The organism is Mesorhizobium sp. WSM4817 (assembly GCF_055811135.1).
In genome coordinates this window covers 54,123-165,431 of the sequence record NZ_JBVVQQ010000010.1, presented here as the reverse complement: position 1 = coordinate 165,431, position 111,309 = coordinate 54,123, and the positions used below count along the sequence as shown (strand labels likewise).

General features: G+C 60.9%; 112 protein-coding genes, 1 tRNA gene and 2 pseudogenes (1 of these 115 cut by a window edge). 55 read left to right on the top strand and 60 right to left on the bottom strand.

The genetic code is table 11. The features are described 5' to 3' along the window. Window positions 1–289: 289 nt before the first annotated feature. A complete protein-coding gene (locus tag AC0L2K_RS16175) occupies window positions 290–1,054 on the top strand; it encodes an isochorismatase family protein (protein WP_473531788.1) in 765 nt (254 codons plus the stop codon). Between the two features lie 583 nt (window positions 1,055–1,637). Here the strand turns inward: AC0L2K_RS16175 and AC0L2K_RS16170 are convergent. The 3 genes from AC0L2K_RS16170 to AC0L2K_RS16160 form a co-directional block, all read right to left on the bottom strand. After that, window positions 1,638–2,564: a hypothetical protein gene (locus tag AC0L2K_RS16170; protein WP_473531787.1), complete on the bottom strand. Its 927-nt coding sequence runs from the start codon at window positions 2,562–2,564 to the stop codon at window positions 1,638–1,640. Then, window positions 2,561–3,652: a hypothetical protein gene (locus AC0L2K_RS16165; RefSeq protein WP_473531786.1), complete on the bottom strand. Its 1,092-nt coding sequence runs from the start codon at window positions 3,650–3,652 to the stop codon at window positions 2,561–2,563. The genes AC0L2K_RS16170 and AC0L2K_RS16165 overlap by 4 nt, the downstream gene beginning before the upstream one ends. 99 nt (window positions 3,653–3,751) lie before the next feature. Next, window positions 3,752–4,108, bottom strand: coding sequence for a hypothetical protein (locus tag AC0L2K_RS16160; RefSeq protein WP_473531785.1), 357 nt, complete (start codon window positions 4,106–4,108; stop codon window positions 3,752–3,754). A gap of 413 nt (window positions 4,109–4,521) precedes the next feature. On the opposite strand from AC0L2K_RS16160, the gene AC0L2K_RS16155 reads away from it, so the two are divergent. From AC0L2K_RS16155 to AC0L2K_RS16135, 5 genes are all read left to right on the top strand, one after another. Continuing rightward, complete coding sequence (locus tag AC0L2K_RS16155; protein WP_473531784.1) at window positions 4,522–4,644, top strand: hypothetical protein; 123 nt, start codon at window positions 4,522–4,524, stop codon at window positions 4,642–4,644. A 34-nt stretch (window positions 4,645–4,678) separates the two neighbouring features. Next, window positions 4,679–5,068, top strand: a complete 390-nt coding sequence (locus AC0L2K_RS16150) for a hypothetical protein (RefSeq protein ID WP_473531783.1) — start codon at window positions 4,679–4,681, stop codon at window positions 5,066–5,068. Between the two features lie 348 nt (window positions 5,069–5,416). Beyond that, complete coding sequence (locus tag AC0L2K_RS16145; RefSeq protein ID WP_473531782.1) at window positions 5,417–6,349, top strand: DUF4145 domain-containing protein; 933 nt, start codon at window positions 5,417–5,419, stop codon at window positions 6,347–6,349. 34 nt (window positions 6,350–6,383) lie between these two features. Beyond that, on the top strand, window positions 6,384–7,079 hold the full coding sequence (locus tag AC0L2K_RS16140; RefSeq protein ID WP_473531781.1) for a hypothetical protein: 696 nt from the start codon (window positions 6,384–6,386) through the stop codon (window positions 7,077–7,079). Between the two features lie 453 nt (window positions 7,080–7,532). Beyond that, the gene (locus AC0L2K_RS16135) at window positions 7,533–8,264 is read left to right on the top strand and encodes a DUF4336 domain-containing protein (protein ID WP_473531780.1); all 732 of its coding nucleotides are present in this window, start codon (window positions 7,533–7,535) and stop codon (window positions 8,262–8,264) included. Between the two features lie 18 nt (window positions 8,265–8,282). On the opposite strand, the gene AC0L2K_RS16130 is transcribed toward AC0L2K_RS16135, so the two are convergent. From AC0L2K_RS16130 to AC0L2K_RS16115, 4 genes are all read right to left on the bottom strand, one after another. Then, window positions 8,283–8,507, bottom strand: a complete 225-nt coding sequence (locus tag AC0L2K_RS16130) for a hypothetical protein (RefSeq protein ID WP_473531779.1) — start codon at window positions 8,505–8,507, stop codon at window positions 8,283–8,285. Between the two features lie 993 nt (window positions 8,508–9,500). Further along, window positions 9,501–10,310 (bottom strand): hypothetical protein, encoded by an 810-nt coding sequence (locus AC0L2K_RS16125; RefSeq protein WP_473531778.1) that lies wholly within the window; start codon window positions 10,308–10,310, stop codon window positions 9,501–9,503. A 494-nt stretch (window positions 10,311–10,804) separates the two neighbouring features. After that, window positions 10,805–11,911, bottom strand: a complete 1,107-nt coding sequence (locus AC0L2K_RS16120; protein WP_287237453.1) for a flavodoxin family protein — start codon at window positions 11,909–11,911, stop codon at window positions 10,805–10,807. Between the two features lie 55 nt (window positions 11,912–11,966). Beyond that, entirely contained in the window at window positions 11,967–12,446 is a 480-nt protein-coding gene (locus AC0L2K_RS16115; protein WP_287237451.1) for an EF-hand domain-containing protein, read from the bottom strand. A 287-nt stretch (window positions 12,447–12,733) separates the two neighbouring features. On the opposite strand from AC0L2K_RS16115, the gene AC0L2K_RS16110 reads away from it, so the two are divergent. After that, entirely contained in the window at window positions 12,734–13,519 is a 786-nt protein-coding gene (locus tag AC0L2K_RS16110) for an ion transporter (protein ID WP_128170035.1), read from the top strand. A 338-nt stretch (window positions 13,520–13,857) separates the two neighbouring features. On the opposite strand, the gene rbsK is transcribed toward AC0L2K_RS16110, so the two are convergent. From rbsK to AC0L2K_RS16095, 3 genes are all read right to left on the bottom strand, one after another. Beyond that, window positions 13,858–14,817 (bottom strand): ribokinase, encoded by a 960-nt coding sequence (gene rbsK / locus AC0L2K_RS16105; RefSeq protein ID WP_287237450.1) that lies wholly within the window; start codon window positions 14,815–14,817, stop codon window positions 13,858–13,860. A gap of 4 nt (window positions 14,818–14,821) precedes the next feature. After that, a complete protein-coding gene (locus AC0L2K_RS16100; protein WP_473523586.1) occupies window positions 14,822–15,274 on the bottom strand; it encodes an RbsD/FucU family protein in 453 nt (150 codons plus the stop codon). Window positions 15,275–15,369: 95 nt separating this feature from the next. Further along, the gene (locus AC0L2K_RS16095) at window positions 15,370–16,428 is read right to left on the bottom strand and encodes an ABC transporter ATP-binding protein (protein WP_287237448.1); all 1,059 of its coding nucleotides are present in this window, start codon (window positions 16,426–16,428) and stop codon (window positions 15,370–15,372) included. 308 nt (window positions 16,429–16,736) lie between these two features. Between AC0L2K_RS16095 and AC0L2K_RS16090 the strand changes: the two genes are divergently transcribed. The 3 genes from AC0L2K_RS16090 to AC0L2K_RS16080 all read left to right on the top strand — a co-directional run bounded on the left by AC0L2K_RS16090 (window position 16,737) and on the right by AC0L2K_RS16080 (window position 20,604). Then, the gene (locus AC0L2K_RS16090) at window positions 16,737–18,401 is read left to right on the top strand and encodes an ABC transporter substrate-binding protein (RefSeq protein ID WP_258117678.1); all 1,665 of its coding nucleotides are present in this window, start codon (window positions 16,737–16,739) and stop codon (window positions 18,399–18,401) included. A gap of 152 nt (window positions 18,402–18,553) precedes the next feature. Beyond that, window positions 18,554–19,675: a carbohydrate ABC transporter permease gene (locus AC0L2K_RS16085; RefSeq protein ID WP_128170029.1), complete on the top strand. Its 1,122-nt coding sequence runs from the start codon at window positions 18,554–18,556 to the stop codon at window positions 19,673–19,675. A gap of 11 nt (window positions 19,676–19,686) precedes the next feature. Further along, on the top strand, window positions 19,687–20,604 hold the full coding sequence (locus AC0L2K_RS16080; RefSeq protein WP_027155318.1) for a carbohydrate ABC transporter permease: 918 nt from the start codon (window positions 19,687–19,689) through the stop codon (window positions 20,602–20,604). Window positions 20,605–20,729: 125 nt separating this feature from the next. Here the strand turns inward: AC0L2K_RS16080 and AC0L2K_RS16075 are convergent, their stop codons facing one another. Together AC0L2K_RS16075 and AC0L2K_RS16070 are read right to left on the bottom strand one after the other, a co-directional pair. Then, the gene (locus AC0L2K_RS16075; protein ID WP_128170028.1) at window positions 20,730–21,473 is read right to left on the bottom strand and encodes a creatininase family protein; all 744 of its coding nucleotides are present in this window, start codon (window positions 21,471–21,473) and stop codon (window positions 20,730–20,732) included. Between the two features lie 115 nt (window positions 21,474–21,588). Then, a complete protein-coding gene (locus AC0L2K_RS16070; protein WP_473531777.1) occupies window positions 21,589–21,735 on the bottom strand; it encodes a hypothetical protein in 147 nt (48 codons plus the stop codon). 40 nt (window positions 21,736–21,775) lie between these two features. Between AC0L2K_RS16070 and AC0L2K_RS16065 the strand changes: the two genes are divergently transcribed. Further along, window positions 21,776–22,798 (top strand): aldo/keto reductase, encoded by a 1,023-nt coding sequence (locus tag AC0L2K_RS16065; RefSeq protein WP_473531776.1) that lies wholly within the window; start codon window positions 21,776–21,778, stop codon window positions 22,796–22,798. Window positions 22,799–22,873: 75 nt separating this feature from the next. On the opposite strand, the gene AC0L2K_RS16060 is transcribed toward AC0L2K_RS16065, so the two are convergent. The 4 genes from AC0L2K_RS16060 to clpP all read right to left on the bottom strand — a co-directional run bounded on the left by AC0L2K_RS16060 (window position 22,874) and on the right by clpP (window position 28,235). After that, the gene (locus AC0L2K_RS16060; RefSeq protein ID WP_023798342.1) at window positions 22,874–23,146 is read right to left on the bottom strand and encodes an HU family DNA-binding protein; all 273 of its coding nucleotides are present in this window, start codon (window positions 23,144–23,146) and stop codon (window positions 22,874–22,876) included. 194 nt (window positions 23,147–23,340) lie between these two features. Then, complete coding sequence (gene lon / locus AC0L2K_RS16055; RefSeq protein ID WP_287229749.1) at window positions 23,341–25,752, bottom strand: endopeptidase La; 2,412 nt, start codon at window positions 25,750–25,752, stop codon at window positions 23,341–23,343. 284 nt (window positions 25,753–26,036) lie between these two features. Beyond that, the gene (clpX, locus tag AC0L2K_RS16050) at window positions 26,037–27,311 is read right to left on the bottom strand and encodes an ATP-dependent Clp protease ATP-binding subunit ClpX (protein ID WP_027155315.1); all 1,275 of its coding nucleotides are present in this window, start codon (window positions 27,309–27,311) and stop codon (window positions 26,037–26,039) included. A 294-nt stretch (window positions 27,312–27,605) separates the two neighbouring features. Next, on the bottom strand, window positions 27,606–28,235 hold the full coding sequence (gene clpP, locus AC0L2K_RS16045; RefSeq protein WP_128170025.1) for an ATP-dependent Clp endopeptidase proteolytic subunit ClpP: 630 nt from the start codon (window positions 28,233–28,235) through the stop codon (window positions 27,606–27,608). Window positions 28,236–28,569: 334 nt separating this feature from the next. Here clpP and AC0L2K_RS16040 point away from each other — a divergent pair, with 334 nt between their 5' ends. Beyond that, window positions 28,570–29,160: a hypothetical protein gene (locus AC0L2K_RS16040; protein WP_473531775.1), complete on the top strand. Its 591-nt coding sequence runs from the start codon at window positions 28,570–28,572 to the stop codon at window positions 29,158–29,160. A 1-nt stretch (window position 29,161) separates the two neighbouring features. Here the strand turns inward: AC0L2K_RS16040 and AC0L2K_RS16035 are convergent, their stop codons facing one another. Continuing rightward, window positions 29,162–30,265, bottom strand: coding sequence for an NAD(P)/FAD-dependent oxidoreductase (locus AC0L2K_RS16035; protein WP_473531825.1), 1,104 nt, complete (start codon window positions 30,263–30,265; stop codon window positions 29,162–29,164). A 191-nt stretch (window positions 30,266–30,456) separates the two neighbouring features. Between AC0L2K_RS16035 and AC0L2K_RS16030 the strand changes: the two genes are divergently transcribed. Next, window positions 30,457–31,713: a cytochrome P450 gene (locus tag AC0L2K_RS16030; protein ID WP_473531774.1), complete on the top strand. Its 1,257-nt coding sequence runs from the start codon at window positions 30,457–30,459 to the stop codon at window positions 31,711–31,713. On the opposite strand, the gene AC0L2K_RS16025 is transcribed toward AC0L2K_RS16030, so the two are convergent. The 5 genes from AC0L2K_RS16025 to AC0L2K_RS16005 form a co-directional block, all read right to left on the bottom strand. Beyond that, window positions 31,714–32,064, bottom strand: coding sequence for a cupin domain-containing protein (locus AC0L2K_RS16025; protein ID WP_473531773.1), 351 nt, complete (start codon window positions 32,062–32,064; stop codon window positions 31,714–31,716). A 21-nt stretch (window positions 32,065–32,085) separates the two neighbouring features. Next, complete coding sequence (locus tag AC0L2K_RS16020) at window positions 32,086–33,366, bottom strand: O-acetylhomoserine aminocarboxypropyltransferase (protein WP_473531772.1); 1,281 nt, start codon at window positions 33,364–33,366, stop codon at window positions 32,086–32,088. Between the two features lie 200 nt (window positions 33,367–33,566). Beyond that, a complete protein-coding gene (locus tag AC0L2K_RS16015; RefSeq protein ID WP_023798349.1) occupies window positions 33,567–34,088 on the bottom strand; it encodes a CoA-binding protein in 522 nt (173 codons plus the stop codon). A 105-nt stretch (window positions 34,089–34,193) separates the two neighbouring features. Next, window positions 34,194–34,616, bottom strand: coding sequence for a VOC family protein (locus AC0L2K_RS16010; RefSeq protein WP_023798350.1), 423 nt, complete (start codon window positions 34,614–34,616; stop codon window positions 34,194–34,196). 15 nt (window positions 34,617–34,631) lie between these two features. Continuing rightward, window positions 34,632–35,453 (bottom strand): enoyl-CoA hydratase, encoded by an 822-nt coding sequence (locus tag AC0L2K_RS16005; RefSeq protein ID WP_023798351.1) that lies wholly within the window; start codon window positions 35,451–35,453, stop codon window positions 34,632–34,634. A 151-nt stretch (window positions 35,454–35,604) separates the two neighbouring features. On the opposite strand from AC0L2K_RS16005, the gene AC0L2K_RS16000 reads away from it, so the two are divergent. From AC0L2K_RS16000 to rpsI, 3 genes are all read left to right on the top strand, one after another. Next, window positions 35,605–36,069: a PaaI family thioesterase gene (locus AC0L2K_RS16000; RefSeq protein ID WP_473531771.1), complete on the top strand. Its 465-nt coding sequence runs from the start codon at window positions 35,605–35,607 to the stop codon at window positions 36,067–36,069. Between the two features lie 231 nt (window positions 36,070–36,300). Next, a complete protein-coding gene (rplM, locus tag AC0L2K_RS15995) occupies window positions 36,301–36,765 on the top strand; it encodes a 50S ribosomal protein L13 (RefSeq protein WP_023798353.1) in 465 nt (154 codons plus the stop codon). 1 nt (window position 36,766) lies between these two features. Beyond that, window positions 36,767–37,249 (top strand): 30S ribosomal protein S9, encoded by a 483-nt coding sequence (rpsI, locus tag AC0L2K_RS15990; protein ID WP_023798354.1) that lies wholly within the window; start codon window positions 36,767–36,769, stop codon window positions 37,247–37,249. Window positions 37,250–37,323: 74 nt separating this feature from the next. Here rpsI and AC0L2K_RS15985 read toward each other — a convergent pair whose 3' ends face one another. Next, the gene (locus tag AC0L2K_RS15985; protein WP_473531770.1) at window positions 37,324–38,232 is read right to left on the bottom strand and encodes a LysR family transcriptional regulator; all 909 of its coding nucleotides are present in this window, start codon (window positions 38,230–38,232) and stop codon (window positions 37,324–37,326) included. 93 nt (window positions 38,233–38,325) lie between these two features. Here AC0L2K_RS15985 and AC0L2K_RS15980 point away from each other — a divergent pair, with 93 nt between their 5' ends. Then, entirely contained in the window at window positions 38,326–39,198 is an 873-nt protein-coding gene (locus AC0L2K_RS15980; protein ID WP_023798355.1) for an aldo/keto reductase family oxidoreductase, read from the top strand. Window positions 39,199–39,638: 440 nt separating this feature from the next. On the opposite strand, the gene AC0L2K_RS15975 is transcribed toward AC0L2K_RS15980, so the two are convergent. Continuing rightward, entirely contained in the window at window positions 39,639–40,697 is a 1,059-nt protein-coding gene (locus tag AC0L2K_RS15975; protein ID WP_091591505.1) for a glycerophosphodiester phosphodiesterase family protein, read from the bottom strand. A gap of 406 nt (window positions 40,698–41,103) precedes the next feature. Between AC0L2K_RS15975 and speB the strand changes: the two genes are divergently transcribed. Genes speB through AC0L2K_RS15960 form a run of 3 tightly spaced genes read left to right on the top strand, consistent with a single transcriptional unit; the run spans window position 41,104 to window position 43,914 of the window. Continuing rightward, window positions 41,104–42,111, top strand: coding sequence for an agmatinase (gene speB, locus AC0L2K_RS15970; protein ID WP_091591507.1), 1,008 nt, complete (start codon window positions 41,104–41,106; stop codon window positions 42,109–42,111). A gap of 30 nt (window positions 42,112–42,141) precedes the next feature. Continuing rightward, window positions 42,142–43,074 (top strand): N-acetyl-gamma-glutamyl-phosphate reductase, encoded by a 933-nt coding sequence (gene argC, locus AC0L2K_RS15965; protein WP_473531769.1) that lies wholly within the window; start codon window positions 42,142–42,144, stop codon window positions 43,072–43,074. After that, on the top strand, window positions 43,075–43,914 hold the full coding sequence (locus AC0L2K_RS15960; RefSeq protein WP_473531768.1) for an aminoglycoside phosphotransferase family protein: 840 nt from the start codon (window positions 43,075–43,077) through the stop codon (window positions 43,912–43,914). It abuts the gene before it with no gap. Here the strand turns inward: AC0L2K_RS15960 and AC0L2K_RS15955 are convergent. Beyond that, a complete protein-coding gene (locus tag AC0L2K_RS15955) occupies window positions 43,904–44,992 on the bottom strand; it encodes a COX15/CtaA family protein (protein WP_473531767.1) in 1,089 nt (362 codons plus the stop codon). The genes AC0L2K_RS15960 and AC0L2K_RS15955 overlap by 11 nt on opposite strands. Before the next feature lie 152 nt (window positions 44,993–45,144). On the opposite strand from AC0L2K_RS15955, the gene AC0L2K_RS15950 reads away from it, so the two are divergent. The 10 genes from AC0L2K_RS15950 (at window position 45,145) to AC0L2K_RS15905 (ending at window position 56,117) form a co-directional block, all read left to right on the top strand. Then, window positions 45,145–45,363: a DUF2842 domain-containing protein gene (locus AC0L2K_RS15950; protein ID WP_023798362.1), complete on the top strand. Its 219-nt coding sequence runs from the start codon at window positions 45,145–45,147 to the stop codon at window positions 45,361–45,363. A gap of 486 nt (window positions 45,364–45,849) precedes the next feature. Further along, the gene (locus AC0L2K_RS15945) at window positions 45,850–46,857 is read left to right on the top strand and encodes an ABC transporter substrate-binding protein (protein WP_128170006.1); all 1,008 of its coding nucleotides are present in this window, start codon (window positions 45,850–45,852) and stop codon (window positions 46,855–46,857) included. A 914-nt stretch (window positions 46,858–47,771) separates the two neighbouring features. Beyond that, window positions 47,772–48,776 carry an ABC transporter substrate-binding protein gene (locus AC0L2K_RS15940; RefSeq protein ID WP_287375954.1) on the top strand — a complete coding sequence of 335 codons (1,005 nt, stop codon included), beginning with the start codon at window positions 47,772–47,774 and terminating at the stop codon, window positions 48,774–48,776. Window positions 48,777–48,805: 29 nt separating this feature from the next. After that, on the top strand, window positions 48,806–49,816 hold the full coding sequence (locus tag AC0L2K_RS15935; protein ID WP_128170004.1) for an ABC transporter substrate-binding protein: 1,011 nt from the start codon (window positions 48,806–48,808) through the stop codon (window positions 49,814–49,816). A gap of 138 nt (window positions 49,817–49,954) precedes the next feature. Then, window positions 49,955–50,962, top strand: coding sequence for an ABC transporter substrate-binding protein (locus AC0L2K_RS15930; RefSeq protein WP_287181154.1), 1,008 nt, complete (start codon window positions 49,955–49,957; stop codon window positions 50,960–50,962). Then, window positions 50,959–51,543 (top strand): SCO family protein, encoded by a 585-nt coding sequence (locus AC0L2K_RS15925; protein ID WP_473531766.1) that lies wholly within the window; start codon window positions 50,959–50,961, stop codon window positions 51,541–51,543. Before AC0L2K_RS15930 ends, AC0L2K_RS15925 begins: the two co-directional genes overlap by 4 nt. After that, the gene (locus AC0L2K_RS15920) at window positions 51,509–54,163 is read left to right on the top strand and encodes a GAF domain-containing protein (protein ID WP_128170001.1); all 2,655 of its coding nucleotides are present in this window, start codon (window positions 51,509–51,511) and stop codon (window positions 54,161–54,163) included. The genes AC0L2K_RS15925 and AC0L2K_RS15920 overlap by 35 nt, the downstream gene beginning before the upstream one ends. Next, window positions 54,160–54,525 carry a response regulator gene (locus AC0L2K_RS15915; protein WP_128175946.1) on the top strand — a complete coding sequence of 122 codons (366 nt, stop codon included), beginning with the start codon at window positions 54,160–54,162 and terminating at the stop codon, window positions 54,523–54,525. Before AC0L2K_RS15920 ends, AC0L2K_RS15915 begins: the two co-directional genes overlap by 4 nt. A gap of 13 nt (window positions 54,526–54,538) precedes the next feature. Continuing rightward, window positions 54,539–55,687 (top strand): response regulator, encoded by a 1,149-nt coding sequence (locus AC0L2K_RS15910; RefSeq protein WP_473531765.1) that lies wholly within the window; start codon window positions 54,539–54,541, stop codon window positions 55,685–55,687. 190 nt (window positions 55,688–55,877) lie between these two features. Beyond that, window positions 55,878–56,117, top strand: a complete 240-nt coding sequence (locus AC0L2K_RS15905) for a hypothetical protein (protein WP_287326626.1) — start codon at window positions 55,878–55,880, stop codon at window positions 56,115–56,117. 263 nt (window positions 56,118–56,380) lie between these two features. Here AC0L2K_RS15905 and AC0L2K_RS15900 read toward each other — a convergent pair whose 3' ends face one another. Next, window positions 56,381–57,436 (bottom strand): polysaccharide deacetylase family protein, encoded by a 1,056-nt coding sequence (locus AC0L2K_RS15900; protein WP_473523602.1) that lies wholly within the window; start codon window positions 57,434–57,436, stop codon window positions 56,381–56,383. Window positions 57,437–57,527: 91 nt separating this feature from the next. On the opposite strand from AC0L2K_RS15900, the gene AC0L2K_RS15895 reads away from it, so the two are divergent. Next, window positions 57,528–58,757 (top strand): GNAT family N-acetyltransferase, encoded by a 1,230-nt coding sequence (locus AC0L2K_RS15895; RefSeq protein WP_473523603.1) that lies wholly within the window; start codon window positions 57,528–57,530, stop codon window positions 58,755–58,757. A 134-nt stretch (window positions 58,758–58,891) separates the two neighbouring features. Here the strand turns inward: AC0L2K_RS15895 and AC0L2K_RS15890 are convergent. Both AC0L2K_RS15890 and AC0L2K_RS15885 read right to left on the bottom strand, forming a co-directional pair. Beyond that, a pseudogene (locus AC0L2K_RS15890) lies at window positions 58,892–59,110 on the bottom strand (endonuclease domain-containing protein); the annotation flags it as partial. 336 nt (window positions 59,111–59,446) lie between these two features. After that, window positions 59,447–61,681, bottom strand: coding sequence for a GumC family protein (locus AC0L2K_RS15885; protein WP_473531764.1), 2,235 nt, complete (start codon window positions 61,679–61,681; stop codon window positions 59,447–59,449). Between the two features lie 259 nt (window positions 61,682–61,940). Between AC0L2K_RS15885 and AC0L2K_RS15880 the strand changes: the two genes are divergently transcribed. The 9 genes from AC0L2K_RS15880 to AC0L2K_RS15840 all read left to right on the top strand — a co-directional run bounded on the left by AC0L2K_RS15880 (window position 61,941) and on the right by AC0L2K_RS15840 (window position 71,656). Then, window positions 61,941–62,504: a polysaccharide biosynthesis/export family protein gene (locus AC0L2K_RS15880; RefSeq protein ID WP_287247571.1), complete on the top strand. Its 564-nt coding sequence runs from the start codon at window positions 61,941–61,943 to the stop codon at window positions 62,502–62,504. Between the two features lie 5 nt (window positions 62,505–62,509). Beyond that, window positions 62,510–63,640, top strand: coding sequence for a glycosyltransferase family 4 protein (locus AC0L2K_RS15875; protein WP_473531763.1), 1,131 nt, complete (start codon window positions 62,510–62,512; stop codon window positions 63,638–63,640). Between the two features lie 124 nt (window positions 63,641–63,764). After that, a complete protein-coding gene (locus AC0L2K_RS15870) occupies window positions 63,765–65,300 on the top strand; it encodes an undecaprenyl-phosphate glucose phosphotransferase (protein ID WP_023798379.1) in 1,536 nt (511 codons plus the stop codon). Beyond that, entirely contained in the window at window positions 65,297–66,556 is a 1,260-nt protein-coding gene (locus AC0L2K_RS15865; RefSeq protein WP_473531762.1) for an O-antigen ligase family protein, read from the top strand. The genes AC0L2K_RS15870 and AC0L2K_RS15865 overlap by 4 nt, the downstream gene beginning before the upstream one ends. A 1,152-nt stretch (window positions 66,557–67,708) precedes the next feature. Next, entirely contained in the window at window positions 67,709–68,947 is a 1,239-nt protein-coding gene (locus tag AC0L2K_RS15860) for a tyrosine-type recombinase/integrase (RefSeq protein WP_473531761.1), read from the top strand. Between the two features lie 189 nt (window positions 68,948–69,136). Continuing rightward, the gene (locus AC0L2K_RS15855) at window positions 69,137–69,346 is read left to right on the top strand and encodes a DNA-binding protein (protein ID WP_473531760.1); all 210 of its coding nucleotides are present in this window, start codon (window positions 69,137–69,139) and stop codon (window positions 69,344–69,346) included. Between the two features lie 146 nt (window positions 69,347–69,492). Continuing rightward, on the top strand, window positions 69,493–69,837 hold the full coding sequence (locus tag AC0L2K_RS15850) for a hypothetical protein (protein WP_473531759.1): 345 nt from the start codon (window positions 69,493–69,495) through the stop codon (window positions 69,835–69,837). After that, on the top strand, window positions 69,824–70,855 hold the full coding sequence (locus tag AC0L2K_RS15845; RefSeq protein ID WP_473531758.1) for a hypothetical protein: 1,032 nt from the start codon (window positions 69,824–69,826) through the stop codon (window positions 70,853–70,855). The genes AC0L2K_RS15850 and AC0L2K_RS15845 overlap by 14 nt, the downstream gene beginning before the upstream one ends. A 159-nt stretch (window positions 70,856–71,014) precedes the next feature. Then, window positions 71,015–71,656 (top strand): hypothetical protein, encoded by a 642-nt coding sequence (locus tag AC0L2K_RS15840; RefSeq protein ID WP_473531757.1) that lies wholly within the window; start codon window positions 71,015–71,017, stop codon window positions 71,654–71,656. Between the two features lie 187 nt (window positions 71,657–71,843). Here AC0L2K_RS15840 and AC0L2K_RS15835 read toward each other — a convergent pair whose 3' ends face one another. Then, a complete protein-coding gene (locus tag AC0L2K_RS15835) occupies window positions 71,844–72,305 on the bottom strand; it encodes a hypothetical protein (RefSeq protein WP_473531756.1) in 462 nt (153 codons plus the stop codon). A 130-nt stretch (window positions 72,306–72,435) separates the two neighbouring features. On the opposite strand from AC0L2K_RS15835, the gene AC0L2K_RS15830 reads away from it, so the two are divergent. The 4 genes from AC0L2K_RS15830 (at window position 72,436) to AC0L2K_RS15815 (ending at window position 75,747) form a co-directional block, all read left to right on the top strand. Beyond that, the gene (locus tag AC0L2K_RS15830; protein ID WP_473531755.1) at window positions 72,436–73,182 is read left to right on the top strand and encodes a hypothetical protein; all 747 of its coding nucleotides are present in this window, start codon (window positions 72,436–72,438) and stop codon (window positions 73,180–73,182) included. 782 nt (window positions 73,183–73,964) lie between these two features. Continuing rightward, window positions 73,965–74,474 (top strand): hypothetical protein, encoded by a 510-nt coding sequence (locus AC0L2K_RS15825; RefSeq protein ID WP_473531754.1) that lies wholly within the window; start codon window positions 73,965–73,967, stop codon window positions 74,472–74,474. Then, window positions 74,474–75,085, top strand: a complete 612-nt coding sequence (locus tag AC0L2K_RS15820; RefSeq protein WP_473531753.1) for a hypothetical protein — start codon at window positions 74,474–74,476, stop codon at window positions 75,083–75,085. The genes AC0L2K_RS15825 and AC0L2K_RS15820 overlap by 1 nt, the downstream gene beginning before the upstream one ends. Next, window positions 75,085–75,747 carry an HK97 family phage prohead protease gene (locus AC0L2K_RS15815; protein WP_473531752.1) on the top strand — a complete coding sequence of 221 codons (663 nt, stop codon included), beginning with the start codon at window positions 75,085–75,087 and terminating at the stop codon, window positions 75,745–75,747. The genes AC0L2K_RS15820 and AC0L2K_RS15815 overlap by 1 nt, the downstream gene beginning before the upstream one ends. A gap of 408 nt (window positions 75,748–76,155) precedes the next feature. Here the strand turns inward: AC0L2K_RS15815 and AC0L2K_RS15810 are convergent, their stop codons facing one another. The 4 genes from AC0L2K_RS15810 to AC0L2K_RS15795 form a co-directional block, all read right to left on the bottom strand. Then, window positions 76,156–76,419: a Rap1a/Tai family immunity protein gene (locus AC0L2K_RS15810; protein ID WP_473531824.1), complete on the bottom strand. Its 264-nt coding sequence runs from the start codon at window positions 76,417–76,419 to the stop codon at window positions 76,156–76,158. A gap of 330 nt (window positions 76,420–76,749) precedes the next feature. Continuing rightward, entirely contained in the window at window positions 76,750–77,364 is a 615-nt protein-coding gene (locus AC0L2K_RS15805; RefSeq protein ID WP_473531751.1) for a hypothetical protein, read from the bottom strand. Window positions 77,365–77,404: 40 nt separating this feature from the next. Continuing rightward, a complete protein-coding gene (locus AC0L2K_RS15800) occupies window positions 77,405–78,184 on the bottom strand; it encodes a hypothetical protein (RefSeq protein WP_473531750.1) in 780 nt (259 codons plus the stop codon). A gap of 24 nt (window positions 78,185–78,208) precedes the next feature. Then, a complete protein-coding gene (locus AC0L2K_RS15795) occupies window positions 78,209–78,760 on the bottom strand; it encodes a hypothetical protein (RefSeq protein WP_473531749.1) in 552 nt (183 codons plus the stop codon). 323 nt (window positions 78,761–79,083) lie between these two features. Between AC0L2K_RS15795 and AC0L2K_RS15790 the strand changes: the two genes are divergently transcribed. Beyond that, the gene (locus AC0L2K_RS15790; RefSeq protein WP_473531748.1) at window positions 79,084–79,662 is read left to right on the top strand and encodes a hypothetical protein; all 579 of its coding nucleotides are present in this window, start codon (window positions 79,084–79,086) and stop codon (window positions 79,660–79,662) included. Here AC0L2K_RS15790 and AC0L2K_RS15785 read toward each other — a convergent pair. After that, window positions 79,648–80,382 (bottom strand): hypothetical protein, encoded by a 735-nt coding sequence (locus tag AC0L2K_RS15785; protein WP_473531747.1) that lies wholly within the window; start codon window positions 80,380–80,382, stop codon window positions 79,648–79,650. The genes AC0L2K_RS15790 and AC0L2K_RS15785 overlap by 15 nt on opposite strands. A gap of 232 nt (window positions 80,383–80,614) precedes the next feature. Here AC0L2K_RS15785 and AC0L2K_RS15780 point away from each other — a divergent pair. The 4 genes and pseudogenes from AC0L2K_RS15780 to AC0L2K_RS15765 all read left to right on the top strand — a co-directional run bounded on the left by AC0L2K_RS15780 (window position 80,615) and on the right by AC0L2K_RS15765 (window position 83,130). Further along, window positions 80,615–81,173: pseudogene (locus AC0L2K_RS15780) on the top strand (head-tail connector protein). Beyond that, window positions 81,161–81,577 carry a phage terminase small subunit P27 family gene (locus tag AC0L2K_RS15775; protein WP_473531746.1) on the top strand — a complete coding sequence of 139 codons (417 nt, stop codon included), beginning with the start codon at window positions 81,161–81,163 and terminating at the stop codon, window positions 81,575–81,577. Before AC0L2K_RS15780 ends, AC0L2K_RS15775 begins: the two are co-directional and overlap by 13 nt. Beyond that, entirely contained in the window at window positions 81,540–82,208 is a 669-nt protein-coding gene (locus tag AC0L2K_RS15770; protein ID WP_473531745.1) for a terminase large subunit domain-containing protein, read from the top strand. Before AC0L2K_RS15775 ends, AC0L2K_RS15770 begins: the two co-directional genes overlap by 38 nt. Beyond that, window positions 82,162–83,130: a terminase TerL endonuclease subunit gene (locus AC0L2K_RS15765; RefSeq protein ID WP_473531823.1), complete on the top strand. Its 969-nt coding sequence runs from the start codon at window positions 82,162–82,164 to the stop codon at window positions 83,128–83,130. The genes AC0L2K_RS15770 and AC0L2K_RS15765 overlap by 47 nt, the downstream gene beginning before the upstream one ends. A gap of 96 nt (window positions 83,131–83,226) precedes the next feature. On the opposite strand, the gene AC0L2K_RS15760 is transcribed toward AC0L2K_RS15765, so the two are convergent. Further along, on the bottom strand, window positions 83,227–84,465 hold the full coding sequence (locus AC0L2K_RS15760) for an esterase/lipase family protein (protein WP_473531744.1): 1,239 nt from the start codon (window positions 84,463–84,465) through the stop codon (window positions 83,227–83,229). A gap of 578 nt (window positions 84,466–85,043) precedes the next feature. Continuing rightward, window positions 85,044–85,120, bottom strand: a tRNA-Pro gene (locus AC0L2K_RS15755). Between the two features lie 18 nt (window positions 85,121–85,138). On the opposite strand from AC0L2K_RS15755, the gene AC0L2K_RS15750 reads away from it, so the two are divergent. Together AC0L2K_RS15750 and AC0L2K_RS15745 are read left to right on the top strand one after the other, a co-directional pair. Next, window positions 85,139–85,666, top strand: a complete 528-nt coding sequence (locus AC0L2K_RS15750; RefSeq protein WP_473531743.1) for a hypothetical protein — start codon at window positions 85,139–85,141, stop codon at window positions 85,664–85,666. Window positions 85,667–86,042: 376 nt separating this feature from the next. Then, a complete protein-coding gene (locus tag AC0L2K_RS15745) occupies window positions 86,043–86,318 on the top strand; it encodes a hypothetical protein (protein ID WP_473531742.1) in 276 nt (91 codons plus the stop codon). Window positions 86,319–86,371: 53 nt separating this feature from the next. Here the strand turns inward: AC0L2K_RS15745 and AC0L2K_RS15740 are convergent, their stop codons facing one another. From AC0L2K_RS15740 to AC0L2K_RS15710, 7 genes are all read right to left on the bottom strand, one after another. Beyond that, a complete protein-coding gene (locus tag AC0L2K_RS15740; protein ID WP_023798385.1) occupies window positions 86,372–86,710 on the bottom strand; it encodes a hypothetical protein in 339 nt (112 codons plus the stop codon). A 151-nt stretch (window positions 86,711–86,861) separates the two neighbouring features. Further along, the gene (locus AC0L2K_RS15735; RefSeq protein ID WP_023798386.1) at window positions 86,862–87,404 is read right to left on the bottom strand and encodes a MerR family transcriptional regulator; all 543 of its coding nucleotides are present in this window, start codon (window positions 87,402–87,404) and stop codon (window positions 86,862–86,864) included. Window positions 87,405–87,599: 195 nt separating this feature from the next. Further along, the gene (locus tag AC0L2K_RS15730) at window positions 87,600–87,923 is read right to left on the bottom strand and encodes an integration host factor subunit alpha (protein WP_023798387.1); all 324 of its coding nucleotides are present in this window, start codon (window positions 87,921–87,923) and stop codon (window positions 87,600–87,602) included. A 105-nt stretch (window positions 87,924–88,028) separates the two neighbouring features. Continuing rightward, entirely contained in the window at window positions 88,029–89,000 is a 972-nt protein-coding gene (locus AC0L2K_RS15725) for a beta-ketoacyl-ACP synthase III (protein ID WP_023798388.1), read from the bottom strand. 9 nt (window positions 89,001–89,009) lie between these two features. After that, window positions 89,010–90,080 (bottom strand): phosphate acyltransferase PlsX, encoded by a 1,071-nt coding sequence (gene plsX / locus AC0L2K_RS15720; RefSeq protein ID WP_128183722.1) that lies wholly within the window; start codon window positions 90,078–90,080, stop codon window positions 89,010–89,012. Window positions 90,081–90,211: 131 nt separating this feature from the next. Further along, window positions 90,212–90,775, bottom strand: coding sequence for a YceD family protein (locus AC0L2K_RS15715; RefSeq protein WP_023798390.1), 564 nt, complete (start codon window positions 90,773–90,775; stop codon window positions 90,212–90,214). Window positions 90,776–90,802: 27 nt separating this feature from the next. Continuing rightward, window positions 90,803–91,345, bottom strand: a complete 543-nt coding sequence (locus tag AC0L2K_RS15710; protein ID WP_473531741.1) for a ubiquinol-cytochrome C chaperone family protein — start codon at window positions 91,343–91,345, stop codon at window positions 90,803–90,805. Window positions 91,346–91,460: 115 nt separating this feature from the next. On the opposite strand from AC0L2K_RS15710, the gene AC0L2K_RS15705 reads away from it, so the two are divergent. Beyond that, window positions 91,461–92,003 carry an outer membrane protein assembly factor BamE gene (locus AC0L2K_RS15705; RefSeq protein ID WP_473481812.1) on the top strand — a complete coding sequence of 181 codons (543 nt, stop codon included), beginning with the start codon at window positions 91,461–91,463 and terminating at the stop codon, window positions 92,001–92,003. A 292-nt stretch (window positions 92,004–92,295) separates the two neighbouring features. Here AC0L2K_RS15705 and AC0L2K_RS15700 read toward each other — a convergent pair whose 3' ends face one another. Further along, the gene (locus AC0L2K_RS15700) at window positions 92,296–94,437 is read right to left on the bottom strand and encodes a sodium-translocating pyrophosphatase (protein ID WP_128169988.1); all 2,142 of its coding nucleotides are present in this window, start codon (window positions 94,435–94,437) and stop codon (window positions 92,296–92,298) included. A 495-nt stretch (window positions 94,438–94,932) separates the two neighbouring features. Here AC0L2K_RS15700 and AC0L2K_RS15695 point away from each other — a divergent pair, with 495 nt between their 5' ends. Next, entirely contained in the window at window positions 94,933–95,133 is a 201-nt protein-coding gene (locus AC0L2K_RS15695) for a type II toxin-antitoxin system HicB family antitoxin (RefSeq protein WP_473531740.1), read from the top strand. Continuing rightward, the gene (locus AC0L2K_RS15690; RefSeq protein ID WP_473531739.1) at window positions 95,130–95,336 is read left to right on the top strand and encodes a type II toxin-antitoxin system HicA family toxin; all 207 of its coding nucleotides are present in this window, start codon (window positions 95,130–95,132) and stop codon (window positions 95,334–95,336) included. The genes AC0L2K_RS15695 and AC0L2K_RS15690 overlap by 4 nt, the downstream gene beginning before the upstream one ends. Window positions 95,337–95,346: 10 nt before the next feature. Here the strand turns inward: AC0L2K_RS15690 and AC0L2K_RS15685 are convergent, their stop codons facing one another. From AC0L2K_RS15685 to AC0L2K_RS15610, 16 genes are all read right to left on the bottom strand, one after another. Beyond that, window positions 95,347–96,111, bottom strand: a complete 765-nt coding sequence (locus tag AC0L2K_RS15685; RefSeq protein ID WP_473531738.1) for an ABC transporter permease — start codon at window positions 96,109–96,111, stop codon at window positions 95,347–95,349. Continuing rightward, window positions 96,108–97,046: an ABC transporter ATP-binding protein gene (locus AC0L2K_RS15680; RefSeq protein WP_473531737.1), complete on the bottom strand. Its 939-nt coding sequence runs from the start codon at window positions 97,044–97,046 to the stop codon at window positions 96,108–96,110. Before AC0L2K_RS15680 ends, AC0L2K_RS15685 begins: the two co-directional genes overlap by 4 nt. Continuing rightward, the gene (locus AC0L2K_RS15675) at window positions 97,043–98,209 is read right to left on the bottom strand and encodes an ABC transporter permease (protein ID WP_236389698.1); all 1,167 of its coding nucleotides are present in this window, start codon (window positions 98,207–98,209) and stop codon (window positions 97,043–97,045) included. Before AC0L2K_RS15675 ends, AC0L2K_RS15680 begins: the two co-directional genes overlap by 4 nt. Before the next feature lie 36 nt (window positions 98,210–98,245). Beyond that, a complete protein-coding gene (gene osmF / locus AC0L2K_RS15670) occupies window positions 98,246–99,157 on the bottom strand; it encodes a glycine betaine ABC transporter substrate-binding protein OsmF (RefSeq protein WP_473531736.1) in 912 nt (303 codons plus the stop codon). Window positions 99,158–99,371: 214 nt separating this feature from the next. Next, on the bottom strand, window positions 99,372–100,589 hold the full coding sequence (locus tag AC0L2K_RS15665) for an MFS transporter (RefSeq protein WP_473531735.1): 1,218 nt from the start codon (window positions 100,587–100,589) through the stop codon (window positions 99,372–99,374). Beyond that, complete coding sequence (gene nusB / locus AC0L2K_RS15660) at window positions 100,586–101,086, bottom strand: transcription antitermination factor NusB (RefSeq protein WP_023798402.1); 501 nt, start codon at window positions 101,084–101,086, stop codon at window positions 100,586–100,588. The genes AC0L2K_RS15665 and nusB overlap by 4 nt, the downstream gene beginning before the upstream one ends. After that, a complete protein-coding gene (ribH, locus tag AC0L2K_RS15655) occupies window positions 101,083–101,577 on the bottom strand; it encodes a 6,7-dimethyl-8-ribityllumazine synthase (RefSeq protein WP_036263097.1) in 495 nt (164 codons plus the stop codon). Before ribH ends, nusB begins: the two co-directional genes overlap by 4 nt. 377 nt (window positions 101,578–101,954) lie before the next feature. Next, window positions 101,955–102,572 carry a riboflavin synthase gene (locus AC0L2K_RS15650; protein ID WP_473531734.1) on the bottom strand — a complete coding sequence of 206 codons (618 nt, stop codon included), beginning with the start codon at window positions 102,570–102,572 and terminating at the stop codon, window positions 101,955–101,957. 118 nt (window positions 102,573–102,690) lie between these two features. Then, entirely contained in the window at window positions 102,691–103,812 is a 1,122-nt protein-coding gene (gene ribD, locus AC0L2K_RS15645; RefSeq protein WP_473531733.1) for a bifunctional diaminohydroxyphosphoribosylaminopyrimidine deaminase/5-amino-6-(5-phosphoribosylamino)uracil reductase RibD, read from the bottom strand. A 2-nt stretch (window positions 103,813–103,814) separates the two neighbouring features. Beyond that, window positions 103,815–104,291, bottom strand: a complete 477-nt coding sequence (gene nrdR / locus AC0L2K_RS15640) for a transcriptional regulator NrdR (RefSeq protein WP_023798407.1) — start codon at window positions 104,289–104,291, stop codon at window positions 103,815–103,817. A gap of 134 nt (window positions 104,292–104,425) precedes the next feature. Further along, a complete protein-coding gene (locus AC0L2K_RS15635; protein WP_473531822.1) occupies window positions 104,426–105,010 on the bottom strand; it encodes an invasion associated locus B family protein in 585 nt (194 codons plus the stop codon). 84 nt (window positions 105,011–105,094) lie between these two features. After that, the gene (gene glyA, locus AC0L2K_RS15630; RefSeq protein ID WP_473531732.1) at window positions 105,095–106,408 is read right to left on the bottom strand and encodes a serine hydroxymethyltransferase; all 1,314 of its coding nucleotides are present in this window, start codon (window positions 106,406–106,408) and stop codon (window positions 105,095–105,097) included. Window positions 106,409–106,746: 338 nt separating this feature from the next. Further along, complete coding sequence (locus AC0L2K_RS15625; protein ID WP_023798410.1) at window positions 106,747–108,000, bottom strand: L,D-transpeptidase family protein; 1,254 nt, start codon at window positions 107,998–108,000, stop codon at window positions 106,747–106,749. A gap of 364 nt (window positions 108,001–108,364) precedes the next feature. Then, window positions 108,365–108,880: a transcriptional regulator LdtR gene (gene ldtR, locus AC0L2K_RS15620; RefSeq protein WP_027154640.1), complete on the bottom strand. Its 516-nt coding sequence runs from the start codon at window positions 108,878–108,880 to the stop codon at window positions 108,365–108,367. A 256-nt stretch (window positions 108,881–109,136) separates the two neighbouring features. Continuing rightward, complete coding sequence (locus AC0L2K_RS15615; RefSeq protein ID WP_287237383.1) at window positions 109,137–109,559, bottom strand: DUF6163 family protein; 423 nt, start codon at window positions 109,557–109,559, stop codon at window positions 109,137–109,139. After that, complete coding sequence (locus tag AC0L2K_RS15610) at window positions 109,556–110,599, bottom strand: enoyl-CoA hydratase/isomerase family protein (protein WP_287237382.1); 1,044 nt, start codon at window positions 110,597–110,599, stop codon at window positions 109,556–109,558. Before AC0L2K_RS15610 ends, AC0L2K_RS15615 begins: the two co-directional genes overlap by 4 nt. Window positions 110,600–110,804: 205 nt before the next feature. On the opposite strand from AC0L2K_RS15610, the gene hemB reads away from it, so the two are divergent. Next, window positions 110,805–111,309, top strand: the 5' portion of a protein-coding gene (gene hemB, locus AC0L2K_RS15605; protein WP_287237380.1) for a porphobilinogen synthase. The gene runs 527 nt beyond the window's last position; only the first 505 of its 1,032 coding nucleotides appear in the window; it begins with the start codon at window positions 110,805–110,807; its stop codon lies beyond the right edge, outside the window.

The following is a 111,309-nucleotide window of genomic DNA, read 5'->3' as shown; positions in this document are numbered from 1 at the left end:
CATCGCACGAACGATCTGAGCAGCTTCTTCGCTCAGATGGCCTGCTATGTACTTTCGTATGCGTTTCGCCATCCGTATACATCAGACCCGGTCGCGCCCGGCGCGATCGGATGTCGCGGAAGAGCCGCGCGTCTTGGAAATCTACGAGATGTGGCGAGCCGAAGCGTACCTACCTAGCCTTCGGGATGATGGTGCCTAGACCGCGCGAGCGGAGATATGGCCCTCTCGCATGATGGTTCGGTTCATCTCGTCGCGCCATGATTGGCGCACTGAAGGAAAGGACGCTTCCATGAAATCGATTCTCAAACAAGCTCTGCGCCTGGTAGGCGCGGCATTCGTCGCAGCCTTCGTGGCGCAAGCCGCACCGGTCCAGGCGCAGTCAACCGCAGAACCCCGATCCAGTGTGCTGTCGACGGGCGGGGGGCAGGCGCTTCTGGATCCGGCGGACACCGTAATCTTGCTGATGGACCATCAGGCGGGGCTGTTCCAGACGGTGCAAGACATTGACGTTGACGACCTGCGCCGCAACGTGACGATGCTGGCGAGGCTCGCCACGATGCTCGATATCCCGGTGATCACCACCGCATCGGAACCGAACGGCCCGAACGGCCCGCTGATGCCCGAGATTCACGAAACTGCTCCGCATGCGATCTATGTCTCCCGCAAGGGTGAGGTGAACGCCTGGGACAACGCCGACTTCGTCGCCGCGGTGGAGGCAACCGGCCGCAGGACGCTCATCATGGCTGGAGTCTGGACTAGCGTGTGCCTGATGTTTCCCGCCCTCGACGCCAAGGCCGCGGGCTACGACGTCTACGCCGTCATCGACGCCTCGGGCGATCCAAGTGAAATGGCATCGCGAACCTCGCTCGCTCGGTTCGCACAGGCGGGCATCGTCCCAACATCAACGAATGCCGTCCTGTCCGAGACCCACAGGACCTGGAACCGTCCGGAAGCCGCGGAACTCGCCAAACTCTATGCGCTCGTCGCGCCAAACTATGGAGCGGTTATCGAAAGCTACCTGAAGACGCGCGAAGCCCCCTTGGCCTCTAAGTAGCCTTAAGTTGCCTGCAAGGTTATGGGGCGTCCGCCGTACCGTCGAGGAGCGGCGGACAAATCCAGTGATCAGACTATAGTGCCAGAGTGCATCGCCGAATAAGCCGACGTTTGTTTTCGATCATCTGAACGCCCGCTCCGGGGCCGTCTGCTGACTGGCGGCTTTCAGGCGCAGGCGGTGGAATAGCTGCATGACGGCTTACGTTGCCGAACGGGTGCAGAAAATAGCCGACAACGAAGGGGTTGTGACGCTCGCCATTGGCAACTGAACCGAAGGTCGTCTCGTACTTCACATTCTCCCCTTCGCGGCATTCGCGGGCGGTGCAAAGGTTGATGTCGCGGACGCTCGAAACGTGGAGAACCTCCTCCAACCAGTCGGGTCAAATGGTAACCCGCGGATCAATTTTGGCGGGTTCAAGGGTCCCAATTGTGCGCCGATTGACAGTCACAGCTGCTCCATCTAGCGTCAATTGGCGTGGGTCGGCGCGATGACAGTGACTTGGACTGCTCGGTTCCAAGGTGTGTTGCGGATTTCGATTACGTCTTTTTAGATAGTAACTATGGGCTCTGATTGGCGATACTCGTCACACACTTCCCGACGCGAAGGAACTCAGGAATTCGAAAGGCAGCTTATGAAGCATGGGTAGCCCTCGAATTTTTCCACTATAATTATCAGGGACATCGTCCAGGCCCACCCGATATGCCTTATACCCAGGCGCTATGTAGGGCCTAAAAACAGAATCCATGTCGTAGTAAACATAACCATTGGTATCTTTGAATCCCGGAGTTTTGTTTAGAATGTAATTAAGATAAAAGAAGCGATTGGCCTCTGTAGAAAGTTGTATGTCTCTCCAACCATAGTCGGAAACATAGCAGACTAACGCTAAACCACCAGGACGCGTTATTACAGGATAGTAACGCATGGCATCGCCAAGCATGGAAAGCAATGTAAATGGGTTCTGATTTGTTCGGGATGCAAAGTGAGAGTTCGTACAAGCCGTAGACTCATAGAATACGCCGTCGTGCCCCGGGATCCCTTTATAGACCATTATCAGTCCATAGGCACAATTACAAAAAAACGTATAGTTCTGATAAAAAATTTCATAAATTAAATCGCCGTAAAATTGTTTAACACCAGCCTTCTTGGACATTAGCTTATCTTGGAAAGATGTAACAACGATTTTCCATTTGGCATTGTCCAAAGTCGTTTCAGAGGATGCTTCCGATACCCGCAGTCTTAGGTCTTCGCAACATGTTTCATACCAATCGAGGTCATCAGCGATAGCGGAATTGTCGTGGAATTTCACTCCAACATCCGAGATAAAATTCAGATAATGACCAAAGTGCAATCTGGTCAAATAGTACATGTTCATCTTTGCTATGTACATCGACTTCAAGGTTGTGGAAGTCGGATGCGATGCAAGAGCCGGAAAAAGCGAACTCCAAGGAGTCACCTGATACCCTATGGGACAGTAACCACCGATGCCCCAGCCTCCGTCTTCCGTTGTCATGTCAAATCTCCTGCCGCCAATGCGGCCTCCGCCGCGATTTGAGCCGGTGTAAGCGATGCGATAACCCGCTTGTGCTCTTTAATATAATCGTCCCAACTACCTTCGAATCCATCTCGCTTCATTATTCTATCCTGCACGGCACCCGTCACATCGCCGTCGTTAGCGTCGACTTTCGCTTTTTCTCTAATGTCGGACTCTCTGGGGTGACCTTGAGGGCGATCCGGGGCAGTTGGAGTGGTTATGGACGGGACTTGAACGTGGGCGACTTTATCAGTCAAATTACTCAGGGTGGCGGTACTGAGACTGCTCACCATGCTTGAAGACCAATCCTTCGTGGATGAGTTGGCGGGAAGGTCTTCGGTGACAAGCGTTAAACTGACGTCCTTTGAAGCGGTATGCTGATCGTTCGCCCAGTCAACAGCCACCGAAGCGTCTCCATATCCACCGCCATAATGTCCACTCAACGAGACGGAGCCGCCGTACTTACGGCTCGTAGCTTCGGCGTCCTCCTTGCGCTCCATCGTCAGCCGAAATGCCGAGCCGGCAGAAAGATAAACAACAGTTACGCAACCATGTCCGAATGTCTGCGTGAAATCGAGATAGCTGTTTATGTATTCCTCTGGCGTGGACGCATCTAAAATTGCTTGATATTTCCTTTGGAAGGTTTGTGTGGTTATGGAGAGCAGCTCCTCTCCATCCATGACGCGGAGTTCCTGCCGCTGACCACCAAAATAGTAATACCCAGTTATGTTGAGATTCTCGGTTTCTTTGCTAGTCGCTTTCGCGGCGTGCATGTGGAAGCCAACTGAAGCACTAACTCCAAACGTCCCACCTTCGAAGCCGCCATCAACCTTCGACTCAAGTTGAAAAACGGTGCTTTCGGCAACACTGTGCGACGAACTGTTAGCAACCATTGTTGAACGCCCTCTGCCCGTAATAAAAATAATGTCGTCCGTACCGGCGAGAGAAGGAAGAATCGCAAAAGCACCGGGAATCAATTGTCTAGTAAATTGATCATAACAGGCCCCAATACGCGCGCCGCCCATATCCTCTGGGATTGCTGGGATTAGGTTATCGGTGTCGTCCATTTTCGTTGCCTCTTCTATCTTTGTTTTCCGCCCTTGGGATTGTCCCAAGGAAGGGAGCTTGAGAACCGAGGTCGACCGGGCAACACGCTCGGAGGCGCATTATTTGAGCCGAGCCTGCGCGCTGTTCAATTGATTGACGAGCCCCAAAACGGCGGTGTCCAGTGCCTTGAGCTTATTGATCATGGCGGGGCTATTGGCCGAAGACTTCTCGCCCATACCGATTAGTTTCACGTAGTTTGCGGCAGCGTTTTTTGCAGCACCATAAGCATCAAAGGCAGCTTTTCTCATCTTCTTAATGGTGGCGTCATCAGTGTGACCGGGCAGTTTGTCGTAATCGGCTTCTGCTTTCTCTGCCTTGTCGAGAAGAGGCCCCAGATCGGCCGACCCAAAGAAATTGCTGGAAACCTCAGGGGCAGCGCGTTGCTTTGCCTGCTGCCATGTTTGACGCAAACTCATTGTATCCTCCATCGTAAAGGGTTTGGGGTTGAGGGATGGGCAAGGTACCGTAGACAAATGTCATTGGTAGCAGTTCATGCGACATACAGTCTATCGTTGGTTGAACATTTTCATCGGCATTCGCCGTAGCCATGCCTTGTGGTAAGTCGACGGCACATTGCACGGCACTGACAGCGTTTGCGAATTCTACCAACATGTCGTCGTCCATGCTCCTTCTCAAGTCCGAAGAATGGATGCCGCAAACCGACCTTACGGCGGCAATGGGCACGGAACTGAGTCTCAACTATCCGTACGACAGATAGAGGTTCTGCACATTCTGGCGGATCGGCCTTTCAACTACCGCGTATTCGCCCAAGGTCTCGTTTACTCTCGGCCAGTGCGACAAGAACAGCAGCGGCCTCGGAGTATCGTGCATGACATCAATCAAGATGTCACCACAGGCTCAGCCCCTGGATCGCGTCGTCGGCTTTGCCAAAGACGCATCCGGAGAATGGATTCGCTACAATCAACTAGCCGGCCTCCGCCGCCGTTTTTGAACGGCGAGACCGACGAAAACAGGTGTTGGTGAAAATGGAAGACGAACTGCTCGACTACGCCACAGTCTGTGCGACAGGTCTGATCTGCCTCGTCATTGCCCTGCTTTTCCGCTGGAACTTCATCGCCGCTTTGATTGGGGGATGCTTGACTTGGTGCCGTGCAAGCCAGTGCGATCTGGTTGATCCACGGAAGGGCAGATCGACTGTGTCCCGCAAGCACATGAAGAGGCTTTTCAGCGGGCGTTTTCACCCCCATGATGGAGTGCTTCCCATGCAGGTGATCGCCGACTTCGGAACTGATGCCAGTTATCGTGCTGCCGTCGCGCCTTCGATCGACGCCTTGTTCAATGCTGCGGGCGTTGCGAGCGCTGCTGACTTCTTGGCCAATTTCAATAAAGCGGGCGTGTGGATAGGCCAGCATTGACGAGCAGTCCCCCGCCTTGTTGAATGTGTGAACGGCGCTTGTGGCTCGGCCACATACTCTTGCAAAACTGGCCAGCTAATCCGCGCTGAGCGTCTTCACTACAAGCAACGGGCCGCTGTTTAGTAGGTTCAGCCCAGCACTTGGAAAGGGCTGGCTGCTGCACCCGACGGATGGCTTGGGTGTGGCCCAAAATGTGTTGAGGTCGGCTCTTGGCGCAAGCGAGTGCTTGCCTGATCGCTCAATGACCCCTTCGGGACCTAGCTAACGCAGGCCGCTCCGGCCGATGCGAGACGGCTTGGCTATGTGGTTGGCTTCGGCGGACCATCCGCTTTCGGGCGGAGGCAAAGATTGCCTGAACGTCCGGCTTCGAGGGCTTTGCCGTCCGACAGGATCGGCGGCGAGAGGGGACCGTCAGCTTTGACGTGGCGCGCCATTGACAAGCAGTCTTTTACCGCCGACGAACCCTGCAGCGTGGGTACTCGGCTGGGGTTGTCTGAGCTGGTGACCGAAAGACCAGAGGAACGCGGCTCGCCCGTCTCAACAACCGTGTATGCTGACCTTGGAAACTGGCGTCCTGCGGGGGAAATAGTGTTTGATACGTTCAAACGTAATGTCGACTTAGATAGCCGAAAGAAACTTCAGTGCAGCGAATGTCGGAGGCAGACGATCCACACCCTTGAGGCCCAGTGCGTGGGCCGGTGGGATGAAGTGCATCAGCACGGCCCAATCTACGGTTGGACAAATTTCTCTCTTTATCGATGTGGCGCGTGCGACGAGGTGTGTTTTGAGAAGGCGTCGTATTTCAGTGAGCAATATGACCACGACCCTGAGGGAAACATAAACCTCGTCCCAGACGAGATTCAGTATCCTCCGCCCTCATCTGCGGATTTCGCTTTCAACACGGATTTCACACCAACTGAGCTAAACGAGTTGATCGAAGAGATGCTCTACGCACTAGCGGGTAGCAAACTCAAGTTGGCAACCGTAGCGCTTCGGATGGTGGTCGAGTTTATCGTGAACGACACAAAATGTGCGGGTCGCAATCTGAAGAGAAAGATCGATGATCTTCACGCCAAAGGATATGTGGACGAGGCGCAGGTATCGTTGCTTCACAGAATTAGGGAGAAAGGGAACGCTGGTGCTCACGAGCGCATTGCCATGACCCGCAATGAGATGGTGGCGGGGATCAGCATCATCAATCTGCTGCTGGAAAAGCTCTACAACGGGCCTGCACGACAGGCTGACGTGGTCAAGAAGGCTAGTCAGGCCTTTAAGGAATGAGCTGCAAGACAGAGTGACGGGGTGAGCAGAATAAATGGAACAATCGCCTGACTTCGTCGAGTTAGCGGAACGGTCGGACACTGTACTCGACTACCTAACATTGCTGGTCTCGCTCATCGGAGCGATCGCGTGGCCAGTCGCGCTTGTGATCATCGTTCTAGTATTCCGCAAGCAGTTGGTCCGGCTCGTGGGGAGAGTGAAAGCCGTTAGCGGACCTGGAGGGGTGAGCGCCACTTTCGCCGACCAACTCGAAGAAGCGAAGGAGGCCGCGAAAGAGGTTCTAGTCTTTGAAGAGACGGATACTTCTGTAAAGAAGGACGATCCGTTCTTGCAGTTGGCCCAATTGTATCCGGAAGCGGCAGTCATGAACGCCTTTCAGGAGTTTGAGAAGCTCTTCGTCGAAAAGGACAGTGGAAGGCGTTACCCGATACCGCCCCAATATATGCTTAGGAGTGTTAAACTAGACGCGTCGGGCAAGGGAGAACTTGCAGACCTCTTCGACAAGGTGCGTGCCACCAGGAACGCGGCCGTGCACTCACGTCGACCGATCACCACCGGAGAGGTGTTGGAGTTTAGGAAGCTTGTGGACACATTGATCAGCGCCATTAAGCCCGCAGTACCTCAATTGCTTGAATGGATGCGGGAGCGAGAAGAAAGCAAGCCACGCTACTTGTATGTACGAGAGCCAACAATCGTCGAAGCACGGCCAAGGCGCACCAAGAAAGAGTAATGCGCCGGCTGCAACTGCGGCGTTAGAGGAGGATTCCTGTAGGTCGCGCCTTCCGGCTTGTCGTTCTTGACTGCTCACATTATCACCCTGCGCCCGCTCTCCGCGCTCGTCTTGTGGTTTATGGCGTGGATGACGCCGGTGTTCGCCTCCGTCGTCCTCGCTGGGCCTAGGACTCACCTCGGAGTTTGTCCCAGCCGGAGGATAGCAAGCTTGCCGTCAGCTTCGTTTCTCTAAAGCAAGCCTTCTTTGAAGGACCCGTGCGGCGAGAGCGATGGCCGCTTTCAGGACTAGCCGAATGCGTCACGAACGACCGAATTCAGGCGCAAAGCTGCCGTTACTATGTTGCAACATAATGATTTGCTTGGCCCAGACGAACTAGGCCGTCACGCAGTTCCCGGAACAGATCCTCTCGAAGCGTGTTGCGCCAGCTCCAAGCTGAATTGGAGCACCACCATGAAGCCCGAACACGCCACTTACCCTCCTCTTGATGTCGCCAAGCCGGTCGCCCCTGGGATCTGGATCGTCGACAGCGGACCGCTGAGCGTTATGGGCATTCCAGTCCCAGTGCGCATGACGGTTATCCAGCTCGGGAATGGCGGTCTCCTGCTGCATTCACCAACACGGTTCGCTTTTGAGCTGAGAAAGCAGCTCGAGCAGATTGGTCCGATAGTGCATCTGGTTGCGCCAAACAGTGCACACTGGACGTTCCTCAAGGAGTGGCAGAACCATGTGCAGGGAGCGTCGACTTGGGCCGCTCCGGGCTTGCGCCATCGGGCAAAGGTCCGCCGGGCTGGCGTCAGGATCAATCACGATCTGGCAGCAGCGGCGCCGGAAGCCTGGTCGAAAGATCTCGATCAGGTTGTCGTTCCAGGAGCCGGTGGGTTCACCGAAGTCGCGTTCTATCACAAGAACAGCCGAACTATTGTGCTTACCGATCTAGTTCTGAATCTCGAGCCGGAAAAGCTGCCGTTCATCATCAGGCCGGCGGCGCGCCTCTTAGGCGTCACGGCACCTGTGGGGAAGGCCCCCATTTACCTACGGATGATCATCAAACGGAAGAAGGCGAAGGCGGCCGCGGAGCGCATCGTGGCGTTTCAGCCAAAGCGCGTGATCTTCAGCCATGGTCGGTGGTTCCACAAGGATGGCACGACATTACTTCGCCAGTCGCTGGCCTGGCTTCTCTGAGGGCGGCCGCAGAGATTGTCAGCAGGAAGGAGCCATCAACTCCCGTTGCCGTTCCCATTCGACGGGCAAACCCCTGACGAGCGCCTGGAGCTGAACCCCCATGGACTGCCGTCCGTCGAGTATGGCTTCGACCAGATCGGGCGCGAGCAGCGTCAACTGGAGCACGTGGGATACGAAGGAGCGGTCAAGCCTTTCGGCCGCGGCAAGTTCGATCACTGTGGCGAACTCGCCTGTTTCCAGCATGTGTTTCCACCGGAACGCCCGCGCCAGCGCCCGGATCAGAGGTGCGGCCCTGCCGATCGAGCGCGTCAGGCCCGATCATCCCCGATGATATGTACTGGCTGACCCGCCCCGGCGTCACGCCGATGTGCGCCGCGAAGTCGCCCTTCGACAAGGTCTGCATGTTTAGCGCTCTTTAGGCTGCTGTTTAGGCGCCTCTTTAGGCTCCATAAAACGCGTCAGACTGGACAAGGATCGGGCTACGCCGCCCCGCATACGTTTATGGCTCCGGAAGGACCCGTGAAGCGTAGGCAAGGGGTCTTCGTCCGGTCTGGAATCGTTGCCTTTGCGGCGAAGCATGCGGGCATCGCCCTTTCGCATCGCCTGGATCCGTTCGGGCCTCGGCCTTGCGGGCTGGCTCTCGGTCTTAGAAGCTTGCGTCTATAGGTGGCCGTGCTGGGGTCGATTGCTGAGCGCCGGCGGGCGAGATGATGATCTTGCAGCCACCACGCTTGCGCAGGGTCAGCGGCAGATGGACGGTCAGCGATTTGTCGTCAGGGCTGAGTTCGGCATATTTGGTCCTCCGACGGCATCATGCAGTCCTCCTGTGCTCCGGCTGCTGTCGCAGCTCCGTCGCGAAGCTGGCCATGCCTTCCGTCGAAGCCGGATGGAAATGCCCTCGACCGCGACGTCGATGCGCTCGACCAGAAGTGGGACGATGCGGGCCTGCTCGGCCGGGCGCGGAGAGCCCTAGTCGCAGGTCAAGCATCGCCGCGAAGGCGCCGGAATACCCGGCAGGATGCCAGCTCAGCTAAAGAAAATTAATAGGCCGTCTATACCGTTTTGGTCAGTCCGATCTCCAGCGCAGCCATTGAAATTATTGGGGAATTCATTGGCGATCATGGTCACACCCCCCATGTTCCTATCGCAAAAACTTTGTTGAGGAAAAAAAACCTGCGAATGAGAGGGGGACGGGTCTGGGCAAAAGTCGGGTTTTAGCCTGACCCACCCCCCCGGTCATGGCTTCGCCGCCGTTCCCAATCGGCGAGTCATGCGCTGGTTCATCATCCGGCCACGCAGCCATTTGAGACCCCAGTCTCGGCGGAAGATTTCCTGCTTCACGGCCGCGTCGAACCAGATGTTCTTCGGATCGTCGGTCGTTAGCCACGCCTCGATGTCGGTCCCTCTGATCTGGTCGGATATTCTTCGCTTCGCCTGTTCATGGGCCGCATCGGATCGACTTGGTTGTTCAGATTTGCCACCAGGGATTGCATAGATTATCGAACGCTGTTCGGTTGGCGGTTTAGCGCTACTACTCCCAAGCCTCTTGCGACGCTCGATAACGGCTGTGGTTTTTGCCTCGCGCGCGCCAAGAGTTTCTTCAATGAGTTCCTTCAAAGAGTTTGTGTCCCCCTTTTGGGGACCATAACCGTCCCCCTTTTGGGGACCATTAACATCCGCTTTTTGGGGACCATCTGGCGATGGTCTCGCCATGCTCGTTTCCCAATCCGCGACTATCTTTGCGAAGCGATCCCACTTAGGGGTGTAGGAGGCTCTGTTCGACTTCCCGCCATGGCTGTCTTTATCGAAAAGGTACTTCCCGTCATCGGCGGCATTGCATAACGCCGCCGTGGCCTTGAGAACCTTGCTACGGGCTATCGCGAGCATTTTTCCAAGCCGGCCTATGCTCGGGTCACATTGGCTCGTCTTCACGTTGAAGTGAGCGAGCAAGGCGCCGGCGACAAGCGCCTCATTGCGGGTAAGACGACGGGCCAAAGCCAACGCCTTGAACGCAACGTACAGATCGGACGGCCTCGACTTGGTCACTGCCGACGTACCTCTCGCAGTACGGAGATCGCCTGCAGTGCCGTCAGGCCGAAGCGCCTGCGAAGGGCGGGAATGATTGGATGTTGGCAGGTCGCAAAGTTAGCGCCGCACCAGGCCGCCGCGATCTCGATCGCCGCGTTCGATTGATGGCAAAGGCCGGTTGTCCCACCAATCGGAATGTCGGCAGAATTAGTTTCAACTTTCGGGCATTTTCCCGCCCATTCGCGGCCTTGAGAACTCGAAACTTTCGCTGATTTCGTTGCAAGATTGACTGGCCTGTCACGCCGGAGGTCGCGGGTTCGAGCCCCGTCACTCGCGCCATTTTCAATCACTTAGCTGATTGGAAATGTAAAAAACTCTGAATGCCGGACCGGCAATTCAGATATTCGGGTCGACCTTGGCGCCCGATAAATTTCAGCGCTTGGCCTGATTTTCAGAAACCTGTTCGATCTGGCCCATCACCGCTTGCGGATCGCCGTTCTGAGCTAGTGTTCCTATTTTTGCCGCGGGTCTTCCAGGCCGATGCCGATCTGACGGAAACGGCCCGACCGACGTTCGACGACGGCTTCGGCGAGCGAGCGGGCGGCGTTGCGGACCTCTTCCTGGATTGTCTCGTCGGCATCGAGTTCCTCATGGCTTGTAGCGTACGGCTTCCAGTAGCCGATGTAGCGGTCGAGCTCGGCGCTTGGGCCGGCCGGCGACAACTTCATGAAGCGCAGCCAGTCGGCGATGGAATGCCGCACATTCTCCGCACCTTCGACATCGCCGTGCACGATCACAGAAAACAGCCTTCCTGCCAGATGACGCGGATAGTCCCACCCGGCCAGTTCTACCTCCTTTGCCTTTGCCGCATCCTTTCCTTGTGTCAGCGAGGGGTCCGGATTGCCGCCGTCCGCGCAGACAAGCCTGTCCATCATCAGTTTGACAGGCGAAGAAACCTGATACCAATTCACCGGCGAGATGATCATGATGCCGTGGGCGGCGACCCACATCGGGTAGATTTCGTTCATCCAGTCCTGAACTTGCCCAAGCGAATGGTTGGGATAGCAGGAACAGGGCCAATGGCAGAGCGGAGCGGCCGTCGAAAAGCACGCCTTGCACGGATGGATGTTCCTCCCGTATTCGGAAGCAAGCCGCGACAGATCGAGAATTTCGACCGCAAGTCTCGTTTCCTTGTCGATGGTCTCACGGGCGATTTCGGCGAGCCGGAAACTCTTCGACATCTCGCCGGGACAGGTGTGGTCGCTGCGCGACGACCCGTTGATGATCAACAGACGCGGCGGCGCCGTTAGGTCCTCGTACCGACGCTGCGCCTGTAGCACCGCCTCGTGCGCCGCAATCCAATCGACGGACAGATCGTAGTCGGGGTCGCTGAACCCAAGACCGGCTTTCCTCGTGATCGGGCTCTTGCGGGAATCCGCGTAAGCCTGCCAGGCGATCGAAGCGATTTGCTCAATCGACTGGGCGAACGGTTCGAACGCTGGATCGACGAATTGCTGCTTGTACCTCGCCTTGAAGGCTTTCTCACTCAGTCTGGGACTAGCCATGCCCTTGCGAGGCGCCGGGGTTTTCCCGACAAATTTGGCAACGAGACCAGCCATTTCCGAATTCCTTTCCCGAATTCTTGTCCAGGAACGCGCAAGATCTTGCAGTGATTTATTCACCCGTTCCGTCAGCGCCTCCGTGGAAGAAGGATCGAATTTCCTCCCTGTCGATGCTGTCATCGGCGTCCTCGTCGACGGCGCTGAATATCCGCTCGACAAAATCCTGAACCTCGGTTTGAGACAGCGCCCCATCGCCGTTGGCGTCGACTATGGCGAACATCATTCGCATCCGTGCGCCATGCATCATCCCGCCTCCCATATGGCGCCGGTCATGCCTTCGGAAATCGCGATGCCAACGGTCGTCACCTCGCTGCTCTGCTCGCGGGCGGCGATGCTGCATTCTCTCCTCCAGCATCTCAGTCATCATCTCGCGCATCGTTTGGCGCATGGAGTCTTCGGTTGGCCCGCCTGGCGACGGCTGTGAACCTTGTGCAGGTGCGGCGGGCGCAGGCGAGCTCGTCTGGGGTAGCGCCGGCGAAGCCAGCATAGCCAACGCCGCGGCAATTGCTGTGGTCTTGCTTGCTGATGTCATCGTGTTCTCCTTGGAGAATGGGTGGACCGAACGTGTCGGCATCTAAGCCAAACCCGCTGCTCCCCGCATGGTTCCTAGCGCGTTGCAACGCTGGTGATTGGTGAAAACGGCGATAACGGCCAATCTCCCCCCTTGAGGGGGAGATCAGCAGCTTAGCCGCAGCATTCTTCGGCTGTTTCGACTTTTTGTATCCGGTGCGCCACAAGCCGGCCATATGGGTTTGAGCATTGGATTTTCCCGAACCCGGTTCCCATTTTCGGGTCCGATGCTCTAACGGAGAAGAAGCCTTGGATGCCCTGAAATCGCTCATCGAATCGCGCCGCTTCGACCTCGCGATCATGGTCCTGATCCTGATCAACGCCGTCACGCTCGGCCTCGAAACCTCGCCCGACGCGATTGCTGCCTTTGGCCCGCTTCTGACGGCTATCGACCGCGCCATCCTCAGCGTCTTCGTGCTCGAACTCGCGATCCGGCTGGTCGTCTACAGGACGCATTTCTTCCGCGATCCATGGCGCATCTTCGACCTCTTCGTCGTCGGTTTCGCGCTCATCCCCACGACCGGCTCTCTCTCGGTGCTGCGGGCGCTGCGCATCCTGCGGGTGCTGCGCCTGATCAGCATCGTTCCGTCGCTGCGCCGTGTCGTCACCGGCTTCATCACCGCCTTGCCCGGCATGGGCTCGATCATGCTGCTGCTCGGGCTGGTGTTCTACGTCTTTGCGGTGATGGCGACGAAGCTCTACGGCTCGTCCTTTCCCGAACTGTTCGGCGGCATACCAGAATCGCTGTTCACGCTTTTCCAGGTCATGACCCTCGAGGGCTGGTCGGACGGCGTGGTGCGCCCGGTCATGGTGGTCTATCCGGCGGCCTGGCTGTTCTTCATCCCGTTCATCATCGCGACCTCGTTCACCGTGCTCAATCTGTTCATCGGCGTGATCGTTTCGGCGATGGAGGCCGAGCATGAAGCCGTGGAATCGGCCGACAGGGCGACGCTGCATAGCGATCAGGCCATGATCCTGGCGGAGTTGCAGGCGCTGCGGGCGGAGGTCCGCGAATTGTCCGGCGTTCGCGGCTAGATCGCCTCCGCGAGAAACATTCCGGTCCGTCGGCGGCTTGTGACGGTGTGGTGCGGTGAAAGAGCCCGCCGCTCCATTTGCGAAGCGGCGGGGGTCCCCCAATCACCCCCCGATTGTCAGGTCAAAATTGCCCCCCGGCATTGCTGACCGTGCAATTGCGGCGCCAGACCCAGTGATCCATTACGGGACACCTATGCCAAAGACGCAAGCCAGGTTTGCCGATTCATATTAACTGTGCCTAATATGTCACCGTGGTCGGAACGGACTGATGTCACGACGGTGCAGAACCTTTGATGGCGCAGCGAGGCGCCCCCTCTGTCCTGCCGGACATCTCCCCCTCAAGGGGGGAGATCAGCTTCGGCCTTGGCGAGCAGCGCCTCGACCTCTTGCAGCGTCGGCATCGACGGCGCCGTGCCCCGCCGCGTCACCGAGATGCCAGCAACGGCGCAGGCGAAGCGGACCGCCTGCAGCGGGTCCACGCCTCTCGCAAGTGCTGCGGCCAGGCCGCCATTGAAGGCGTCGCCGGCGCCGGTGGTCTCGACCACGGAACCGGCTTTGATCGCGCCAACATGGTCGGAGCGGCTGGCCGTGTGCAGCAGCGCGCCCTGTTCGCCGAGCGTCACGATAACCGCGCCGGCGCCTTTTCCAAGCAAACGATCGGCGGCGCGGCGGGCGTCGTCGATGGACGAAACCTTGATGCCGGTCAGTTCCTCGGCCTCGGTCTCGTTGGGCGTGACATAGTCGCAGAGCGTGTAGATGCGGTCAGGAAGCTTTGCTGCCGGCGCCGGGTTGAGGATGGTCGTCACCCCTGCCCCGCGTGCGATCTCCAGAGCCCGCATCGCCGCCTGGATCGGCTGCTCGAGCTGCGTGACGAAGACGCCGGCCGAGCGGATCAGGCCGGCGTTAGCCTCGATGTCGTCTGGCGAAATCAGCATCGCCGCACCCGGGCTGACGATGATGGCGTTGTTGCCGCTCGTCTCCTCGACGAAGATATAGGCCGCACCCGTATAACTCTCCGGCGTGTCGATGACGGCGCTCTTCACCCCGGCCTGCGTCCAGGTCTGCCTGGCCATATCGGCAAAGGGATCGACGCCAAGGCGCGTCAGAAAGGTGATGTCGGCGCCGAGACGGCCGGCTGCAACCGCCTGGTTGGAGCCCTTGCCGCCCGGGCCGAGGGTGAAGGATGTACCGAGGATCGTCTCGCCCATGCGCGGTTGGCGGGCGGCGCGGTAGGCAGTGTCGGCGACGAAGACGCCCAGTATGACGACAGGCTTGACGACCGCAGGCTTGCCTGGCATCCCGCTACTCCGCGTCCGGCGCCACGACGCCCTTGCGGAAGGCAAAACAGCCATAGAAGCGGCGCTCGCCGGTCTGGATGACGCAATAGGCCTTTTTGGCACGTTCGTAGAAGGCGTAGCGCTCGACCGAAATCATCGGCCAGGCCTTGCCCTCCGCAGCATCGATCTCGTCTTGCACTTCCTGCTGCACGGCGGGAATTTCGTCCGGCTTGCCGACGATCTCCATGCGAGCCGCGGCATCGTCGACGAAAGTGTCCAGCGGATAAAGCGACAGCACCGCCTTGACCACGTCAGCCGCCGGCGCATCGATGCGCAGCAGCCGGCCGAGCACGGTCTGGCGGGCGACCGAATCGGAGGGGAAGTTGGTGTCGGCGATGATCAGATCGTCGCCATGGCCCATCGCCCGCAACGCCTGGAGCACGTCGGCGTTGAGCAGCGGATTGATCCCTTTGAGCATAGTTCCCTCCCGAACGGGCTTTTTGATGCGAAGCTGGCGCATGATCCCGAAACGTTGTCGGTTTTCGGACAAGATCATGCGCAATTCAAAGTGTTTTAGAGACGATTGCCGGTCTCTGCGTCGAAGAGATGGACCTGGTCGAGCCGCGGTTTCAGATGCAGCGTGTCGCCCGGCTTGAAGTCGTGGCGCTCACGGAACAGCGCCACCATCTCGCCCTCGCCGAAACGCAGAAACACCAGCGTTTCGGAACCGGTCGGCTCGACGACGGAAATCTTCGCCGGCACGCCGTCGGGGTGGATTTCGAGATGCTCGGGCCGGACGCCGTAGACGATATTGCGCCCGTCCTCCACCTTGCTGCTTGCAGCCATCGGGAACGGCGTCCCGGCGATCTCGACGATGGGCTTGTCGCCCTTGCGCACCACGCCCTTGAGCAGGTTCATCGACGGCGAGCCGATGAAGCCTGCGACGAACAGATTGGCCGGCCGGTCGAACAGTTCCAGCGGCGCGCCGATCTGCTCGATGCGGCCGTCGCGCATCACGACGATCTTGTCGGCCATGGTCATGGCCTCGATCTGGTCGTGCGTGACATAGATGGTGGTGGTCTTCAGCCGCTGGTGCAGTTCCTTGATCTCGGTGCGCATCTGGACGCGCAGCTTGGCGTCGAGGTTAGACAGCGGCTCGTCGAACAAAAACACCTGCGGGTTGCGCACGATGGCGCGACCCATGGCGACGCGCTGGCGCTGGCCGCCGGAGAGCTGGCGCGGATAGCGCTTGAGATAGGGGTTGAGATCGAGGATATCGGCGGCGCGCTTGACCCGCTCGGCGACATCGGCCGGATCGGTCTTCCGCAGCTTCAGCGCAAAGGCCATGTTCTGCTCGACCGTCTTGTGCGGATAGAGCGCGTAATTCTGGAACACCATGGCGATGTCGCGTTTGGCCGGCGGCAGATGGTTGACGACACGGTCGCCGATGGCGATCGTGCCGCCGGAAACGGTCTCCAGCCCCGCCACCATCCTGAGCAGCGTGGACTTGCCGCACCCCGAAGGGCCGACCAGCACCACGAACTGCCCGTCGGCGATGTGGACGCTGACACCGTGCAGGACCTTGACGGTTCCGAACGCCTTGGCCACATTGCTGATCGCGACTTGAGCCATCGGCCCCCCTTTCGTTGCGGTGAAGCTAAACAAGGCAAACGGCGAGGGCAAGCCAGTCTTTTATAGATAAAAAACTCTGTTCGCGTTTGACACGGCACCTGGTTGTGAGAATAGTGAAAGGGCTCGGGTTTTGACCCTGTTCCGGGCGCGCCGGCACGCTGGTCGGACCACGGAAGGCGAAGCGTTGCGGAGGAAAACTTGGGCCGCTATTTCTGGGAGCCGCTGTTGTTGGGGAACATTTCCAGCGCTCCAAACACCCGAACAATCACCACAGAGATTCAAGCACATAAGATTCTGGGAGGAACGAAATGAAAGTCAGCCTTTACAACCAATTCATGCGGGCGGGTGCCACTCGCCGCGATGTCCTCAAGGGCGCGGCCAGCATGGCCGCGATCGCAGCGGCATCCGGCGCCGGGCTTGGCGCGCTGACGCGCCCGGCTTCCGCGGCAAGCGAATTGCGCGCGCAGATCCTGCAGATCCCCGGTGTCGGCAAGGGCCAGCCGACCGATGCCGACTTCCAGCAGGTCGGCGAGCTTTGCCTGGAGGCGACCAAGGCCAGCGTCAAGGAAGGCGAATTCGCCGGCGTCCAGCTCACCTTCATGGGGCTCAACAACCAGAACCTGCACAATGTGCTGTTTCGCGGCTTCCTGAAGCCGTGGGAGACCTATACCGGCGCCAAGATCAACTGGATCGACCTGGCGCAGGCGGACTACAACGCTCGCCTGCAGCAGTCGATCGCCACCGGCACCGTCGATTTCGACATCATCGAGATGGGCGCGCCGTTCGAAGGCGACGTCTGCGGCAAGGGCCTGACCTCCGAAATGCCGGACTGGGTCAAGGACCAGATCGACATGAAGGACGTCGTGGCCTATCTGCAGCCACCGGTCGGCACCTGGGACGGCAAGCAGTACCGCGTGACCGTCGACGGCGACGCGCACAATTTCAACTACCGCACCGACGTGTTTGCCGATGCCGACCTCGCCAAGGCGTGGAAGGACGGCGGCGGTGGCGGTGAATGGGGCGTGCCGAAGACCTGGCAGCAGGTGCAGGCGGTGACAAAATTCCTCAAGGGCAAGCAGTTCCAGGGCCAGGATGTTTTTGGCTATCTCGACGCGCCCAAGGCCTGGGGTGGCTTCGGCTTCTATTTCCTCGGCAGCCGCGCCAGCGCCTATGCCAAGCATCCCGACGACAAGGCCTGGCTGTTCGACGCCGATACGATGAAGCCGCGCATCAACAATCCAGCCTGGGTGCGGGCGATCCAGGACGTGATCGACGCGCTGCCGTCCGAGCCTGCCGATCAGATCAACGCCGACCCGAACACCACGGCCTTCCAGCAGTTCCTGGCCGGCACCGGTTCGATGGTCACCTGGTGGGGCGACGTCGGCTCCAACGTCAAGACCAACGACAGTTCTGTCGTCGGCGACGTCACCGGCTTCTCGATCCTGCCCGGCTCGGACGACGTCTACAATTCCAAGACCGGCCAGTGGGACAAACTCGCCAGCGGCCCGAACCATGCGCCGAACTGCGCCTATCTCGGCTGGGGCGTCTACGTCATGGCTCGTGTCGATTCGGATGAAAAGAAGAAGAAGGCGGCATGGTCGGCCGCGGCCCATCTCGGCGGCAAGGACCTGTCGCTCTGGTGCGCGGCGTATCCGTCCGGCTTCCAGCCTTACCGCAACTCGCATTTCGACGTTCCGGAATGGGTGGCGGCCGGTTACGACGAGGCCTTCATCACCTCATATCTGAAGTCGGAGGCCGACAGTTACAACCATCCGAACGCCGCGATCGAGCCGCGTATCCCCGGCATCTTCCAATATTACAGCGCCGCCGAGGACATCCTGGCCAATACATTTGCCGGCAAGATGACGGCACAGGAAGGCGCCGACGCCATTGCAGCCGCCTGGGAGAAGCTGACCGACCAGATCGGCCGTGAAAACCAGATCAAGCTCTACAAGGCCTCGCTCGGCATGTAGGTTGAGATTTTAGGAACCGCGGTCCGGCGACGCAAAGCCGCCGGACCACAGCTTGACCGGCCTGCCGGTCATAGCACCCTGACCGGCCAGCCGGTCATAACAGCTTGACCGGCCTGCCGGTCATAGCAGCCTTCAGTGAACGGACGGGACGCGTGGCTGACCAGACCTTGCCCACCAGTGCGTGGCCGGCAAACGCCGCTCCATCCGATCTGATATCGCCGGGCCGCAAGCGGCTCGGCCGGGCGTTGATGGCCGCTGCGACGCTCGGCCTGCTGGCCGTGATCGCAGTCCAAATCCTTTACAAGTCAGAGGTCAACACTATCGGCTTCGAGACCTGGCGGCCGGTCGTCTATGCCTATGTGCTGTGGGGTGTTGCACTCGGCGTCGGCCAGGTGCTGACACGCGGCGAAGACGGCCAGCGCGCGCTGTTCCTGCTGCCGGCGCTGCTGTTCACCATCGCCATGGTGATCTTCCCGACGCTGTTCGGCTTCTACATTGCGCTGACCGACTGGAACCTCAGTTCCTTCTCCGGCCGCAAGTTCAACGGGCTCGACAATTTCTGGCAGATGCTGGCGGATCCCTATTACCGCAACGCGCTGTTCAACATGGTGCTCTATGTGCTGGCGGTGCTGGTCGAATACGTCATCGCTTTCGGCCTCGCTTTGCTGCTCAACGCACAGATCCGCGCGCGTAAATTCTTCCGTGTCGTCTTCCTGATGCCGTTGATGCTGTCGCCGGTCGCGGTGTCGTGGATGATCGGCAAGTCGCTGATGGAATACCGCTTCGGGCCGGCCGCGGCGCTGGCGCGCCAGCTCGGCTGGGAAAACCCCGCCTTCTTCTCAAACCCGATCACCGCCCGCATCTCGATCATGGTGCTGGACGCCTGGACGTTCATCCCGTTCATGATGATCATGCTGCTCGCCGGGCTTCAGGCGATGTCGCGCGAGGTGCTCGAGGCGGCCAGGGTAGACGGCGCCAATGCCTGGCAGACCTTCTGGCAGGTCACCTTTCCGCTGATGCTGCCGGTATCGGTGACGGCGATCATCCTGCGCATCATCTTCAAGTTGAAGCTTGCCGACATCATTATCACCGTCACCTCGGGCGGCCCGGGCGGCGCGACCGATTCGGTGTCGAGCTTCATCTACCGCGAGTATCGCGACCGCTCGAATGTCGGCTACGGCACCATGCTGGCGATGGCCTACCTCATCATCATCATCGTGTTCGTGACGTGGCTGTTGAAATTCGCAAACCGCTTCGTGCGCAACGTCAATTGACAGGCGGCCAGATGAGCGTCCAGACCACCGACTATGCCGCTTCCGAAATTCGCTCGCCGGCGAGCTTTTTCGCCAACCGCGTCTTCATCTATGGCGCGCTGGTGTTCTGGGCCTTCATCTGCCTGTTCCCGATCTACTGGACGATAACCACCTCGTTCAAGACCGCGGTCGACGTCACCCAGGGCCATCTCATCCCGTTCGTCGACTTCCAGCCGGACTGGAAGGGCTGGCGCTCGCTCGGCCTGTCGCCGGATGCGATCTTCCGGACCTCGACGGTGCGCGACGAGTTCATCAAGCGCTTCATGAATTCGGTCATCACCTCGGTCGGCGCATCGAGCCTCGCCATCGTCATTGGCAGCCTCGCCGCCTACGGCCTCACCCGCTTCCGCTATCACTTCGCCTGGTTCAAGAACGAGGACATCTCCTTCTTCTTCCTGTCGCAGCTGATCCTGCCGCCGGTGGTGCTCGCCCTGCCCTTTCTCGTGCTGTACCGGGAAGTCGGCATGCTCGACACGCGCATCGGGCTGATCCTGCTCTACACGCTGATGGTGCTGCCGATCGTTATCTGGATCATGCGCGACCAGTTCAACTCGATCCCAGTCGAACTGGAGGAAGCAGCCCTCGTCGACGGCCTGTCGATCTGGGGCGCCTTCTTCCGCATCGTCATGCCGATCGCGCTGCCGGGCATGGTCGCGGCGTTCATCCTGGCGATGGTGCTGTGCTGGAACGAGTATTTCTTCGCCGCACTGCTGACCTCGACCGACGCAAAAACCATTCCCGTGATGGTGGCGAGCCAGACCGGCTCGCAGGGCATCAACTGGTGGTCGATGGCCGCACTCGCCACCGCCGCGATAACACCGCTCGCCGTCATCGGCATCGCGCTGGAGCGCTACCTCATCATGGGCATGACCGCAGGCGCGGTGAAGTAGGCCCTCGCCACTCCTTCGAGCGTTGCAACTGTGGATGCTTTTGAACGCCGGCAGGACAGAGGGGGGCGCGAAGGATCGCTACGGTTTTCATCCTGCATCCTGCAACGCTCGAAATGGCGCATCCGTTAGCGTGACAATATCGCCCGCATATGCTCGAGGATCATCGCGACGCCCTTTTGCCCCAGTTCCGTCGAGGCCTCAGGGGCGGTCGCCGTATACCATCCCGTATTGTCGGCGAAGTGGCCGGCGTCCACCGCTTCTGGGCACAGCGCCAGCATCAGCGACGTCTCGCCGATGCCGGCATGATCGAAGGGATACTGGCCGTCCGTCACCGTCGGCATCAGCGGATGCACTTGTATCCAGTTGAAGAAATTGCCGCCCTCGGCGTGCTCGGCATAGTAGCCGGCCATCGTCTCGGAGGCCCACCAGCCCTCGCCGCGCTCCTTCTCCAGAAAACGGAAGATCGCCTGGCGGCCAGCGGTCTTGAAGGCGAGATCGGTCGGCATGCCGGCAACAAAGTTCTCGGTCTGGTGGTGGATGATGGCGTGGATGTTGCGAAAACCGATGCGCAGCAGGCTGTAGAACAGTTCCTCCGCGAACGGCGCCAGCGCCCTGCCGCCGACCTGAACCGAGCCATTGCCCTCTGGCGGCGCCACCGCGTAGCTCGCCGCGCCATAGTAGAAGGCTGGCAGGATGGCGATGTTGGCTTCCTTTTCGAACAGCTCCAGCATCTTGACCACCGCCAGCGTATCCATGCCGACGGCCATGTGCTCACCATGGTATTCGAGCACGCCGAGCGGGAGCACGACCGGCCAGTTCTCGGCGATCGCCTTGCGGATCTGGTGCGGCAGCATCAGCTCGTAGCGCATGACGCCTACTCCATGTTGGTGTGGCGGGCGGCGTCGATACGGCTTTCGCCGATCCGAGCCAGCACCGTGCCACGTTCGTCGAGTGCAATCCTGAACAGATCTGTGCCGGCATTCGTCATGACAGACCCACCAGCTTGCTGCCCTCAAAAACCCATCTGGATTGTTTGGTCACATCTTCCCCGAACGGCTTGTTTTTGCTCATGCTATCACCGTGAAAGTTCGTGTCCAACGGCTCGGAGTGCTTTTGCAGCGCCTCAGGCATGATAGTCTCGGGACATACGGAAATGAGGAAACGGCAGCATATGAAGACACGGCATTTCGACCGCATCGGCAATGGCGGCATCAGTTTCACGGAACTCGGCTTCGGCACGGCGCCGCTCGGCAATCTTTATCGTGCCGTCTCCGACGAGGATGCCAACGCCACCCTGGAGGCTGCATGGCGGGTCGGTTGCCGCTACTACGACACCGCACCGCTCTACGGGCTTGGCCTGTCGGAAACGCGGCTCAATCCGTTCCTGCGCTCGAAAAAGCGCGACGACTATGTGCTGTCGAGCAAGGTCGGCCGCATCATGCGCGCCTGCCCGCCGGACCAGCGCACCGGCATCGGCAAGTTCTTCGACACGCCGTCGCGCCGCGAGGTCTACGACTACAGCTATGACGGGGTCATGCGCTCCTTCGAAGCCTCGCTGGAACGCCTCGGCGTCGACCGCATTGACATCCTTTTCGTGCATGACGTCGACGTCTTCACGCATGGCAGCAAGGCGGCCGCGGACCAGCGCATCGAGGAGTTCATGCGCTCGGGCTATTACGGGCTGCTGTCCCTGCGTGACCAGGGCATCATCAAGGCGTTCGGCGGCGGCATCAACGAATGGCAGGTTGCCCAGACGCTTGCCGAGCGCGGCGACTTCGACCTGTTCCTGCTTGCCGGGCGCTATACGCTGCTGGAGCAGGAGGCGCTGCAATCCTTCCTGCCGCTATGCCAGAAGCGCGGCATCGGCATCGTTCTCGGCGGGCCGTATAATTCCGGCATCCTGGCAACCGGTCCGAAGCCCGGCGCCTACTACGATTATACCGAGGCGCCGCAGGACATCATCGACCGCGTCACGCGCATCGAGGCTGTCTGCAAGCGCCACGGTGTGCGCCTGATCGAGGCGGCACTGCAATTTCCGCTGCTGCACCCTTCGGTCGTGTCGGTGATCCCCGGCGGCCAGCGGCCGAGCGAGGTCGAAAGCAATCGGTCGCTGCTCGACGCGAAGCTGCCATCGGCACTCTGGGCCGATCTCAAGCAGGAAGGGCTGATGCGCGCCGATGCACCGACGGCATAGAGCCCGCCAAAGTGGCGCGAAAGAAAAGCCGGGCATGCCCGGCTTTTCTGGTCTCTGAAAAGGGTACGAAGGCGCTTAGTTGACTGCGTCCTTGAGGCCCTTGCCGGCCGAAAACTTCGGCACGGTGCGCGCCGGAATCTGCACTTCGGCGCCGGTCTGCGGATTGCGGCCGGTCGAGGCAGCGCGTTTTGACACTGTGAAATTTCCGAAGCCGACAAGCCGGACATCGCCGCCCTTCTTCAGTTCGCCGGTGATGACGGAGAACACCGCATCGACAGCCGACTGCGCGTCACCCTTCGAAATACTCGCGGCGTCGGCGACAGCGGACACCAGTTCGTTCTTGTTCATAAAAATTCCCTTCCATGAGAAACCGGAACGTACGACTCATCCGGCAGGAAACGGACTTTAGAAAGAAGCGCTTCCGCAACCAAGTCGAAAAGCGTCAAAAGAGTCGAAAAAACCCCGGAATTCCGGGGTTTTTCACATGAAAGAGCCGGGCTCTAGGCCCGGCTCTCCGTTGTGCATTGCAACTTTAGCACGCGCTAATGAGCTAGCGACTTGCTGGCGTCGTCTCCGGCATCCACCGCAGCCGGCGCATTGACCGGCTCGACCCACTCGATCGCCTCCGGCATACGCACCAGCGCATGGCGCAAGACTTCACCGACCCGCCCGACCGGAACGATCTCCATACCGTTCTTCACGTTGTCCGGAATCTCCGCCAGATCCTTGGCGTTGTCTTCCGGGATCAGCACCTTCTTGATGCCGCCGCGCAGTGCTGCAAGCAGCTTCTCCTTGAGCCCGCCGATCGGCAGCACTCTGCCGCGCAGCGTGATCTCGCCGGTCATCGCCACGTCGGCCCTGACCGGGATGCCGGTCAGCACCGAGACGATCGCCGTCGCCATCGCCACGCCCGCCGACGGTCCGTCCTTGGGCGTTGCGCCTTCGGGCACGTGGACGTGGATGTCGCGCTTGTCGAACAGCGGCGGCTCGACGCCGAAATCGAGAGCCCGCGAGCGGACATAGGAGGCCGCCGCCGAGATCGATTCCTTCATCACGTCGCGCAGATTGCCGGTCACCGTCATGCGGCCCTTGCCGGGCATCATGACGCCTTCGATCGTCAGCAGCTCGCCGCCGACTTCCGTCCAGGCGAGCCCGGTGACAACGCCGACCTGATCGTCGGCCTCGACCTGACCGAAGCGGAAGCGCGGAACACCAAGGTAATCGGCGAGATTGTCCGCCGTGATGTCGACCGTCTTCTTCTTCGTCTTCAGGATCTCGGTCACCGCCTTGCGGCCGAGCTTCATCAGCTCGCGCTCCAGACTCCTGACGCCCGCTTCACGGGTGTAGGTCTGGATGATGCCGCGGATCGCGTCCTCGCCGACGGAGAACTCGTTCGGCTGCAGCGCGTGATCGCGGATCACCTTCGGCATCAGGTGGCGCTTGGCGATCTCGATCTTCTCGTCCTCGGTGTAGCCGGCGATACGAATGATCTCCATGCGGTCCATCAAGGGTGCCGGAATGTTCAACGTGTTCGCCGTGGTCACGAACATCACGCTCGACAGGTCGTATTCGACCTCGAGATAGTGGTCCATGAACGTCGAGTTCTGCTCGGGATCGAGCACCTCGAGCAACGCCGACGACGGATCGCCGCGGAAATCCTGGCCCATCTTGTCGATCTCGTCGAGCAGGAAGAGCGGGTTGGATTTCTTCGCCTTCTTCATCGACTGGATGACCTTGCCGGGCATCGAGCCGATATAGGTGCGCCGGTGACCGCGGATCTCGGCCTCGTCGCGCACGCCGCCCAGCGCCATGCGGATGAACTCGCGGCCGGTCGCCTTGGCGATCGATTTGCCGAGCGAGGTCTTGCCGACGCCGGGAGGCCCGACGAGGCACAGGATCGGCCCCTTCAGCTTCTTCTGGCGGCTCTGCACGGCGAGATATTCGACGATGCGGTCCTTGACCTTGTCGAGGCCGAAATGGTCGGTGTCGAGCACGTTCTGCGCGAAGCCCAGATCCTGCTTGACCTTGGAGTTCTTGCCCCACGGTATCGACAGGATCCAGTCGAGATAGTTGCGTACGACGGTCGATTCAGCCGACATCGGCGACATCGTCCGCAGCTTCTTCAGTTCGGCTTCCGCCTTTTCGCGGGCCTCCTTGGAGAGCTTGGTCTTCTTGATGCGCGCCTCGATCTCGGCGGCCTCGTCGCGGCCGTCCTCGCCCTCGCCGAGCTCCTTCTGGATCGCCTTCATCTGCTCGTTGAGGTAGTATTCGCGCTGCGTCTTCTCCATCTGGCGCTTGACGCGCGAGCGGATGCGCTTCTCGACCTGCAGGACGGAGATCTCGGCTTCCATGAAGCCCATCGCCTTTTCCAGCCGCTCCTTGACCGAAAGCGTGGCCAGCATCTCCTGCTTCTCCGGGATCTTGATGGCAAGATGCGAGGCAACCGTATCGGCGAGCTTGGAATAGTCGTCGATCTGGCTGGCGGCACCCACCACTTCGGGCGAGATCTTCTTGTTCAGCTTGACGTAGTTCTCGAAGTCGGTGACGACGGAACGGGCCAGCGCCTCGACCTCGACCTCTTCCTCATCCGGTTCGACCAGTGCTGCGGCGCGGGCCTCGTGGAAGTCGGGACGGTCGGTGAACGAAACGATTTTCGCGCGCGAGGCGCCTTCGACCAGCACCTTGACGGTGCCGTCCGGCAGCTTCAGCAACTGCAGCACATTGGCGAGCGTGCCGATGTCGAAGATCGCATCGGACTCGGGATCGTCATCGGCGGCATTCATCTGGGTCGCAAGCAGGATCTGCTTTTCCTGACCCATCACCTCTTCCAGCGCCTTGATCGACTTTTCACGCCCGACAAATAGCGGAACGATCATGTGCGGGAACACCACGATGTCGCGCAGTGGGAGGACTGCGAAGACGCCGTCGCTGGGAGCCTTGGATATTTTGGCCATTGTCCAACCTTTCATGTCGCGACCGCCAATCGGCCAACCGCGATTCTCATATTAACGACCGGGGATGGTTCCGCCTACCACCGTTTGTGACGGGAGTTTTACAGCACAGAATTCGGCGCCACGGCCTTCCACCGTTAGTTGGAGGCAAGCGAGGCAAAGATCAAGGGTCGTCACGAAACCGTTCATCCAATCCGTCATAATCCGTTCATCATAGCCTGCCCATCCGCAAACGGCAAAACGGCGCCTTGCGGCGCCGTTTGAAGAACTCCACTACAGGACTGACGTCAGGCGCTGACGTTGCCCTTCTTTTCCTTCTGCTCGGAATAGATGTAGAGCGGCCTGGCGTTGCCGGACACCACCTCTTCCGAAATAACCACTTCGCGCACGCCCTCCAGCGCCGGCAGCTCGAACATCGTGTCGAGCAGGATCGCCTCCATGATCGAGCGCAGGCCGCGCGCGCCGGTCTTGCGTTCGATGGCTCGCTTGGCGATCGCCGACAGCGCATTCTCGTGGAAGGTCAAGTCGACATTCTCCATCTCGAACAGCCGCTGGTACTGCTTGACCAGCGCGTTCTTCGGCTCGGTCAGGATCTGGATCAGCGCCGGCTCGTCGAGGTCCTCCAGCGTTGCCAGAACCGGCAGACGGCCGACGAACTCGGGAATGAGGCCGAACTTCAACAGATCTTCCGGCTCGACCAGACGGAAAACGTCGCCGGTGCGGCGATCCTCGGGCGACGCGACGGTGGCGCCGAAGCCGATCGAGGTCTTGCGACCGCGATCCGAGATGATCTTGTCCAGCCCGGCGAAGGCGCCGCCGCAGATGAACAGGATGTTGGCGGTGTCGACCTGCAGGAATTCCTGCTGCGGATGCTTCCTGCCGCCCTGCGGCGGCACGGAGGCGACCGTGCCTTCCATGATCTTCAACAGCGCCTGCTGGACGCCCTCGCCCGACACGTCGCGGGTTATCGAGGGATTGTCCGACTTGCGCGAAATCTTGTCGATCTCGTCGATGTAGACGATGCCGCGCTGGGCGCGTTCGACATTGTAGTCGGCCGACTGCAACAGCTTGAGGATGATGTTCTCGACATCCTCGCCGACATAGCCGGCCTCGGTCAGCGTCGTCGCATCGGCCATGGTGAACGGCACGTCGATGATGCGGGCCAGCGTCTGCGCGAGCAGCGTCTTGCCGCAGCCGGTCGGGCCGATCAGCAAGATGTTGGACTTCGCCAGTTCGACGTCGTTGTTCTTGCCGGCATGCGCGAGGCGCTTGTAGTGGTTGTGGACGGCCACCGACAGCACGCGCTTGGCGTAGGGCTGGCCGATGACGTAGTCGTCGAGAACCTTGAGGATCTCCTGCGGGGTCGGCACGCCCTCGCGCGACTTCACCATCGAGGTCTTGTTCTCCTCGCGGATGATGTCCATGCAGAGCTCGACGCATTCGTCGCAGATGAACACCGTCGGGCCGGCGATCAGCTTGCGCACTTCGTGCTGGCTTTTGCCGCAAAACGAGCAATAAAGCGTGTTCTTGGAATCACCGCCGCTGTTGCCGACCTTGCTCATTTTCATGTCCTTTCATAGCCGCCCGCCGATGGTCTGGTTGAAAGGGCGCATAACTCAATCTATCGCGGGAAATCGCCGCCGCCAGTAGTCCGGCTCCCGCAACGCATTCCATACGAAACACATATCAGAAAACGTCGCAATGATTCGCATCAACCCCGCACAAAGCTAAGCCGTCGAAAATCAACATAGGCTTAACGTAGGCAATCGCTCCCGTCGAGGGAACAGCCAATTGTGGCCGAAATGCCGCAAGCGGCATCAAAAGCGTGTTTTCCCGCCATCCAACTGCCACCAGGCTTATGTGGCAAGACCCTCGATCGGCTCACGCGACGAAATGACCTTGTCGATGAGGCCGAATTCCCTGGCCTCGTCGGAGGTCATGAAATGGTCGCGGTCGAGCGTCCTTTCAATCTCGTCGTAGCTTTTGCCGGTGTGCTTGACATAGACCTCGTTGAGGCGGCGCTTCAGCTTGATGATGTCCTGGGCGTGGCGCTCGATGTCGGAAGCCTGGCCCTGAAAACCACCGGAAGGCTGGTGGACCATGATGCGGGCGTTCGGCGTGGCGAAGCGCATGCCCTTCTCGCCGGCGGTGAGAAGCAGCGAGCCCATGGAGGCGGCCTGGCCGATGCACAGCGTCGCCACCGCCGGCTTGATGAACTGCATGGTGTCGTAGATCGCCATGCCCGAGGTGACGACGCCGCCGGGCGAATTGATGTAGAGGTTGATTTCCTTCTTCGGATTCTCCGCTTCGAGGAACAGCAGCTGCGCGCAGACCAGCGTCGCCATGCCGTCCTCGACCGGACCGGTGATGAAAATGATGCGCTCTTTCAGGAGCCGCGAGAAAATGTCGTAGGCCCGCTCGCCGCGATTGGTCTGCTCGACCACCATCGGAACGAGGTTCATGTAGGTTTCGACGGGGTTCTTCATGGACTATCCCTTATTGAAGATGGGATTCCGGCGCCGGAGATGAGCAAGTCGGGCAGAATCGGTTCTGGATCGTTATCCCTGTAAATAGGATGTCGGCTCACCCTAGCGCAAGGCCGCCCCTCCTAGCCATCCGGTTAAGTCGAATCAAGGTTTCTGCACAGAATTCGGGCGAAGCTGCGCCGGCTGCTGTTGAAGCGGCGCGGCTGCGCTGCCGGGTAACAGTTTCTTAACCGCGTCGCTTAACGAAATGTGCCGAAACTGCTTTCCCGGGACACGGCTTCCCCTACAATTCAACGTTGAGCTTGCGTGGAAAGTTCAAACTGGGGGGAGTGCAATGATCGGGAAAACTGCTTCCTCGGCCATCGCCAGCCTCGCCGTCCTCGGCATGATGTCCGAAACGGCTGCCGGCGGGCGCGCCGTCGAGTGCTACGAGCAGGTCAACAGGCCGGCCGTCTACAAGACCGTCTACGAAAACGTGCTCGTCAGCCCGGCCGGTCAGCAGGTGGAATCCGTTCCGGCGATCTACGGGACGCGCGAGCGGGTGGTGCAGATCGCACCGGCGCGTGTCGGCTACGAGATCGTGCCTGCCATCACCCGCACCATCTACCGCACGGTGAAGGTCGATGACGGCGGCTACTCCTGGGAATGGCGCGTCATCAACGGCCGCAAGGTGCTGTGCAAGGTCAGGCACAAGGCGCGCTATCAACGGGTGGCCGAGACCGTGGTGGTGCAGCCGGAGCGCCAATGGCGCGTCGTCAGTCCCGCCGAGTACGAGAGCGTCGCCGAGGAGGTTCTGGTGCAGCCGGAGCAGCGGCGGATCGTCAATTTTCCCGCCACCTACCAGACAGTGGCGCGCCGGGTTCTGGTCCGCGAGGGCTCGTCGCGCTGGCGGCAGGTGCGTGTTCCGCGGCACTGCCGGTTTTAGGTCAGACCGCCTCCGCCCGCAGCCACGCTTTCAGGCCGCCGACGTCGCCATTGCCGTCGGTCGCTGCGACGCGCCTGCCGACCGCCGCGCCGAACTTGTAGCCGTGGCCGGAGCAGGCCGAGACGACAAGGCATTTGCCCTTCTCATGCGCCAGGAACTTTTCGTCGACGGTGAAGGTGTAGGCGCAGGTGACGACCTCGGTGACCTTGTATTCTTCGATACGGGCCATCGGCGGCGAAAACAGGTCGCGGATCGCCTCGCCCTCGCCCGCCACCGGCTGGCGGTTCCAGTCGGCATCGCTGGTCGGCACCCTGTGCAGCCCTGAGCCGAATTTCATGCCGGCGCCGCCGGACGGCGGGATCACGTAGCCGTCGATAGCGCCGCCGACGTCGAGGATGACCGGGGCCGAATGCCATGCCGCTTTCAGATCCGCCGGCGGTTCGACATAGGCGAGCGCGGTGCGCCAGGTCTTCAGGTCGCCGCCCAGCTCCGGAAACAGTTTCAGCACCCAGGCGCCAGCGGTGACGACGATGCGGTCGGCCTGCATCGTCTCGCCGCTTTCAAGCATGAGGCGGCCAGCCTCGGCGTCGACCTCCACCACCTTGCTGTTTTCGTAGACATTGGCGCCGGTTCTCCGCAGCCAATCGGCGAGGCGGGAGGCAATCTTGCGACAATGCAGCGCACCACCCTCCGGCGAAAAATATGCGTAGCGGAACGAGCCGGGCTGCAGGAACCGCCAGCGCTTGGCCGCGGCGTCCGGCTCGAACAGTTCGATCGGGTAGTTTCCGGCTTCCATGCCCTCGCGGTATTCCTCGGCTTCGTCTCCCGGCTCCCGCGAAATGCAGATGAAGCCGCGCGGGTCGAGATGGTTCTCGCCGAGGTCGGCCCACATCTCGTCCCAGGCTTCATAGGCTTCGGTGATCAGCCGGCCATAACCCGAGGCTGCGCCATAGGCGCGGCGGATGACGCGGTGATGGTCGCCCGAGGCGGCAAGCGGATTGGGAATCGGTCCCTGCTCGACGATTGAGACCCGGTGCCCGGCCTTGACCAGCGACCAGGCCGTCGAAAGCCCCGCAATGCCTGCGCCGACCACGATCACATTCATCAAGTCAGTCTTTCCGCAGCCGCGCCGGCTGGCTAAATGCGCTTTTGTGCATGTCTGGCGCCAGGCTGGCAAGCCTTGGAGCGCCGCGTGTCGTTGGGGCGCGCAAAGGACGCTCCAACACTTTTGGATCTGCGCATGATCCTTTCCGAAAACCGATTCCGGTTTTTGGCGTCATGCGCTAATGATCCACAATGACCGATTTGGTGCCACCAACTTACCTGGCCTTCGATCCGGCCACCCGTCATGTGCGGCTCGATCCACACGAGGCGGCTTTCTTCCAGGACCCGTACGCGGCCTATGCTTTCATGCATGGCACATCGAATGTCTTCTTCTGGGAAGAGTTCGGCTTCTGGTGCTTTGGCGGCTTCGACGACGTCAGCCGGCTGCTGCGCGACCGCCGCTTCGGCCGCCAAAACCCGGCCGGCATCCCTGACAGAAGCGGCGTCGGCGAGGACCGCATCCATCTCAGCAGCTTCGACGGCATCGAGGCCAATTCGATGCTGGAGCTGGAACCGCCCGTTCACACCAGGCTCAGAACGCTGGTCAATCGCGCCTTCGTCTCGCGTCAGGTCGAGCGGCTGAGGCCGCGCGTCGAGGCGCTGGCCAACGAGCTGATCGACCGTTTCGAGCCGGGCCAGGTCGACCTGCTGCCAGCCTTCGCATCGCCTTTGCCGATCACCATCATTGCCGAGATGCTCGGCGTGCCGGTCGAGATGGGGCCGCAACTCATCGACTGGTCGCATCGGATGGTCGCCATGTACATGCACGGCCGCACCCGCGAAACGGAAGAGACGGCCAATCGCGCAGCACATGATTTTTCGGATTTCCTGCGCGGCCATGTTGCCGAGCGGCGCAAAAACCCCAGCGACGATCTGCTGTCGCTGCTGATCTCGGCGCAAGACGATGGCCAAAGACTCTCTGAGGACGAGCTGGTGTCCTCGGCGATCCTGCTGCTCAATGCCGGCCACGAGGCGACCGTCCACCAGACCGGCAATGCGGTGCGCGCGATTCTCGCGCAAGGCGGCGACCCGCGCCGCTTCTTCACCTCGCCGCAAACGACCACCGCCACGGTCGAGGAATGCCTGCGCTTCGACGCGCCGCTGCACATGTTCACGCGTTATGCCTATGAAGAAATCGAGGTCGGTCCCGCTGTCGTCGTGCGGCCGGGCGAGACGATCGGCCTGCTGCTCGGCATGGCCAATCACGACCCGGCGGCCTTTGCCGAACCCTTCGCCTTCCGGCCGGATCGCGCCGACCAGAAAAACGTCTCGTTCGGCGCCGGCATTCATTTCTGCATCGGCGCGCCGCTCGCCCGGCTCGAATTGCAGCTATCGCTGAAAACCTTGTTCGACCGGCTGCCGCGGCTGCATCTGGCCGAACAGCAGCGTTTTCGCGACACCTATCATTTCCACGGGCTGGAAAGACTCGTCGTGCACACCGGGCAATGATCAAAGCTTGATCACATACTCCTTGCGTGTCGTTTCAAGCACTTCCCAGCTTCCCTTAAAGCCCGGCCTGAGCACGAAACTGTCGCCGGAGCTGACGGTGCGCGCCTCGCCGCCCTCCTCCGAAATCACCGAAACGCCCGACAGGATGTGGCAAAACTCCCACTCGTCGTATTCGATGCGCCATTTGCCCGACGTCGCCTCCCAGATGCCGGCATTGAGGCCACCGTCGCGTTCCTCGACATTCCAGGTGCGGAACTTTGGATCGCCTGAAATCAGGCGATCCGGCGCCGGCGCGCCAGGTTCCGGCTCGACGCTTTCAATATCGACGGAGAGGAATTTTGGCGCGGTCATGGAAACTCCTTGCAGCAGGGGTCAGACGTTGGCGAGAGCCTGTTCCAAGTCGGCGACGATGTCGTTGACATCCTCGATGCCGACCGAGAGCCTGACCGTATCCGGCCCAGCGCCGGCCGCGACCTTCTGCTCGTCGGACAGTTGCCGATGCGTGGTCGATGCCGGATGGATGACCAGCGACTTGGTGTCGCCGACATTGGCGAGGTGCGAGAACAGTTCGAGCGCCTCGACGAATTTGATGCCCGCCGCATAGCCGCCCTTCAGGCCGAAGGTGAACACCGCGCCGGCGCCAAGCGGCGAGTACTTCTTCTGCAGCGCATTGTTGTTGTCGCTGGGCAGGCCGGGATACGACACCCAGGCGATTTTTGGGTGGTTGGACAGCCACGCGGCGACGGTGACCGCATTGTCGCAATGGCGCTGCATCCTGAGCGGCAGGGTTTCCAGGCCGGTCAGGATCAAGAACGCATTGAAGGGCGAGATCGCCGGGCCCATGTCGCGCAGGCCGAGCACGCGCGCGGCAATGGCGAAAGCGAAATTGCCAAATGTTTCGTGCAGGACGAGGCCGCCATATTCGGGGCGCGGCTCCGACAGCATCGGATATTTGCCGGATTTCGACCAGTCGAAGGTACCGCCGTCGACAATGGCGCCGCCGATCGAATTGCCGTGGCCGCCGATGAACTTGGTCAGCGAATGCACGACAATGTCGGCGCCATGCTCGATCGGCCGCACCAGATAGGGCGAGGCCAGCGTGTTGTCGACGATCAGCGGCAGGCCATGCTTGCGGGCGATGTCGCCGATCTTTTCGATGTCGACGAAGACGCCGCCCGGATTGGCCAGGCTCTCGATGAAGATCGCCTTGGTCCTGTCGTCGATCTGGCTTTCGAAGGTCGAGATGTCGTTGGTGTCGGCCCATCGCACCTGCCAGCCGAAATTCTTGAAGGCGTGGCCGAACTGGTTGATCGAGCCGCCGTAAAGCCTTGTCGCGGCGACGAAATTGTCGCCCGGCTGCATCAAGTTGTGGAACACAAGCACCTGCGCGGCATGGCCCGACGCGACGGCCAAACCCGCGGTGCCGCCTTCGAGTGCCGCGATACGCTCTTCCAGCACCGCCTGCGTCGGGTTCATGATCCGGGTGTAGATGTTGCCGAAGGCTTTTAGCCCGAACAGCGAGGCGGCATGGTCGGCATCATCGAAGACAAAGGAGGTCGTCTGGTAAATCGGCGTGGCACGCGCGCCGGTCGCCGGATCCGGCTTGGCGCCGGCATGGACGGCGAGCGTGTTGAAACCGGGCGTGCGGGTCATGGATTACCTCCCCTGAATGCTGAATGCTGAATGCTGAGTGGTGAATGGTGAATGGTGAATGGTGAATGGTGAATGGTGAATGGTGAATGGTGAAGACAACGTCGGCCAGCCCCATCCTGATTGCAAGCGGCTCATATGCCGCCGTGGCCGCCTTCCCGAAAAATCCTTCTATTCACCATTCACTATTCACCATTCACCACCTACTTCCGGCGGACGCCAAAACTCTGGAATCCCGGCCGCATCAGCGGCTTCTTCGACGACAGCACGCCTGAGTTGACGCCGGTCCAGCCGATCTCGCCTGACAGCTTGCCATATTCGATCTTGGGGCAGCGGTTCATCACCACCTTGATGCCGGCGGCCTCGGCGCGTGCAGCCGCCTCGTCATGGCGCACGCCAAGCTGCATCCAGATGACGTTCGGCAACGGATCGAGCCGCAAGACCTCGTCGACGACGCCCGGCACCGCCGCGGAGCCGCGAAAAACGTCGACCATGTCGATCGGCTCGGGAATATCGGCGAGCCTGGCGTAGGTCATCCGGCCAAGGATTTCCTTGCCGGCCTGGCCGGGGTTGATCGGGAACACCGAAAACCCCTTGCCCAGCAGGTATTTCAGCACGAAATAGCTCGGCCGCACATCGTTGGCGGACGCACCGACCATGGCGATGGTCTTCACCGAATTGAGGATGCCGGCGATATAGGCATTGTCGTAGGCGTCATGGTTCATGCGGCGTCCTCATACAGAGCTTCGGCGAGAAAACCATCCGGACCGTAGCAGAAACTGCGCATCATGCGGAAATGGTCGTATCGTGGAAAGCCGTGGGAAACGCGGTCAACCCGGCAGCGAGATGCTGCCGTCTTCCGCGATCGGAAAAGCCGGATTATGCGCCACTTCCCAGATATGCCCTTCGGTGTCGGCGAAATAGCCATACCAGCCGCCCCAGAAGGCGCGGCCGGCCGGCTTGACGATCCGGCCGCCGGCCTTCTCGGCCATCGTCAGCACGTCATCGACCTCCGCGTCGGAGCGCGTGTTGTAGGCGAGGTAGATCGCCGACGGCGCCCTACCGAACGTAACGCCTGAATCGGCTTCGGCGCTTTCGCGCGGGAACAGCCCGAGAATGACGCCGCCCATCTGGAAGAAGGCGACGCCCTCGGTGATCCCGGCATGGCGGGTCAGGCCCATCGCCTCGTAGAAGCGCGTGGCGCGCTCGAGATCATCGACGGCAATGGTGATGATGGAGATGCGAGGCTCCATGTCTATTCTCCGTCCCTATTCCTCCGTCCATTCCGGCTTGCGCTTGCCGATGAAGGCGCCGATGCCCTCTTCAGCGTCGCGCGCCAGCATGTTCTCGACCATGACGCGGCCGGTATAGGCATAGGCGTCGGCCAGCCCCATTTCGGCCTGCGCGTAAAAGGCTTCCTTGCCGGTCTTGACGACCAAGGCCGATTTTGCAGCAATGGTTTGCGCGTATTTGGTGACAATCTGATTGAGATATTCGCGCGGCACGACGCGGTTGATCAGGCCGAATTCCTTGGCCGTCGCCGCATCGATGGTCTCGCCGGTCAAAAGCATCTCCATCGCCTGCTTGCGCGAAACGTTGCGCGACAGCGCCACCATCGGCGTCGAGCAGAACAGCCCGATATTAACGCCCGGCGTGCAGAAGGTCGCCTCGTGCGAGGCGATCGCCAGATCGCAGCTCGCGACCAGTTGTGCCCCGGCCGCCGTCGCCAGGCCATCGACCTCGGCGATCACCGGCCTGGGATGGCGCACGATCGCCTGCATCAGTGCCCCGCAGGCGGAAAACGTCTCCTCGAAGAACGCCTTGCCGCGATCGGCATCGGTGCGGCGCGCGGTCATTTCCTTGAGGTCGTGTCCGGCGCAGAACATTTTTCCGGCGGCCGCCAGGACGATGACGCGGACGGATCTGTCGGATTTGGCGCGGTCGAGTTCCGCCGTCAGCGCCGCCATCACCGCCAGCGACAGCGCATTGGCCGGCGGATTGGCGAGCGTCAGGCGGAGCACGCCCTTGTCCAGCCTCGTGACAACAGGACCTTCGGCAACAGCCGGCTTGATGGCGACGATTTCAGCCATTTTTCAAACCTCTTCCCATGTCTCCAACCTCATCATTGGCCAGCGGCATCGGGTTCGCGGGGCCATGGAACAAAAGAACTAGCACGCTGTCGATTGAAGAACAGGCTTAAGGCGTGTTTTCTCAGGCCACGGCACATACAGGAAACCGCCTATGCCTGCGCAAAAAAATCTCAAGCCGGTGCTGACCGCGGCGCAGGTCAATGCGCTGATGGAGACCGTCTATCCGCAGCTCAACGACCAGTTCACCTTCTACGAAGCGATCGAGGTGTTTGCGGGCGGCTGCACGGTACGCCTGAATGCCGACGAGCGGCATTTGCGCCCCGGCGGAACCGTGTCGGGCCCGTCGCTGTTCACGCTGGCCGACATAGGCGGCTATGTCTGCGTGCTTTCGCATGCCGGGCCGGACGCGCTTTCGGTCACCACCAATCTCACCATCAATTTTGTCCGCAAGGCCGAGGCCGGACCGATCGATGGTCATTGCCGCATCCTGAAGCTTGGCAAGAGCCTGATGGTGTTCGAAATCGACATCGTCGCCGGACCGGACGGACACACGGTAGCGCACGCCACGGGAACCTATTCAATCCCGCCGAAGCGGTTTGATCGTGTGGTAAAATAATACCTTTATCTCAAACCTTTGTTTTTACTGTGTTTTGTCCGCCCTGTTGGTTTTCATCAGCCTTGACGTGATACCTCCCCCTCGCCTATAAGCCCTCACGGAACAGCGGCCCGCAAAGGCCGCCGTTTTGTTATTGGCGGCGGGCGAGCGCTCGGCGTCAATCCAAGCAACAAGAAACGCCTTTCCTTGTCGTTCGTCGATGGGGAAGGTCCGAACCGAAAGCAACAATCCATGGCAACCTTTTCGCAGAAGCCTGCGGATGTGGTGAAGAAGTGGGTGCTGATCGACGCCGAGGGTCTCGTCGTCGGCCGTCTCGCCACTGTCATCGCCAACCATCTTCGCGGCAAACACAAGCCCACCTTCACCCCGCATGTCGACGACGGCGACAACGTCATCGTCATCAATGCCGACAAGGTGGTGTTCACCGGCAAGAAATTCACCGACAAGGTCTATTACTGGCACACCGGCCACCCCGGCGGCATCAAGGAGCGCACCGCGCGCCAACTGCTCGAGGGCCGTTTCCCCGAGCGTGTCGTCGAGAAGGCCGTCGAACGCATGATCCCGCGTGGTCCGCTCGGCCGTCGCCAAATGAAGAATCTCCGCGTCTATGCAGGCACGGAACATCCGCATGTCGCCCAGCAGCCCGTCACGCTCGACGTGGCCAAGCTGAACGCCAAGAACAAGAAGGTTTCGTAAAATGGCTGAGCTTTCCTCGCTCGCAGAACTCGGAACTGCCACCGGCAACACCAACACGCAGCCGGCTGCACCCGTCCATGTCCAGAAGCTCGACAAGTCGGGCCGCGCCTATGCCACCGGCAAGCGCAAGAACGCCATCGCGCGTGTCTGGGTGAAGCCCGGCTCCGGCAAGATCGTCGTCAACGACAAGGTGTTCGCCGAATATTTCGCGCGCCCGGTCCTGCAGATGATCCTCAACCAGCCGATCATCGCTGCCAACCGCGCCGGCCAGTACGACATCGTCGCCACCGTCATCGGCGGCGGCCTTTCCGGCCAGGCCGGTGCGGTGCGCCACGGCATCTCCAAGGCGCTGACCTATTACGAGCCGGCGCTGCGTCCCGTGCTCAAGAAGGGCGGCTTCCTGACCCGCGACAGCCGCGTCGTCGAGCGCAAGAAGTACGGGAAGGCGAAGGCCCGCCGCTCGTTCCAGTTCTCGAAGCGCTAAGCACTGCTTCAGCTCCAGACAGTCGAAACGGCCGCCTCCGGGCGGCCTTTTCTTTTGGTGAACCTGGCCCAAATTTAGGAACGATCGGCCGGTACCTTGATGAAGTCGATAAACGCCCGCAACGGCGCCGGCACGAGACGCCGGCCGGGATAATAGAGGAACGGCCCGGGGAAGCTCTGCCACCAAGGTTCGAGGACGGGTTCGAGCGCACCGCTCTCAAAGTGAGGGCGAAGCCAGTCCTCGAACAGGCTGACAATGCCGGTACCGGCGATGGCTGCAGCGACGGCGAGATCGGCCGCTCCGCCCAGGGTCACGAGAAGCGGCCCCTTCGGATCGACCCGCACCACCTCGCCGTCGCGCTCGAATTCCCATGGCGGCATTGCCCCGCTGGCGAAGCGGCCGCGCAGGCAGGCGTGGCCGAGCAGGTCGCGCGGGTGTTGCGGCCGGCCATGGCGATCAAGGTAGGCAGGGCTGGCGGCGGTGGCAAAGCACTGCAGGCGCGGTCCGATCGGCACCGCGATCATGTCCTGTTCCAGCCGCTCGTCGTAACGGATGCCGGCATCGCAGCCTGCCGCCAGGACGTCGACAAAGCTCTCCTCGGCAATCACCTCCAGCCGGATGCCGGGATAGGCAGCGAGAAACCCCGGAACGATGCCGGGCAGCACCAGCCGCGCTGCGCTGACCGGCACATTGAGGCGCAACGTACCTGCCGGCCTGTCGCGGAAGCCATTCACAACGTCGACGGCCGATTCCACCTCGGTCAAGGCTGGGCCGAGCCGAGCCAGCAAGCTCGCGCCCGCTTCGGTCAGCACGACGCTGCGGGTCGTCCTGTTGAGCAGCCTGACACCGAGCTGCGTCTCGAGGCGGCGCACCGCCTCGCTCAAACCCGACGCACTGCCGCCGCTGGCGCGGGCGCCATCGCGAAAACCCTTGGCCCGCGCTACCGCCACGAAAGCGTTGAGGTCTCCGAGGTCGATCTTCATTGTTCGACATTCCGTACAGCCCGTGCGGAATGTACCCAATTATCGTGAGATCGGACAGCGCCTATCTCAACCTCAACTGAACGGAGATAGACCATGTCCAGCATTGACCTTTCCGGCACGTTCACTCTCGGCGACCGCACCGTGAAGCGGCTCGGCTACGGCGCCATGCAGCTCGCAGGACCCGGCGTCTTTGGTCCGCCCAAGAACCATGGCGCGGCATTGGCCGTGCTGCGCGGAGCTGTTGCGCGCGGGGTCAATCACATAGACACCAGCGATTTCTACGGCCCGCACGTCACCAATCTACTCATCCGTGAAGCGCTCGCGCCCTATTCCGACGATCTGACGATCGTCACCAAGATCGGTGCCCGTCGCGGCGCGGATGGCTCGTGGCTCCCGGCCTTCTCGCCCGAAGCGCTGACGGAGGCGGTGCACGACAATCTGCGCAATCTCGGGCTCGACGTGCTGGACGTCGTCAATCTCAGGATCATGTTCGACGCGCATGGCCCCGCCGAAGGCTCGATCGAGGCGCCGTTCACTGTGCTGGCCGAGCTTCAGCGACAGGGCCTGGTGCGTCATATCGGGCTCAGCAATGTCACGCCGGCACAGATCGAAGAGGCGCAACGGATCGCCAGGATCGTCTGCGTCCAGAACCAATACAATCTGGCGCACCGGGGCGATGATGTCTTGATCGACAAACTCGCCCGCGACGGTATCGCTTATGTGCCGTTCTTTCCGCTCGGCGGCTTCAACCCGCTGCAGTCGTCTACCCTGTCCGGCGTCGCTCAGCGCCTGGGCGCCACGCCGATGCAGGTCGCGCTCGCCTGGCTGCTCGGTCGCGCGCCCAATATCCTGCTCATCCCCGGCACGTCTTCCGTTGCGCATTTGCGGGAGAATCTTGCCGCGGCCGAACTTGAACTGCCGGAGGATGCCGCGAGGGAGTTGGACGGCGTGGCGATGGCGGTATGAGGATTGGCGAAAGCGGCAACGAGCCAATCTCGCCATGATCGACAGGCTGGCGGGACAGCGCCCCCCTCTGCCCTGCCGGGCATCTCCCCCACAAGGGGGGAGATTGGCAGCTTCGCGGACAGCGCCCTTTTTGCAAGGTTGGTGGTTGGCGAAATCAGTGATGAAGGCCAATCTCCCCCCAAGTGGGGGAGATGCCCGGCAGGGCAGAGGGGGGCGCGAAGGATCGCTACAGAGCGCTTTTATTCTGAGCCGCTGCATTCTTCGGCGGATGTCACGGAATGGATCCCAGGGTCTGCAGCGCGTCGCTTCGCTCCTTGCTCCGCCCTGGGATGACGAAGGCATGGTGGCCTGTGGCTAATCCCCAGCGTCAGAGATGGTGGTTGCAGGCCGGCCGGCAGCGCGACCGCCGGTCAAAGAACCAAATCCACGGCGCAGAGGAACTAGTTGATGCTCGCCGTATTCGCCGGCTCCGCCGGCCGCGCCGCATCCGAATAGGGCACGCGATAGCCGTTTGCCGCCAGCCAGTCGATCGCCGCTTTCGGCTCATCGGTCTGGATGATGGTGGCGCCGCGCTCGGCCCAGAAGCCGTAGGTCTCGCGCGGCAGGCTGGCGAACACCGCCAGTTCATCGCCGCGACCGCCGGCAAGGAAGCCGCCCGGCTTGTTGACGATGGCGTAGGTATTGGCCCAGATGTGCCAGTCGCCCCTTATCGCCGCGGCGCGCATGCGCGGGCTGAACAGCGGACCGCCGGTCTCGGTCAGCGTCTCCGCGCCGTCCCGCCAGTTGATCATCTCGACCGCGCGCGGCGAAAAGGCGCCGCTGACTTTCTCGGCGAAACCGGCGTCGCGAACCGCGTCGTCGGCAATGATCGGCATGAATTGGAAACCGCTGCCGATTGCACCCATGGCTGCCTTGACAGTGGTGATCCTGGCCGGGTTCCACAGGTTCTCCTTGACGATCACCTGTTCGGCCATGCCAAGGTCACGCGCCACCGCGATCATGCCGGCCAGGCTGTCGACGTCGAGCTTGTTGTCGATGTTGACGAGGATCCTGTCCCTGGTCGCCATCAGCATCTCGCGCAGCGTCGAAACCGGCTCGTCGGTGACGGCGCCGGTGCCCTCGATCACCAGCCTGCAGGTTTTGAGTTCGGCCAGCGTGCGCTTGACCACCTCGCCCCTGCAGTTCGTCGTGCGGTCGAGCCAGCTGTCATGCATGACGACGAACTCGCCGTCCTTCGAGCGCCTGACATCGACCTCGACGATTTCGGCGCCAAGCGCGATCGAGGCCTCGAGGGCGGCGATCGAGTTTTCGGCAAAGAGCGTCTTGCGGGCCTGCAGGCTGCCGGCGCGGTGTGCCGCCACCATGACATGGTCGCGCCACTGGTTGGCGTGTTCGAAACGGTCGAGAATCTGCTTGGCGCGTGTTTCGCCAGCCAATGCCGAGCCAGTGAACAGCACCGAAGCGGCGGCAAGCACAAGTTTCAGCCAGGTCGTTCGCATGAGAATCGCTCCTACCGGATGCAAACCCGGATAAGCGACGCGCGTGACAGCCCAGTGAACGAAGCCGGCTTCGCAAATGCCGGAAAGTCAGGTCAAATGCCGGCTGAAGCGGCTGTTCTTCAATCTCGACTTGCCGAGATCGATGCCGCCGTCCTGGCGGTCGGTGGCCGGCTTGGCGTGCTGAAATCTGCTGCGTTCCCCGGCTGACAACCATCCCGCGCAAGGACCGCTGGCTACTTTCGGTTGTATTCATGCAAATCTACGCAAATTCCGGGTTGGCCATGCGGGCTCACCTGGCAAGCAAGAAGTTGTGACCGAGCTCGAACGGTCATGGCCCTCGGAAGGGGTCGCATTTCCTGGAATTATATCCAATAAGGTTGCGCCTCGATGCACAGGAGACCGCTTCATGCCGAACACCAACATCGACCACGCCTTCACCGCCCGGGCCAGGACGGGTGCGTCCTTCGAGCCGACCTATGCCGGCGCGCTGTCGTTCATGCGGCGCAAATACACCAAGGACGTGAAGGGCGCGGACGCGGTGGTGTGGGGCATCCCCTTCGACGCCGCCGTCACCAACCGGCCGGGCGCGCGTTTCGGACCGCAGGCGATTCGCCGCGCCTCGACCATCCTCGACAACGACCCGCAATATCCGTTTTCACGCGATCTGTTCGAACATCTCGCCGTGGTCGACTATGGCGATTGCCTGCTCGACAGCGGAAACCACCAGAAGACGCCGGGGACGATCGAGCGCGAGGCGGCAAAGATCCTGAAATCCGGCGCCTTCCTGCTATCGCTCGGCGGCGATCATTTCGTCACCTGGCCGCTGCTCAAGGCGCATGCCGCCATTCACGGTCCGCTGGCCTTGGTGCAGTTCGACGCCCACCAGGACACCTGGCCGGACGACGGCAAGCGCATCGATCACGGCTCCTTCGTCGGCCGTGCGGTCAAAGAGGGAATTATCGATCCCGACCGTTCGATCCAGATCGGCATCCGCACCCATGCGCCCGACACCTTCGGCATCAAGATCCTGTACGGCCACGAAATCGAGGACATGCGCGCGTCCGATATCGCCTATTCCATCGTCGACCGCACCGGCGGCAAGAAGGCCTACGTCACCTTCGACATTGATTGCCTCGACCCGGCCTTCGCCCCCGGCACCGGCACACCGGTCGCCGGCGGGCCGTCCTCGGCAAAAATCCTGTCGGTGCTGCGCCAGATCAATCAGCTCGACATCGTCGGCGCCGATGTCGTTGAGGTTGCGCCGGCCTATGATCACGCCGATATAACGGCAATTGCCGGGTCGACGGTGGCCATGCACTATCTCGGGCTGCTGGCGGAACGAAAGGCCCGGCTCGAAGAGATGAACAACGGCAATCACATTGTTGCCGGATTGAACCAGGCAAGTGGCATATAACTACGAATTATCAGGGATTCAGGCAGGCAAATGAAACCGAAAATCTTCATCGACGGCGAGCACGGCACCACCGGTCTCCAGATCAGGACGCTGCTTGCCGAGCGCGGCGACCTGGAGATCATCTCGATTCCGACCGAGCGCCGCAAGGAACCGGCAGCCAGAGCCGAGTTCCTCAACGCCGCCGATGTCGCGATCCTGTGCCTGCCGGACGCAGCCGCGAAAGAAAGCGTCTCGCTGATCAACAACGACACCACGAGGGTTATCGACGCCTCGACCGCGCATCGCGTGGCAGAAGGCTGGGAATATGGTTTTGCCGAAATGGACAAGGGTCAAGCGCGCAAGATCGCCTCGGCGAAGCGCGTCACCAATCCGGGCTGCTGGCCGCAAGGCCCGATCGCGACGCTCAGGCCGCTGGTGGCGGCCGGGCTGTTGCCGCCGGATTTTCCGGTCACCGTCAACGGCATTACGGGCTATTCGGGCGGCGGCCGGCCGATGATCGAGGACTATGTCGCCAAGGGCGAGGAAGCGTCGGAATTCCTGCCCTACGGTCTGACCCTGCAGCACAAGCATGTGCCGGAGCTCAGGACCTATGCGAAGCTGTCGCATGATCCGATCATGCAGCCGGCGGTCGGCAATTTCGCGCAAGGCATGATCACCGTGGTGCCGCTGCAGCTCGGCGGCCTCGACTATGTGCCGACCGGCGCCGAGCTTCATGCGGCGATCGCCGACCATTTCGCCGCCATCGATGGCGGCGTGGTCGAGGTGGCGCCCTATGCGCATCTGGAGCGCGTGCCGGAGATCGATCCCGAAGTCTACAACGGCACCAACCGGATGATGCTCCATGTCTTCGCCAACGACGACAGGGCCCAGGCGCTGCTGTTCGCCGTCTACGACAATCTCGGCAAGGGCGCCTCGGGCGCTGCCGTGCAGAACATGGATCTGATGCTCGGCCTCAAGAACTGAATGGACGCGCCGGCATTCCCAGGCCGCTGGAAGGTCAACGCGCCAGAACTGATTGCCGAGACGTTCAGCAGCCGCATCTGGAAAGTTGTTCGCGAGGACGGCTCGCCGGCGATCGTCAAGGCGCTCAAAGCTTTCGACGACGTCGAGGACGAGTTGCGCGGCGAGCATTTCCTCGCCTGGCGGCGCGGCGAAGGCGCGGTACGGCTGCTCGGCCGCGACGGCCACTGTATGCTGCTCGAATATGCCGGTGAAACCTTGCTGTCACAGGTTCTCGCCGAGCAGGGCGACAATGCCGCCACAGCAATCGCGGCCGAAGTGATGGCAAGACTGTTCTCGCCATCCGACCACCCTGCCCCACCAGACCTTCAGCCGTTGCGGGTGCGGTTTTCCAGTCTGTTCAACAAGGCGAAGATCGATCGCGACGCCGGCGAAAAGAGCTTTTACGTCGAAGCGGCTGCGACCGCGGAACGGCTGTTGGCCAATCCTGTCGAGGTGCTGCCGCTGCATGGCGACCTGCATCACGACAACATCATGCTGGGAGCGCGCGGCTGGCTTTCGATCGACCCGAAGGGCGTTCTCGGCGATCCCGGCTTCGACGCGGCGAACATGTTCTACAATCCGCTCGGCCGCGACGAGCTTTGCCGTGATCCCCGGCGGATTGCCGACATGGCCGAGATTTTCGCCAGAACGCTCGGCCAGACGCCGCCAGCCATTCTGGATCACGCCATCGCCTATGGCTGCCTGTCGGCGTCATGGCATCATGAAGACGGCAATGCGGTCGAGGAAAGCCGCGAATTGTCCATTGCCACGGCGATCAGGACGGTGCGGCTCAGCCTCTGACGGCGATCTGGTTGGGCATGGGATAAGCGCCCTTGGTGCCGCGCCAATGCGCTGCGGCAAAGCCCAACAGGACAAGCGCGAAAGCCTGATGCGTCAGCGCCATGTGCAGCGGCACCTGCATCAGCAGCGTGCCGATGCCGATCAGGGCCTGCAGCAGCACCAGCACAAACAGCAGCGTCGCGCGGCGCGCATGGGTGGTGCCGGGCTGGCGCCGGTGCGTGGCGATCATGTGCCAAAGTGCTGCGACGAAAATAGCGTAGGCGCCGAGCCGGTGGATGAACTGGACCGTCTTCGGGCTCTCGAAGAAGTTGCGCCATGCCGGCTCGAGGATCAACAGGTCGCCGGGGATGAGCTTGCCGTCCATCAGCGGCCAGGTGTTGTAGCTCAGGCCGGCATCGAGCCCGGCGACCAGCCCGCCGAAATAGATCTGGACCAGCGCCAGCAGCACCAGAAAGCCGGCCAGACGCTGGGTCGAGCGGTCGGCCGCGGGCTCGGAATGCGGGGCCAATCCACGCGCGACCACCATGGTCGCGGTGAAGATCAGCGCCGCCAGCGTCAGATGCGTCGCCAGCCGGTATTGGCTGACGGAGACGCGGTCGACCAGCCCGGACGCCACCATCCACCAGCCGATCGCGCCCTGCAGGCCGCCGAGAAGAAGAATGCCCAATAATTTCGGACCAAGACCGCGTTCGATGCGGCGCGTCGCCCAGAAAAACACCAGCGGCACGGCGAAAACCACGCCGACACCGCGCGCCAGGATCCGGTGCAACCATTCCCACCAGAAGATCGACTTGAACGCTTCGAGGCTCATGCCCTTGTTGAGCTCGGCATATTGCGGGATCTGCTGGTAGCGCTGGAATTCCTCCTGCCATTCGGCGTCGTTGAGCGGCGGGATGATGCCGTGGATCGGCTTCCATTCGGTGATCGAAAGGCCGGATTCGGTGAGCCTGGTGGCGCCGCCGACCAGCACCAGCACAAACAGCACCAGGAGCACGACGTAGAGCCAGCCGCGCACCCACGCCCGGTTGCGCAGGTCGCGGTCGCGGGTCACGAAAGGCGCGGCAGCTATGGCAGCCATGGTCTTGTCCCGGCAGGTTGCAGTCGCGGATTGGTGAACCATCGCAATCCAACTGGCAAGACCGGACAGCGCGGCACGCCGTCGCGCCGCTTCTTGGCTGTTGCGTGCCTCTTCCGTTGGGCCTAAGCGATAGGGATCAACCGGATCGCGAAATGCCCATTCGCCTGAAAAAGCTGATCGGAACAATCCTGCTGGTGGCGCTGGTCATCGTCTATGCGCTGGTCGCATCGATCGTGGCGGTTGCGCAACTGGCGGAATCGGGACCGTGGGCGCATTTCCTGTTCTTCCTGCTCAGCGGCATGCTCTGGGTGCTGCCGGCCATGGGCATCATCAAATGGCTGATCCTGGAGCCGCCGCGGCCGAAGAACTGAGGTTTGCTCGCCGCCGCGGTGAAAGTCTGACGCTTGCTACCCGACGTGTAGGGCAGCTCAGGATGGTTTTCTGCCTTCCGTGTCGCCGATCGGAACGCACAGGCAGCGCCAGAGTGGTTATTGCCGAACCACTACTCAGACGTCCCGTTTGGGGGGCGAAGCGGAGTGGCAACTTCTGGCTTCCGAAAAACGATTGCAGACCGACAGCTTTGGGTCCGGGATCTTAAATAGCGGACCCTCAGCTCGGTGGGAAAATTGTCGTGACGTGATCCGATCCGGTCGTTCCGGGATGGGTAAGCTCGGCCGTCCAGAAGCAGCTCGAAGCCGCCACTGACAGAAGCCGAAATAAGGCGTATGAATGTTTATCGCTGGCTAGCGCGCTCTAGCTCACAAGCCTTCGGGCGCGCCGACAAGATGTCACCCTCTGCCGGATTTCTTTGCTCGATTCCGGTCCAGGCTCATTTTCGCGGTTCGGAGAGCGTTCTGATGCAGATCATCCAAAGCCGCCGCCGCTTTCTGGCCGGCCTCTCGGCAGCCGGTGCTGTCGGCCTCGTCGGCGCCGCGACCCCGGCCAGCGCCGAGCCGCCGCCCGAGACCAGCCGGATTCGTCTGAGCAAGACTTTCGGCATCTGCCTCGCACCGCAATTTGTCGCGGAGGATCTGCTGTATGCCGAGGGTTTCACGCATGTGGATTATGTCGAGACCCAGCCTGGCACTGTGATGGCGACAGACACAGCGAGCGGCAAGATCGATTTTGGCCTGAACTTCGTCGCGCCCACGATTGTCGCCGTCGATCAGGGGCACAGGCTGACACTGATGGGCGGCGTTCATCCGGGCTGTTTCGAGCTGTTCGTCCAGCCAGGCATCGACAGCATCCTCCAACTCAGGGGCAGGAAAGTCGGTGTCCAGGCACTCGGATCCAGTCCGCATCTATTCATCGTCAGCATAGCGGCCCATGTCGGGCTGGACCCGGTGCGCGACATCGTTTGGGTGAGCGATCCCGACGTGAAGCCGAAGGAATTATTCCTGCGTGGTGATGTCGATGCCTTTCTCGGCTTTCCGCCGGAGCCGCAGGAGCTGCGCGCCAAGGGGGCTGGCCGCGTCCTCCTCAACAGTGCACTCGATCGGCCGTGGTCGCAGTATTTCTGCTGCCTGCTGGCCGGCAATCCCGGCTTCGTCGCCGCCAATCCCGTCGCGTCGAAGCGGGTGATGCGTGCCATTCTCAAGGCAGCCGATCTGTGCGTGGCCGACCCCGCCATGGTCGCGCGCCGTCTCGTCGAGGGAAAATTCACCGCTAATTATGACTATGCGCTCCAAGCCCTTGGCGAGGTCCCCTACAAGCGGTGGCGGGACTATGACGCGGAAGACACGGTGCGCTTCTATGCACTGCGCCTGCGCGAGGCCGGCGCTATCGCCGCGAGTCCCCAGGAGATCATCGCCAAGGCCACGGATTGGCGCTTCCTCAATGAGCTCAAGCGCGAGTTGAAGACATGAATATGTGGCCGGCACGCGTCTTGTTATTGGCCCTGCTCATTGCTTGGCCGGCGCATTCACATGACGCGGCGCCTGCAGGCTGACGGCCCCAAGTGCGATCAGAAGGCCGACGATCGACAAGAATGCGATTGGGCGCTGGCGCAATCAGAAACCGTTCGTCGTGTGCTGAGCGGGGTCAATAATCAAACAAATGAAGCTGACCAGGCTGTAGCGCAAGATCGCAGCTTATCGCCAGGTTCGGCACGACACGACAAACCAGCTCTACAGCATCGCGACCGCGCTTTTGCTTCAGGACGACAGGGTGCTGAACACGGCCCTCCGCCAGCTCAGCCGGTTTGGGTACGACCTTGACCGCATGGAGTTCGTCGCTACGCAAGATGCGGAACTATTCGGGCAAGTCCGACAGGACTACGACCGGTTCACAGACGAAGTGACGCATGTGGTATACCTTGTCCCGCGCGGTACATACGGACGAGGCGCGCAGGCGCAAATGGCCCAGATCGTCCCATTGGCCAACGGACTTGAGCTTAAGATCGAAACGCATCTTCCCAGATGGCGGCAAGTCTCTTGGGACTCAACGTCGATGACTCGATCCGGCCGCGCGGTAAACTCGAAGTGGCATTCGCAACCGCGCAAACGGTCTCCTGGCCGCGAGACGGTGGCAGGACCTTTGGCGGAGTAAGTTTTGCGCTCGCAACCAACGCAAATTGGGCGTATCGTGGCATATCGTCGATTGCTAATAGATGAGCCGACGACTGAGAGCGCAAGACTCCCGCATCGGACTGAGCGCGCTAGATCCACAACTACTCGTCGCGCTCACGAGACCACCTGCCTCTGCCGAAACCTCTTTTGCTCGGTTTCGGCCAGAATTGCCTTTTTGCAGTTCGGAAGAGAGGAGCGTTCCGATTCAGATCATGCAAACCCGCCGCCGATTCCTGGCCGGCGCTGCAATGACAGGCGCTGCCGGTATCGTCGGCCTTCCCGAGTCACTCCACGCGGAACCGCCGCTGGAAACGACCACGGTTCGTCTGCCGCGGTGGGTTGGTGGTTCCTACTGTTGGGCAGGCGCGTACATCGCCGGAGAACTGATGCGCGCAGATGGTTTCACCGACGTTCGCTACGTCGAAGCCGACAGAAGCGTCGACCAATCGGAATGGATCGCACGCGGTGAGACCGATTTCTCTGTGAACTTTCCACCGAACCAGATCGCGTCGATCGATGCCGGCGTGCCGATCAAGGTGCTAACCGGGTTGCACTCGGGATGCCTCGAACTGATCGCCAAGGAGAGCATCCGCAGCGTCGCGGATCTGCGGGGCAAGAGGGTGGGCGTGGATGGTTTCAATAACTCGCGACACGTGTGGCTGACTCTCATGTCCGCTTATGTCGGGCTCGATCCCGTGAACGATATCCAATGGGTCCTTACGGAAGACGCCACCCCGACGGAGCTCTTCGTCCAAGGAAAGATCGATGCATTCCTCGGCACGCCGCCCCAGCCGCAGGAGCTGCGCGCCAAGATGATCGGCCATACGATCCTCAACAATGCCGTCGACCGCCCATGGTCACAGTATTTCTGCTGCATGATCTCCGCGACGACGGACTACGTGAACAGGCACCCGGTGGCGACCAAACGGGTCTTGCGATCCATCCTCAAGGCTGCCGACCTCTGCGTGTCGGATCCGCAGTGGGTGGCCCGGCAGATGGTCCATCGCGATTTCGTCCCGTCGTATGACTACGCGCTGCAAACGCTAAAGGATATCCGGTACGACCGCTGGCGAAACTTCGATCCTGAAGACTCCCTGCGGTTCTACACACTGCGCATGCAAGAGACGGGCATGATCAAATCGAGCCCGCAACAGATCATCGCCGACGGAACGGACTGGCGCTTCCTCGAAGAGTTGAAGCGTGAGCTGAAAACCTGATCCCATTTGTCTCAAGGGGAGACGTAGACATGCAGTTCATCCAGAACCGCCGCCGTTTCCTAGCCGGCGCTGCGGCCGCCAGCGCCGCGGGCCTTATCGGCACCTCGACACCCGCCTGGGCTGAGCCGCTGCCGGAGACCACCTCGGTCCGCCTGCCGCGGTACATCGGCGGCGCCTATTGCTGGGCGGGCCTGTACCTCGCCGGAGAGATGCTGCGCGCCGAGGGGTTCACCGATCTCCGCTACGTGCAAGGTGACAAGAAGGTTGATCATTCGGCGTGGATCGCAAACGGCGAGACGGATTTCAGTGTGAACTACGTGCCGATTCATCTGGCGTCGATCGATGCAGGAGTGCCGATCAGGGTACTAAGCGGACTGCACTCCGGGTGCCTCGAACTGATCGCCAACGACAGCGTCAAAGGCATCTCGGACCTGCGGGGAAAGCGGGTTGGGGTCTTTACGCTTGATTCGCCGCAATACGTGTTGGTTTCTCTGATGGCCGCCTATGTTGGGCTCGATCCCGTCAACGACATCGAATGGGTCATCGAAGAGCACAATTTTGCGGAAGGCTTCGTCGAAGGAAAGTACGATGCAGTGCTCGGCCAACCGCCCCGCACGCAGGAACTTCGCTCCAGGAAAGTAGGCCACACGATCCTCAACTCGACCACCGACCCGCCCTGGTCGCAGCATTTCTGCTGCATGATTTCCGCGACTGCGGATTATGTCGACAGGTATCCGGTGGCGACGAAGCGCGTGCTCAGGGCCATTCTCAAGGGCGCCGACCTCTGTGTCTCAGATCCGTCATGGACTGCAGGGCAGATGGTCGATCGAGGTTTCGTCCCCAGCTACGAACTCGCGCTGCAAACGCTTGCCGACATCCGGTACGACAGATGGCGGGATTTCGATGCCGAAGCCTCGATGCGCTTCTACGCGCTGCGCATGTACGAAACGGGCATGATCAAGTCGAGCCCGCAAGAGATAATCGCCACCGGAACGGATTGGCGCTTTCTCGATCAACTAAAGCAGGAGTTGAAGACGTAGGCGATCGCCGACACGCCGTGCCCCATCAGGGAAGGAGAGGCTAATGCAGATCATCCGGAACCGCCGAGCTCAAGCGTGAGCTGAAGACGTAGAACTATCGCCGACACGCGGTGCCTTTTTCAAGGGAAGGAGAGACTCGTGCAGATTGTCCAGAACCGTCGTCGTTTCCTCACAGGCCTGTCCGCGCTCGCAGGTGCGGGCCTGGCAAGGGGCCGCAACGCGACCGCCGCCGAAGCGGCACCTGAAACCACGGTCGCCCGCTTTGCGGCGGCGCCTGGTATCTGCATCGCTCCGCAGTACGTCGCCGAGGATCTGATCCGCGCAGAGGGGTTCTCGGATTTCGGCTTCGTGGCCGCCGAGGCCGGCATCGCCCAGACCGAGATGCTGGCGCGCGGCGACATCGATTTCGGCATAGACTTTGCCACGGCCCTAATCATTCCGGTCGACACTGGCGCCCCGATCAAGGTGATCTCCGGAGTACATGTCGGCTGCTACGAGTTGTTCGGACGGGAGGACATCAAGAGCATCGCGGATCTCAAGGGCCGCAAAGTCGGCGTCGGCGGCAATCTGTCGTCGGATCCGCATATCTTCGTCAGTGCGATGGCGACCTATGTCGGCCTCGATCCGCAACGCGACATCGAATGGATCGTCGGCGAAGCAAAGCCGGCGGAGCTCTTCGCCGAAGGCAAGGTCGACGCCTTCCTGGCTTTTCCGCCTGAGGCTCAAGACCTCCGCGCTCGCAAAGTCGGTCACGTCATCCTCGACAGTTCCAAGGACCGGCCGTGGTCGCAATATTACTGCTGCATGCTGGCGGTCAATGCCGCCTATGCCGAGAAAAATCCAGCTGCCACCAAGCGCGTCATCCGGGCCATCATCAAATCGGCCGACATCTGCGCGGCCGAACCGGAACGGGTGGCACGCCTCCTGGTGGATGGCGGACACACCGAACAATACGACTACGCCGTGCAGTCGCTCCGCGAGCTCCCATACTCTAATTGGCGCGACTTCGATCCCGAGGACACGATGAGGTTCTTCTCGCTGCGGCTGCATGAGGCCGGGATTGTCAAATCGAGCCCAAACGAGATCATCGCGAACGGCACGGATTGGCGCCTTTTCAACGAGGTCAAGCGCGAGATGAAAACGTGAGCGAGTGGCCGGCGCGCATCTTGCTGCTGGTGCTGATGGCCGGGCCGGCACACGCGCACGACGCGCCGCACGACGAGCGCCTGCCGACGATCGGACAGGCGCCGGACTTTACCTTGGTATCGCAGGACGGTGTGCGAGTGTCGCTGCACGACTTTCGCGGCAAGGTGGTCGCCGTCTCATTCATCTATACGTACTGTACCGATGTCTGCCCCATGCTGACCGCCCATATGGCCAGCGTGCAGGAAAAGTTGGGTAGTGCATTCGGACCCAAAATCGCCTTCGTTTCGATCACCGTCGACCCGGAGCGCGATACGCCCGATGTCCTGAAGGAATATGCGCAGGGTTTTGGCGCCGACCTGAAGGGCTGGTCGTTTCTTACCGGTGATCCGGCGGTCGTCCATGAGGTGGGACGGAAATACGGGGTCATCGCGAAGAAGGCGGCGAACGGAGATATCGACCATACCTTGTTGACGTCGCTCGTGGACCCCGGTGGCATCTTGCGAGTACAGTATCTTGGTGTCCGGTTCGACCTGGAGGAGTTCCGGGATGACCTTCTCAGCCTCTTGGACGAATCCAAATAGCATAACGAACCGGCTCGTTGGCTGGGTTGCCCGGCTGCCGGCGCGCGTCCAGACCAAGCTCTTGATCGCGTTCCTGTCGATCGTCGGCCTGCTGATCGTGCTCGGGGCCGTCGGGTTGCAGGTGCTGAGTGGGGTGAACGATCAGACCAACGAGCTGATCAAGCTGCAGCGCAGGATCGCGGCCTACCGCCAGGTACAGCACGATACGACCACCCAGCTCTACGGCATCTCCACCGCCCTGTTGCTTCAGGACGACAGGATGCTGGATGCGGCGCTGCGCCAGCTCAATCAGTTTGGCTACGACCTCGACCGCATGGAGTTCGTCGCCAAAGCCGAGGTGGAAGTGCTTGGCCAGGTCAGGCAAGAGTACGAGCGGCTGACGGCCGGGGTGACGCACGTGGCAGAGCTCGTCCGCGCCGGCCGCACTGAGGAGGCGCGCAAGGTTCAGCTTGATGAAATCATACCGTCGGCTGATAGCCTAGAGCGGCTGACAAACCAGCTGGTCAACATGGCCGAAGCCGACATGGTGGCGGCCATCGAAATGACCGAGGGTGCGTACGGCACGTCCAGACTGATCGTGGTCTCGTTCGCGGTGGGCAGTATCCTGCTGGCGTTGGGGCTCGGCTACATTATCTCCTGGTCGTTGATCGAACCGGTCAAGAAGATCGAGACGCGTCTCAGCCAGATAGCGGCCGGCGACTTCGCCCAACAGGTTGCCGTCGCCAATCGCGACGAACTTGGAGTACTCGCCGCTAACGTCAACCAGACTTCCGACCGTCTGGGGCGCCTGTATCAGGAGATTGAGACGCGCACCCAGCAGCTCGACGAAGCCCTTCAGCAGCAGACAGCCACCGCAGACGTTCTGAAGGTCATCAGCCGCTCTACCTTCGATCTGCAGGTCGTGCTCGATACGTTGGTGGAATCGGCTGTCAGGCTCTGCCGTGCCGACAAGGGTGGTATCGTGCAGTCGCTGGATGGCGTATTCCGCTATGTGTCGGCGCATGGCTACCCGCCCAGTTTCCGTGCTTATGTGGACGCCAATCCAACTCCGGCCCTTGCCGCAGGCCGAGGCTCCGCCGTAGGGCGCGTAATCGAAGAACGGCGGATCGTCCAAATCGAAGACGTGACCGCTGATCCGGACTACCGCGTTGCCTTGATCGCCGAGGCAGGCGGCTTCCGCACCGTCCTCGCTGCCCCGCTGTTGCGGGAAGGTGATCTCGTTGGCGTATTCGTCATGACGAGGGTTGAGCCGCAACCTTTCAATCCCAAGGAGATCGCCCTCGTCGAGACATTCGCCGACCAGGCCGTGATCGCCATCGAGAATGCGCGGCTCTTCGAGGCGGTGCAGTCACGGACTCGCGAGCTTGCCGCGTCTGTTGGTGAGCTCGAGGCTCTTGGTGAGGTGAGCAAGGCGGTCAATTCGACGCTGGATCTCGACACGGTGCTGAAGACGATCGTTGCCAAGGCGGTCCAGTTGTCGGCAACGGATGCTGGCACCATCTACGTGTTCAGCAGCACGCGGCAGCAATTCCGTCCGCGCGCAAACTTCGGTATGAGCGATGAGCTTATCGCCGCAGTCTCGCACCAGACGATCGGGCTGCCCGACATGGGGATCGGCGACGCGCCCGGGCGCTGCATGCCGGTGCAGTTTCCCGACCTCAGCGAGGAGACCTCATCCTTCCTTGTAAGAAAGACGATCGTCGACGCCGGATATCGCGGTATCCTGATCGTTCCGCTGCTGAGGCCCAACAAGATCGTCGGTGCACTGGTCGTCAGGCGCCACAAGCCAGGTGCCTTCGATGAGCAAGTTGTCCACCTGCTGGAGACCTTCGCAGCCCAATCGGTGCTCGCGATCCAGAATGCCAAGCTGTTCCGCGAGATCGAGGAGAAAGGCCGGGAGCTGGAGGCAGCCAGCCGCCACAAGTCCCAGTTCCTCGCGAATATGAGCCACGAGCTCAGGACACCGCTCAATTCGGTCTTGGGCTTCACAGAACTGCTGGTCGACGGCATCTACGGCGAACTCCCCGACAAGGCAAAGACGACCGTCGCGCGCGTGCAGGCAAACGGCCGTCACCTCCTCGGGCTCATCAACGACGTACTCGACCTTTCCAAGATCGAAGCCGGCCAGCTCACGCTGGCGATTGAGGACTACTCCGTCGCGCAGATTGTTCGATCGACCTTTACGGCTGTAGAGCCGCTGGCACGAGCGAAGGGTCTTGAGCTTTCAACGACTGTTGCCGAGAACCTTCCAATCGGCCGCGGGGACGAACGCCGTTTGACGCAGGTCCTGCTCAATCTTGCAGGCAATGCCGTCAAGTTCACCGAAACGGGCGCGGTCGACATTCTTGCCGATGCGGTTGACGGGCACTTCGAGATGACCGTCCGAGACACCGGTCCCGGCATCGCGTCCAAGGACCAGGCTCTCATCTTCGAAGAATTCCAGCAGGTCGACAACAGCAGTACCAGGCAGAAGGGCGGTACGGGTCTTGGCCTGGCGATCTCGAAGCGCATCGTCGAAATGCATGGCGGAACCATAGACGTCGAGTCCGTGATTGGGTCGGGGTCGACATTCCGTCTGAAGGTACCAATCCGGGTGAATGAGGACGTGAGGGCCGCATGAGCAAACGAATCCTGATGGTGGAAGACACCGAGGACAACCGCCAGATCATCCGCGATCTCATTGCCACCACCGAATACGAACTGATCGAAGCGGCGGACGGCGCCGCCGGCATCGCTGCAGCCGGAGTGCACAAGCCAGACCTGATCCTTATGGACATTCAGCTCCCTGTGATTGACGGGTACGAAGCGGCTCGCCGCATCAAGGCCGACCCGGCGCTCCGGCACATTCCGATTATCGCCGTCACCTCCTATGCGTTGTCGGGCGACGAGGCGAAGGCCCTTGCTGCTGGGTGCGATGGTTACATTGCCAAGCCATTCAGTCCGCGTCAGCTGCTTTCCGAGATTCGCGGGTTCCTTTCTTGAGGGAGGCAGCGCCGTGCACGATCCGCCTCGCATTCTCGCGGTCGACGATACTCCGGAAAACCTCGAGATCCTGCGCATGCGCCTCGAGGCGAATGGCTACGAAGTTGCAACCGCCGCCGATGGTGAAGAGGGGCTTGCGAAAGCCCGCGAACTCACGCCGGATCTGATCCTGCTTGACATCATGATGCCGAAGCTCGACGGCATCAGTGTGGTACGCATGCTCAAGCACGATCATTCGCTGCGATCGATCCCCGTTATTCTGGTCACCGCGAAAGCCGACACGCGCGACGTGGTCGAGGGGCTGGACGCCGGTGGCGACGACTACCTGACTAAGCCCTTCGAGCACAGGGCGCTGTTAGCACGGGTGCGCTCGATGCTGCGCCAGAAGGCGCTTCACGACACTGTCGCGAGCCAAGCCAAACGCCTTGAGGACCAAGCCGCGCAGCTTTCCGACTGGAATCGCTCGCTCGAGCAAACCGTGGCTGAGCAGGTGACGGAGCTCGAGCGAATGGCGCGGCTTAGGCGGTTCCTGCCCGAGCAGGTCGCCGACCTCATCGTTGCGGCGGGCAATGGAGATGCGCTCTTGCAGAGCCACCGTCGCGAGGTGACCGTTGTCTTTTGCGATTTGCGCGGCTTTACAGCCTTCGCGGAGACCGCCGAACCCGAAGAAGTCATGACAGTTCTTGCCGAGTATCATTCCTGTCTTGGTGAACAAATTGTCCGCCACGAGGGGACTCTCGAGAGGTTCGTGGGCGACGGTATCGTCGTGGTTTTCAACGATCCACTGCCATGCGCCGACCACAGCGAGAGAGCTGTCTCAATGGCGGCTGCGATGCGCGACGCGATTGACGGGCACTCAGAACGATGGCGCAAGCGGGACTATTTGCTTGGCTTTGGGATCGGCATTGCCAGGGGCCACGCAACCATCGGGCGCATTGGTTTTGATCGGCGCTCGGACTATGCCGTCATTGGCACCGTGTCGAACCATGCCGCCCGATTGTGCGAGGCCGCCAAGTCCCGCCAGATTCTCGTTAGCCAACGGGTCCTCGGCGCTGTCGAGGCGCTGGTCGAATCCGTTCTTGTTGGCGATCTGACGCTGAAGGGTTTTCGCCGCCCAATGCCTGCCTATGAAATCGTGCGGTGGTTCGGTCGGCCAGACTAGCTTTAGATGCACTCCGGTCTCTTCCGGACGATACGACCCGTCGAACCGTCGGCACAAAGCATCCCAGCCACGATCGATCTCGAAACCGCCCGCAACGGGGGAGAAAGTGTGCGTTCTGCCAGTAGCAACCCGATGGCAGCCTATGTGATGGGTTTCGGATGCCGGCCATCCACGTGTTGGCTTGGCGCCGGTGCCGGCTACCGAAACCCATCACATAGGCTGCCCGCGCCATTACCTCGTCTTCTCCGGCGGACGCATCCCGCTGCGCGGCATCGAGATGCACGGGACCTATTTCCGGCCCGACGTCTTGGTCGCGGGTGCGCTCGTCAAGAAGGGCTACCTGACCGTCGACGAGAGCGCGCAGGAATTCGTGGTCACGCCGGACGGCTGGAGCTTCGTCGCTGACACGCTGGAAGTCCTCGGGAAATAGCCGCAATGCAATACGCCCTGGTCGTGGTCGACAGTAGCGTCTTCAAGCAGAATTTCGACGCCTATCGCGAACTTCCGGCTCCGGAGTCCGACCTGGGTCAGGACCTCGTGTGGGAGAAACCGAGCGGCACATGCAAGGGACGATCGTCGGATGTGCGTCCGGGGCTTTCCGAGTGCAGGCTTGAGAACCCGGAGGCGACGAAGGCGCGCATCAGGGATGGCCCTCAGGGCTCTGTTCTTGCGGTCCACCGGAGTGTCTCACCACTAGATGGTGACGAGCATCTTTCCGGCGTTGGCCAGCGGCGTCGTCACGCCCGACAGCATCGTGCGGATATGGGCAACGCTCTGATAGCGACCGTTGACCGAAATACGCGGCAGCGCGTGCAGGAAACCGGCATGTTCGGCGCGCAGCACGCCGTGGCGTGTCGTCACCGCCGAGACATAGCCGGCGTCGCGGGCAAAGCCGACTTCGCGGTCACCAACGGCGCTGGCATAGCCATAGGGATAGGCGAAATGGCGCGGCGCCTTGCCAAGCTCGGCCTGCAATATGCCCCTGACGTCATCGACCTCGTGCCGAGCATCGGCTTCGGAAAGCCGCTTCAGATTGCGATGATTGACGGTGTGCGCGCCGATCGTCACCAGCGGATGCCCTGCCATGGCGCGGATCTCGTCCCAGTTCATCAACATGCTCTGGCGCGCGCCCAACTCGATACCGTTCGACCGCGCCAATTCGCGCAGCACCGCGCGCTGGTCCTCCTCGCGGACCTCCAGCGTCAGATAATCGTGCAGGCGCGCAAAGGCCTGGATTTTCTTGCCCGGGGTCGAGCAGTCGATCGTCACCGGACCGTTCGGTGTCGTCAAAACCAGCCGGTTGCGCGCGCTGACGATGTCCTCGACCACCTCCCACCATAGATCGGCGGCGCCGTTTATCAGCCCCGGCGCGACATAGATGGTGATTGGCGCGCCGTGCTTTTCCAGCACCGGCAGCGCCTCGGTCTTGTTGTCGCGATAGGCGTCGTCGGCGGTGATCGCCGCGAACTGGCCACCCTTGCCGCCGGCCTTGATGCGCTCGATCGCCTCGTCCAGGGTGACGAATGCATAGCCGTGCGCCTTCATGTCGGCGATGACAGCGTCGAGGAACTCAGGCGCGATGTTGAGATGCCGGTTGACGCTATCAGGCTTTTCCGGCGTGGCGGTGACCCGGTGCAGCATCAGGATGGCGCCGATGCCGCCGACGAACGGCTTGGCCAGCGGGGCAAGACCGGTATAGCGCACGACGTTGAGCGCCAGTTTCCGGATTGCCTCGCCCCCGTCGATCATTCATTCACCTTTTGCGCCTAGGCTCATCCAAGCACGGAATGCGCCTATGTGCGCCCCCAATCGCGGTGAATACGCCCTAAAGGATTGAGGTATGGTTGACGCCACCGCGTCATTTGACGGCAATCGGCTCGAGGCCATGCAGGCGGCGCCGCGCGCGGTACCTGCGGATCATGGCGGCCTGTCGGTGTCGGTCGCCGACGGTGCGGCACTTGCGGCCTATGCCGAGTTCTGCGGTTCAGCGCTGTTCGCGCCGGCGCAGAGCCCGGCCTGGATCCTGAACTGGGCCAGACATGCCGAAGCGGACACCGTCTTGGCGAGGCTGAGCGCTGACGGCCGGCCGGTTTTTTGGTTGGCGCTGGAAGTCACCAGCCGCGGTCCGTTACGCGTCGCCCGTTTCATGGGCGGCCGCCATGCCAACGGCAATTTCGCCGCCGCCGACCCGTCCTGGCTGGCCAGGGCGGATGGCGCGGCGATCCGCTCGATGCTGGCGGCGATCGCCAGGGCGCGGCCGGACATCGACCTCGTCGCGCTGGAACGGCTGCTGCCCGATCTCGACCGCGTTGCCAATCCGCTTCTGTCCCTCCCGCATTTTCCCAGCCCCAACCTGTCGCTGGCCGTCGACCTGGCGGGAGGTTTTGATGCCCTGCTCTCCCGCGCCAGCGGCAAGCGCAGGCGCAAGAGGCACCGCTCGCAGGCGCGCAAGTTTGGGGCCGTCGGCAGCCACCGCCGCATCGAGGCCCGGACGGCGGACGAGGTGAACAGGCTGCTCGATGCGTTTTTCGAGATGAAGGAGTTCCGCTTCCGCAAGATGGGCATCGCCAACGTCTTCGGCGAGCCACAGGTTCGTGCTTTCTTCCGCGCCTTGTTCGTCGAAGCGCTCTCCGACGACACGCCGTCCTTCGTGCTGCATGGGCTCGAAGTCGCCGGCAAGCTTCGCGCTGTCACCGGATCGAGCCGCTCGGGAAAACGCCTGATCTGCGAATTCGGAGCGATTGCCGACGACGACCTCGCCCATGCCAGCCCCGGCGACTTCCTGTTCTTCGACAACATCGAGGAAGCCTGCGAGAAGGGGTTCGATGTCTATGATTTCTCGGTCGGCGACGAACCCTACAAGCGGCTGTGGTGCGATATCGAGACCCGGCATTTCGAGGTCCTGATTCCGCTGACGGCAAAAGGCCGCGCGCTGGTGTTTGTCCTGCGGCAGGGCGCGCGCCTGAAAGCCTTCGTCAAGAACAGCCCTACGATCTGGAAGCTGACCAAGATGCTGCGCCGCAAGACGGCCGGACAGGCTGTGCCAGCAACGGGCGAAGACGACAGCTGAACGCTGCCGAGATTCCGGGACGTAAGTGATTTGGCTCCCCTATACCGCCACGGCTGCAAACTCTGGTCGCCGACATAAGCGATGACGGCGTTCAAATCGCGCAGCACGTCGTCGTTCCAGAGGCGCAGCACACGAAAGCCCCTTGCCTTCAATTCGGCGTCTCGCTCCCGATCATAGTTTGAATCCGCATGCTGGCTGCCGTCGATCTCGACGATCAGCCTGGCCTCGGCGCAAACGAAATCGGCGATGAATCTGCCGATAGGAACCTGACGCCGGAATTTGATGTGGTCGAGCCTGCGTCCGCGCAGTTCGTGCCACAGGCGGTCCTCCGCCTCCGTTGACTCGCGGCGCATCGAGCGGGCGAAACGACGTTTGGTCGGGGCGACGGGCTGATGCGGCATCGGGCGAGATTACCCGGCCTTGGCGCTCCGTCCAGCACCATCGTCACGCAAATCGCTGACGTTCGCGATTGGCTCCCCCTCCTTGTGGGAGAAGGTGGCCGAGCGAAGCTCGGTCGGATGAGGGGTGTTCCAGCTTGGCACCAACAGCGATCCGGCCAACACCCCTCAACCGTCTCGGCGCTGCGCGCCGATCCACCTTCTCCCACAAGGGGAGAAGGCAAGAGCACGCTATTGCCGCCACGGCTGCAAACTCTGGTCGACAACGTTCAAGAGAATTATCGAACTGTCTCAGGCGGCGGAGCGCCGTCCGGGTAGCGGCGTCCCTGGCGTCTGATGGCCGACCGGCGTCACCAGCGTCAGGTCGGGATAGCCGCTCTCGATCAGTTCGACCGCGGCCTGCGCCACCTCGTCGTTCGGCTCCAGCAGCGACAGGAAGACTTCTGTGCCCTCGCCGACAAGGCGGCTGATGCCTTGCGCGTCGGTGGGTCCGCATTCGACCACGACCAGATCGTAGGCGGTGGTCAGCGACTGCATGATGATCGGCAGCCGGTCGGCGGCGCGCATGGCGCGAACCGGATCGGCGTTGCCGACGGGAATGACGTGGCAGTCCGAATAGAGATCGACATGGATCACGTCGCTGAACTGCGCTTCGGAGGCGAGCAGATCGGTGATGCCCGGGAAAAGCCTGCTGTCCAGCGTCGGCCGCGAAGCGGCGCCCGAAGCGGTGAGATCGAGCAGGAGCACGCGCAGGCCGGTGTCGGAAACCTCACGCGCCACCAGCACCGCCGAGGCGGCCGCCTCGTCGCCTTCCGGCGACACGAATATGGCGCGTGCCGCACCGCTTGTGATCAGTTTCTCCACCGCCTTGTCGATTTCGACCTCGCCAAGGCTGCGGCGCGCCGGCCCGACGTCGTCACCAGTTGCGGGGCCAGTTGCTGGCGCCGCGGCAGCCGCTTGCGGCTCTGCCTGGACTTCCGCCATCCGATCCCCAAGGTCTTCGATATCGGCCGATTCCTGATTGGGTGGCTCGTGATCGGGCGGTTCGTGATCGGACGGTTCGTGATTGGGCGGTTCGCGGGCAACCGGCATCGCGACCTGTTCGATCCGCTCGAAGCGGGCGCCGGCGGCCGGCCGCATGGCGCGACCCGAAAACAGCTCTTGCAGAAGCGTCACGATCGCCATGACCAGCAGCGAGCCGACGAAGGCCGCACCGATGATCGGCAGGATTTTTGGATAATAGGGTTGGGACGGCGCCACCGCGCGGGAAAAGACACGCGCGTCGACCGGCGGATAATTGCTGTCCTTGCGCGAGGACGCCTCACGATAACGGGTCAGGTAGGATTCGAGCAGCTGGCGCTGGGCGGTCGCTTCGCGCTGCAGCGCGTCCAGTTCGACCTGCTGGTCGCCGGCGCGCGCCGATGCGGCCTTCAGCGTGTTGACGTCGGCGACAAGCTGGTTTTCGCGGGCCAGGGCGGTCTGCGCCTGCGTCATCAGCCCTGTCATGATCTTTTCCGCCTCGTTGCGGATCTGGCGGTCGAGATCGGAAAGCTGCGACCTCAGCGCCCGGATTCGCGGATGATTGTCGAGCAAGGAGGTGGAAAGGTCGGCGATGTTGGTCTTGAGCTCGACCTGCCGCTCGCGCAGCCGCTGGATCAGTCCGGACGACAGCACCTCCGGCACCGCATCCAGCGAGCCGCCATTCTGCAGCGCCCTGCGCACGCTGTCGGCAGTCGCTGCCGCCGAGGCGCGATTGGCCCGCACCCGCGACAATTCGCTGGACAGTTCGGAAAGCTGTTGCGTGGCGAGCACCGAATTGTTGCCGCCCATCAGAAGATCGGACTGGGCGCGGTAGCTTGCCACCTTGGCCTCGGCATCCTTCACCCGCTTCGACAGGTCGGCGATCTCCGGCGCCAGCCAGTCGGTTGCGGCGGAATTCGATTCGATGTTGGCATTGCCCTGGACGGAGATGTAGGCGTCGGCGATGGCGTTCGGGATTGCGGCGGCGAGCCGGGGATCTTCCGAGGAGAATTCGATGACGATAACGCGAGATTTTTCAACGCGATAGACGTTGAGCTTCTCACGCATCTTCGTCAGCACGCGTTCTTCCGGCGGAATCTCGTTGGGGTCGCTTTTCAGGCCGGCGACGACAAGCAGACGGCTCAACGCCGGCATATCCGCCGTCTCGTCGAACTCGGGCAGCCGCGACAAATCAAGCTTCTGCGCCACCTGCTTGAGGATGTCGGTCGAGGAAATGACCTCGACCTGGCTGGTCACGCCTTCCTCGTCGAGTATAGGCTTGTCGTTGTCATTGGTGCCGTCGGGGCGCGTGTAGACCGATTCGCGCGTTTCGATCAAAAGCCGGGTTTCGGCCCGGTAATGCGGCGTGGCGAGCCAGGTGAGCGCGAACGCCAGGCCGGTTACGACAAGCGCGACGACAAGAATGCGCAGCCAATTCCTCGCAAGACTGGCAAAGAGCTGCCTGAGATCGACGTCGACATCTGCGGCCGCGGATTGAACGGACATGCATCCTGCTCCGGTATTTTAGTCAGTATACACCGTAAACAAATATGGTAACTCAGCCGTTAATATTACGGTAAGCACCTGTCAGGTTTTACGCGCACGCGGGCAGCTAAAAGCACCGGAACCGGCCGCCTCCCGTCGGTTGCCGTCGCTTCGGCCGCCCGCCTTTACCGGCCATTAACCCTAACCGGATGATAACGGGCCTCGATCTCCAGCGTTTGCCGCGGTGTAGCGGCGGCCAGTCGAAGGTACATGTCCGGTCATGAAAAGCACTGTTCCCCTGTTCCGTGCGCTGCTCGCCGTGTCATTGCTTGCCGGTTGCTCCAGCTACCGGCCGGCGCCGGCCGCCTTTCATAAAATGCTCGATCAGCCCTATCGCCTCGGCGCCGGCGACCGGGTCCGCGTCACCGTATTCGAGCAGGAAGGATTGACCAACGTCTACAGTGTCGACCAATCCGGCTATCTGTCCATCCCGCTGGTCGGCGCCGTGCCGGCGCGCGGCCACACCGCACAGCAACTCGAAGGCGAGATCGCCGACAAACTACGCCAGGGTTATCTCCGTGATCCGGACGTTTCGGTCGAGATAGACCGCTACCGGCCGATCTTCATCATGGGCGAAGTCGGTGCTGCGGGCCAGTACTCCTATGTTCCCGGCCTGACCGTGCAAAAGGCGATTGCCATCGCCGGCGGTTTCAGCCCGCGCGCCAACCAGGGAAGCGTCGACATCACCCGCGACATCAACGGCAAGGTCATGACCGGCCGCGTTGCCACCTCCGACCCGCTTCTGCCCGGCGACACGGTCTATGTTCGCGAACGCCTGTTCTAGACCACGTGGCGGACACACTCAGGATCGTCCACTGCTTTCGCTCACCTGTCGGAGGGATTTTTCGTCACGTGCGCGACCTGACCGAGGCGCAGGTCGCCGCCGGGCATGCCGTCGGCATCGTCTGCGATTCGACGACGGGCGGCGACTTCGAGGAACATCTATTCGAACAGATGAAGGGCACAATGGCGCTCGGCATCCATCGCACGCCGATGCAGCGGCATGTCGGACCGGGCGACCTCGCCTCGGCCTGGCGGACATTTGAGATCATCAAGGAATTGCGGCCGGACGTGCTCCACGGGCACGGCGCCAAGGGTGGCGCCTATGCCCGCCTGTTCGGCTCATTGTTGCGGGCATCAAGGTCTCGCGTAGCCCGCCTTTATTCGCCGCACGGCGGCTCTCTTCACTATGACGAGACCACCGCCACGGGGAAGCTGTTCTTCGCGCTCGAGCGGTTCATGGCGCGCTTCACCGACTATCTTCTGTTTGTCTCCGACTATGAAAGGCAGACCTATCGCAGGAAGGTCGGCGAACCGCCGATCCCGAACAACCTTGTCTACAATGGACTGAGCGCCGCCGAGTTCGAGCCGGTGCGAGCCGAGCCGAATGCGGCCGATGCCCTCTATATCGGCATGATGCGCGACCTCAAGGGACCGGACATCTTCATCGATGCGCTGGTTCTTGCCGGAACGCGGCTCGGCCGCCCGGTGAATGCGGTGATGGTCGGCGACGGCGACGACCTGCCGCGCTACCATGCGCAAGTGAAGCGGCTCGGGCTCGAAGGCCATATGCGCTTCCTGCCGCCGATGCCGGCGCGAAAGGCCTTCGAGTTGGCCGAACTGGTCGTCGTGCCCTCGCGCGCGGAAGCCATGCCCTACATCGTGCTGGAGACGCTCGCCGCCGGCAAATCGATGATCACCACCGGCGTCGGCGGCATCCCGGAAATTTTTGGCGCCGGCTCCCCTGCCCTGATCCGGCCCGATCCGCGCGAGCTTGCCGACAAGATGAGCGCGGCGCTGGCCGACCCCGATGCCTATGGCAGGCTGATGCCCGATACCGCCGACCTCAAGGCGCGATTCGGCGCCGACGTGATGGCCGCCGCGATCGAGACGGCCTATTTCGCCGCGCTCAAGCGCTAACCCGAAATGGGCGCTAACCCCAAAACGGCGCTGACTTCAAAGCTTCTCCAAAACCTATTTGTTGTTTCAAGGGTTTCTTAGCTCTCTTTCGCTATTCACTTGCGTGAAGCTTTGCGGATGCATCATGAGCGACTTCGATCCCAAACGCCGCTTTTCGAAAGACGCGGTGCGCAATTTCAACGGCCCGGCCGGCGACGATAGCCCCGGCGGCATGAACGACGTCGCCCGTCAGGTGGCGTCGCAATACCGGCGCGACACCATGTCGCCGATCATGGTCAGCGGCGTCTTGCGGATGGTCGAATTCGCACTGCTGTTCCTGTCGGGCCTCTGCATCTATTTTTACTATGTCGGCTTCTTCAACCATCTCGCCTGGCAATATCCGCTGGCGATCGCCGCCGCTTCGTCGCTCGCCGTGGTGCTGCTCGATGTCACCGACTGCTACCAGATCGTCTCGTTTATGCGGCCGCTCGCCAATTTCGGCCGACTGCTGATGGTCTGGGCCGGCACCTTCGCCCTGATGGCGCTGACGGCATTCGCCGTGAAGATGTCGCAAGATTATTCGCGCCTGGTTTTCGGCACCTGGTTCGTCGTCGGCTTCATGCTGATCTTCGGCCTAAGGCTGCTGATGTCGAAGCTGATCCGGCGCTGGGCGCGCGACGGGCGCATGGAGCGCCGCGCCGTCATCGTGGGCGGCGGCACGACGGCGGAAGTCCTGATCCGCTCCGTCGAAAAGCAGCCCTACAACGACATCCGCATCTGCGGCATCTTCGACGACCGCGGCGACAAGCGCTCGCCGCCCATCGTCGCCGGCTATCCAAAACTCGGGACCGTTTCCGAGCTCATCGAGTTCGCCCGCATCGCCCGTATCGACATGCTGATCGTATCGCTGCCGCTGACCGCCGAAACGCGCGTCCTGCAGCTTTTGAAGAAGCTGTGGGTACTGCCTGTCGACATCCGGCTCTCGGCGCATTCGAACGCGCTGCAATTCCGGCCGCGCGCCTATTCCTACATCGGCTCGGTGCCGATGCTCGACATCTTCGACAGGCCGATCAACGACTGGGATTCGGTCGCCAAGCGCGCCTTCGACATCGTCTTCTCGATCATCGGCATCATCGTGTTCTCGCCGGTCATGCTGGCGACCGCGATCGCCATCAAGCTCGACAGCAAGGGACCGGTGCTGTTCCACCAGAAGCGGCATGGCTTCAACAACGAGATCATCGAGGTCTACAAGTTCCGTTCGATGTACACCGACAAGGCCGACCCGACGGCCAAGCAGACGGTGACCAGGAACGACCCGCGCGTCACCCGCGTCGGCCGCTTCATCCGCAAGACCTCGATCGACGAGTTGCCGCAGTTCTTCAATTCGCTTTTCGGTTCGCTGTCGCTGGTTGGCCCGCGCCCGCACGCCATTGCCGCCCAGTCGCACAACCTTCTCTACAATGAGGTGGTCGACGGCTATTTCGCACGCCACAAGGTCAAACCCGGCGTCACCGGCTGGGCGCAGATCAATGGCTGGCGCGGCGAGATGGATACCAACGAGAAGATCCGCATGCGGACGGAATACGACCTCTATTATATCGAGAACTGGTCGCTGCTGTTCGATCTGAGGATCCTGTTCCTGACACCGATCCGGCTGCTCAATACGGAAAATGCCTATTGAGCGCAGTCGCGCATGAACTGTCGCCGGCCGCGGTCAACGCCAAGCTGATCGCGCTGATTGCGTCGGGCGCGGTTTTCCTCGGCGTCTTCCTGTCCGGCTTCGTCATCGCCGAGCCGGCGCCATACGACCTCTATATGGTCGCGCTGATGGCGGTGTGGGCCCTGTTCGGCCTGCGCATATCGCGCGCGGCGGCGCCGCTGCTGGTGCTGCTGGTGGTCATGAACATCGGCGGCATGATCGCGATGACCCAGATGTCGGATATTGCCGGCACCCCGCTCTATCTCGCCGTGTCGCTGTTCCTGGCGCTTACCGCGGTGTTCTTCGCCTCGGTGACATCGGTCCAGCCAAATCTCTACCGGGTGATCTTCCGGGCCTATGTGATGTCGGCGGTGCTGACCTCGCTGCTCGGGATCGCCGGCTATTTCCATGCCTTCCCGGGGGCGGAGATCTTCACCAGATACGACCGCGCCACCGGCGCCTTCCAGGATCCGAACGTGTTCGGGCCGTTCCTGGTGCTGCCCGGCATCTACCTGCTCCATCTCCTGCTGACCGGCCCCGTCTCACGCATGCCGTTGCTGGCGATGCCGCTGCTGATCATCACCGCCGCGATTTTCTTCTCGTTCTCGCGCGGCGCCTGGGGCATGTTCGGCGTTTCGGCGATCCTGCTCACCGGCGCCCTGTTCCTGCAGAGCGCCAGCGGAAAATTCCGGCTGCGTGTCGTCGTCATGACCATCGCCGCCATTTCGCTGCTGGTCATCGCGATGCTCGTCATCCTGCAGCTGCCGGGCGTCTCGGAAATGTTCTCCAGCCGCGCCCAGCTGGAACAGAGCTACGATACCGCCCGCCTCGGCCGTTTCGCCCGCTATATCTTCGGTTTCCAGATGGCGCTGGAGCATCCGCTCGGCATCGGCCCGCTCGTCTTCGGCACGATTTTCGGCGAGGACACGCACAACATCTGGCTGAAAATGCTGCTGGACTATGGCTGGCTCGGCTTCGTCTCGTTCCTGACGCTGACCTGCTGGACGATGGCAGCCGGCTTCCGCATTCTCCTGCGCGACAGGCCGTGGCAGCCCTACCTTCTGTGCGCCTATGTCGCCTTCATCGGCAATATCGCGCTGGGCACCTTCATCGACATCGATCACTGGCGCCACGTCTATCTGCTGCTCGGGCTGATCTGGGGCGCGATCGCTCTCGAATATCGCCATCAGCGGCAGTTGCGGCCGGCGGCGCTGTGTTCGCCGGCGGCTGGAGCATGATGGATTTCTGGGGCAGTCTAAGTCCCTTGAAAATGGTCGGAGTCCAGCACGTGGGCGTAGCGAGTGGTGGTCTTAGCCATTGCCGTCGAATATGGCGGGAACTCGCTGCAGGGCTGGCGATGGGCATAGGCATAGCCGTCGGCATGGCGCTGGCCGGATGAACTTAGGCGAGCGTTGCGCAATCTAACGTATAGCCGGCAACGCCATCACTACGACCGCGGCAACGGCCGTATCCGGGGGCGAAACGTTGATCGTCATCTAAGCACCCCACCAACGATGGCTGCACACAGCAAAAACACGAGCGTGGCACACGCGATGAACATACCTCTTCGCGTTCGCCACCTTGGCGGCTCAGCCGGCACAAGCCTGAACCGCTGAGCATGCTCCGTTGCGATTTTCAGTAGGGCTGCAGCCGTTTCGCGCGGCGTCCACCCCTTCGCTTCCGAGGTAGTCACCAAGGCTGCAAATGCGGCTTCCAAGGCGACTTCACAGTTGACGTCCCGATCTGGGCTACCCTTTGGCAAGATGGGTGGTTGCACGGCTTGGGACATGCACACAAAGCGGCTCGCGGATGAAAGGTTCCCGCGTTTCGAGCCCTTCACTTTCGAAGGTCGGCTTCCAGGTGCGGTTCCGCTCTCGCTGCTGGCATTTGTCGTCGGGAATGAACGTGAAGAACACCGGGCGGCGGTCGCGGCCTTCGGCCTTGCATTTGAGCAGCCAAACAGCCCGACCAGATCCTGATGCATCGATCCGCGATCTGATCCGAGCCTGTCGATCAGCGCTTGGCCGCCGATCGTCGGCCCGTTCACGGCGCGATTCGGGCGGCATGGCCCCAGACTGGCACGGCCCAGAAAAGGAAAGGGCCCAGAAAGGCCCCAATTTCTCGTTTTCGCGGCTCAGCTAGTTTCCCCGGATTTCAAATAAGCCTTAGGGTTCTAAGGGCTTATTTGGTCGGAGTGGCCGGATTCGAACCGACGACCCCTTGACCCCCAGTCTTAAATACTGGCTATCAGCGCATCGCAGCCCTTGTCATTCTTTACTTTAAACGGCTGTAAAATATAGGAAATGACAGAGGCTGAAACCTGAGCCCGCTTGACTATCCCGTGCCAATAGCCTAATCGCTGGCTACATAGTGGCTACACGGAGCGGGAAATGGCTATTTTGAAGATCACGGCGGACGCGGTTTCGGATGTCATGAAATCGGCGCGACCGAACAAGACGACGTTCTATTTCGATGCCGAATTGAAGGGCTTTGGCTTCTACCGGACACCTGGCAACGTTGGGACGTTCTTCGCCGAATACCGACCAGTGGCTGGCGGCGCCAAGAAGCGATTGAAACTCGGGTCGGTCGGAACGCTTAAGGCCAACGAAGCTCGGGATGCCGCCCGCCGCACGATTGCCAGCGCAGCGCTTGGGAAAGACCTTGCGAAAGGGCGCGCCGACGAGCGGGCAAGCGGTACGGTTAAGCAGCTGGTCGCCGACTATATCCAGGGCAAGGATATGAAGGCGTCAACGCGCGACTTTTACAACATCACGCTGAAGACCCACATCGAGCCGCAGATCGGCACGACGAAAGCCGTCGCTCTAACTCGGGTCGAAGTCCAGCGGGCGCATTCTGCTATGTCGAAGAAGGCTCGCTATAGTGCAAATCGCGCAATGGCTTTGCTTTCCGCCGCCTATGTATGGGGCGCCAAGCGAGGTTATGTGCCCGAAGGAATGAATCCAGCCGCAAAGATAGATCGCAACAAGGAAGAGGCGCGCGAGCGGTTCCTGACGGCCGACGAAATGGCGCAACTGGGTGACGCCATGCGCGAGGCCGAAACGGTTGGCATTCCTCACAAGCAGTCAGACAGCAAGCACGCGCCGAAAGAGAAGAACAGAACCATCTACGGGCCGCACGTGACAGGCGCCATACGACTCTTGATGCTGACCGGCTGCCGCTTGCGAGAAGTCCTCAACTTGCGCTGGTCCGAATACGACGAGAAGCGCGGCTTGCTGCTCCTTCCGGATTCGAAGACAGGACGAAAGACCGTAGTGCTGTCTGCGGCGGCCCAAGCCGTGTTGGATGCACTTCCGCGTGTCGGCAAGTTCGTGATCGCGGGGCACTCCGCCGCTACCGAGCATGAGGCGCCCCGCGCCGATCTGAAGAAACCTTGGGTGGCCATCGCTGGCAGGGCGGGCCTTGGCGATGTGCATCTGCACGACCTGCGGCACACCTTCGCATCTGTCGGCGCAGGGGACGGCATGTCCTTGCCGATGATCGGAAAGCTGCTTGGTCACGCCGACGCCGGTACAACGCAGCGCTATGCACACTTGCACGTCGACCCGGTGCGCGCCGCAGCCGACTCCATTGCAGGCAAAATCGCCGACGCCATAGGTAGTGGCAAATAAGCGACAGTGATCTGCGGTTGTCGGAATATGCTGACACACACGGCGACGCAATGGAATAAAATCCGCGAGACTAATACATTTAGTGTTTGCAGGCAGGCTCAACGCTAGATAGAGCGACTGCCCGTTTCACACAGACACCACCGCGGGATCTACAATCCCGCGTCAACCTTTGGTCCCGCGGAGGATTCAATGTCTATCAAAATGCGAACGCCGGCTGCAGCCGCCTACATCTCGAAATCGCCGTCATGGCTGAACAAGAGCCGTATGGACGGAAGCGGCCCGGCTTTTATGCGGCTGGGCGGAAGCATCGTCTACGATTCCAGCGATCTGGATATGTGGATGACAGAGCGCCGGGTTGCCGCCAACGATAACGGCAGACAAGAACGAGCCGCAGCATGACCAAGCCCCTTTCAGAGATGACCCTATCCGAACTCGCCGCCGAATTGGCCGCCATCCGCGCCGTGCAGGCTTGGCACGGCGATTCTCGCCGTGGCGCGCCCTCCTTTTAACATTGCCTAAGAACTCTCTTCCGCAAAGGAATTGAGATGCAAATTGAAGACCTACCTGAATCCACGATTCAGCGAATGCTTGACTACACCGCAGCCTCAACAAACCTCCTACGCGTCGGCAGACACGATTTCCGGATTCCCTTCATCGTCGCAGACGAATGGGCACGTAAAGGTCACTGCATCCTCTCGACCAATCGCCTGGCGCGCGATTTCAAATCCACCCGCCGGACGATGTGTGCATCTATTCGGCGCCTGCTCGATGCCGGCGTGATCCGTGAAATCGATCGTACCAAAGACGGCCGGCCAATATTCGAGCCGTGCTTGGAACTTGGTGATGAGTGGCGTGCCGCGAAGGAGGCACGCGCGAATGACACCCACTAAGGACGTCGGGTCTCTAGACCAGTTCCAGCTTGCCCTCTACGCATCGAAGGGCGCTGAGCCGCCGTTGAATGGCACGGACATCACCGTTCTGTTGGAATTGATAGATCGCTATAAGAAGAAGGATGGCGTCACGTTCCCGTCCAGCGCTGGCCATCTGTCTCGCGAGACTGGCCGTCCTATACGCAGCGTTCAGGAGTCGCTTCGCCGGCTTCAGGATATTCATCTCGCACAGATTGTCGACCAGGGCACCGGCACCAGGGGCAACACCTATACCTTCAATTTCGAATGGGTACGTGAAGTAGCAGCCGAGATTAGATCTGAGATTGAATCGCGCGCAGCCGCACGTAAAAAGCGCAAAAAGAAAAATCCAGCTAGCAACGCTGATAATCGCGTAGCTAGCAATGAAAACCTACCTACGCGGAAATCCGCGCCACTACGAGACATTGTTACGCGGAAATTCGCGTACCTAACCGGTGTACCTACGCGGAAATCCGCACCCCAAACCTACGTGGAACCTACGGGTTCCTACGATAGGTGTGCTGGCACACCGCCGTTTGGCTACGCCACGTCGGGTGCCGCACCCCTTAGAAAAGAACATGGTTCGATCGACTTCCGAGTCTTTCCGGATGTTGAAAAGTGGGTGACGATAACCGCGGCCGAGACGGAGTTATTCGAGCCCGAAGACGGTGGCAGCGACACTGTGTTGATCGCGAAATTCATCACCGATAGCGGCATAGAGTCGGACGTCCTCATCGTGACGAACAGCGATGATGCTGAAGAGCAGGCGGACGGCCAGAAGGTTCTTGGCGCTCTACTCGAGGCTGTCGGCATAGATCAGATCAAGATTCAAAGCGCAGAGGAACTAGTGGGACGTCGCGCAAAGTTTCTGCTGCGCTATCACGACGGAGGTTTCGTTCGTGTGGTCAAGAACGCTGTAAGCGAGGACAGGAGGCAGCAGCATGAACACAGCCCGCACCATCACCATTGGCGCCGAAACGGTACAGGTACGCCGCATTAGCTGGACGGAGCTTTATCGCCTGCGGCCAGACCTGCGGCCGGCGAATGACAATGATGAGTGGAAGGGGCTAGAACCCCTTCCGGTATCCACGTCTGGGGCTACTGTAGATATTTCTCCGTGGCCCTGCTATCCTTTACAGGCCTTTCGGGGGGAAATGCCTTGGATATTCTGAGCGCCATCCAATACGTCAGCACCGGATTGACGTTGGTGGCGTTTGTAGTAGCGGTCGCATTACTCGCATACCGCGCGTCCTTAAAAAATCGAGAGAGAACCCTTCAATCTGTACGTTCGAAGGACCGTCTTGCTGTCGCAGAAACGACTGCTGAATACATTGGCGTAGACCTAAAAGACATCCCACTCAACAGAAGGGCCGATGTCGTCCTGCAACAACTGCACATCAAAGCCCAACGTCAGTGGCAAATTACGCTTTTGGCCTTTTCCCTCGCTGTGATTTTAGGGGTGGTTGCCGTGATCGCCATGCTTCAGGAAGCAAGGACTTTGCCCATTGCGGTTGGGCCCGTGAAAACACCAGAGCCGATAGAGACACCGGATGCTGCGGCCGAGACACCAAGGGCAGTCGAGCCGGTAAAAGCCAATGCCGGTGAAGTTTTTCGAGTATGCATTGGAGGAAACAGATACAACGTGGGGTGCCCGCAAGAATACACCATTCGTTTTTACTGCGCGACACGCATCGAAGATGTAGCCAAAAAGTTATGCGCCCAGGCACGTCAGGGTATTATAACGAAGGGTCAGACGAGTGGGGGCATGTGTGGTTATAGTTGGTATGAAATTATGTGCTAGTGGGGATGGGGGTATCGACGGTCTTCAAATGGCTGCATCGGCAGCACCCGGACTGGAAAAAATCGGCCTTAAACCTTACATTTAGTGTTAGATGGCGCACTCGACGCTAGATAATGCGAAAGACCGTCGCCGCGTTGGCGCCGATGAAGACCGGCCCGTCCGGAACCCGCGCCAAGGGCGCCCAAGTCTAAAACAGGGCAATTGCCGAAAGTATCAGGCCCAAAGCGGATATGGCCCCGTACAAGAGCATCCAGAAAAAATTGAGTCGAAGATGGTAAAGCCTAGGGAACTTTGCTTTTTGCTTGTCGTCAGCAGCCTGCTTTATCGTGGCTATGGGACTTCCAGGCACAAGCGCATCCAAGGCAGTACGGTAACCTCTTGCGCGCTCGGTGTGAAGATCAAATCTCTCATACTGCTTAGCAGAGAACACAACTCCGAAGAGACCAAGAATCATCAGGAAAATTGTCAGAGGAAGATCCCAAGATGTTATGGTTTTGTTGTAGGTTATTACTCCAATAACTGCGCCTGATATTGCGATCAGGGTCGAGGCCAAAACCGACCTCTGCGTTTCATGCTGTCGAGCTTGCGTGCAATTCTCCTGGTACATTTTCCACATGGTATCTCTAACTACTGTGTCGTCTTCCGACATATGAATAACTCCCGGCTCGATTACCGTGAGGTTAGCACGTTACTACTCTGAACGACAGTATTCCGCACCGCGCATTTGCGGTCCGGCATTTACCGGCTCTGCCGGTTTCTCCCATGGGGATGACCACCCAATGACCAAGACTACCCGCAAGGAAATGCTTGCTGCTGCAGACGCCATCCTGAAAGCCAACCCTGAGAAAAGCACGACAACGCGCATTCGATACCGTGGTGGCCGGCCGGCCTGGAACTGGCTACGGAAACATGACGAGCCAGGAGCTGCCTGCCTGTGGCAGATTGCTCGAGAGCGGCTGCCGCAAGCCGCAAATGACAACCTGCCAACCGAAGCTGGCCTCAACATCGACCGAAGCCGAAAGGACGGAAGGCCGAGAGGCAAGAATCCGGATCCGCGCTCATTAGATGCTTACCTGGCCTTGCCTGCCGTAAATCCGCGGCTTGGTGATCCTGAGCCAGAGCCAGCAAGAACAGGCAATTGGGATGGGGTCTCGCGCGGCATTGCTATCAAACCCCAGCGGCAGAACTTTGAGTTCCACCCGAATTGCCGCTTCAGCTTCCATCCTCCTGAGATCGCGCCAGGCGCAATCTTTCTCGGGGCAATCGGTGGCCTGGGTCGGCCTAAGCAAGGCAAGAGCCGTGGTGATGTTCGAATGGCTGCCGGAGCAGTTCCGTCTGCCCCACCCGGCTACGTTGAGACCGTTATCGAGGTAATCTTGTCGGGAGGCAACGTTGCTGACGTCGGCAAGGCTTTTGGCGCCAAGGGCGGATATGCAGACCGTCGCGGAGGCGCAGAGCTACTCGCTGCCGGCAGGTGGGCAAAGTTGGCTGCGGCGAATGATGGTCACCGGACTATCGCGGCTTAGAGGTGTTGATCTGCCCTGCTCAGTTTTTAGGGGCTGATAATGCGATAGCCGTTTCCGTCATTTCGCCATCGCTCGGTGCCTGTGCCGTCCGTGATGTCGGCCCACAGGCCGGCCTGCCGGAACTCAGCTTTCACTTCTCTGCCCTTTACGCGTACGGCGGAGAGCGAAGTACCGCCGCTCAAAGGAAGCATGGCATACGAAACTGCATCTCCATCAGGGATACAGTTCATGCTTGGCTTTTCGATGATTGTCCCAACGGTAAAACCGGTGCTGGGATCTCGCAGATTTTTAAGGGTGCTCCAACGCACCCTTACCTTTTTGCCGGTGACTGCGGCTATGCATCAGTATTCGGTACTCGAGTAGATAACGGTGCCTGCATCTTGGCGATTAAGAAGTGTGTTGACACCGATCCAGACCAACCCGCCGACCCACAGGAACGCAAAGATCACAATCGCGCGATGATCGTGCCGTACGAGCGATGAAGTCACAGCAGGCATGTTAGCTTCGTCCAGGTTACCATCGGTTTAGTCATAGCCTATAGCCGAGATGTGCCTAGAGGCCTGGTGCCAAATCGTGGCCGCAAAAACCTATAGGGCAACAGCAACGATCGGGGCGCTTCGGCGTCCCTTATGTTTTGCGGATGACGCCTCGTCATCGTCGTGCGCAACCCGCTTTCTCGGAAGTACCGCGGGCGGGACCAATTTGCCGCCTTACCGGCAATACTGCCGCCGCCTTCGGGCGTGCGGCTCTTTTCTTGACCTCTAATAATCGGATTACGAACTATGAAATCAGAACCGCGTGTTCTGGCACGGGACGTCATCGACGTCTTCGCCGAACACTTTAACCTGCCGAAGGCGTTCTGCCGGCAGGTTATCCATGCACTGAAAGTCGCCAGTCGTATCGATGCGGCCAGGCCCATTGCTCCGCCTGTGACACCCCGCGGAATTGCACGCATCGTACTCGCGCTCACTTCGCCGTCTGTGCGCCATGCAGTAGACGTGGAGCAGGCGCTGGGTGCGCTGAGCCTCGCCTATGGCGATGGCCAGCCGACCCTAGAAGACCAGCTAACCGATATTATCGAGGAATCTGTTGGCTGGCGTTATGGCGACACCAACTTCCGTGATGGTACGGTGCTAGTCGGCCCTGGCGCGAAAAGTGCGAGTGTTGATGCCGCACACTACCGCACGAAGGAACCAGCCCTCAGCGGGCTGCAGAAATTCACCGTTGTGAGAAACCAAGCGATCGCAGCGATAGCGCGAGAATTGCTCCCCGCCGCACGAGGAATTGCCTAATGAAAAAGTCCACAGACACCATCGACTTCGATAAACCGATCCCCTCCGCTGAGGACGTGTCGGCCGAACTGAAGGCGCTTCATGCCAGGCGAGACACACTGACTGCGGAGCTTTCCTCCATCCAAGAGGACGCGCGAAAGATCGTCGCGGAGATGGCAACGGAGGCCGCAACCGACAGGCGCAAGGACCAAGTCGACGCGCTAATTCGAGGAACTTCGTACGAGCCACCGGCCAATGTACGAGACGAGATTGCAAAGAACGCAAGGCGCCGAACGCTAGTTCAGGACGCGCTGCATGAGTTGGCCATTCTTATCAACGAGGAACACCGGAAGGCCTCTAGATTGGTGGTCGAGGCCTTCAAGCCTGAACAGGAAGCCCTAGCAAAGGAATTCTTCCAGCATCTTGCGGCGGCCGTCCGAGTTCACTCAATCTACGGAAATATCCAGCGGCGTCTTGAACGTGCCGGCGTCGATAGTGCTGGTTTCCGAGACTTCGGAAAGGACTTGCTTGGGAGTCCAAACGCCCGCAACGACCATGCATCGTATCATTTGAGGTACGGGGTGAAATTCGGCCATATCGATGCTGCCGATCTTCCGAAAGGTTACCTCTGATGGCCGGAGAATACTATGAAACTCGAGCGTTGGGTCGCCTTGAGCGGTATGCTGATGACGGCGCTATCCAGTACAGCGTTGGGCCGATTCTGAGCGTTGGCGGTATGCCGCGACCAGGCATTGCAACCGAAGCCAAGGCGGCGCCGGCAAAGGCGCTACAGGGCTATGTGGTCCGCTTCGGTAAACCTCACCTGTTTCAGGGTGGCATCGACGTATTCGTGAAGGGATGCTTCGACGGCTCTCTTGCCAGCAAACAGACGGTTGGCTTTTGGCTCGCACATGAGCCTGAAACCGAGATCGCGTCCACGGATGGCGATCTCGAGCTGATGGCAGATGAGACTGGCCTAGCGTTCCGGCTGAACAACCCACCGCAGGCATTCGTGACTGAGGTGGAGGCGCGAAAGTTGACCGCTATGTCGGCCGGCTATCGTGTGCTTAGCCAGGAGTACAAGACCGTCGCTGACGAACAAGTTCGCTTTATCTACGAGTGTGATCTAACGGAAATCAGCATCTGCAAGAAAGGCGCAGTAAAGCAGGCCTTCATCGACGTCATTGATACCAAGCACCGCGGCTCGCTTCGTGATGATGTCAAAGCTGGTCGAGTGTTGGCAGATGGCGCCTATGTGGGCCTGATGAGAGCGCTCGCAGCAGTACAGGAGTAGACCGGGCATCCAATGTCCACGGGTCTCTGCCTCGCCGACCGCGCGCACCAACGAACACGTTATCCCGCAGGTTTTGAGATTATTTTTTGGGCTGCCTCTCGCGCGCTTGCGCGCGCGCGAGGGAAAAACTGTAATAGCAATAGCGCTGAGTTTGGCGACCGGTACGGCAAGCAGCAGCCCCAAGGATCGGGATGGGCGGGCACCGCCCCCCCATCGCGTCTTGCCAGCTTTTCAAAACCACGTACCGTCTGGAGCTATTGCTAATACAGCTTTCGCCTCGCGCGTGAGCAAGCGCGAGGATTTCGAATTTTGCGGACGCGTTAATTTCCTTACCGCGCCGGTCCTAGGCGGAGAGGCTGCAGATCGAGATCCACCCCCTACCGGGGGTCTTGGCACAGGCGGTCGTCATTACTGACAGGGAAATGCTTCCGCCAACGCCATAATTGCTACGTTGAGCCAATCAAGATGAAGCCTTTCGGGGTGCCTTTCGATGTAAGCGGCAAACACAGTCACGAGTTGCGTGCGCGTGCCATCCTCCGGCGAGCATATATTTAAGAGTCGAGATCTGGGACCTGTCCCATATGTGATCGCTGTCTGTAGAGCGGAAAAGCCTCCCCAGCATTGTCCGCTGTTGAAGGTCAGTTCGAAGTCAACATAACCCTCTTTCGGCATTTTCGCTGACACCACTGGCCGGCAAAACGAAAGCATTTCTTGCGCGGATTGCGAACTGGCTGAAGTCGATACGGAGGCCAATGCAAGAACGCTTGCAACAAATCGGATGATCATTTTCGGTCCTTGCGGGTCAACGCATAACAATCATGACGCAAAGAACTCAACAATCACTTATCGGAAGCGGCGACTGGAAGCCCCCGCGGCGGGTGTCCAAATGTTCGCCCTAGGGGTGGGGTGGTCTGATCGCTACGACCCTTCCGGCCCCACACCGCATCGCCCCCAACACGCCCATTTTTCCAATTCAAAAGTTGAGGGGCAGGCGCCTCGGATTCACTTGCGGTTGTTCTGGTACGGATGATTCCACGGTGGAGGATACGATATCTTTTCGATAAATATTTCGTGCCAGGGCCGCAGATCAGGATTCCCGCGGGACAGTTCTGGGTGCTTCAAATTCACGGCAAATCGATGTGTTATGGCCGCGAAGAAACCAACTTTCTTTGTAAAATCGAGAATTTCGTGTCTGTAGAATTGTTTGTTCGCAAAAACATCTGGGTGCGACGCCAGATAAATGTCTCTTTTAGAGTTGAATTTCTGCTCTCCAGTATAAGAGTGAACCATAATCCAATGGACAATCTTATTCCTCGTGCTGCTGATACCCATGAGGTGCACTGATAGCGAGTCAAAGAAATTGTCATATTTATCAGCGTGAGTCAGATTGAGCAGTTGTTTCATCGTGCTCATTCTTGCCTGATTGGTCGCAAAAGACGCAAACATTGCGTAGGCTTTTTGAATCTCAGCCCCAGAAATGGCCTCGAAAATCATCGCCAGATGACTCTCAAGGCGGGCGTACTCGTTGATCGCTTCAGATCGTGCGATTGAGAATTCGTCAGTGGCCTTTTTCCGGGCTGCTATTTCCGCCTGTGGATCGATGGCAGTTTCAGTCATGTTCGTGTCACCAAGTGATTATGGCCTTCGCCAACGCATATTAGGCGGTACGGCCCTTTATTCTTTCGTAAAGCTCGTCATCATCAAAGATTCCCATGTTGTGCAGCGCACTATGCAAGTCTGCGGCGTCGATCGCCGAATCTGGCATTCCCGAATTTCCTCGGGCAAACCCGAACAGAGATGAAGCGCGCGCGTAGAGTTCAGCGGAATCCAAAAGGTAATCCTGTAGGTTGCGTTTAACTACTATACGGCCTGTTCGGCGGCGGTCGCCGATCAGTGAGCCGATGCGGGAATGTTGAATCTGAACCTTTGCGAGCAGCTCGGCCAAAGCACTCCTTTCGTCGGAGCGCGCAGCCTCCGTCATGTCCCTCAGGGCGGCTAGAGCGTCTATCGGCACTGGCGGGAGGGTTGGGACCTCAACTTCAGCAGGCAGACCTCCGTCCTCATCACATTTGCCAATCAGGTATTCCAATTGGTTCGCGCACACTTCCGCGTATTCAGAGATAGCACTTAGCGCGAAAGATAGAGTGACACGGGCCGCCGTCCGTCTGCTTTCAAGCCGCTGATTTTCTGCGATCTCTGCTTGCCTCATCTGCATGTTAAGAGCGCGCACGCCCCACCACGCCCCTGCTAAGGCAACTAAGCCTGCAATCAAGGTTTGGTAGTCGTAAAGCCAACCCCAATAAAAATAGGACGATGCCCTGCAGGCACCGTACTGCGCGACAGGCGCGCATGCTGCTCGGAAAGCCTGCCAAACTGCACTAACCACCACGAAAAGAGCGGCGGTTAACATAACCGCCCTCGAAATTTTGTTTGCCACCGTAACCCCTCCGCCCCGGAACGCTCAATCCAGCGGATGCGGATTGAAATCAGTGATGTCTGCACCTCTGAACGCAAGAGAGAATTGGATTAGGTTACAAGTCCCAAGGAACCTGTCTCGCATTTTGGAGGCGTCGTAGCCACTAAGTATGGTTATTTTATCAGGAAATCTGTTCGGGGTTTGCAGCCTTTGGCATGCATCAGCAATCGCTGGTGATATGAATGATACAGGCTTTCGCGCGTGGGCAAAGACGTTGCGCAATCTCCTAACGGTTTCAAGGTCGGCTTTGGTACTTCGCCCAAACACTCCAAATGCGTGCCCAACCTTTATTTTTGCTGAAAACGTCCCAAGCGGGGCGCCTTCCGCTTCAAAGAGTGCCTTTAACTCTTCGGCGCTAAGTTTTTGCATGCGCTGAGCAATGTGGTCTTCTAGGGATTTCTCTACGTTTGCTCCAGTTACAATCGCCAGACTGCGATCATCCAGCGACCGATGATCGATAGAAAGCACGTCTATTAGGTCCGGCGATGCCCGGCTAAGACCGGACAGGGAGCTTATCTTCTCGGATTTCTTTGCCACTCGAATCTCCAGTTAGCAACCAATAGTAATCTGCTTGCCTGCCGTCCATCGATGCGGCCTTTTCATTTTAGGAATCCACAACAATGCACGATTCAGTCACCGCCACGTTTGGCGGACGATCCCTCACGTTCAAAATTGACCGACAGGATTTGCCGCTGTTTGAGGCCTATGCCGGGCAGCCCGCGATCAACCCGAATATATCGAGCACGTACTACACACGCCGGTTGGTCTCGAGTTCGTGGACCGCGTGAACCTGGCCACGCTAGATAGACGCCTACTTTTGGGGTAGCTTTGTCGTTTGGGGCAGAGGGAGGAGCTAATCTATGCCAACGCTACCTGGTATGTATCTCGACGTTCCTGTTTACATACGGGCAGGGAACAGTTCTGGCAGTGGTTTCTTCCTCTCCCCTGGTGCTCCTTGGCTGGTCACGGCAAAGCATGTCTTATTCAACCAGGATGGAACTCTGCATCATCCGACAGCTGAATTGACCTTCTACAATAACAGTTTATCTAATCAGTTCCAGGCAGCAATTGACTTGGCCGGACTTCATGCGAAGAGGAATTTACTATCGCATAAAAATGCTGATGTTGCCGCAGTGAGGCTTGCAGACGGCCCTCTTAAAAAGTTCTTTCCTGAAGTCGTCCCCAATCATCCTGACGCATCTATTATTGGACTTGATCTCAAAAATCTGCTCACCATTGACCAAGTTGTTATTTCCAACGAGGTTTTTATATTCGGCTATCCGACGTCGATTGGCCCCGCAGTTCGCAATTCTCTCGAAATAGGAATTTCAACGACCGACCACTTCACGGCGGCCGACCGCCGCGCCAATCGCCTTGCGAGCCGTCTGGTGCGCAAGCGCTGTCAATGTGCATCCCGCCCTCCGCTACTCCGCGAGTGAACTTTGCAGAAAACTCACAACATCGAGCTGCCACTCGATGATGTCGCGCTGCAAAGTCTCTATCTGGTCCAGTGTGGGAGCACCTTCAGTATTATGCGGCGCCACACTATCTGGTTGATACGTTGGAAGGCCGATACTTTTACCTCTGTTAAGCTCAGACTTAATTTCTGAGAGAAAACTGCGAGAATCCTCGTTCTGCCATAGCCCAACTAGCGGAAGTTTATACAGGTAGAAATTCGATCGAAACCCCATATCAAAGGCTATCGCTATATCTTGCCCCTTAGTTTGTAAAATCAGAGCATTGGTGTCCTGATATGCAGCAGAGATAAATATATCGTCGGAAAAAGATTGAAAATTTAATTCTTTCACGTCGACAGGAAGGGCCAATAATTTCGCATTTGCCTCCATGATAGCCAGATGGGATTGATACTCAGCCTTGAGATTACTGTTACTACCCAAGTTCGACTCTTTATCTGTATTTATGAGCGCCACGTATCCCATCTGCTCACCAAGATGGAATGCGTACAATTGAGATCGTCTCGTTTGAATCTTTGCTTCAGAAGCTGCGTTGAAAAACTGCTCAAGCGTCGACCAGCTTTGTACGAGTCCGCTGGACCAAGCCAGCAATGCGCCACACAGAGAACAAACAAGCAGTGCGGCAGAAATTGCCGGGTGTCGCGTAATCCTGCTGAGGAAGGTGTTGCCGCTTTGTGCTGTCATTGTCCTGCCAACGTTTTAACTGCAGCTCAGACAAGAATACTACATTTCACGTGGGCCGCGGTGAAATTATCGGACATTGAAAATCCTATTTCAGGGAATTGGGGATTCAGCGGCGAATTGGACCCGGGCCGAAAGACAGGCTGTCAGCAAAACGGCGTGCGGGGACTCATTGGCCTATGCCTTCGCACTGCTGCATGCAGTGGCAACAAATCGAAAATAGGAATTTAGACCCATGGCACTAGTCATTGTTACGGCACCAGCCGACGAGCCGATGACGCTTGCGGAGCTTAAGGCACATGCCCGTGTGGACCATAACGACGACGACGCATTGCTCGAGGCCAAGGGCGTATCGGCGCGCCAGTATGTCGAGAAGCGTCTCGACCACCTACGATCTATTTCTTGATGGCTTTCCGCGCGGCCCGATACAGATTCCCAAGGGTCCTCTGCAGTCGGTGACGTCGGTCAAATACGTTGACGCCACCACCGGACTGGAGACTACGCTTGCCGTCGATGCCTACGCGGTTGACACAGCAAGCGATCCCGGTTGGATAGCCCCTGGCGATGCCGGCTGGCCGTCAACAATGGCAACCATGAACGCGGTGCGTGTTCGCTTCATTGCTGGCTACGGCGACGAAGCAGCAGACGTTCCGATGCCATTGCGGGAAGTCATCCTGCAGCTTGCCGCCCAACAATACGAGCAGCGGGAGGCCGCGCTCTACGGCGATAGGGCTACGCCAATCCCCTATGGCGTCGGAGATATCCTTTCAGAATACAGGGAATGGTCGTTCTAATGCGCGGACGGAAGGCGACAGTTACAGCACTCGACGGCGCCTTATCGAAGGTGCCAGCGGCACCTAAAGACATGCCTGTTCGTGCTGCAAGAGCATGGCGCAAGGTGCTTGGTGTCTTGGTGGAGCAGCGCAAGATTGCCGACCACGAGTTGTCCCTTGTCGATGCCTATTGCCGTGTCGTGGCGCATATCGGCGTCTGTGAGGCCGCAATAGCGGAGCTTGGTTTAACGATGATCTCGCCATCCGGTGAGACCAAGCGCAGACCGGAGACCACTCTCTTGAAGGAATACCACGCGACGCTCGCGCGTTTGGCGGACGCCCTTGGCTTGGCACCAGCTTCAAGGAGCAAGAACAAGGGAGGCGCAATTGGAAACGACGACGCCGACGATCTCGGAGACATCTAATGCGTGGATATTAGATGACTCACAACTCCCCGACCCGCGCGGTAAAGGCGAAGCGGCCGTCCGTTTCATCCGAGCGCTGCGCCACCCCAAATCAAATCTTCCGGGAAATGCTTTCCAGTTGGACGGCTGGCAGGAGCGCATCATCCGGCGAGTCTACGGCGACACCAAACCGGACGGTACCCGCCGCATCAAGACCGTCTTCGCGTTAATCCCTGGAGGTAACCGTAAGACCACGCTTGGCGCGGCTCTGGCCATGCTGCACCTTGGACCGGAGCGCATTCCGCGTAGCCAGGTCGTATCAGCGGCCGTCGACCGGGATCAATCCCGCATTGCGCTCGAGGAAATGACCGGCATCATTCGGGTGCATCCTCGCCTTGAAGAAGCGTTCCAGATTCAGGATACGAAGAACCGTATTACCCATCGGAAGAGCGGCGCATTCTATCGTGCGATGTCTGCTGACGCAGCAACGGCTCACGGCAGAACGCCCGTCTTCGCGCTCGTGGACGAGCTTCATGCATGGAAGAAGCGTGACCTTTGGGACGCGATCAAAACAGGGCTTGGTGAAGACGTCAGGCAGCTTGTTGGTGGTCACCACTACGGCAGGCATCGGCCGCGAGAACATCGCTTATGATATGTACGCATATGCGCGCCAAGTCGCGTCTGGCGCCATCGAAGACGAAGCGTTCTTGCCGATCCTGTTTGAGGCAGACAAGGACGAGGATTGGCGTGACGAGTCGGTGTGGCGCAGGGTTAACCCTGGCTTGACATCCGTGCCGCCTTATCCCGACATCGACGGCATGCGCCAGATGGTGCGCGAGGCCGAACACCGGCCAGCCGACCGTGCCATGTTCCAACAACTACATCTCAATATCTGGCAGGATGGCGCGGCTAATCCCGAATGGGATCTTGCGATTTGGGACCAGAACGACGAAGCGTATGACCTTCACTCGCTTAAGGGCAAGCGCGCATGGCTGGCCGTCGATCTTGCGAAGCGGACGGACCTTTGCGCCGTCGCTGCTTGTATCGAGCTAGACGACGGCCGCTATGCACTGCATGTCCAGTCATTTGCGCCAGAGGAAGGCATAAGGCGGCGAGCCGATAACGACAGCGCACCTTACCCACTCTGGGCGGAACAGGGCTACCTTACGGCCTGTCCTGGCGACATCGTGGACCGCGGCATTGTCGAGGATCATATCCGCTTTTTATGTGGCCTCCTCGACGTCCAAGAAGTCGCCTTTGACCAGTATCTAGCACGCGAGATTATGGAAAACCTCGACGCGGACGGCATCCCCGTTGCAGCCTTTCCGCAGACGCTCGCGAACTACACCAAGCCTGTCGATGACTTCGAACAGCTCATGCTTACTCGGCGCTTTTGCCACGGTGGCAATCCGCTGCTGCGGTGGTCTGTAAGCAATACAGTTATGATGACCGATCAGTCGGGCAACAGGCGTCCGAATAAGGCCCGTAGCGCCGATCGTATTGATCCTGCGGTTTGCTGCCATCATGTCGAGTGGTCGGGCTGTGGCTGGCGCCTCTGGCCTGTCAATGTATGAAACCGCGTCGGAAGAGGCGCTGTTCTTCTAGGAGAAAGCATCACGGAAAACTTTGCCACGGCCGAGCACGGCGTCCTTATTCTGTAGCGTCGCCCTCTACCTAGGCCCAAGCCGAAAACGTTCTTTTCGCTCCCCCACAAAGTCCGGATGATTCCAAGGTTCAGGACTAGATACCCACGTGCAAATATCCTGTATCACGTCCTCTCTCTGATATAGCGATGAATGCTGTAAAATGCCGTGATACAGGGAGGTGATGACCGATCCATTGCGCGGGTATCGCCTCTCACGAAGGAGACCGCTCTCCCACTCGAATATGAACCCGTCGTCACCGTCATCTGGGATGATGGTCATGGGTCGTGGCGAGGAGTAAGCTCGTACTAGAAAATGGTTAACTAAAGAGTCGTCCCAGTAGGCAGCGCGGCGAATTGAAGAAAGCAATAATATTGGTAAACAAATAATAGCCAACCCAACAGGTATTATAAGGCAGGACAGAATGAGCGATCGAAAAGCTAGCTGAATGAGGCCCAGCCCAGGAATGACTGAGGCCACCCCTACGTAACCGTCAAATGGGGCCAAACTCTCCGCGACCACTCCCAGCATCTCTCCAACCGACGTGATCCCGGAGACTAACCGTGCTGGAAATTCACCAAGTATATCGACAACAAAAAGCGCCGCCCTCGCTTCGTCTCCGCCAACCGTTATTGCGAAGAAGTGGTTTGGATGGCCCGCTATGGCGGCCGTTTGCTCAATGTATTCTTGCTGACGAATTTCACTCGTCGCCAAAATGCGTGTTTCAAGAACCCAACTGAACGCACCCAGCACAACTGAAAATGCTACTCCGCTGACAACCACTGGTGCCCAAAAGTTTAGTAGAACGAAATCATATTCGTCGTAGACAAATACTAATGAATAACAGAAGCCAACTATGAGACCGAATAAAAGGGCCGTGAACCAGTTGTAAAGATGAGTAGCTGGCATCAGATCTCGCTTGCGGGCCGTGATGAATGGCGTCCCTAAGGTGATCACATTAAACGCGACGGACGGAACCTGACGTACCGCGTAGGCGGCTAGGTTTCCACCGTGACTGTGGGCAATGATGGAGTGAGTGGCCAACGGATAGGTATCAGTCAGATGGCGCAGTCGTTCTGCGAGTGCCCGTCCAGCAGCCGTCCGGGCATGATTGGTGTTCTCAGCACTCCAGCCGAACGGTTCGATAATGCAGCCTTGTCCGAAGCGGGCAGCGACTGCGTCTCTAAGCTTCGTGCCCTCTTTGAGCCATGCCGCATCCTTGGCGAAAGTCCCATGAACCAGTGTCACTGTGTGCGTCACGCTCATCAAACAGAGCCCTCGTGTCCGCTGTTGGGCTTTTGGGACGTTCCCGCCAAGTTCTCGACCGCTCTGGTTCTTCACGCTGTTCGTCAACGAAAGACGACGGTTCAGCGCTTATTAGCAGGACAAGTTTCCTCCGATTTACATTCGAATTCAAAAAGAAGGGTCTGCTGTTTCCACAGATGTGGGGGTCTGGCCGAGGCGGTCTATTCGCATAGTCAAATCAGTGCGCTCAGCGCCTGCCGCCGTGGAACCTCTGCCTAGGTCGAAAGTCAGGAAAGAAACATACTCCGAAGCGCTCGGCGAGGAAATGATCTAATCAAGCGGAGGCCGTTATAATGACATCGATCGCGACACGCGGCGAGAGTTCGCAATCATTGCGCCCTGTCTCGGCCGGCGCGGTCAGGCGATGAAACGTCGTGGCGGAGGTGATTTGTCTGGCGCATGCATCGGGCTTGGCCTGACCGCACCGCACCCGAAACGAAAAGGCCTGCTTCGGCGGGAGCTTTTTGTTGTGCTGGCTACAGCATGGCTATTTTTCGTATAGCCAATTTGGGGGATGCTGGCTAAGTCGTTGTTTTATTTGGTCGGAGTGGCCGGATTCGAACCGACGACCCCTTGACCCCCAGTCAAGTGCGCTACCGGGCTGCGCTACACTCCGGACCGGTCGCGATGTATCGTGATAACGCGGTTCGGGTCAACCGAATTCGGCGGCCATCACGCCGATGCCCGGCATGGTGGATTTGAAGTTCCTGCTCTGGTGGATGTCGTCAGCATTCAGGAACTTCAAATCCAGTACACAGCTCGCTTGTTTGGCTTGATCCTCTGGCGTCGCTGCTATGAGACGGGTCTTGGATTTTCCACGGATTGTGTCAGCGCGGCTGTATCGATCAGCGCGCTTTCCGGAAGCCGGAGCGCAGAGGCTATTCGCTTGAGCTTCGACACATCGGCATTCCTGCCGTTCTCGATGTCCGCGATCTCATCGACCGACAGTCCGCACGTCAGGGACAGCTCTTCCATGCTGTATCCCCTGGTTTCTCGGATGGCCTTGAGGGCGCTGTGGTCGGGCGCAGCTTCGGTCGCCGACAGTTCGGAAAAAGCTTCGCTTGTTGCTATTTGGGGCATTTGGCAACTCCGTGGATTTAAAGAGTTTGATCAAATCAAGAAGTTGCCTGAGACGGCGCAGAGAATGCCCTCTCGATGGTGATTTGCCAAGCGCCAAAAACGCCGTCACGGCATCGTGATTCCGATCGGCGCAGCCCGGCACAGGCCTCGGCGGCACCGGCACGGGACCTTCACCCCGATCGGGGTCTTTGACTGGCCGGTCGCCGAATTGTTCGACGGTTCTGAGCCGCTCCCTGTCAAGTGGCTGTCGCTGGCCCGTCAGCCGTTTTGAGCGGGTCGAATCTCAGCGGCGGGAGCCTGAGCACGCAGAACGCGTCAGGGGGTTGCGAATTTTCTTGAACCGACGCGTGAACCTTTTGTCTCCGGGCCGCACCAATACGGCATGGACGCCACAAAGGCGGTCCCAACCCGAAGGACGCCGTCACGGCGATCCTCGATCAAGAGAAGGAAATGCTCAAATGACCAACATCTCGAACTTCAAGCGCCTGTCGATCGCCGCTGCCATCGTCGTCTCGGCCTTCGGCTCGATTTCACTGCCGGGCTCGGCCTTCGCCAACGGCACGCATCCGAGCGGCGGCGGCGCGGTTTGCAAGGGCGCGGGTCACTGCCTGGTGCTGCAGCTCGACTGCAAGGGTACTTATACGGACGCCACCGACTCCAACGGCACCGTCTACGGCAAATGCAGCCAGACCGCGCAGGCCAGCCCGAAGAACAAGCTCAAGCTCGCGCCCTGATCGACCTTTTGGTCAACGAAAATGGCGGCCGTCCGCGCCGCCATTTTCTTGGCTCAACGTGCCGATCTCGATCTCGTCCGCGACGTTTTCTGCTGGCGGCTGAGGAACAGGCTGGCGACGAGCCCGACCACAACCAGACCGACTGCGGCGGCTGTCGCGGGATGATCGCGGGCTGTCTTCTCTATCACCCTGCCATGCCTCCTGATCGCAGGCAGAGCGTCACTGAAACGCTCGGCGAGGTCCGAGTAATAGTCCGACGCGGTGTCACGCCCGTCCTCGTAATAGGCGCTGCCGCGCCTGGAAACGGCTTTCCTCAACGCCGCCAGTTCCCTGGAGAGAGCCGCGACCTGTTTTTCAAGATCGATGTCGGAGAGGGTCGAAAATGATACCATGACAGGCTTCCTTCTTTTGCGAAGGAACGCACGATCGCAAAACCGGTTCCGGTTTTTGCCGCGACCGATCGGGGCCCAGAGCGCATCGCGTCAGAAGCGATTCATGCGACCGGCGTGACGTTCTATGCAGTCGCTATCCCGGGGCCATGCGCTAGCGCACCTGATCGAGCAGGCGCTTGCATTCCAGAAGGTCGAACAGCGCCTCCTGCAGCAAAGCGCGATTGTCGCGCGAGAGTTTCGACGTGCCCGGCTGCACCGGGCCTTCTTCCTCGGTCTTGCCCAGGCCGAAAAAGCGCCGGCTGGGTTTCACCTTGGGCTCGCCGACCAGCATCTCGTCATCGGCGCCGCGCGGCTGGGCCGCCGGCGTCAACGGCACCGCATCGGCCTGCCGGCGCTGCGAGATCGCCTCGACGGCCGCCATGTCGCCATTGCCGATGGCGACCAGGAAATGATTGCCGTTCTCGCGCAACAGCTTCTGCACACCCTTGATCGTGTATCCCTGATCGTAGAGCATGTGGCGGATGCCCTTGATCAGTTCGACATCCTGCGGCCGGTAGTAGCGGCGGCCACCGCCGCGCTTCATCGGCTTGATCTGGTTGAAGCGCGTTTCCCAAAAACGCAGCACATGCTGCGGCAGGTCGAGATCTTCTGCGACCTCGCTGATGGTGCGGAAAGCGTCGGGGCTCTTGTCCATGGGCGAAATCCTCACGCTGGAGCATGGTCCCGAAAAGTGGGAAACGGTTTTCGGCCAGGATCATGCTCAACAAAGAGTCATTCCGATCCGGCTTGTCCTGCCGAATCGAGCCTTATTTCAGCGGTTTATGAAACAATATTCAAGCCCGGCGTCAAAGCAGGCGACCGTTTTCAACCGGGCTTTGAAGCGCAGGCGCTATTTGCTGCCCTTGGCCTTGCTGATCTGGTGCGCGCGCAGGATGCGGTTCTTCAGCACATTCGACGATTTGAAGGTCATCACGCGGCGCGGCAGGATCGGCACTTCCTCGCCGGTTTTGGGGTTGCGCCCGATGCGCTCGTTCTTGGAGCGGACATGGAAGGTTGCGAACGACGACAATTTCACCGTCTCGCCGCGAACGATCGCCTCGCAGATCTCGTCCAGAACCGCTTCGACGAGCTCGGCCGATTCAGTACGCGACAGGCCAACCTTGCGATAAACGGCTTCAGCAAGATCGGCGCGCGTAAGTGTCTTTCCCCCCATGCGAACCGTCCCCATCAGCTCAAAAAACATAACTCTATATAAGCAAAGATAGAGCCTAAGTAATTGATCCGGCAAGGTCAAGGACCGAACCGGTCCGTTCGGCACTTACCAGCGAACCAGGACCGCGCCCCAGGTGAAGCCGCCGCCCATCGCCTCGATCAGCACCAGATCACCCTTCTTGATGCGGCCGTCGGCGACCGCCACCGACAGCGCCAGCGGCACCGAAGCAGCCGAAGTGTTACCGTGCAAATCGACGGTAACCACCACCTTTTGTTCCGCTATCCCGAGCTTCCTGGCGGAAGCGTCGATAATCCGCTTGTTGGCCTGATGCGGCACGAACCAGTCGAGATCTTCAGCGGTGATCCCGGCAGCTGAGAACGTCGCCTCGATGACGTCGGTGATCATGCCGACCGCGTGCTTGAACACTTCGCGGCCTTCCATCCTGAGATGGCCCACCGTTCCGGTGGTCGACGCTCCACCGTCGACGAACAGCTTGTCCTTGTGAGCCCCGTCGGAGCGCAGGCTGGCAGCCAGCACGCCGTGGTCGGCAATGCCGCCCGCCCCCTCGCCTGCTTCCAGCACCATCGCGCCGGCGCCGTCGCCAAACAGCACGCAGGTCGAGCGATCGCTCCAGTCGAGGATGCGCGAAAAGGTTTCGGAGCCGATCACCAGCACGCGTTTGGCGAGGCCGCCGCGGATATAGAGGTCGGCCGTCGTCACCGCGTAGACGAAGCCCGAGCACACCGCCTGCATGTCGAAGGCGAAGCCGTGATGCATGCCGAGCCGGTTCTGGATGTCGACGGCGGTCGCCGGAAAGGTGTTGTTGGGAGTCGAGGTCGCCAGCACGATCAGGTCGATATCGGCCGGCGTCAGGCCGGCATTGTCGAGGGCTGCGCGCGCCGCCGCCTCGCCGAGCGAAGCCGTCGTCTCGTCGTCGGCCGCGATATGGCGCTGGCGGATGCCGGTGCGCTGGGCAATCCATGCGTCTGACGTCTCGACCATGCCTTCGAAATCGGCATTCTTCATGATGCGGCGGGGCAGCGCGGAGCCTGTGCCGCGCACGACTGATCTGATCAAGGCTCTTTCCTATTCCTCTGCGTCGGCAACGACGTCGGATTTCCTGGATGTCTGGGCATGCGGATTGCGCGCATGGAACAGATCAAGATCGGCTTCGATGCGATCGAGCAGATTGTTGCGCACCATGTCGTAGCCAAGCTCGATCGCCGCCGCGAAGCCGTCCGAATCGGCGCCGCCATGGCTTTTCACCACGACGCCGTTCAGACCCAGGAAAACCCCGCCGTTGGAGCGGCCGACATCCATCTTTTCGCGCAGGCGATCGAAGGCGCCCTTGGCGAATACATAGCCGATCCTGGCCATCAGCGTGCGGTCCATCGCGGCGCGCAGGTAACCGGCGATCTGCCGTACCGTGCCTTCCGCCGTTTTCAGCGCGATGTTGCCGGCAAATCCTTCGGTGACGACCACGTCGACCGTGCCCTTGCCGATGTCGTCGCCCTCGACGAAACCATGGTAGTTCATCGAGGCCATGTTGGCCTCGCGCAACATGCGGCCCGCCTCCTTGACCTCTTCCTGGCCCTTGATCTCCTCGACGCCGACATTGAGCAGACCGACGCTCGGCCGTTCGATGCCGAAAACCGAGCGCGCCATGCCAGTGCCCAGAATGGCAAAATCAACCAGTTGATGCGCATCCGCGCCGATGGTGGCGCCGACGTCCAGCACCACGCTTTCGCCACGCAATGTCGGCCACAGCGCCGCGATCGCCGGACGGTCGATGGTCGCCATGGTGCGGAGGCAGAATCGCGACATCGCCATCAGCGCGCCGGTGTTGCCGGCCGAGATGCAGGCGTCGGCAGTGCCTGCCTTGACCGCCTCGACCGCTTTCCACATCGACGACTTCCAGCGGCCATGGCGCAGCGCCTGGCTCGGCTTGTCGTCCATCCGGACTGCTATCTCGCAGTGGACGAACTCGCTGACTTCCGCCAGCTTGGGCAGCTTTGCGAGTTCGGGGCGCACTGCCTCCTCGCGACCATAGATGACGAAGCGGATGTCGGGACGCCGGGTCGCGACCGTCATGAGCGCCGGGATGACCACGCTTGGTCCGTGATCGCCGCCCATGGCATCGATGGAAATCCTGATCACGCGGTGTTCATCTCACAGTTTGCTTGAGCGAGCGCCTGGCGCTGGCAACGGGTTTGGGGCTCGCGAAGGTTCGGCGAAAATAGCGTTTTTGGGCTGCCGCACAACCGGCTTTCTCCGATTGGGTCGGGTTTTCAGGATTTCCCCAGCAGGGAACGCAGCTTTTGCTGAAATTCGCTTTCCGCAGTCCCGGCATCGTCGGCAGCCTCCATCGAAACGCCTTGCTTGCGCGGATAGGGATCGATCGCCAGTCCAAAGAACTGTTCGGCGAGCGCCCCGACATCGATTGAATTGCCGGAAAATGTTTCCGGGCTGTCCGGCCCTTCGGCATCGAGCATTATCTCGCCACCGCCCTCGAAACCCTGCCGCCCGAGCTTCGACTGCTCCGGCAGGAACAGTGCGTCGACCGCCTCGTCAATATGCGCCTCGATCGGGTCCAGGGTGACGATGCAGGCCTGGGTGATATCGGCCTCGACGCGGCCGCTGACCTTGACGCCGTTGCGCTTCCATGGCGCCACCAGCAGTTCGGCGCGATAGTTCTCGACCGACAGCAACTCGTGCTCGCCTGCCAGCGCGGCGCGCTGCGCGGCGTCGGCCTCGATCAGCACCGGCAGTCCCTTTTGCGGCAGCCGGGCGACGTTGGCCACGAAGGACACGGGGCTCTGGCGATCGGGGCTCTGGGAATCGGCGTGTTTCATATTTTCCTTTTAAATAGGCTTGTTTTCTTAAATAGGTTTGGCCGCGGGGAATGCCACAGTGCCGGAAACAATCCATTCGGTCGGCTGTTCCGCGAGTCGCCTGGAGACATCGGCGACGTAGCCGGCCAGATGCGCCGCCTGCGGCCAGGTGCCGGCATCGGGCCTGACATTGCGGGCAAGCGCCGCGACGAGTGCGTCATGGTCGTTTCGTTCCAGCGCATCGTCATAGGCGGCGGTGCGGCCATAAAACATCTTCGCCAGTTTCTTCATGCGCTTCGGCACGCCAACGTCGCCGATGCCGAGTTCGCGCAGCGAATGCTCGACATCCATGAAGAACTCGTCGATCAGCACCTGCGCGACCTCCCCGGCAACACCACCCTCGCCGCGCAGCCGGTGCTGGAACAGGAACATGTGCAGGGACAGCATCTCGAAGCGGCCAAGCGGCGTGTCCGGGACATCCCACTCGGAATAAAACACGGTTTGCCGCGCCGCTGCCACGATTTGTGCGTAAAGCGCCTCGGTGATAGCGCGGTTGGCGTGACGTTCGCGACCAAAAAGGCGTTGGAACATTGAGGGTGGTCTCCCGGGGACCGTTTGTTTGAATTGGCCTTGTTGCATCGGCGAGCAAGCTGGTTTACCGGTTTTGCGGCCCAGCGCAAGTTGCGGCCAGCTAATGGAGTTGTAGTTGCGCGCGCTGAAAATCAAATCGACTTTTCTGCCCAGGTCCGCATTTCCGAGATCCGCCGGCGCGATCTCGCTGCTGGTGGTCGCTTCGGCGCTTTGCGCCTGCAACTCGTCGAAGATGATCGGTGATCTCAATCCGAGCGAGACGCTGACGCAGGGCTACGTCATCGACCAGCAGGCAATCGACCTGGTGCCGGTCGGCTCGAGCCGCGAACAGGTGCTTCTGGCGCTCGGCACCCCGTCGACCAAGGCGACTTTCGACAACGAGGCCTTCTACTACATCTCACAGACGCGCAAGCGTTACGTCGCCTTCGACAAGCCGAGGCTGGTCGACCAGAAGGTGCTGGCCGTCTATTTCGGCGAGGACGGGCGCGTTACCCAGATCGCCAATTACGGCCTGAAGGACGGCAAGGTGTTCGATTTCATCTCGCGGACCACGCCGACCGGCGGCAAGGACCAGAACTTCCTCAGCCAGATCATGGGCGGCGCCAGCAAGCTGGCGCCCGGCCTCCCCGGCGGCGGCGGCGCCTCGCCCGGCACCTGATCAATCCCGGCAGAATCGGCTTCTCATCCTTTTTTTGCTTCCCCTCTTTTAACTTCGAGGGGAAGCAGCAACATCTCAGGCGACCGAAAACCCGCGGGAGCGATCCTGCGGGTTTTTGTTTTGAGACAGAAAGCCATTGTCGCAGGCTGCGGGCCGCAGACGACTTGAACGCGAGCTTTTGGAGCTGTCACGGGCGTCAATTCCCTGATGCTGGACGTCCAAAATAGACGAACCCGCGGGATCGCTCCCGCGGGTTCGGTTGTGGATCTCGGCCTCGGAAGGCCAAGCCGCCTCAGCCGTGCGCGAGCACGGCCAGCAGCAGCAGGGCGACGATGTTGGTGATCTTGATCGCCGGGTTGACTGCCGGCCCGGCGGTGTCCTTGTAGGGATCGCCAACCGTGTCGCCGGTCACCGAGGCCTTGTGCGCCTCGGAGCCCTTGAGATGCTTGACGCCGTCCTTGTCGGTAAAGCCGTCCTCGAACGATTTTTTCGCATTGTCCCAGGCGCCGCCGCCAGAGGTCATCGAGATGGCGACGAACAGGCCGTTGACGATGACGCCGAGCAGCGAGGCGCCAAGTGCTGCAAAGGCGGACGCCTTGGAGCCCGAGATCAGCAGCACGCCGAAATAGACGACCAGCGGCGCCAGCACCGGCAGCAGCGACGGAATGATCATTTCCCGGATCGCCGCCTTGGTCAGAAGATCGACCGCACGCGCATAGTTCGGCTTCGAGGTGCCGGCCATGATGCCCGGATCCTCGCGGAACTGCTTGCGCACCTCCTCGACGATGGCGCCCGCCGCACGGCCGACAGCCGTCATGGCGATGCCGCCGAACAGATACGGAATCAGACCGCCGAAGATCAGACCGGCGACGACATAAGGGTTGGAGAGGTCGAAAGAGACGTCGCCCATGCCCTGGAAGTAAGGGTATTTGTCGCCATTGGCGGCAAAGAACTTCAGGTCGTTGGAGTAAGCCGCAAACAGCACCAGCGCGCCGAGACCGGCCGAACCGATGGCGTAACCCTTGGTCACCGCCTTGGTGGTGTTGCCGACGGCATCGAGCGCATCGGTCGACTGGCGCACTTCCTTGGGCAGGCCGGCCATTTCGGCAATGCCGCCGGCATTGTCGGTGACCGGGCCGAAGGCGTCGAGCGCAACGATCATGCCGGCAAGGCCGAGCATCGTGGTGACCGCGATCGCCGTGCCGTAGAGGCCGGCGAGCTGGTAGGTCGATATGATGCCGCCGACGATGACGATCGCCGGAAGTGCCGTCGATTCCAGCGAGACCGCAAGGCCCTGGATGACGTTGGTGCCGTGACCGGTGACCGAGGCCTGGGCGATGGAGTTCACCGGGCGTTTGTCGGTGCCGGTGTAGTATTCGGTGATCACCACGATGAGGCCGGTCACCGCGAGACCGATCAGGCCGCAGATGAACAGGTTCGCGCCGGTGATGGCCATGCCGGCGACCGTGCCGATCTCGCCCCAGCCCAGCGTTGCCGAGGTGGCGATGCCGAGGCCGACGATCGACAGCAGGCCGGTGACGATCAGGCCCTTATAGAGCGCGCCCATGATCGAGCCGTTGGAGCCGAGCTTGACGAAGAAGGTGCCGACGATGGAGGTCAGGATGCAGGCGCCGCAGATGGCCAGCGGATAGAGCATCGTGGCGCTGAGAACGGCGGTGCCGCCGAAGAAGATGGCGGCGAGGACCATGGTGGCGACCACGGTCACCGCATAGGTCTCGAACAGGTCGGCGGCCATGCCGGCGCAGTCGCCGACATTGTCGCCGACATTGTCGGCGATGGTGGCCGGGTTGCGCGGATCGTCTTCGGGAATGCCGGCTTCGACCTTGCCGACGAGATCGCCGCCGACGTCGGCGCCCTTGGTGAAGATGCCGCCGCCGAGACGGGCGAAGATCGAGATCAGCGAGGCGCCGAAGCCGAGCGAAACCAGCGAGTCGATGACGACGCGGTCGTTGGGCTGGAGGCCGATGAATTGGGTGAGGATCAGATAATAGATCGAGACGCCGAGCAGGGCCAGGCCAGCGACCAGCATGCCGGTGATGGCGCCCGACTTGAAGGCGATCTCGAGGCCGGCTGCGAGGCTGTTGGAGGCCGCCTGCGCGGTGCGCACATTGGCGCGCACCGAGACGTGCATGCCGATGAAGCCGGCGGCGCCCGACAGAACGGCGCCGATCAGGAAGCCGATGGCGGCGGTGATCGAAAGCAGCCACCAGGCGAGCAGCAGGACCACGACGCCGACGATGGCGATGGTGGTGTACTGGCGCGCCAGATAGGCCTGCGCGCCTTCGCGGATGGCCGCGGAAATTTCCTGCATGCGTGCATTGCCCTGATCGGCCGCGAGGACCGATTTTGTCGCCCAGATGGCGTAAAGGACTGAAAGCAGACCGCAGGCGATGACAGCTAAAATTATGGTCATTGCCGGATTTTCCTCGATTGATGACCCAAAAGAACCCCTCCCTGGGCCGTTGAGACAGGGAGCGGATTCCGCGCGCCGAATCCGCTCCCCTCGCATCGGCTTATGCGAAACAGGGCTGCGAACGTCAAGATATTGTTCGGTTTTTGCCCGGCTTTCGCTCAAAAGCCCCGGCTTTCGCTCAAAAGCCCCGGCCTTCGCCCAAAAGCAATGGGCGGCAACACGCTCGCCAGCGCCGCCACCCGATCAGATCGATTGAAATCGGCTGGCGGTTGTCAGCCTTTGCGCAGGTCGCAGTCCAGCCTGACGGCGAAGATCGGCACCGCCAGCATGGTCATGTAGAACATGAAAGACTTCTGCTAACCGTTGCAGACGTTGGACTGCCACACCCGTCGAGAGCCTGATCAGGCAGGCAGAACTTGCAGACAGACAGCGCTCATGCAGCTTTGCAAATATCGGCGGCGCAGCCTATCTTCAGGGTGGAGTTGGAGATGACCGATGAAGTTCAAGGCGATCATTCACGAAGCCGAAGAAGGTGGCTACTGGGCCGAAGTGCCGGCAATTCCCGGCTGCGCGACCCAGGGTGAAACCTTGGACGAACTTGTCGAGAACTTGCGTGAAGCAATCGAAGCCTGCCTCTCGGTAGAGCCGCTATCTTTCACTTCAGAACCCGGCCGGGTCATGGAAATCGCTGTTTGAAGTCCATTTCCGGCAAGGAGCTTGCGCGTGCCATCGAGCGGCAAGGCTGGAAGCTTTTGCGTGTTGCCGGCAGTCATCACATCTACGGCAAGGAAGGCAGCATCGTGCGCCTTTCGATCCCGGTACACGGCAACAGGCCGCTCAAAACAGGACTCTTGCGACATCTCTTGGCGCTGGCCGAGATGAGCGAAGGCGATATCTGAGTTTTGCTAATTACGCCGTCTCCTGCCCCATGCGGCGTGCGGTATAGCGCTCGATCGCCGACAGCCCGTCATAGATCAGCACGGCAAGGGCGGCGACGATCAGGCCGCCCTGCAGGACGAAGGCGAGGTTGTTGGACAACAGACCGGCGATGATCACCTCGCCGAGCGTCCTGGCCGCCACGGTCGAGCCGATCGTCGCGGTGGCGAGGCTGATGACCACCGAAAGCCGGATACCGCCGATAATGATCGGCGCGCTGAGCGGCAGCTCGACCTTGACCAGCCTTTGCCAGCCGGTCATGCCGGCGCCGCGCGCCGCCTCGACCACATTGGCCGGCAGCGTCGTCAGCCCGGTCAGCGCGTTCTCGAAGATCGGCAGCAGGCCGTAGAGAAACAGCGCGATCAGTGTCGGCTTCTCGCCAAAGCCGACGGCCGGCACGGCCAGCGCCAGCACCGCCACCGGCGGAAAGGTCTGGCCGATATTGACCAGGCTGCGCGACAGCGGCAGGAATTCGACGCCGGCCGGCCGGGTGACCAGGATGGCGAGCGCCACGGCAACGATGGTTGCCGCCACCGTCGCGATCAGCACGGTCCTCAGGTGCAGCAGCGTCAGCGTCAACAGGCTGCCCTGGTTGTAGATTGCCGGCGCGTTGCTCTCGGTCAGCGGCTTCAGCAGCGGCTCGAACCAACCCGGATTGGTCACGAACGCAATGAGCAGCACCACCAGGGCAAGCCTGAGCAGTGACGGAAGCCAGGCTTTTACACCGGCCTCTTTCATGCCGGCCTCGCCGCGCGTTTCACCAGCCCATCCACAGTCACGCGGCCGAGCGGCTTGCCATCCGCGCCTGTCACCGGCAACGCCGGGCGTCCCGACCACAACAGTTCGGCCAGCGCATCGCGCTGGCTGGCCTCGGCGGGGATCGCCTCGCCTTCGGCGGTGCCCGTCTCCACGGCGTCGCGCACCCGGCCGAGCGACAGCAGCCTGAACGGTTTTTCGCTGGCGCCGACCAGGGTCTCGACGAAGGCGCTGGCCGGCTTCGCCAGGATCTCGGCGGGCCTGGCATATTGCACCAGCTTGCCGGCATCCATCACCGCGATCTTGTCGCCCATATGCACCGCCTCTTCCATGTCGTGGGTGACGAGGATGATGGTGGTGCCGAAGCGCTTCTGGATCGCCAGAAGGTCCTCCTGCGCCTTGTTGCGGATGATCGGGTCGAGCGCGCCGAACGGCTCGTCCATCAACAGCACATTCGGCTCCGCGGCAAGCGCCCTGGCGACGCCAACGCGCTGCTGCTGGCCGCCGGAGAGTTCGTGCGGATAGCGTGGCCCGAACGCCTGGGGATCGAGCTGGTAGAGCGTCATCAACTCGTCGACACGGCGCTTGATGCGGGCGGCGTCCCAGCCGAGCAGCACCGGCACGGTGGCGATGTTCTGTGCCACGGTGCGATGCGGAAACAGCCCATGGCCCTGAATGGCGTAACCGATGCTGCGGCGCAGCTCGTAGCCGGGCAGCGAGCGGTTGTCGGCGCCGTCGAGCCTGATCACGCCGGCGGTCGGCTCGACCAGCCGGTTGATCATGCGCAGCAGGGTCGTCTTGCCGGAGCCGGAGGTGCCGACGATGACGGCGATGGTGCGCGGCTCGATCACCATCGACACGTCGTCGACGACGGTCGTCGCGTCATAGCGCTTGGTAATGCCTTCGATCTCGATCATGCCGGTTGTGCCTCGCGTCGCCTGGTGGAGGTCATTTCGATCAATGCGTCGAGGATGATGGCGGCAGCAAAGGCCATAGCCACCGTCGGAACGGCGCCGAGCAGCACCAGGTCCATTGCCGTCTGGCCAACGCCCTGGAACACGAACACGCCGAAACCGCCGCCGCCGATCAGCGCGGCAATGGTAGCAAGGCCGATGTTTTGGACCAGCACGATGCGGATGCCGGTGAGGATCACCGGGAAGGCCAGTGGAAATTCGACGCCGAACAGGCGCTGGCGCTCGGTCATGCCCATGCCGCGTGCGGCATCGTTGGCGGCGCGCGGCACGCCGGCAAGACCGACCACGGTGTTGGCCACAACCGGCAGCAGCGAATAGAGGAACAGGGCGACGAAGGCGGGCGCGGTGCCGATGCCGCGAATGCCGAGGGAGGCCGCGCCGGGCACATGCGTGGCGACCCAGCCGAGCGGCGCGATCAACAGGCCGAACAGCGCGATCGAGGGAATGGTCTGGATAATGTTCAGCACGTTGAGCACGCCGGCCCGCAATTTTTCGACGCGGTGGCAGAGGATGCCAAGCGGCAAGCCTGCTATCACCGCCGCCGCCAGCGAGCCCAGCGCCAGCGTCACATGCTTGGAGCCTTCGGCCCAAAAACTGTCGGCACGGTTGGCGTATTCCTTGAGAATCGACAGACTGTTCCAGCTGCCCGAGACCAGCAGCAGGCCGATCGCCGCTGCCGCGACGACGAGCACGCCGATCCGCGCCGATGGCGACAGGTTCAGCCTCGTCAGCCCATCGGCGAGCAACAGCGTAAAGGCGAAGATGAGCAGCCAGAAACCCGAAGCCGGCGAGATGCGGGCAAAGCTGTTGCCCTCAGGCGTCAGGAAGCTGCCGGCGACGCCGATCAGCAGCGCCAGTGCGGCAAGCGCGACCACGCTGGCGGCCAGGCGCGGTACCAGCGGCGTTTTCAGCAAGGCGACGACCGCCGCAACGACGACGACTGCAAGCAGCAGCGGCCCCAACGTCGGCGGCAGCGCTTCAAGAATCGAGCGCGCCTCGCCCGGCACGATGCGATTGGCGCGCAAGGTGGCAAAGGGCGCGGCGAAGGCGGCATAGGCAACGATCGCGGCGATGACCACGCCGAGCTTGTCGAGGCGGGTGGTCATGGCGCGCCTCGCACCGGCGTCACGACAGGGAACGGCCTACTTCAAAAACCCGTTCTTCTTCAAAAAGTCTTCGGCGACGCCCTTGACCGGCTCGCCGCCGACCTGAACGCGGCCGTTCAGTTCCTGCAGGGTGACGAGGTCGAGCTTGGCGAAGACCGGCTTCAGCAGCGTCTCGATTTCGGGATGCTCCTTCAGCACCGCCTCGCGGATGATCGGAGCCGGCTGGTAGACCGGCTGCACGCCCTTGTCGTCTTCGAGCACGACCAGGCCGGACGGCGCGATGCCGCCGTCGGTGCCGTAGACCATGGCGGCGTTGGCGCCGTTGGTCTGGTTCGCCGCGGCGGCGATGGTCGCCGCCGTATCGCCGCCGGAGAGCGTGATCAGCTGGTCCGGCTTAAGCGTGAAACCATAGGTGGTCTGGAAAGCCGGCAGCGCGGCAGCCGAATTGACGAATTCGGCCGAGGCCGCCAGCACCACCTGGCCGCCGCCGGAGACATATTTGCCGAAGTCGGACAGCGTCGCCAGCTTGTTGGTCTCGGCGACATCCTTGCGCAGCGCAATCGCCCAGGTGTTGTTGGCCGGCGACGGCGACAGCCAGACGATCTTGTTGGCGTCGTAGTCGAGCTTCTTGGCCGTTTCATAGCCCTTGGCGGCATCCTTCCACACCGGATCGTCGGCCTTTTCGAAGAAGAAGGCGGCATTGCCGGTGTATTCCGGATAGATGTCGATCTCGCCGGCGGTGATAGCCTTGCGCACCACAGGGGTGCCGCCAAGCTGGATGCGGTCGGTGGTCTGGATGCTGTTGGCGTTCAGCACCAGCTGGATGATGTTGCCGAGCACGCCGCCTTCGGTGTCGATCTTCGACGACACGACAACCTGAGCGCTCGCCGAGGCCGCGGAGATGCCGAGCGCCAGTGCCGCGCCGGCCAGAACCTTGACTGAAAACATTTCACAAATCCCTTGCTGAGAACCGGACTGCGGCTGCCGCATATGAGCATGGCTTCAATGCCCCGTCGGGGCACACGGTTTCATAAGAAGGGGGATGGGGGCAATAATTTTGTTCGGATGCGGGTGAATCCGCTGCTGTCTGATCCCGACAGCGTCATGTCACTAAAGCACTTTGGATTTTGCGCATGATCCTTTCCGAACCTTCGGTTCGGGGTCATGAGCTGGTCGGCCGCGCGGTCATCTTCAGCACGCCCAGCGCCACGAAGCACAGCACCGTCACCGGGAAGATGATCCAGTTCAGCATCTCCCAGCCCCAGGCGTTGTAGACCGCGCCCGACATCAGCGAGGCGAAGGCGACGGAGCCGAACAGGACGAAGTCGTGAAAACCCTGGACCTTGGCCTTTTCCGATGGCCGGTAGCTGTCGGCGACCATGGCGGTGGCGCCGATGAAGCCGAAATTCCAGCCAAGGCCGAGTAGGATCAGCGCCGTCCAGAACTGCCACAGCGCCAGGCCCGAAAGCGCCACCACGGCGCAGCCGATCAGCAGCACAAGGCCGGTTGCGACAATCCGTTCGGCGCCGAAGCGATAGATCAGCGAGCCGGTGAAGAAGCTCGGCGCGAACATCGCCATGACATGCCAGGAAATGCCGAGCGTGGCGTCGTCCGTCGACAGGCCGCAGCCGACCATGGCTAGCGGCGCGCCGGTCATGACGAAGCTCATCAGCGCATAGCTGCCGACGGCGCAAAACAGCGCCGCAACGAAACGCGGCCTGGTGACGATCTCGGCGAGCGGCCGCGCGTCGCTGTCGGCGATTTCCGCTTTGCCCGTCGCCCTGGCCGGGATGCGCAGCAACGACAGGATGGCAGCGCCGACCGCCGCCAGCACCAGGATGGAGGCAAACGAGCCGGCAAACATCACCGGAGCAAACAATTCGCGGGTGAAGATGACGATCTGCGGCCCGAGAATGGCGGTGACGATGCCGCCGGCCAGCACGAAGGAGATGGCGCGCGCCTTGAATTCAGCCGGCGCGTTGTCGGCGGCGGCGAAGCGGAATTGCTGGACGAAGGCACCGCCGATGCCGATCACCAGCAGGCCGAAGGCGAACAGCCAGAAGCTGGCTTGAAATAGCGCCAGCGTGGCGACCAGACCGCCGAGCGCAGTGACGATCGTCCCGGTCATGAAGCCGTCGCGCTGGCCGAGCCGGCGGATGATGGCTGCGGCCGGCAGGGCGCCGAGCGCCACGCCGACGTTGAAGCCGGTGATCGGCGCCGTCGCCAGCGACTTGTCGGAGCCGAGCAGATAATATCCGGCCAACCCACCCACGGAAATGGCGATGGGTGCGGCCGAGCCGATGATCGCCTGCGAAGCGGCAAGGATGAGCGCCGTGCGGCGCGCTTCCCTGCCGGCCTCGGCGATAGCGACGGCCGTCATGAAGCGTCCTTGCCACGCCCTTCGCCGCGCACCCGGCGAGACACGCGATCGAGCACCGCGTTGACCAGCTTCGGCTCGTCTTCTTCGTAAAACGCCTTGGCGATATCGACATATTCCGAGACGATGACAGCCACCGGCACGTCCTCGCGCTTCATCAGCTCGTAGACGCCGGCGCGCAATATGGCGCGCAGCGTCGAATCGAGCCTGGACAACGGCCAGTCCTCGGTCAGCGCCTGGCGGATGATCGGATCGATCGTCTTCTGGTTCTCGACGACGCCGGCGAGGATGGCGCGAAACCATTGAGCGTCGGCCTCGCGATAGAGCGCGCCGTCGACTTCCTTGCCGAGCCTGAACGCCTCGTATTCGGCGGTGATCTCGAAGACGCCGCTGCCGGCCACATCCATCTGGTAGAGCGCCTGCACGGCGGCCAGACGGGCTGCACCGCGCTTGTTGGCGTGGCGCACCGCGGGCTGGCCGGGCGATGCGGGTTCGCTCACGACCGCTCTCCCAACTGTTGCTTGAGCGCAATCATGGTCAGCGCCGCACGCGCGGCAAAGCCACCCTTGTCGCCTTCCGAACGCCTGGCCCGCGTCCAGGCCTGCTCGTCATTTTCGGTGGTCAGGATGCCGTTGCCGATGCAGACCGCTTCCTGGACGGACAGGTCCATCAGGGCACGGCTCGATTCATTTGCGACGATGTCGAAATGATAGGTGTCGCCGCGCACGATGGTGCCGAGGGCGACAAAGCCGTCATAGCTCGACCCGCCTTCGGCGGCGCCGTCGAGGGCGAAGGAAATCACTGCGGGAATTTCGAGCGAGCCCGGAACGGTGACGACGTCGTATGTCGCGCCAGCTTCCTCGAGCGCGCTTGTCGCGCCTTCGAGCAGCGCGTCGGCAAGGTCGTCATGGAAGCGTGCCTCGATGACAAGAAGGTGGGCCTTCTTCTTCGGGCGAATGAACGCTTTGCCGTGTTGGGATGTGCCAGCCATAGATGTCTCCGGGATCGCCGGTGACTTAGGCCGAAGCCGGTTTGATCGCAAGCAGAAGATTGGTCGAGATGCGGACGTGCCTGATTATTGGTTTCATTGGTTTCCTCCGAAGCCGGCGCTGCCCCTCATTGCCCTGCCGGGCATTTCTCCCCGTAAACGGGCGAAAGAGGCTGGCCGCATCGCCGGCGCCCTTCTTGCAACGCTGGTGATTGGCGAAACCATCGATGAAATCGCCCCTCGCCCCGTTTACGGGGAGAGGTCGCCGGCAGGCGGGTGAGGGGCAGCGCCAACGGAACGGAACAAGGCGCTAATCAGATCCGAGGTGCTCGTCCTGTTCAGACAACCGTATGAATCCACGCCGCTCTCCGGCAGGGCCATCAAAGCCCCTCTTTCGCGGCCTCCGCCAGGCGCGCCGCGTAGCGGGCCATGGTGTCGATCTCCAGATTGACGCGGTCGCCGACATCACGTTCGCCCCAGGTGGTCACGGTCAGCGAGTGATGGATCAAGAGCACGTCGAAGCGCGTGCCGTCGACCTTGTTGACGGTAAGCGAGGTGCCGTCGAGCGCGACCGAGCCCTTGGGTGCGATGAATTTGGCCAGGTCGCGCGGCGCTTCCAGCGTAAAGCGCACGGCATCGCCCTCCTCCTTGCGCGCAACGATCTCGGCCATGCCGTCGACATGGCCTGAAACGATGTGGCCACCGAGTTCGTCGCCGATCTTCAGCGCCCGCTCCAGATTGATCCTGGTGCCGGATTTCCAGCCCATGGCCGTCGTCAGCCTGAGTGCCTCTTCCCAGGCCTCGACCTCGAACCAGCGCGCGTTGGCGCCGCTTTCCGGCAGCGCCGTCACCGTCAGGCAGACGCCGCTGCAGGAAATCGAAGCCCCAATGGCGATCGTCTGCGGGTCATAGGCGGTGTCGATGCGCAAGCCGACGCCCTCTCTCAGCGGCTTGACGGCAGCGACGGTGCCGACATCGGTGACAATCCCGGTAAACATCAGATCTTGTCTTCTTGGTTGGCCATGATCTTTTCCGAAAACCGGTTCCCACTTTTCGGGATCATGTCTTTCAGTCTAACCATGTTCTTGTCCAAATAGCGGTTCCCACTTTTTGGGATCATGGTCTTATCCACTCGGCGTAGCTGTCTTCGCCGAAACGCATGTCGCGCAATTTGCGAAATCCTGCCGGGATATGATCGGCGTCGATGGGCGATGCAATGCCGCGCTTGCCGATCGGCTCCTGCCCCTGGAACAGCACGATGCGGTCGACCAGCCCTTCGGCGAGGAAGGCCTTGGCCACCTTGGCGCCACCCTCGACCAGCACGCTCGCCATGCCGAGTGCGGCCAGATCCTCGAGCAACTCCGGCAGCGCAATATCGCCTTCATACGTCTCGGTGCCGATGAAGCGCACGCCGGCGCGTTCGAGCGCGGCGCGCCGATGCGGATCGGCTTCGGCACAGGCGGCGACGTAAAGCGGAACTCGGTCGACGCCGACTATCAGTTTCGACGTCTCCGGCAGCCTGATCTGGCGGTCGAGCACGATGCGCGCCGGCGAGCGGTTCTCCAGCCCCGGCAACCGCACCGTCAGCGCCGGATCGTCCTCCAGCGCCGTGCCGATGCCGATCAGTACGCCGTCGGCTTCGGCGCGCATCAGATAGACTTCGCGCCGGGCGATGTCGCCGGTGATCGAGACCTGCCCCGCGCCTTCCATGCCGATCTTGCCGTCGCTGGAAAGCGCAAGTTTCAGGATCACTTCCGGACGTTTTTTCAGAGATCGAATGAGATAGCCGGCCATCTGCTCTGCGGCTTCGGCCACCAGCACCTTTTCGACCACCTCGACACCGGCGACACGCAGGATCGCATAGCCGTTGCCGGACACGCGTGGATCGGGGTCGCTCGCAGCCCCAACCACCCGCGCGACGCCGGCATTGACCAGTGCGCTGGCGCAAGGCGGGGTGCGGCCATGGTGGGCGCAGGGCTCCAGTGTGACATAGGCGGTGGCGCCGCGTGCGAGTTCGCCGGCCTCGGCCAGCGCCTCGGTCTCGGCATGCGGCCGGCCGCCGACAGCGGTGACGCCGGTGCCGACGATCATCGGCCCGGCGCCGTCGTCGCGCACGATCAGCGTGCCGACGGAAGGGTTGGTCGAGGTCCGCCCGGCGTTTTTCCGCGACAGCCTCAGTGCCGCCGCCATGAAGCGGCGATCAAGAACCTCTTGCTCGGCTTGGCTGCGCATTGCCATGCTCAGCCGGCGTCCTCTTCCTTGAGCTCGTCACCTTTCAGTTCACCCAGCACGTCGTGAAAATCCTTGGCCTCGCGGAAATTGCGATAGACCGAGGCAAAGCGCACATAGGCGACGTCGTCGAGCGACTTCAGCGCCTCCATGACCAGGCGGCCCACCTCGCCCGAGGCGACCTCGGTCTCGCCGGAGCTTTCGAGCTGGCGCACGATGCCGGTCACCGCGCGGTCGATGCGCTCCGGATCGACATTGCGCTTGCGCACCGCGATCTCGACCGAGCGCAGCAGCTTGTCGCGGTCGAACGGCACCTTGCGTCCGGACTTCTTCACCACAACGAGGTCGCGCAACTGCACCCGTTCGAAGGTAGTGAAGCGGCCGCCGCAATCGGGGCAGACGCGCCGCCTGCGGATCGCCGCGCCGTCTTCGGCGGGGCGCGAATCCTTCACCTGCGTATCTTCGGACTGGCAGTAGGGACAGCGCATGGGCAGCCTTGTGTTCGCGATTCTCGTGGAGCGAAGGCTTAGAGGTTTTTGCCGCGATGGCAAAGTATCGGGTCGCGCCTCAGAGATAGCGAGGTGCGGGGAAAATTGCCAGCATCAACGGCAATACCGGCCGATTACGGCGCGACGTCAGCAGTCGGGAACCCACATGACACGCCGAGGCTGCGATAGGCCTTGGTGAAGCCGTCCATCGATACGGTCGCGACCGGCGTGTCGGCGAATATGACGTCGAGCGCGCTGGCGCGGCGCATGGCACGCAGCAGCGCCAGGCTGATCTCGGGCTTGTTGTTCAACATCCATTTTCCGCCGGCACCGGCCATGGCATCGACGGTCGCCTTGACCTTGCCGTTGCCATCGCCGAACACCGCCGGAATGTTCTCGCCAGTCGGCAAGTCCTTGTTCTTCATGGCGATGACGAGGGTCGGATAGCCATTGGGCGGCAGTGCATCCCCGTTCGAGATGGCAAGCGTGAGCGTGCCGCTGGTACCGCTCGCGTCGAGAAAGGCGGTCGAGGCGACGCAGGTTTTGCGCAGATCCTCACCGGTATCGATCTCGTCGACAGTGGTGGACCAGTTGCCGAAGGTTTCGGTCTTCGGTGCGGCTGGGGTGGGCGCAGACTGTGCCAGGGCGGCGGACGACAAGGTGGTCAATGTGACCAGCACGCCAAGCGCGCCAAAGCCAGCGACACCGAAAATCTGCATCATCGTCAAGGCTCCTGTCCGGACTCCGTCCCCGCTGAAAAAGTGCTTCTCGTCCGGCGATAAGGGACGACACTTTGCGTGAGTTCAACCGAGATAGGGATAGAGCGGAAAACGATCCGTCAACGCGGCCACCTTCGCCTTCACCGCTGCTTCGACGGCTGCATTGCCGTCGTCGGAATTCGCGGCCTTGAGCCCGTCCAGCACCTCGGCGATCAGCTTGCCGATCTCGCGGAACTCGGCCTGGCCGAAACCGCGCGTGGTGCCGGCCGGCGTGCCGAGGCGCACGCCCGAGGTGACGAACGGCTTTTCGGGATCGAAAGGGATGCCGTTCTTGTTGCAGGTGATGTTGGCGCGGCCAAGCGCTGCCTCGGCACGCTTGCCGGTGGCGTTCTTCGGCCTGAGGTCAACCAGCATCAGATGGTTGTCGGTGCCACCGGAGACGATGTCGAGGCCGGTTTCCTGCAGGCTGGAGGCCAGCGCCTTGGCATTGGCGGCAACGCCCTCGGCATAGATCTTGAAGCTTGGCTTCAGCGCTTCGCCGAAGGCCACCGCCTTGGCGGCGATGACATGCATCAGCGGACCACCCTGCAGGCCTGGAAACACCGCCGAGTTCATCTTCTTGGCGATGTCCTCGTCATTGCACAGGATCATGCCGCCGCGCGGGCCGCGCAGCGACTTGTGCGTGGTGGTGGTGACCACATGGGCGTATGGCAGCGGCGACGGATGCACGCCGCCGGCGACCAGGCCGGCGATGTGGGCCATGTCGACCATCAGATAGGCGCCGATCGAGTCGGCGATCTCGCGAAAACGCTTCCAGTCCCAGACGCGCGAATAGGCAGTGCCGCCGGCCAGGATCAGCTTCGGCCTGGTCTCGTGGGCGGTCTTCTCGATCGCGTCCATTTCGAGCAGGTGATCGTCCCTGCGGACGCCGTAGGAAACGACCTTGAACCATTTGCCGCTCATGTTGACCGGCGAACCGTGCGTCAGGTGGCCACCGGAATTCAGGTCGAGCCCCATGAAGGTGTCGCCGGGCTGCAGCAGCGCCAAAAAGACCGCCTGGTTCATCTGGCTGCCGGAATTCGGCTGGACATTGGCGAAGTTGCAGCCGAACAGCTTTTTGGCGCGCTCGATGGCCAGTTCCTCGGCCACGTCGACGAACTGGCAGCCGCCATAGTAGCGCTTGCCGGGATAGCCCTCGGCGTATTTGTTGGTCATGACCGACCCCTGCGCTTCCAGCACGGCGCGGGAGACGATGTTTTCCGAAGCGATCAGCTCGATCTCGTGGCGCTGGCGGCCGAGTTCGTTGCGGATCGCGCCGAAAATCTCCGGATCGGCATCGGCAAGCGTGGTTTCGAAGAAGGATTCGAATTTGTTCGACACTGCCGCTGCTGTTGCCATGCTTGAAATCCTTGTTGTCCGGGGGGCCTGCCGCGCCATTAACACAGTTGCTTTCGCCCTGCCACGTTTGCGGCGCGAAATTTGCTGGTCGGATTGCGGCAGCGAGGCGAAGAGCCACCTATTTTCCATTCCTGCCGGCCGTTCAGCAAGGCTTGGCGACGCCCTTGCTGTTCGGCTAACGGTTTCCATCACCAGGGCCCGCAGAGGACTTTCACCTCCAAGTCATCGACCGGCTGCCATCCCGGCCAAACGGTGCTTGCCCACCACGCGCCATGCGTGGCGGACGATACAAAAAGGCCGCCCTCAGAGGCGGCCTTTTCAGCTAAAAAATCAGTGGCTTAGAGCGCAGAGGTGATCTGCAGCTCGTTGGCTCCGTCGAGCCCGTAGATGTCGTCGCGGAACTGCACGACGCCAGGCCCCGTCGACCAGGCCGAGATGTAGAGGAAAAAGACCGGCACCGGATTGGTGACCTGCACCGGGATGTTCTCGCCGCTCTTGATCGACGCCTCGAAATGCTGGCGGCTCCAGCCCGGCGTGTCGCGCAGGATCCAGGTGACGAGGTCGCGCACGTTCTGGACGCGCACGCAGCCTGAGGAATCGAAGCGCATCATTTTGCCGAACAGGCTCTGCTGCGGCGTGTCGTGCATGTAGACGCCGTCCGGACTCGGGAAATTGATCTTGACCGAGGCCATCGCATTGCCGGCGCCCGGATCCTGGCGAAAGCGGTATTTCTCCGCGTCGTCGGTCGACCAGTCGACGGTCAGTGGATCGACCTCGCTGCCATCCGGTGCGAACAGCCGGATCTTGCTGTCCTTGAGATAGTTGGGGTCCTTCCGCATCAGCGGGATGATGTCCTTGCGCACGATCGAGACCGGCGCGTTCCAGTAAGGATTGACGATGATCTCGTTGATCTTGGAATCGACGATCGGCGTCTGGCGATCGATCTTGCCGACAACGGCGGTGTGGCGCAGCACGACGCGGTCGTTCTCGACCGCTTCGATCTGGGCGCCAGGGATATCGACCAATACATAGCGGTTGCCCAGCGTACCGGCGCGTTCGTTCAGCCGCTGCAGATTGGTCTGCAGCTGGCCAAGCCGGACCTGCGCCGAGACATTCATCGCCGCATAGCTATATTGGCCCAGGGTGCCGTCGGAAGGCAGGCCATGACGCGCCTGGAAGCGCTTGACCGCCGCATCGACATAGGAATCGAAGGCCTCTGAAAGGCCGGCGCTCTGCGCCAGGTCGCCCGAAACCATCAAGCGCCTGCGCAATGGCACCACATCGGGATCGATGACGCCGAGTTGCAATTTCTTGGTGTCCGGGACCCGCTCCCAGCCGCCCTGCGCGACAATATTCTGATACTGCGCGATAGCCTGCTCGGTGTACGCAACGGTCTGCAGGCTGACGATCGGCAGCGTCGAGGCCACCTTGCCGCCCTCGCTGGCGCGGGCGTCGAACTGGTCGTTCCAGTTGCCGCGGCCCGAGGATTTCAGGATGTCCGCGATCACGTCCTGCGCGCTGGCGCCACCGGCAACCATCGTCGCGGCCAATGCGGAGGCTCCGGAAAGGAAGAAACGGCGACTGGTTCTCATGTACGCTCCAGATAGTCCTGTAACAGTTTTTTCACCGGGCGATCCGCCCGCATGCTAGGCCGGCCCACTCTAAGGGTGGCGCCCTTAACAATTAGCCAACCATGCCCCAATCGCTTCTGTGCGAGAACGCGACCGGGCGCGACGCCTTCACAGAGGCGGTTGGCGGGGAGACGGATTGGCTCGCGCCGCAACATCACCCGCGTTCTCGCTTCCACCGGGAATATGGCGGCAACGTGACCCTGACCGCGATTTGGATCGGCTGGCCCTCACGAAACGCAAAGACCGATGCTTTTCGGCACCGGTCTTTTGGATCGCTCCCCGACCGCGCTTGTGGCGCAGTTGCCCCTTCATGCGAGGGACATGCTTACATCCGGTAGGCGATGGTGTCGTTCCAGAAGCGGTCGAGGCGCTGCAGGGCGCGGTTCATTTGCTTGAATTCTTCCGTGTTGATGCCGCCGACCTGCTCGATCGAGCCGACATGACGCTCGTAGAGGCCGGCGACGACTTCCGCCACCTCACTGCCCTTCGGCGTCAGCGAGACCCGCACCGAACGGCGGTCGATGCGCGAGCGCTGGTGGTTGATGAAGCCGAGATCGACCAGCTTCTTCAGATTGTAGGAGACGTTCGAGCCGAGATAATAGCCGCGCGAGCGCAGCTCGCCGGCGGTCAGTTCCGAATTGCCGATATTGAAGAGCAGCAGCGCCTGGATGGCGTTGATATCGGAACGGCCGTTGCGGTCGAATTCGTCCTTGATCACGTCAAGCAGGCGGCGGTGCAGCCGTTCCACCAGCTGCAGCGATTCCATGTACAGCGAACGGATCGCCTCGCGGCGGTCATCGGATACGTTGGCGGTCTTCGCCGCCGGGCGGGAATTGATCATTGTCTTTGCCTCTCGTTTGTCGCCTGGTGATTTTTTGTTTTTCACCTTGATCGCGACACTATCGAATACTCATAAAATTCGACTTAAACGCTAGGGCTAACAAGAGCTTACCGGTAATAGGTTTCGAAAGAGGCTTAACGAAGGGTCACCCCAACAAGGATGATTAACCTAAAGATTTAGCCAATGATTGCGGGCGGTAATTTGCCCCGTCCAACCGCAGGCGTGGGCTATTCTTGTAGAGCATCGGTCCGATGCTCTATTGCCGGCTCCGGCGCTTCTGCATCCAGATCACCACGCGAAAGACGATGTAGAGCAGCGCCACCGCCGCATGCGAGGCGAGGATCAGCGGCCGGTGACCGAAGAGTTCGGGAAAGCCGGCATGCATGACGGTCTCGGTCGCCGCGCAGATGAACCAGATCACCGGCCCCCAGGAGGCCAGCATCCACAGACCGGCGGCGGCGAAGGGAAAGAAGACGGCGAGCGTCACCGCCGCCACCTGCCAATGCACCGGCATCAGGTCGAAGCGCCACAACGAGCCGGGATAGAAGCCGATCAGCCGGATCCAGTACAAAATCCCGAACAACAGACAGTAGGCTGAGATGACGCGCTGAAACCAGGCGAAGATGACCTCGGCCGTCGAGGGCTGGAGCACGACGCGTCTCGACGTGACCTCGCTCACAGCGTGAGTTCCCGTTCGCCGAGCGGAGCGAAATAGGCATCGACGTCGGCAGCACCGACGTCGTCGATACCAGCCGGCCGCCATTGCGGCGTCGAGCCCTTGTCGATGATGGCGGCGCGGATGCCTTCGTAGAAATCGTGGCCGGCAAGCATGCGGTTGAGGATGCGGAACTCCATCCGCATGCACTCGTCCATCGACAGCGTCAGCCCGGCGCTGATCTCGCGCCAGGCAACATGCAGGCTGGTCGGCGAGCGGGTGCGGATCGTCGCCAGCGTCTTCGCCGCGAACGCGTCTGCGGGTGCGGCGCGCTCCAGGCTGCCGATGATGTCGCTCAGCGACGGCTGCGCGAAATGGCGGGCGATGGCTTCCAGTGTCGGACTGTCCGTTTCGCGCCGGGCCGGGACGGAAAAGCCGCGCAGCGCCGCTTCAGGGTCGCCTGTCGCAACCAGCCGGTCGAGAAAGCCGGCCTGATCCTGCGCCTTGATCGTGTTCGTCGCCAGGCCCGACCACAAAACGTCGCCATAGCGGATGCGGATTCCGGTCAGGGCCAGATACATGCCGAAGCTGCCACCGAGGCCCGGCAACAGATGACTGGCGCCGACATCCGGGAAAAAGCCGATGCCGACTTCCGGCATGGCGAACTGGGCGTTCTCGGTCAGCAGCCGATGCGAGCCGTGGAACGAGATGCCGACGCCGCCGCCCATGACGATGCCGTCGATCAGCGCGACATAGGGTTTTTCGAACCGCGCGATGCGGGCGTTCAGCCGGTATTCGTCGGCGAAGAAATCGACCGGCGGCTTTCCCACCCGGCCGGCCTCGTAGATGTGGAGGATGTCGCCGCCGGCCGAAAACGCCCTGCCCCCGGCCTTGACGACGACAACATCGACGCCGTCGTCGCGCTCCCAGGCGCGCAGCGCCTTGTCGAGCGCCTTGACCATGCGATGGGTGACGGCATTGAGCGCCTGCGGCCGCGTCAGCGTGACGACGCCGACGCTGCCCAGTCGTTCGAAGCGGATCTCGTTGCCGCCGCCAAAATCCATCGCCTAAAGAATCCCTCGCCCAATGCCGCCGGGACTGAAGTGCTAAAGCGTGGCGCATGGCTGCGTCAATGCCAAGCCGCAATCCTGTCCGGCAACAACGGTCGGGAACTCGTATACCGGTATCCAGCTTGTGCCTGGCACTATCGTGCCGCATTGGTCAGCGGCGGAGGCTCGTGTTAAAAGCCGCCAATCCGGAGTTTTGGCGATGAACAAATTCACCCCAGCAAAGCCTGCCGGCGCGCGCAGCGTCGACGAGATCACCGGCAGTCGCCGTTTGCGCCGCATGCGCAAGGCCGACTGGTCGCGCCGCCTCGTGCAGGAGAACCGGCTCTCCGTCGACGATCTGATCTGGCCGATCTTCGTCGTCGATGGGAACAATATCCGCGAACCGATCGCCGCAATGCCTGGTGTCTTCCGCCTGTCGCTCGACCTTGCCGTCAAGGAGGCCGAGCGCGCGGCAAAGCTCGGCATTCCGGCGATCGCCACCTTCCCCAATGTCGAGCTCGGCCTGCGCGACCAGACCGGCTCGCACATCCTCGATCCGGAAAACGTCATCAACCGCGCCACGCGCGCCATCAAGCGCGCAGTGCCCGAGATCGGCATCATCACCGATGCGGCGCTCGATCCCTTCACCTCGCACGGCCACGACGGCATCTTGCGTGACGGCATCATCGTCAACGACCAGACCGTGGAGCAGGTGACGGCGGCTG

What these genes read in the sequence shown, in the direction of transcription:
- AC0L2K_RS16100 (WP_473523586.1), bottom strand. Translation starts at nt 15,274, where the DNA reads ATGCTCAAAGGGATCAATCCGCTGCTCAACGCCGACGTGCTCCAGGCG.
- lon (WP_287229749.1), bottom strand. Translation starts at nt 25,752, where the DNA reads ATGGCCAAAATATCCAAGGCTCCCAGCGACGGCGTCTTCGCAGTCCTC.
- AC0L2K_RS15980 (WP_023798355.1), top strand. Translation starts at nt 38,326, where the DNA reads ATGTCCAGCATTGACCTTTCCGGCACGTTCACTCTCGGCGACCGCACC.
- AC0L2K_RS16165 (WP_473531786.1), bottom strand. Translation starts at nt 3,652, where the DNA reads ATGGACGACACCGATAACCTAATCCCAGCAATCCCAGAGGATATGGGC.
- AC0L2K_RS15710 (WP_473531741.1), bottom strand. Translation starts at nt 91,345, where the DNA reads ATGTTCCAACGCCTTTTTGGTCGCGAACGTCACGCCAACCGCGCTATC.
- AC0L2K_RS15850 (WP_473531759.1), top strand. Translation starts at nt 69,493, where the DNA reads ATGCAAATTGAAGACCTACCTGAATCCACGATTCAGCGAATGCTTGAC.
- ribH (WP_036263097.1), bottom strand. Translation starts at nt 101,577, where the DNA reads ATGGCTGGCACATCCCAACACGGCAAAGCGTTCATTCGCCCGAAGAAG.
- AC0L2K_RS15715 (WP_023798390.1), bottom strand. Translation starts at nt 90,775, where the DNA reads ATGAAACACGCCGATTCCCAGAGCCCCGATCGCCAGAGCCCCGTGTCC.
- AC0L2K_RS15945 (WP_128170006.1), top strand. Translation starts at nt 45,850, where the DNA reads ATGCAGATCATCCAAAGCCGCCGCCGCTTTCTGGCCGGCCTCTCGGCA.
- AC0L2K_RS15940 (WP_287375954.1), top strand. Translation starts at nt 47,772, where the DNA reads ATGCAAACCCGCCGCCGATTCCTGGCCGGCGCTGCAATGACAGGCGCT.
- AC0L2K_RS15760 (WP_473531744.1), bottom strand. Translation starts at nt 84,465, where the DNA reads ATGAGCGTGACGCACACAGTGACACTGGTTCATGGGACTTTCGCCAAG.
- AC0L2K_RS15985 (WP_473531770.1), bottom strand. Translation starts at nt 38,232, where the DNA reads ATGAAGATCGACCTCGGAGACCTCAACGCTTTCGTGGCGGTAGCGCGG.
- AC0L2K_RS15855 (WP_473531760.1), top strand. Translation starts at nt 69,137, where the DNA reads ATGTCTATCAAAATGCGAACGCCGGCTGCAGCCGCCTACATCTCGAAA.
- AC0L2K_RS15860 (WP_473531761.1), top strand. Translation starts at nt 67,709, where the DNA reads ATGGCTATTTTGAAGATCACGGCGGACGCGGTTTCGGATGTCATGAAA.
- AC0L2K_RS15880 (WP_287247571.1), top strand. Translation starts at nt 61,941, where the DNA reads ATGAAAAGCACTGTTCCCCTGTTCCGTGCGCTGCTCGCCGTGTCATTG.
- AC0L2K_RS15815 (WP_473531752.1), top strand. Translation starts at nt 75,085, where the DNA reads ATGGCCGGAGAATACTATGAAACTCGAGCGTTGGGTCGCCTTGAGCGG.
- AC0L2K_RS15885 (WP_473531764.1), bottom strand. Translation starts at nt 61,681, where the DNA reads ATGTCCGTTCAATCCGCGGCCGCAGATGTCGACGTCGATCTCAGGCAG.
- ribD (WP_473531733.1), bottom strand. Translation starts at nt 103,812, where the DNA reads ATGGCAATGCGCAGCCAAGCCGAGCAAGAGGTTCTTGATCGCCGCTTC.
- AC0L2K_RS16040 (WP_473531775.1), top strand. Translation starts at nt 28,570, where the DNA reads ATGATCGGGAAAACTGCTTCCTCGGCCATCGCCAGCCTCGCCGTCCTC.
- nrdR (WP_023798407.1), bottom strand. Translation starts at nt 104,291, where the DNA reads ATGCGCTGTCCCTACTGCCAGTCCGAAGATACGCAGGTGAAGGATTCG.
- AC0L2K_RS16120 (WP_287237453.1), bottom strand. Translation starts at nt 11,911, where the DNA reads ATGGCTGGTCTCGTTGCCAAATTTGTCGGGAAAACCCCGGCGCCTCGC.
- AC0L2K_RS15895 (WP_473523603.1), top strand. Translation starts at nt 57,528, where the DNA reads ATGGTTGACGCCACCGCGTCATTTGACGGCAATCGGCTCGAGGCCATG.
- AC0L2K_RS15685 (WP_473531738.1), bottom strand. Translation starts at nt 96,111, where the DNA reads ATGAAAGAGGCCGGTGTAAAAGCCTGGCTTCCGTCACTGCTCAGGCTT.
- AC0L2K_RS15735 (WP_023798386.1), bottom strand. Translation starts at nt 87,404, where the DNA reads ATGGACAAGAGCCCCGACGCTTTCCGCACCATCAGCGAGGTCGCAGAA.
- AC0L2K_RS15740 (WP_023798385.1), bottom strand. Translation starts at nt 86,710, where the DNA reads ATGGTATCATTTTCGACCCTCTCCGACATCGATCTTGAAAAACAGGTC.
- AC0L2K_RS16015 (WP_023798349.1), bottom strand. Translation starts at nt 34,088, where the DNA reads ATGAACCATGACGCCTACGACAATGCCTATATCGCCGGCATCCTCAAT.
- AC0L2K_RS15680 (WP_473531737.1), bottom strand. Translation starts at nt 97,046, where the DNA reads ATGATCGAGATCGAAGGCATTACCAAGCGCTATGACGCGACGACCGTC.
- AC0L2K_RS16130 (WP_473531779.1), bottom strand. Translation starts at nt 8,507, where the DNA reads ATGCTGGAAACAGGCGAGTTCGCCACAGTGATCGAACTTGCCGCGGCC.
- AC0L2K_RS15830 (WP_473531755.1), top strand. Translation starts at nt 72,436, where the DNA reads ATGACCAAGACTACCCGCAAGGAAATGCTTGCTGCTGCAGACGCCATC.
- AC0L2K_RS16035 (WP_473531825.1), bottom strand. Translation starts at nt 30,265, where the DNA reads ATGAATGTGATCGTGGTCGGCGCAGGCATTGCGGGGCTTTCGACGGCC.
- AC0L2K_RS15835 (WP_473531756.1), bottom strand. Translation starts at nt 72,305, where the DNA reads ATGTCGGAAGACGACACAGTAGTTAGAGATACCATGTGGAAAATGTAC.
- AC0L2K_RS16025 (WP_473531773.1), bottom strand. Translation starts at nt 32,064, where the DNA reads ATGACCGCGCCAAAATTCCTCTCCGTCGATATTGAAAGCGTCGAGCCG.
- AC0L2K_RS15810 (WP_473531824.1), bottom strand. Translation starts at nt 76,419, where the DNA reads ATGCCGAAAGAGGGTTATGTTGACTTCGAACTGACCTTCAACAGCGGA.
- AC0L2K_RS15825 (WP_473531754.1), top strand. Translation starts at nt 73,965, where the DNA reads ATGAAATCAGAACCGCGTGTTCTGGCACGGGACGTCATCGACGTCTTC.
- AC0L2K_RS15870 (WP_023798379.1), top strand. Translation starts at nt 63,765, where the DNA reads ATGAGCGACTTCGATCCCAAACGCCGCTTTTCGAAAGACGCGGTGCGC.
- AC0L2K_RS15920 (WP_128170001.1), top strand. Translation starts at nt 51,509, where the DNA reads ATGACCTTCTCAGCCTCTTGGACGAATCCAAATAGCATAACGAACCGG.
- AC0L2K_RS15745 (WP_473531742.1), top strand. Translation starts at nt 86,043, where the DNA reads ATGACCAACATCTCGAACTTCAAGCGCCTGTCGATCGCCGCTGCCATC.
- rplM (WP_023798353.1), top strand. Translation starts at nt 36,301, where the DNA reads ATGGCAACCTTTTCGCAGAAGCCTGCGGATGTGGTGAAGAAGTGGGTG.
- ldtR (WP_027154640.1), bottom strand. Translation starts at nt 108,880, where the DNA reads ATGATCAATTCCCGCCCGGCGGCGAAGACCGCCAACGTATCCGATGAC.
- AC0L2K_RS16010 (WP_023798350.1), bottom strand. Translation starts at nt 34,616, where the DNA reads ATGGAGCCTCGCATCTCCATCATCACCATTGCCGTCGATGATCTCGAG.
- AC0L2K_RS15955 (WP_473531767.1), bottom strand. Translation starts at nt 44,992, where the DNA reads ATGGCTGCCATAGCTGCCGCGCCTTTCGTGACCCGCGACCGCGACCTG.
- AC0L2K_RS15935 (WP_128170004.1), top strand. Translation starts at nt 48,806, where the DNA reads ATGCAGTTCATCCAGAACCGCCGCCGTTTCCTAGCCGGCGCTGCGGCC.
- AC0L2K_RS16095 (WP_287237448.1), bottom strand. Translation starts at nt 16,428, where the DNA reads ATGGCTCAAGTCGCGATCAGCAATGTGGCCAAGGCGTTCGGAACCGTC.
- AC0L2K_RS16170 (WP_473531787.1), bottom strand. Translation starts at nt 2,564, where the DNA reads ATGACAACGGAAGACGGAGGCTGGGGCATCGGTGGTTACTGTCCCATA.
- AC0L2K_RS16020 (WP_473531772.1), bottom strand. Translation starts at nt 33,366, where the DNA reads ATGACCCGCACGCCCGGTTTCAACACGCTCGCCGTCCATGCCGGCGCC.
- AC0L2K_RS15845 (WP_473531758.1), top strand. Translation starts at nt 69,824, where the DNA reads ATGACACCCACTAAGGACGTCGGGTCTCTAGACCAGTTCCAGCTTGCC.
- AC0L2K_RS15960 (WP_473531768.1), top strand. Translation starts at nt 43,075, where the DNA reads ATGGACGCGCCGGCATTCCCAGGCCGCTGGAAGGTCAACGCGCCAGAA.
- AC0L2K_RS16075 (WP_128170028.1), bottom strand. Translation starts at nt 21,473, where the DNA reads ATGCGCTACGAGCTGATGCTGCCGCACCAGATCCGCAAGGCGATCGCC.
- AC0L2K_RS15820 (WP_473531753.1), top strand. Translation starts at nt 74,474, where the DNA reads ATGAAAAAGTCCACAGACACCATCGACTTCGATAAACCGATCCCCTCC.
- AC0L2K_RS15665 (WP_473531735.1), bottom strand. Translation starts at nt 100,589, where the DNA reads ATGACGGCCGTCGCTATCGCCGAGGCCGGCAGGGAAGCGCGCCGCACG.
- AC0L2K_RS16080 (WP_027155318.1), top strand. Translation starts at nt 19,687, where the DNA reads ATGAGCGTCCAGACCACCGACTATGCCGCTTCCGAAATTCGCTCGCCG.
- AC0L2K_RS15785 (WP_473531747.1), bottom strand. Translation starts at nt 80,382, where the DNA reads ATGACAGCACAAAGCGGCAACACCTTCCTCAGCAGGATTACGCGACAC.
- AC0L2K_RS16140 (WP_473531781.1), top strand. Translation starts at nt 6,384, where the DNA reads ATGGAACAATCGCCTGACTTCGTCGAGTTAGCGGAACGGTCGGACACT.
- argC (WP_473531769.1), top strand. Translation starts at nt 42,142, where the DNA reads ATGAAACCGAAAATCTTCATCGACGGCGAGCACGGCACCACCGGTCTC.
- AC0L2K_RS15635 (WP_473531822.1), bottom strand. Translation starts at nt 105,010, where the DNA reads ATGCAGATTTTCGGTGTCGCTGGCTTTGGCGCGCTTGGCGTGCTGGTC.
- AC0L2K_RS15950 (WP_023798362.1), top strand. Translation starts at nt 45,145, where the DNA reads ATGCCCATTCGCCTGAAAAAGCTGATCGGAACAATCCTGCTGGTGGCG.
- AC0L2K_RS15675 (WP_236389698.1), bottom strand. Translation starts at nt 98,209, where the DNA reads ATGACCACCCGCCTCGACAAGCTCGGCGTGGTCATCGCCGCGATCGTT.
- AC0L2K_RS15700 (WP_128169988.1), bottom strand. Translation starts at nt 94,437, where the DNA reads ATGACCATAATTTTAGCTGTCATCGCCTGCGGTCTGCTTTCAGTCCTT.
- rpsI (WP_023798354.1), top strand. Translation starts at nt 36,767, where the DNA reads ATGGCTGAGCTTTCCTCGCTCGCAGAACTCGGAACTGCCACCGGCAAC.
- clpP (WP_128170025.1), bottom strand. Translation starts at nt 28,235, where the DNA reads ATGAAGAACCCCGTCGAAACCTACATGAACCTCGTTCCGATGGTGGTC.
- osmF (WP_473531736.1), bottom strand. Translation starts at nt 99,157, where the DNA reads ATGTTTTCAGTCAAGGTTCTGGCCGGCGCGGCACTGGCGCTCGGCATC.
- clpX (WP_027155315.1), bottom strand. Translation starts at nt 27,311, where the DNA reads ATGAGCAAGGTCGGCAACAGCGGCGGTGATTCCAAGAACACGCTTTAT.
- AC0L2K_RS16000 (WP_473531771.1), top strand. Translation starts at nt 35,605, where the DNA reads ATGCCTGCGCAAAAAAATCTCAAGCCGGTGCTGACCGCGGCGCAGGTC.
- speB (WP_091591507.1), top strand. Translation starts at nt 41,104, where the DNA reads ATGCCGAACACCAACATCGACCACGCCTTCACCGCCCGGGCCAGGACG.
- AC0L2K_RS16175 (WP_473531788.1), top strand. Translation starts at nt 290, where the DNA reads ATGAAATCGATTCTCAAACAAGCTCTGCGCCTGGTAGGCGCGGCATTC.
- AC0L2K_RS15790 (WP_473531748.1), top strand. Translation starts at nt 79,084, where the DNA reads ATGCCAACGCTACCTGGTATGTATCTCGACGTTCCTGTTTACATACGG.
- AC0L2K_RS16155 (WP_473531784.1), top strand. Translation starts at nt 4,522, where the DNA reads ATGACATCAATCAAGATGTCACCACAGGCTCAGCCCCTGGATCGCGTC.
- AC0L2K_RS15900 (WP_473523602.1), bottom strand. Translation starts at nt 57,436, where the DNA reads ATGATCGACGGGGGCGAGGCAATCCGGAAACTGGCGCTCAACGTCGTG.
- AC0L2K_RS16060 (WP_023798342.1), bottom strand. Translation starts at nt 23,146, where the DNA reads ATGAACAAGAACGAACTGGTGTCCGCTGTCGCCGACGCCGCGAGTATT.
- AC0L2K_RS15650 (WP_473531734.1), bottom strand. Translation starts at nt 102,572, where the DNA reads ATGTTTACCGGGATTGTCACCGATGTCGGCACCGTCGCTGCCGTCAAG.
- AC0L2K_RS15805 (WP_473531751.1), bottom strand. Translation starts at nt 77,364, where the DNA reads ATGACTGAAACTGCCATCGATCCACAGGCGGAAATAGCAGCCCGGAAA.
- AC0L2K_RS16030 (WP_473531774.1), top strand. Translation starts at nt 30,457, where the DNA reads ATGACCGATTTGGTGCCACCAACTTACCTGGCCTTCGATCCGGCCACC.
- rbsK (WP_287237450.1), bottom strand. Translation starts at nt 14,817, where the DNA reads ATGCCAGGCAAGCCTGCGGTCGTCAAGCCTGTCGTCATACTGGGCGTC.
- AC0L2K_RS16150 (WP_473531783.1), top strand. Translation starts at nt 4,679, where the DNA reads ATGGAAGACGAACTGCTCGACTACGCCACAGTCTGTGCGACAGGTCTG.
- AC0L2K_RS16065 (WP_473531776.1), top strand. Translation starts at nt 21,776, where the DNA reads ATGAAGACACGGCATTTCGACCGCATCGGCAATGGCGGCATCAGTTTC.
- AC0L2K_RS16135 (WP_473531780.1), top strand. Translation starts at nt 7,533, where the DNA reads ATGAAGCCCGAACACGCCACTTACCCTCCTCTTGATGTCGCCAAGCCG.
- AC0L2K_RS16090 (WP_258117678.1), top strand. Translation starts at nt 16,737, where the DNA reads ATGAAAGTCAGCCTTTACAACCAATTCATGCGGGCGGGTGCCACTCGC.
- AC0L2K_RS16070 (WP_473531777.1), bottom strand. Translation starts at nt 21,735, where the DNA reads ATGCCTGAGGCGCTGCAAAAGCACTCCGAGCCGTTGGACACGAACTTT.
- AC0L2K_RS15695 (WP_473531740.1), top strand. Translation starts at nt 94,933, where the DNA reads ATGAAGTTCAAGGCGATCATTCACGAAGCCGAAGAAGGTGGCTACTGG.
- AC0L2K_RS16005 (WP_023798351.1), bottom strand. Translation starts at nt 35,453, where the DNA reads ATGGCTGAAATCGTCGCCATCAAGCCGGCTGTTGCCGAAGGTCCTGTT.
- AC0L2K_RS15975 (WP_091591505.1), bottom strand. Translation starts at nt 40,697, where the DNA reads ATGCGAACGACCTGGCTGAAACTTGTGCTTGCCGCCGCTTCGGTGCTG.
- AC0L2K_RS16160 (WP_473531785.1), bottom strand. Translation starts at nt 4,108, where the DNA reads ATGAGTTTGCGTCAAACATGGCAGCAGGCAAAGCAACGCGCTGCCCCT.
- AC0L2K_RS15730 (WP_023798387.1), bottom strand. Translation starts at nt 87,923, where the DNA reads ATGGGGGGAAAGACACTTACGCGCGCCGATCTTGCTGAAGCCGTTTAT.
- AC0L2K_RS15775 (WP_473531746.1), top strand. Translation starts at nt 81,161, where the DNA reads ATGGTCGTTCTAATGCGCGGACGGAAGGCGACAGTTACAGCACTCGAC.
- AC0L2K_RS16115 (WP_287237451.1), bottom strand. Translation starts at nt 12,446, where the DNA reads ATGACATCAGCAAGCAAGACCACAGCAATTGCCGCGGCGTTGGCTATG.
- AC0L2K_RS15610 (WP_287237382.1), bottom strand. Translation starts at nt 110,599, where the DNA reads ATGGATTTTGGCGGCGGCAACGAGATCCGCTTCGAACGACTGGGCAGC.
- AC0L2K_RS15625 (WP_023798410.1), bottom strand. Translation starts at nt 108,000, where the DNA reads ATGAGAACCAGTCGCCGTTTCTTCCTTTCCGGAGCCTCCGCATTGGCC.
- glyA (WP_473531732.1), bottom strand. Translation starts at nt 106,408, where the DNA reads ATGGCAACAGCAGCGGCAGTGTCGAACAAATTCGAATCCTTCTTCGAA.
- AC0L2K_RS15915 (WP_128175946.1), top strand. Translation starts at nt 54,160, where the DNA reads ATGAGCAAACGAATCCTGATGGTGGAAGACACCGAGGACAACCGCCAG.